The sequence below is a fragment of the Ancylobacter moscoviensis genome, assembly GCF_007559435.1.
GTDB lineage: Bacteria > Pseudomonadota > Alphaproteobacteria > Rhizobiales > Xanthobacteraceae > Ancylobacter > Ancylobacter moscoviensis.
On the sequence record NZ_VMBP01000001.1, the window covers coordinates 399,119 to 512,881 of the forward strand.

General features: G+C 67.1%; 104 protein-coding genes and 1 pseudogene (2 of these 105 only partly in view). 39 read left to right on the top strand and 66 right to left on the bottom strand.

What is annotated here, in order from left to right; genetic code table 11:
* Nucleotides 1-477, bottom strand: partial view of an AraC family transcriptional regulator gene (locus FO470_RS01790; RefSeq protein ID WP_144341211.1) — the start only. It extends 531 nt beyond the left edge of the window; only the first 477 of its 1,008 coding nucleotides appear in the window; its start codon is at nt 475-477; its stop codon lies off the left edge, out of view.
* Between the two features lie 82 nt (nt 478-559).
* Here FO470_RS01790 and FO470_RS01795 point away from each other — a divergent pair, with 82 nt between their 5' ends.
* Nucleotides 560-1,816, top strand: coding sequence for an MFS transporter (locus FO470_RS01795; RefSeq protein ID WP_144341212.1), 1,257 nt, complete (start codon nt 560-562; stop codon nt 1,814-1,816).
* A gap of 24 nt (nt 1,817-1,840) precedes the next feature.
* On the opposite strand, the gene FO470_RS01800 is transcribed toward FO470_RS01795, so the two are convergent.
* On the bottom strand, nt 1,841-2,443 hold the full coding sequence (locus FO470_RS01800; RefSeq protein WP_144341213.1) for a TetR/AcrR family transcriptional regulator: 603 nt from the start codon (nt 2,441-2,443) through the stop codon (nt 1,841-1,843).
* Nucleotides 2,444-2,505: 62 nt separating this feature from the next.
* On the opposite strand from FO470_RS01800, the gene FO470_RS01805 reads away from it, so the two are divergent.
* The 4 genes from FO470_RS01805 (at nt 2,506) to FO470_RS01820 (ending at nt 5,834) form a co-directional block, all read left to right on the top strand.
* Entirely contained in the window at nt 2,506-3,483 is a 978-nt protein-coding gene (locus FO470_RS01805; RefSeq protein ID WP_186291801.1) for an alpha/beta hydrolase family protein, read from the top strand.
* Nucleotides 3,484-3,550: 67 nt separating this feature from the next.
* Nucleotides 3,551-3,967: a DoxX family protein gene (locus FO470_RS01810; protein WP_144341214.1), complete on the top strand. Its 417-nt coding sequence runs from the start codon at nt 3,551-3,553 to the stop codon at nt 3,965-3,967.
* A 91-nt stretch (nt 3,968-4,058) separates the two neighbouring features.
* On the top strand, nt 4,059-4,838 hold the full coding sequence (locus FO470_RS01815) for a VOC family protein (protein WP_144341215.1): 780 nt from the start codon (nt 4,059-4,061) through the stop codon (nt 4,836-4,838).
* A gap of 66 nt (nt 4,839-4,904) precedes the next feature.
* Nucleotides 4,905-5,834, top strand: coding sequence for a LysR family transcriptional regulator (locus FO470_RS01820; RefSeq protein WP_144341216.1), 930 nt, complete (start codon nt 4,905-4,907; stop codon nt 5,832-5,834).
* A gap of 52 nt (nt 5,835-5,886) precedes the next feature.
* Here the strand turns inward: FO470_RS01820 and FO470_RS01825 are convergent, their stop codons facing one another.
* Nucleotides 5,887-6,741 carry an SDR family oxidoreductase gene (locus FO470_RS01825; protein ID WP_144341217.1) on the bottom strand — a complete coding sequence of 285 codons (855 nt, stop codon included), beginning with the start codon at nt 6,739-6,741 and terminating at the stop codon, nt 5,887-5,889.
* 92 nt (nt 6,742-6,833) lie between these two features.
* Between FO470_RS01825 and FO470_RS01830 the strand changes: the two genes are divergently transcribed.
* Genes FO470_RS01830 through FO470_RS01840 form a run of 3 tightly spaced genes read left to right on the top strand, consistent with a single transcriptional unit; the run spans nt 6,834 to nt 10,180 of the window.
* The gene (locus FO470_RS01830; protein WP_144341218.1) at nt 6,834-7,223 is read left to right on the top strand and encodes a winged helix-turn-helix transcriptional regulator; all 390 of its coding nucleotides are present in this window, start codon (nt 6,834-6,836) and stop codon (nt 7,221-7,223) included.
* Between the two features lie 39 nt (nt 7,224-7,262).
* Nucleotides 7,263-8,621 carry an MBL fold metallo-hydrolase RNA specificity domain-containing protein gene (locus tag FO470_RS01835; RefSeq protein WP_144341219.1) on the top strand — a complete coding sequence of 453 codons (1,359 nt, stop codon included), beginning with the start codon at nt 7,263-7,265 and terminating at the stop codon, nt 8,619-8,621.
* Complete coding sequence (locus tag FO470_RS01840) at nt 8,618-10,180, top strand: thymidine phosphorylase family protein (RefSeq protein ID WP_144341220.1); 1,563 nt, start codon at nt 8,618-8,620, stop codon at nt 10,178-10,180. Before FO470_RS01835 ends, FO470_RS01840 begins: the two co-directional genes overlap by 4 nt.
* A 16-nt stretch (nt 10,181-10,196) precedes the next feature.
* Here the strand turns inward: FO470_RS01840 and FO470_RS01845 are convergent, their stop codons facing one another.
* From FO470_RS01845 to FO470_RS01880, 8 genes are all read right to left on the bottom strand, one after another.
* Entirely contained in the window at nt 10,197-11,930 is a 1,734-nt protein-coding gene (locus FO470_RS01845) for an ABC transporter permease subunit (protein WP_144341221.1), read from the bottom strand.
* Complete coding sequence (locus FO470_RS01850; protein WP_144341222.1) at nt 11,923-13,002, bottom strand: ABC transporter ATP-binding protein; 1,080 nt, start codon at nt 13,000-13,002, stop codon at nt 11,923-11,925. Before FO470_RS01850 ends, FO470_RS01845 begins: the two co-directional genes overlap by 8 nt.
* A 40-nt stretch (nt 13,003-13,042) precedes the next feature.
* Nucleotides 13,043-14,146 (bottom strand): ABC transporter substrate-binding protein, encoded by a 1,104-nt coding sequence (locus FO470_RS01855; RefSeq protein WP_144341223.1) that lies wholly within the window; start codon nt 14,144-14,146, stop codon nt 13,043-13,045.
* 311 nt (nt 14,147-14,457) lie between these two features.
* Entirely contained in the window at nt 14,458-16,491 is a 2,034-nt protein-coding gene (locus FO470_RS01860; RefSeq protein ID WP_144341224.1) for a sigma-54-dependent Fis family transcriptional regulator, read from the bottom strand.
* A 126-nt stretch (nt 16,492-16,617) separates the two neighbouring features.
* Nucleotides 16,618-17,886 (bottom strand): D-arabinono-1,4-lactone oxidase, encoded by a 1,269-nt coding sequence (locus FO470_RS01865; protein ID WP_144341225.1) that lies wholly within the window; start codon nt 17,884-17,886, stop codon nt 16,618-16,620.
* 17 nt (nt 17,887-17,903) lie between these two features.
* Nucleotides 17,904-19,013, bottom strand: a complete 1,110-nt coding sequence (locus FO470_RS01870) for an LLM class flavin-dependent oxidoreductase (protein ID WP_144341226.1) — start codon at nt 19,011-19,013, stop codon at nt 17,904-17,906.
* A 181-nt stretch (nt 19,014-19,194) separates the two neighbouring features.
* Entirely contained in the window at nt 19,195-20,469 is a 1,275-nt protein-coding gene (locus tag FO470_RS01875; RefSeq protein WP_144341227.1) for an NAD(P)/FAD-dependent oxidoreductase, read from the bottom strand.
* A 3-nt stretch (nt 20,470-20,472) separates the two neighbouring features.
* Complete coding sequence (locus tag FO470_RS01880; protein WP_144341228.1) at nt 20,473-22,056, bottom strand: GMC family oxidoreductase; 1,584 nt, start codon at nt 22,054-22,056, stop codon at nt 20,473-20,475.
* A gap of 567 nt (nt 22,057-22,623) precedes the next feature.
* Between FO470_RS01880 and FO470_RS01885 the strand changes: the two genes are divergently transcribed.
* Complete coding sequence (locus tag FO470_RS01885; protein WP_186291802.1) at nt 22,624-24,537, top strand: sigma-54-dependent Fis family transcriptional regulator; 1,914 nt, start codon at nt 22,624-22,626, stop codon at nt 24,535-24,537.
* A 3-nt stretch (nt 24,538-24,540) separates the two neighbouring features.
* On the opposite strand, the gene FO470_RS01890 is transcribed toward FO470_RS01885, so the two are convergent.
* The 10 genes from FO470_RS01890 to FO470_RS01935 form a co-directional block, all read right to left on the bottom strand.
* On the bottom strand, nt 24,541-25,797 hold the full coding sequence (locus FO470_RS01890; RefSeq protein WP_144341230.1) for an NAD(P)/FAD-dependent oxidoreductase: 1,257 nt from the start codon (nt 25,795-25,797) through the stop codon (nt 24,541-24,543).
* Between the two features lie 9 nt (nt 25,798-25,806).
* On the bottom strand, nt 25,807-27,399 hold the full coding sequence (locus tag FO470_RS01895; RefSeq protein WP_144341231.1) for a GMC family oxidoreductase: 1,593 nt from the start codon (nt 27,397-27,399) through the stop codon (nt 25,807-25,809).
* A 10-nt stretch (nt 27,400-27,409) separates the two neighbouring features.
* The gene (locus FO470_RS01900) at nt 27,410-28,834 is read right to left on the bottom strand and encodes an FAD-dependent oxidoreductase (RefSeq protein WP_144341232.1); all 1,425 of its coding nucleotides are present in this window, start codon (nt 28,832-28,834) and stop codon (nt 27,410-27,412) included.
* 73 nt (nt 28,835-28,907) lie between these two features.
* Complete coding sequence (locus FO470_RS01905) at nt 28,908-29,270, bottom strand: RidA family protein (protein ID WP_144341233.1); 363 nt, start codon at nt 29,268-29,270, stop codon at nt 28,908-28,910.
* Nucleotides 29,271-29,348: 78 nt separating this feature from the next.
* Entirely contained in the window at nt 29,349-30,455 is a 1,107-nt protein-coding gene (locus FO470_RS01910; protein WP_144341234.1) for an LLM class flavin-dependent oxidoreductase, read from the bottom strand.
* Nucleotides 30,456-30,718: 263 nt separating this feature from the next.
* Nucleotides 30,719-31,813 (bottom strand): ABC transporter ATP-binding protein, encoded by a 1,095-nt coding sequence (locus tag FO470_RS01915; RefSeq protein ID WP_144341235.1) that lies wholly within the window; start codon nt 31,811-31,813, stop codon nt 30,719-30,721.
* Nucleotides 31,810-32,604 carry an ABC transporter permease gene (locus FO470_RS01920; protein WP_144341236.1) on the bottom strand — a complete coding sequence of 265 codons (795 nt, stop codon included), beginning with the start codon at nt 32,602-32,604 and terminating at the stop codon, nt 31,810-31,812. Before FO470_RS01920 ends, FO470_RS01915 begins: the two co-directional genes overlap by 4 nt.
* A gap of 31 nt (nt 32,605-32,635) precedes the next feature.
* Nucleotides 32,636-33,508 (bottom strand): ABC transporter permease, encoded by an 873-nt coding sequence (locus tag FO470_RS01925; RefSeq protein WP_144341237.1) that lies wholly within the window; start codon nt 33,506-33,508, stop codon nt 32,636-32,638.
* A gap of 36 nt (nt 33,509-33,544) precedes the next feature.
* A complete protein-coding gene (locus FO470_RS01930; RefSeq protein WP_144341238.1) occupies nt 33,545-34,720 on the bottom strand; it encodes an ABC transporter substrate-binding protein in 1,176 nt (391 codons plus the stop codon).
* 208 nt (nt 34,721-34,928) lie between these two features.
* Nucleotides 34,929-36,542 carry a GMC family oxidoreductase gene (locus FO470_RS01935; protein WP_144341239.1) on the bottom strand — a complete coding sequence of 538 codons (1,614 nt, stop codon included), beginning with the start codon at nt 36,540-36,542 and terminating at the stop codon, nt 34,929-34,931.
* A 347-nt stretch (nt 36,543-36,889) separates the two neighbouring features.
* On the opposite strand from FO470_RS01935, the gene FO470_RS01940 reads away from it, so the two are divergent.
* Nucleotides 36,890-38,065, top strand: a complete 1,176-nt coding sequence (locus FO470_RS01940) for an MFS transporter (protein ID WP_144341240.1) — start codon at nt 36,890-36,892, stop codon at nt 38,063-38,065.
* Nucleotides 38,066-38,077: 12 nt separating this feature from the next.
* Here the strand turns inward: FO470_RS01940 and FO470_RS01945 are convergent, their stop codons facing one another.
* On the bottom strand, nt 38,078-39,565 hold the full coding sequence (locus FO470_RS01945) for an aldehyde dehydrogenase family protein (RefSeq protein ID WP_144341241.1): 1,488 nt from the start codon (nt 39,563-39,565) through the stop codon (nt 38,078-38,080).
* Nucleotides 39,566-39,908: 343 nt separating this feature from the next.
* On the opposite strand from FO470_RS01945, the gene FO470_RS01950 reads away from it, so the two are divergent.
* Entirely contained in the window at nt 39,909-40,415 is a 507-nt protein-coding gene (locus FO470_RS01950) for a flavin reductase family protein (protein WP_144341242.1), read from the top strand.
* Nucleotides 40,416-40,432: 17 nt separating this feature from the next.
* On the opposite strand, the gene FO470_RS01955 is transcribed toward FO470_RS01950, so the two are convergent.
* On the bottom strand, nt 40,433-41,332 hold the full coding sequence (locus tag FO470_RS01955; RefSeq protein WP_144341243.1) for a LysR family transcriptional regulator: 900 nt from the start codon (nt 41,330-41,332) through the stop codon (nt 40,433-40,435).
* A gap of 92 nt (nt 41,333-41,424) precedes the next feature.
* On the opposite strand from FO470_RS01955, the gene FO470_RS01960 reads away from it, so the two are divergent.
* Entirely contained in the window at nt 41,425-42,774 is a 1,350-nt protein-coding gene (locus tag FO470_RS01960) for an MFS transporter (RefSeq protein ID WP_144341244.1), read from the top strand.
* On the opposite strand, the gene FO470_RS01965 is transcribed toward FO470_RS01960, so the two are convergent.
* The 7 genes from FO470_RS01965 to FO470_RS01995 form a co-directional block, all read right to left on the bottom strand.
* On the bottom strand, nt 42,761-45,088 hold the full coding sequence (locus FO470_RS01965; protein WP_144341245.1) for a Tex family protein: 2,328 nt from the start codon (nt 45,086-45,088) through the stop codon (nt 42,761-42,763). The two genes, FO470_RS01960 and FO470_RS01965, sit on opposite strands and share 14 nt — an antisense overlap.
* Before the next feature lie 52 nt (nt 45,089-45,140).
* The gene (locus FO470_RS01970; protein WP_144341246.1) at nt 45,141-46,733 is read right to left on the bottom strand and encodes an ABC transporter ATP-binding protein; all 1,593 of its coding nucleotides are present in this window, start codon (nt 46,731-46,733) and stop codon (nt 45,141-45,143) included.
* A 9-nt stretch (nt 46,734-46,742) separates the two neighbouring features.
* Nucleotides 46,743-47,663, bottom strand: a complete 921-nt coding sequence (locus FO470_RS01975) for an ABC transporter permease (RefSeq protein WP_144341247.1) — start codon at nt 47,661-47,663, stop codon at nt 46,743-46,745.
* A complete protein-coding gene (locus FO470_RS01980; protein WP_144341248.1) occupies nt 47,660-48,787 on the bottom strand; it encodes an ABC transporter permease in 1,128 nt (375 codons plus the stop codon). The genes FO470_RS01975 and FO470_RS01980 overlap by 4 nt, the downstream gene beginning before the upstream one ends.
* Nucleotides 48,788-48,865: 78 nt before the next feature.
* Entirely contained in the window at nt 48,866-49,981 is a 1,116-nt protein-coding gene (locus FO470_RS01985) for a BMP family ABC transporter substrate-binding protein (RefSeq protein ID WP_144341249.1), read from the bottom strand.
* A 104-nt stretch (nt 49,982-50,085) separates the two neighbouring features.
* Complete coding sequence (locus tag FO470_RS01990) at nt 50,086-50,799, bottom strand: flavin reductase family protein (protein ID WP_144341250.1); 714 nt, start codon at nt 50,797-50,799, stop codon at nt 50,086-50,088.
* A gap of 311 nt (nt 50,800-51,110) precedes the next feature.
* Nucleotides 51,111-51,800 (bottom strand): GntR family transcriptional regulator, encoded by a 690-nt coding sequence (locus FO470_RS01995; RefSeq protein WP_144341251.1) that lies wholly within the window; start codon nt 51,798-51,800, stop codon nt 51,111-51,113.
* A gap of 220 nt (nt 51,801-52,020) precedes the next feature.
* Here FO470_RS01995 and FO470_RS02000 point away from each other — a divergent pair, with 220 nt between their 5' ends.
* The 7 genes from FO470_RS02000 (at nt 52,021) to FO470_RS02030 (ending at nt 60,116) form a co-directional block, all read left to right on the top strand.
* Nucleotides 52,021-52,221, top strand: coding sequence for a ribbon-helix-helix domain-containing protein (locus tag FO470_RS02000; protein ID WP_144341252.1), 201 nt, complete (start codon nt 52,021-52,023; stop codon nt 52,219-52,221).
* Nucleotides 52,222-52,231: 10 nt separating this feature from the next.
* The gene (locus FO470_RS02005) at nt 52,232-53,131 is read left to right on the top strand and encodes a DUF1989 domain-containing protein (RefSeq protein ID WP_186291803.1); all 900 of its coding nucleotides are present in this window, start codon (nt 52,232-52,234) and stop codon (nt 53,129-53,131) included.
* Between the two features lie 313 nt (nt 53,132-53,444).
* Nucleotides 53,445-54,644, top strand: coding sequence for a hypothetical protein (locus FO470_RS02010; protein WP_186291804.1), 1,200 nt, complete (start codon nt 53,445-53,447; stop codon nt 54,642-54,644).
* An 86-nt stretch (nt 54,645-54,730) separates the two neighbouring features.
* The gene (locus FO470_RS02015; protein WP_144341255.1) at nt 54,731-57,556 is read left to right on the top strand and encodes a xanthine dehydrogenase family protein molybdopterin-binding subunit; all 2,826 of its coding nucleotides are present in this window, start codon (nt 54,731-54,733) and stop codon (nt 57,554-57,556) included.
* Nucleotides 57,553-58,098 (top strand): (2Fe-2S)-binding protein, encoded by a 546-nt coding sequence (locus FO470_RS02020; protein ID WP_144341256.1) that lies wholly within the window; start codon nt 57,553-57,555, stop codon nt 58,096-58,098. The genes FO470_RS02015 and FO470_RS02020 overlap by 4 nt, the downstream gene beginning before the upstream one ends.
* 11 nt (nt 58,099-58,109) lie before the next feature.
* On the top strand, nt 58,110-59,414 hold the full coding sequence (locus FO470_RS02025) for a cytochrome c (RefSeq protein WP_144341257.1): 1,305 nt from the start codon (nt 58,110-58,112) through the stop codon (nt 59,412-59,414).
* A 216-nt stretch (nt 59,415-59,630) separates the two neighbouring features.
* A complete protein-coding gene (locus FO470_RS02030; RefSeq protein ID WP_144342013.1) occupies nt 59,631-60,116 on the top strand; it encodes a DUF4189 domain-containing protein in 486 nt (161 codons plus the stop codon).
* A 75-nt stretch (nt 60,117-60,191) separates the two neighbouring features.
* Here the strand turns inward: FO470_RS02030 and FO470_RS02035 are convergent, their stop codons facing one another.
* A complete protein-coding gene (locus FO470_RS02035; RefSeq protein WP_144341258.1) occupies nt 60,192-61,106 on the bottom strand; it encodes an SDR family oxidoreductase in 915 nt (304 codons plus the stop codon).
* Nucleotides 61,107-61,134: 28 nt separating this feature from the next.
* On the bottom strand, nt 61,135-61,875 hold the full coding sequence (locus FO470_RS02040; RefSeq protein WP_144341259.1) for an SDR family oxidoreductase: 741 nt from the start codon (nt 61,873-61,875) through the stop codon (nt 61,135-61,137).
* Between the two features lie 120 nt (nt 61,876-61,995).
* Between FO470_RS02040 and FO470_RS02045 the strand changes: the two genes are divergently transcribed.
* The 6 genes from FO470_RS02045 to map all read left to right on the top strand — a co-directional run bounded on the left by FO470_RS02045 (nt 61,996) and on the right by map (nt 66,390).
* A complete protein-coding gene (locus FO470_RS02045) occupies nt 61,996-62,919 on the top strand; it encodes a LysR family transcriptional regulator (protein ID WP_144341260.1) in 924 nt (307 codons plus the stop codon).
* Between the two features lie 93 nt (nt 62,920-63,012).
* On the top strand, nt 63,013-63,441 hold the full coding sequence (locus FO470_RS02050) for a lysozyme inhibitor LprI family protein (RefSeq protein ID WP_144341261.1): 429 nt from the start codon (nt 63,013-63,015) through the stop codon (nt 63,439-63,441).
* Between the two features lie 72 nt (nt 63,442-63,513).
* Nucleotides 63,514-64,446: an AraC family transcriptional regulator gene (locus tag FO470_RS02055; RefSeq protein WP_144341262.1), complete on the top strand. Its 933-nt coding sequence runs from the start codon at nt 63,514-63,516 to the stop codon at nt 64,444-64,446.
* 77 nt (nt 64,447-64,523) lie between these two features.
* Nucleotides 64,524-65,273, top strand: a complete 750-nt coding sequence (locus FO470_RS02060) for an SDR family oxidoreductase (RefSeq protein WP_144341263.1) — start codon at nt 64,524-64,526, stop codon at nt 65,271-65,273.
* Nucleotides 65,274-65,410: 137 nt separating this feature from the next.
* Nucleotides 65,411-65,623, top strand: coding sequence for a ParD-like family protein (locus FO470_RS02065; RefSeq protein ID WP_144341264.1), 213 nt, complete (start codon nt 65,411-65,413; stop codon nt 65,621-65,623).
* Complete coding sequence (map, locus tag FO470_RS02070) at nt 65,620-66,390, top strand: type I methionyl aminopeptidase (RefSeq protein ID WP_144341265.1); 771 nt, start codon at nt 65,620-65,622, stop codon at nt 66,388-66,390. The genes FO470_RS02065 and map overlap by 4 nt, the downstream gene beginning before the upstream one ends.
* An 86-nt stretch (nt 66,391-66,476) precedes the next feature.
* On the opposite strand, the gene FO470_RS19630 is transcribed toward map, so the two are convergent.
* Nucleotides 66,477-67,550: a transglycosylase SLT domain-containing protein gene (locus FO470_RS19630; RefSeq protein ID WP_246659443.1), complete on the bottom strand. Its 1,074-nt coding sequence runs from the start codon at nt 67,548-67,550 to the stop codon at nt 66,477-66,479.
* Between the two features lie 139 nt (nt 67,551-67,689).
* Nucleotides 67,690-69,609 carry a sensor histidine kinase gene (locus FO470_RS02080; protein WP_144342015.1) on the bottom strand — a complete coding sequence of 640 codons (1,920 nt, stop codon included), beginning with the start codon at nt 69,607-69,609 and terminating at the stop codon, nt 67,690-67,692.
* Between the two features lie 170 nt (nt 69,610-69,779).
* Between FO470_RS02080 and FO470_RS02085 the strand changes: the two genes are divergently transcribed.
* The 4 genes and pseudogenes from FO470_RS02085 to FO470_RS02100 all read left to right on the top strand — a co-directional run bounded on the left by FO470_RS02085 (nt 69,780) and on the right by FO470_RS02100 (nt 73,972).
* Entirely contained in the window at nt 69,780-70,493 is a 714-nt protein-coding gene (locus FO470_RS02085; RefSeq protein WP_144341266.1) for a response regulator transcription factor, read from the top strand.
* 647 nt (nt 70,494-71,140) lie between these two features.
* Nucleotides 71,141-71,317: pseudogene (locus tag FO470_RS02090) on the top strand (autotransporter outer membrane beta-barrel domain-containing protein); the annotation flags it as partial.
* Between the two features lie 261 nt (nt 71,318-71,578).
* On the top strand, nt 71,579-73,081 hold the full coding sequence (locus tag FO470_RS19635) for a hypothetical protein (RefSeq protein WP_246659444.1): 1,503 nt from the start codon (nt 71,579-71,581) through the stop codon (nt 73,079-73,081).
* 120 nt (nt 73,082-73,201) lie between these two features.
* A complete protein-coding gene (locus tag FO470_RS02100; RefSeq protein ID WP_144341267.1) occupies nt 73,202-73,972 on the top strand; it encodes a DUF6065 family protein in 771 nt (256 codons plus the stop codon).
* A 396-nt stretch (nt 73,973-74,368) separates the two neighbouring features.
* On the opposite strand, the gene FO470_RS19460 is transcribed toward FO470_RS02100, so the two are convergent.
* Nucleotides 74,369-74,764: a hypothetical protein gene (locus FO470_RS19460; RefSeq protein WP_186291805.1), complete on the bottom strand. Its 396-nt coding sequence runs from the start codon at nt 74,762-74,764 to the stop codon at nt 74,369-74,371.
* Between the two features lie 375 nt (nt 74,765-75,139).
* Here FO470_RS19460 and FO470_RS02110 point away from each other — a divergent pair, with 375 nt between their 5' ends.
* Nucleotides 75,140-75,532, top strand: a complete 393-nt coding sequence (locus FO470_RS02110) for a hypothetical protein (RefSeq protein WP_144341268.1) — start codon at nt 75,140-75,142, stop codon at nt 75,530-75,532.
* 63 nt (nt 75,533-75,595) lie between these two features.
* Here the strand turns inward: FO470_RS02110 and FO470_RS02115 are convergent, their stop codons facing one another.
* Nucleotides 75,596-75,976: a hypothetical protein gene (locus FO470_RS02115; RefSeq protein WP_144341269.1), complete on the bottom strand. Its 381-nt coding sequence runs from the start codon at nt 75,974-75,976 to the stop codon at nt 75,596-75,598.
* A gap of 74 nt (nt 75,977-76,050) precedes the next feature.
* On the opposite strand from FO470_RS02115, the gene FO470_RS02120 reads away from it, so the two are divergent.
* The 3 genes from FO470_RS02120 to FO470_RS02130 are packed head-to-tail and all read left to right on the top strand — an operon-like array spanning nt 76,051 to nt 79,465.
* Nucleotides 76,051-77,646: a recombinase family protein gene (locus tag FO470_RS02120; RefSeq protein ID WP_246659445.1), complete on the top strand. Its 1,596-nt coding sequence runs from the start codon at nt 76,051-76,053 to the stop codon at nt 77,644-77,646.
* Complete coding sequence (locus FO470_RS02125; RefSeq protein WP_144342019.1) at nt 77,646-78,548, top strand: plasmid partitioning protein RepB C-terminal domain-containing protein; 903 nt, start codon at nt 77,646-77,648, stop codon at nt 78,546-78,548. Before FO470_RS02120 ends, FO470_RS02125 begins: the two co-directional genes overlap by 1 nt.
* Nucleotides 78,548-79,465: a plasmid partitioning protein RepB C-terminal domain-containing protein gene (locus tag FO470_RS02130; protein ID WP_144341270.1), complete on the top strand. Its 918-nt coding sequence runs from the start codon at nt 78,548-78,550 to the stop codon at nt 79,463-79,465. Before FO470_RS02125 ends, FO470_RS02130 begins: the two co-directional genes overlap by 1 nt.
* Nucleotides 79,466-79,693: 228 nt before the next feature.
* On the opposite strand, the gene FO470_RS02135 is transcribed toward FO470_RS02130, so the two are convergent.
* The 6 genes from FO470_RS02135 to FO470_RS02160 all read right to left on the bottom strand — a co-directional run bounded on the left by FO470_RS02135 (nt 79,694) and on the right by FO470_RS02160 (nt 86,243).
* Complete coding sequence (locus tag FO470_RS02135; RefSeq protein WP_144341271.1) at nt 79,694-79,891, bottom strand: hypothetical protein; 198 nt, start codon at nt 79,889-79,891, stop codon at nt 79,694-79,696.
* A gap of 23 nt (nt 79,892-79,914) precedes the next feature.
* Nucleotides 79,915-80,496: a TIGR02594 family protein gene (locus FO470_RS02140; protein ID WP_246659446.1), complete on the bottom strand. Its 582-nt coding sequence runs from the start codon at nt 80,494-80,496 to the stop codon at nt 79,915-79,917.
* A 51-nt stretch (nt 80,497-80,547) separates the two neighbouring features.
* A complete protein-coding gene (locus tag FO470_RS02145; RefSeq protein ID WP_144341272.1) occupies nt 80,548-80,889 on the bottom strand; it encodes a hypothetical protein in 342 nt (113 codons plus the stop codon).
* A gap of 140 nt (nt 80,890-81,029) precedes the next feature.
* Nucleotides 81,030-81,728 (bottom strand): DUF2793 domain-containing protein, encoded by a 699-nt coding sequence (locus tag FO470_RS02150; protein WP_144341273.1) that lies wholly within the window; start codon nt 81,726-81,728, stop codon nt 81,030-81,032.
* A 27-nt stretch (nt 81,729-81,755) separates the two neighbouring features.
* Entirely contained in the window at nt 81,756-85,604 is a 3,849-nt protein-coding gene (locus FO470_RS02155; RefSeq protein WP_144341274.1) for a baseplate multidomain protein megatron, read from the bottom strand.
* Between the two features lie 3 nt (nt 85,605-85,607).
* On the bottom strand, nt 85,608-86,243 hold the full coding sequence (locus FO470_RS02160) for a hypothetical protein (protein ID WP_144341275.1): 636 nt from the start codon (nt 86,241-86,243) through the stop codon (nt 85,608-85,610).
* Between the two features lie 230 nt (nt 86,244-86,473).
* Here FO470_RS02160 and FO470_RS02165 point away from each other — a divergent pair, with 230 nt between their 5' ends.
* Complete coding sequence (locus FO470_RS02165) at nt 86,474-86,995, top strand: hypothetical protein (protein WP_144341276.1); 522 nt, start codon at nt 86,474-86,476, stop codon at nt 86,993-86,995.
* Here the strand turns inward: FO470_RS02165 and FO470_RS02170 are convergent.
* The 16 genes from FO470_RS02170 to FO470_RS02245 all read right to left on the bottom strand — a co-directional run bounded on the left by FO470_RS02170 (nt 86,992) and on the right by FO470_RS02245 (nt 102,352).
* Nucleotides 86,992-87,435 (bottom strand): C40 family peptidase, encoded by a 444-nt coding sequence (locus tag FO470_RS02170; RefSeq protein ID WP_144341277.1) that lies wholly within the window; start codon nt 87,433-87,435, stop codon nt 86,992-86,994. The genes FO470_RS02165 and FO470_RS02170 overlap by 4 nt on opposite strands.
* Nucleotides 87,435-88,274, bottom strand: coding sequence for a DUF2163 domain-containing protein (locus FO470_RS02175; protein WP_144341278.1), 840 nt, complete (start codon nt 88,272-88,274; stop codon nt 87,435-87,437). The genes FO470_RS02170 and FO470_RS02175 overlap by 1 nt, the downstream gene beginning before the upstream one ends.
* A gap of 10 nt (nt 88,275-88,284) precedes the next feature.
* Complete coding sequence (locus FO470_RS02180) at nt 88,285-88,869, bottom strand: DUF2460 domain-containing protein (RefSeq protein ID WP_144341279.1); 585 nt, start codon at nt 88,867-88,869, stop codon at nt 88,285-88,287.
* A gap of 11 nt (nt 88,870-88,880) precedes the next feature.
* A complete protein-coding gene (locus tag FO470_RS02185) occupies nt 88,881-92,276 on the bottom strand; it encodes a phage tail length tape measure family protein (RefSeq protein WP_144341280.1) in 3,396 nt (1,131 codons plus the stop codon).
* Between the two features lie 23 nt (nt 92,277-92,299).
* The gene (locus FO470_RS02190) at nt 92,300-92,446 is read right to left on the bottom strand and encodes a DUF7697 family protein (RefSeq protein WP_186291806.1); all 147 of its coding nucleotides are present in this window, start codon (nt 92,444-92,446) and stop codon (nt 92,300-92,302) included.
* Between the two features lie 161 nt (nt 92,447-92,607).
* On the bottom strand, nt 92,608-92,964 hold the full coding sequence (locus FO470_RS02195; protein WP_144341282.1) for a hypothetical protein: 357 nt from the start codon (nt 92,962-92,964) through the stop codon (nt 92,608-92,610).
* Between the two features lie 10 nt (nt 92,965-92,974).
* The gene (locus FO470_RS19640; protein ID WP_144341283.1) at nt 92,975-94,240 is read right to left on the bottom strand and encodes a phage tail tube protein; all 1,266 of its coding nucleotides are present in this window, start codon (nt 94,238-94,240) and stop codon (nt 92,975-92,977) included.
* Nucleotides 94,241-94,302: 62 nt separating this feature from the next.
* Nucleotides 94,303-94,737 carry a hypothetical protein gene (locus FO470_RS02205; RefSeq protein ID WP_144341284.1) on the bottom strand — a complete coding sequence of 145 codons (435 nt, stop codon included), beginning with the start codon at nt 94,735-94,737 and terminating at the stop codon, nt 94,303-94,305.
* Nucleotides 94,734-95,366 carry a DUF6441 family protein gene (locus FO470_RS02210; RefSeq protein WP_144341285.1) on the bottom strand — a complete coding sequence of 211 codons (633 nt, stop codon included), beginning with the start codon at nt 95,364-95,366 and terminating at the stop codon, nt 94,734-94,736. Before FO470_RS02210 ends, FO470_RS02205 begins: the two co-directional genes overlap by 4 nt.
* 1 nt (nt 95,367) lies before the next feature.
* Entirely contained in the window at nt 95,368-95,682 is a 315-nt protein-coding gene (locus FO470_RS02215) for a head-tail joining protein (RefSeq protein WP_144341286.1), read from the bottom strand.
* A gap of 2 nt (nt 95,683-95,684) precedes the next feature.
* On the bottom strand, nt 95,685-96,020 hold the full coding sequence (locus FO470_RS02220) for a DUF2190 family protein (RefSeq protein ID WP_144341287.1): 336 nt from the start codon (nt 96,018-96,020) through the stop codon (nt 95,685-95,687).
* Between the two features lie 45 nt (nt 96,021-96,065).
* Nucleotides 96,066-98,102, bottom strand: a complete 2,037-nt coding sequence (locus FO470_RS02225) for a prohead protease/major capsid protein fusion protein (protein WP_144341288.1) — start codon at nt 98,100-98,102, stop codon at nt 96,066-96,068.
* Nucleotides 98,103-98,119: 17 nt separating this feature from the next.
* Nucleotides 98,120-99,619, bottom strand: coding sequence for a phage portal protein (locus FO470_RS02230; protein WP_144341289.1), 1,500 nt, complete (start codon nt 99,617-99,619; stop codon nt 98,120-98,122).
* Nucleotides 99,616-99,828, bottom strand: a complete 213-nt coding sequence (locus FO470_RS02235; protein WP_144341290.1) for a phage head-tail joining protein — start codon at nt 99,826-99,828, stop codon at nt 99,616-99,618. The genes FO470_RS02230 and FO470_RS02235 overlap by 4 nt, the downstream gene beginning before the upstream one ends.
* A 12-nt stretch (nt 99,829-99,840) precedes the next feature.
* Complete coding sequence (locus tag FO470_RS02240; RefSeq protein WP_186291807.1) at nt 99,841-101,847, bottom strand: phage terminase large subunit family protein; 2,007 nt, start codon at nt 101,845-101,847, stop codon at nt 99,841-99,843.
* Nucleotides 101,795-102,352 carry an elements of external origin gene (locus FO470_RS02245; RefSeq protein WP_144341291.1) on the bottom strand — a complete coding sequence of 186 codons (558 nt, stop codon included), beginning with the start codon at nt 102,350-102,352 and terminating at the stop codon, nt 101,795-101,797. Before FO470_RS02245 ends, FO470_RS02240 begins: the two co-directional genes overlap by 53 nt.
* 104 nt (nt 102,353-102,456) lie before the next feature.
* On the opposite strand from FO470_RS02245, the gene FO470_RS02250 reads away from it, so the two are divergent.
* The 3 genes from FO470_RS02250 to FO470_RS02260 all read left to right on the top strand — a co-directional run bounded on the left by FO470_RS02250 (nt 102,457) and on the right by FO470_RS02260 (nt 103,993).
* The gene (locus tag FO470_RS02250) at nt 102,457-102,678 is read left to right on the top strand and encodes a hypothetical protein (protein ID WP_144341292.1); all 222 of its coding nucleotides are present in this window, start codon (nt 102,457-102,459) and stop codon (nt 102,676-102,678) included.
* Between the two features lie 112 nt (nt 102,679-102,790).
* Complete coding sequence (locus FO470_RS02255; protein ID WP_144341293.1) at nt 102,791-103,378, top strand: DUF3489 domain-containing protein; 588 nt, start codon at nt 102,791-102,793, stop codon at nt 103,376-103,378.
* 393 nt (nt 103,379-103,771) lie between these two features.
* Nucleotides 103,772-103,993, top strand: coding sequence for a hypothetical protein (locus FO470_RS02260; protein ID WP_144341294.1), 222 nt, complete (start codon nt 103,772-103,774; stop codon nt 103,991-103,993).
* Here the strand turns inward: FO470_RS02260 and FO470_RS02265 are convergent.
* The 5 genes from FO470_RS02265 to FO470_RS02285 form a co-directional block, all read right to left on the bottom strand.
* Nucleotides 103,965-104,213 carry a DUF7220 family protein gene (locus FO470_RS02265; RefSeq protein WP_144341295.1) on the bottom strand — a complete coding sequence of 83 codons (249 nt, stop codon included), beginning with the start codon at nt 104,211-104,213 and terminating at the stop codon, nt 103,965-103,967. The two genes, FO470_RS02260 and FO470_RS02265, sit on opposite strands and share 29 nt — an antisense overlap.
* A gap of 18 nt (nt 104,214-104,231) precedes the next feature.
* Nucleotides 104,232-104,999 (bottom strand): hypothetical protein, encoded by a 768-nt coding sequence (locus FO470_RS02270; RefSeq protein WP_144341296.1) that lies wholly within the window; start codon nt 104,997-104,999, stop codon nt 104,232-104,234.
* Nucleotides 104,974-105,492, bottom strand: a complete 519-nt coding sequence (locus FO470_RS02275; protein WP_144341297.1) for a DUF488 domain-containing protein — start codon at nt 105,490-105,492, stop codon at nt 104,974-104,976. Before FO470_RS02275 ends, FO470_RS02270 begins: the two co-directional genes overlap by 26 nt.
* Before the next feature lie 74 nt (nt 105,493-105,566).
* Nucleotides 105,567-106,790, bottom strand: coding sequence for a site-specific DNA-methyltransferase (locus FO470_RS02280; RefSeq protein ID WP_144341298.1), 1,224 nt, complete (start codon nt 106,788-106,790; stop codon nt 105,567-105,569).
* Nucleotides 106,780-108,174, bottom strand: a complete 1,395-nt coding sequence (locus tag FO470_RS02285; RefSeq protein WP_144341299.1) for a site-specific DNA-methyltransferase — start codon at nt 108,172-108,174, stop codon at nt 106,780-106,782. Before FO470_RS02285 ends, FO470_RS02280 begins: the two co-directional genes overlap by 11 nt.
* Before the next feature lie 470 nt (nt 108,175-108,644).
* On the opposite strand from FO470_RS02285, the gene FO470_RS02290 reads away from it, so the two are divergent.
* Nucleotides 108,645-108,941 carry a helix-turn-helix domain-containing protein gene (locus FO470_RS02290; RefSeq protein WP_144341300.1) on the top strand — a complete coding sequence of 99 codons (297 nt, stop codon included), beginning with the start codon at nt 108,645-108,647 and terminating at the stop codon, nt 108,939-108,941.
* A complete protein-coding gene (locus FO470_RS02295; protein WP_144341301.1) occupies nt 108,938-110,215 on the top strand; it encodes a type II toxin-antitoxin system HipA family toxin in 1,278 nt (425 codons plus the stop codon). The genes FO470_RS02290 and FO470_RS02295 overlap by 4 nt, the downstream gene beginning before the upstream one ends.
* Nucleotides 110,216-110,299: 84 nt before the next feature.
* Here FO470_RS02295 and FO470_RS02300 read toward each other — a convergent pair whose 3' ends face one another.
* From FO470_RS02300 to FO470_RS02310, 3 genes are all read right to left on the bottom strand, one after another.
* Nucleotides 110,300-110,755 carry a DUF6362 family protein gene (locus FO470_RS02300; RefSeq protein ID WP_144341302.1) on the bottom strand — a complete coding sequence of 152 codons (456 nt, stop codon included), beginning with the start codon at nt 110,753-110,755 and terminating at the stop codon, nt 110,300-110,302.
* Nucleotides 110,752-111,210: a hypothetical protein gene (locus tag FO470_RS02305; RefSeq protein ID WP_144342022.1), complete on the bottom strand. Its 459-nt coding sequence runs from the start codon at nt 111,208-111,210 to the stop codon at nt 110,752-110,754. The genes FO470_RS02300 and FO470_RS02305 overlap by 4 nt, the downstream gene beginning before the upstream one ends.
* 389 nt (nt 111,211-111,599) lie before the next feature.
* Nucleotides 111,600-113,763 carry the 3' portion of an AAA family ATPase gene (locus FO470_RS02310; RefSeq protein WP_144341303.1) on the bottom strand. 173 nt of this gene lie beyond the right edge of the window, so 2,164 of the gene's 2,337 nt are visible here — the last part of the coding sequence; the start codon falls outside the window, past its right edge — the gene reads right to left on this strand; its stop codon occupies nt 111,600-111,602.

A 113,763-nucleotide genomic window follows, 5' to 3' on the forward strand; every position in this document is an offset into this window, starting at 1 on the left:
CTCCGGCATCAGACCGATCAGCGGATTCATGCCGCCGAGATCGAATTCCATGCAGCCGCTAAACACCTGCACCCGCGGCGAGGAACAGTCCCCGCTGGCGCAGGCGGAAATGGCGCTGACGCTCGGGCAGAGCGGGGCGGCGGCGAAATCCGCCACGTCGCGCCCCGGCCGGTCCGGCTGCGAGACCAGATCGTGCCGGCCACCGCGCGGCAGCAGCACCGCATCGCCGGTGTTCATGGCGTGCACGGCGCCGTCCTCCCGGCGCAGCAGCACCGGGCCGCAGGCGACGAAATGGAACTGCGCCCGCCCCGGCTCTCCGCCGAAACGCAGCCCGAAGGGCGGCGTCAGCTCGATGCGGCGATAATTCACGCCGACGAGCCGCATGCCCATGAGCAGCTCGCTCACCGCGTCGGCGGCGAGCCGGCTCCCGCTCGCGGCGCCGCGCGCGCCGTCATTGTCGGACTTACGATCAACCATTCCGGATTTGATGGCATAGATCGTCCGCCAGTTCCAGCCTACGGCTGCTGCAACGCACAGCGCTTCTCCAAAAGGATCTCCCATGAGCGACGCATTGCAGTGGCGGGAGCAGACGGCCGACGCCCTTTCGCCGGAGGCCGTTCCTGAGCCGTCCATCACCGAACCGGCGGCCCCCACCGGGTTCGCCGCCGAACCCGCCTGGGCCGCCGTCGGCTCGCTTACCCTCGGGGTTTTCGGCCTCGTCACGGCGGAATTCCTGCCGGCGAGCCTTCTCACCCCGATGGCCGCCGACCTCGGCATCAGCGAGGGAACGGCGGGGCAGGCGGTGACGGCGACCGCTGCCGTCGCACTGGTGGCGAGCCTCATCGTCACCGCCGCGACCCGCACCATCGACCGCCGCCTCGTCCTGCTCGCCTTCTCGGTGCTGCTGGTGGCGTCGAACCTCATCGTCGCCTTCGCGCCGAACCTCACCCTGCTGCTGGTCGGCCGCGTGCTGCTCGGCGCGGCGCTCGGCGGCTTCTGGGCCATGTCGGCGGCGCTCGCCATGCGGCTGGTGCCGGAGGCGCTGGTGCCGCGCGCCCTGTCGATCATGTTCAGCGGCGTCTCCGCCGCCACCATCTTCGCCGCCCCGGTCGGCAGCTATGTCGGGCATCTCTTCGGCTGGCGGGTGGTGTTCCTCATCGCCGCCGCGCTGGCGGTGGTGACGCTCGTCGCCCAGTTCGCGACACTGCCGAAGATGGCGCCGAGCGGCACGGCGCGGCTGCGCACCCTCGTCGACGTGCTGCGGCGGCCGGGAATCGCCATCGGCGTGCTCTGCGCCATGCTGGTCTTCACCGGGCACTTCGCCTTCTTCACCTATATCCGGCCGTACCTCGAGACGGTGACCGGCGTCGGCATCAGCGCGGTCTCGGGCATCCTGCTCGGCTTCGGCGTGGCGAACTTCGCCGGCACGCTGCTCGCCGGGCCGCTGCTGGAGCGCAGCCTGCGCCTCACCCTCGTCGCCATGCCGCTGCTCATGGGCGCGCTCGGCCTCGGCCTGGTGACGCTGCAGGGCACGCCGGGCCTCGATTCCGTGCTGATCGCGCTGTGGGGGCTCGCCTTCGGCGCCGTTCCCGTCGCGTGGTCGACCTGGCTCACCCGCACCGTGCCCGATCAGGCGGAGACGGCGGGCGGCCTGCTGGTCGCAGCGGTGCAGTTCGCCATCTCGCTCGGCGCCGCCGGCGGCGGGCTGATCTTCGACCTCGACGGGGTCTCCTCGGTGTTCGCCGCGAGCAGCGCGGTCCTGCTGGCCGCCACCCTCATCATCCTCGTCGGCGTCCGCTCGCGGCGGACGGCATAGCGCGAGCCGGCGGCGGGCGGTTCCTCAGGGCGTCGCCCGCCGCGGCTCGTCCAGCGCGGCGCGCACGAGCCGGCCAGCGGCGCGGCCGGCCGATTCCATGTAGCCGGGGTCGCGATGGAGCAGCACGACCGCGAAGGAACCGTCGATCAGCAGCACCACCTGCCGCGCGAGATCGCGCGCCGCCGCGCTGTCGATGCCGGCGTCCTCGAACAGCCCGCATAGCCAGTCCTCCAGCCGCGTCTTGTGGGCCCGCCCGGCGCGCATCGCCGGGTGTCCCGGCATATTGAAGAGCTCGACCGAGGTGCGCAGGAAACCGCACCCCTTCCAGCGGGCATGGCCGGCGGCGCTCGCGAGCGCGCGGAACACCGCCTCGATGCGCGCGGCGACGTCGCCCTCCGCCTCGGCATACTGCCGCCGGAACCAGGCGAGGTTGGGCGGGTCCCGCGTCTCCAGATAGGCGGCGATCAGCTCGTCCTTGCTGCGGAAGTGATAATAGAGCGTGCGCTTGGTGACGCCTGCCTTCTCCGCCACCGCATCCACGCTCACCGCGCGGATGCCCTCGCCGTAGAAGAGCTTTCCGGCGGCCTGGAGAATGCGCTCGCGGGTAGGCAGGGCAACGGTTTCCATGCGGGGAAAGTATACTGCCTAGTGAATATACACCATCGCGGCTTCGCTCTAGCGTCGCCGGCATGAGCACGGGAAGCCCCATCGCCGAGATCGAGCCGCGCAGCGTGGCGATCGCCTGCCGGGACGGCGTCGTCCTCGGCGGGCATTTCTGGCCGGCGCAGGGACGAGCCTCGCTGGGTGCCGTCGTCATCAACCCGGCGACCGGGGTGCTGGCGCGCTATTACCACCGCTACGCCCGCTTCCTCGCCGGCCACGGCTTCGACGTTCTGACCTTCGACTATCGCGGCATCGGCCTGTCGCGGCCGACCGACCTGCGCGGCTGCGGCTATCGCTGGCGCGACTGGGGCGAACAGGACGTCGACGCGGCGCTGCGCTTCATGGCGGACGAGACCCAAACCGGCCCGCTGATGGTGGTCGGCCACAGCATCGGCGGCTTCCTGCCGGGACTGGCGGAAAGCGGACGACGGATCGGGCGCATGCTCACCGTCGGCGCGCAATATGCGTGGTGGATGGACTACGCGCCGCGCCGGCGGCTGGGCCTGCTGTGGCAGTGGCATCTCGTCATGCCGGCAGCCACCCTGCTCTGTGGCTATTTCCCCGGCCGCCGGCTCGGCTGGCTGGAGGACCTGCCCGCCGGGGTCGCCCGCGAATGGAGCTTCCGCGGCCCGCGCTTCGAGACCAGCCACCCGCGCGGGAAGCGGGCGGAGGCGCTGTCGCGCATGGCCGGCGTGCGGGCACCCATTCTCGCCGTCTCGGCCTCGGACGATGAATTCGGCACGATCCCGGCCCTGCGGCGCGCGCTTTCCTACTACACCGGCGCCGGGCGCACGCAGGTGCAGATCGATCCGGTGGACTATGGCCGCGAGACGATCGGCCATTTCCAGCTCTTCCACGACAGCCACGCCGCCGGCTTCTGGCTGGACACGCTGATCTGGCTGCGCGACGGACGGAACCCCTGGCCGCGCCGCGTGGTGGAGGAACTGGGCGGTGCCCCTGACGCTCCTCCAATTCATTCCGAATTGGAAATGGTGTCTCGGTGATCGACCAGATTATCATCTGATCCGACATGGCCGACATTCCGCGCATCTTTCTTGCGGAGTTCCCATCATGATCGACAATCGCACCGCCCCCTATGCGGCCCTCGTTCTGCGCCTCTCCCTCGGCATTCTCTTCCTCGCCCATGCCGGCCTGAAGATCTTCGTCTTCACCCCGGCTGGTACCGCCGCCTTCTTCGGTTCGCTCGGCCTGCCCGGCGCGCTCGCCTACGTCACCATCGTCTGGGAAGTCGTCGGCGCCATCGCCCTCATCCTCGGCATCTGGCCGCGCATCGCCGCTCTCGCCCTGATCCCGGTGCTCCTCGGCGCCATCGCCACCGTGCACGGCCCGGCCGGCTTCTTCTTCACCAATCCGAATGGCGGCTGGGAATTCCTGGCGCTGTGGATCGCCGGCCTCCTCGCCCTCGCCCTTCTCGGCGATGGTCCCTTCGCCCTGAAGACCGGCTCGAACGGCGCGTCCGGCCGCTGACGCCGCCACGGAGGTCGCAACCGTGACCACACAGGCAACATCCGCCGCGCGGGAGGCTTCTCCCGCGCCGGCCAGCTCCCCGTCTCTCTCCATGGGACGCGTGGCCCTGACCGTGAACGATCTCGACCGCGTCGCCGATTTCTACGAGCGCGCGGTCGGCCTTCACCGGCTACGGCGCGACGGTGAGACCGCGCAGCTCGGCGCGGGCAATACGGTGTTGCTCGAACTGCGCCGCGACGCATCGGCCCGGCGCCGGTCGCCGCGCGAGGCGGGCCTGTTCCACACCGCCTTCCTGCTGCCGGCGCGCGCCGATCTCGGCCGTTGGCTGATGCACGCCGCGCAGGAACGGGTGCCGCTCGTCGGCGCCTCCGACCATGCGGTGAGCGAGGCGCTCTACCTCACCGATCCCGAAGGCAACGGCATCGAGATCTATGCCGACCGGCCGCGCGACAGCTGGGCCTGGCATGACGGGCTGGTGCACATGTCCACCGAGGCGCTCGACCTCCCCGATCTCGCCGCCAGCGCCGGACAGGGCCGCTGGACCGGCTTTCCGGAAGGCGCCCGCGTCGGCCACGTGCACCTGCAGGTCGGCGCCATCGGCCCGGCGGAGGAGTTCTACACGGGCACGCTCGGCTTCGACATCACCGCCCGCTATCCCGGCGGCAGCTTCTTCGCCGCCGACGGCTACCACCACCACCTCGCGACCAACATCTGGAACAGCCGCGGCGCCGGCCCGCGGAGCTATCCCTCGACGGGCCTTGCGGAGGTGGAGATCCGGCAGCGGTCCCCCGCCGCCCCGCCGCGCACCGAGCTGGCGGATCCGTGGGGCACGGCCATCGCGCTGATCGGCGAGGCCGTCACCTCCGGTTGAGGCGAAGACGGCGGCGGGCGGCTATGATCGCGCCGCCCGCCGCGTCGCCGGCCCCGGAAGATCGCCATGGACCGCCTCGACTGTGACCGCATGCTCGTCGCCGTGCTCGACACCGGCAGCTTCGCCGAGGCGGCAAGGCGGCTCGGCGTCAGCCCCGGCCAGGCCTCGAAGCTCGTCTCCAGGCTCGAATCCGATCTCGGGGTGCAGCTCATCAAGCGCACCACCCGCGCCCTGTCGCCGACCGAGGTCGGGCAGGCCTATTACGAGCGGGTGAGGCTGCTGCTGGACGAGTTCGACACGCTGGACGCCTCCGTGCGCAACGCCTCCGGCGCGCCGGCGGGCCGCCTGCGCCTCACCGCGCCGATGTCCTTCGGCCGCATCCAGCTCATGCCGCTGCTGCTCGCCTTCGCCGACGCCTTTCCCGACATCCAGCTCGACGTGAACTTCTCCGACCGGGTGGTGAACCTCGTCGACGAGGGCTTCGACATGGCGGTGCGGGTCGGCAAGCCGACGGACAGCCGGCTGATCGCGCGCAAGCTGTGCGATGCCCATGTGGTCGTCGTCGCCGCGCCGTCCTATCTCGACAAGCACGACGAGCCGGCGACCCCGGAGGATCTGGCGCGGCACGAGTGCATCGTCGACGACAATTTCCGCGACCCGCTGAACTGGCGCTTCCAGGCGGGAGCGCGCAGGGACCCGACCTCGGGCGGGGCCGGCGCCATCACGGTCGCGATCTCCGGGCGGCTGCGCTTCTCCAATGGCGAGGCCTGCCTCGCGGCGGCGGAAGCCGGCTTCGGCATCGCCCGCGTGCCGAGCTTCATCGCCGAGGCCAGCCTCCGCGAGGGCCGCGTGCGGCAGCTCCTGACCGAGCCGGAAGAGCCGCCGCTCGGCATCTTCGCGCTCTACCCGCCGGCCAAGCACCTCGCGCTCAAGGTGCGCACGCTCGTCGACTTCCTCGCCAACAGCTTCCGGCCGGAGCGGGACTGGAACCGCTGAATACGGGACGCCGGACAGCGCCCCGCATGCCGGCGGCCCGCCCGCGCGGCCTCTACGCGCCGACGGCTTCCTTCACCGTCTGCCGCCACGGCGTGGTGGGGCGGCCGATCAGGCGACTGAGCGCATGGCTGTCGTCGAACAGCGCTCCGCCGGCGGTCTTGGCACTGCTGTCCGCGAGGATATGGGCGAAGGGACCGGGAAGCCCCGCCTGCTCCAGCGCGGCGCCATATTCGGCTTCCGGCAGGTCGCGATAGACGACCGGCTTGCCGCTGAACTCGGCCAGCGCGGCGGCGAGCTCGTCCTGCGTGAAGGCTTCGTCGCCGGCCAGCTCATAGACCTGCGTGGCGACGGACGTGCCCGCGAGTACGGCCACCGCCGCCGCCGCGTAATCCGCCCGCGCCGCCGCCGAGGTGCGCCCACTCCCGGCGCTGCCGAGCAGCACGCCATGGGCGATGGCGGGAGCCGCGCCGGCGGTGAAGTTCTCGGTGTACCAGCCATTGCGCAGCACGGCGTGCGGTATCCCGCTCGCCTTCAGCGCCTCCTCGGTGGCGCGGTGCTCGACGGCGAGGTCGAGCGGGTTGGTGTCGGCATGCAGGATGCTGGTGTAGGCGATGAATTTCACCCCCGCCGCCTTGGCGGCGTCGATCACGGCCTGGTGCTGCGCCGCGCGCTGGCCGACCTCGCTGGAGGAGATCAGCAGCAGGCGCTCGACGCCGGCCAGTGCCGGCGCGAGGGTGTCCGGCCTGCTGTAGTCGAAGCGGCGGACCTGAACCCCCTTCCCCGCCGCGTCGGCGGCCTTGGCCGGATCGCGCACCAGCGCGACGACGGCGCCGGGGGCGACCTTCTGGATCAGGGCGTCGATGACGAGGCGGCCGAGCTGCCCCGAGGCTCCGGTGACGGCATACATGGCGGGTCTCCAGCGGTTGCGAATGTGGTTCCGGAGCCGGTATAGTCCCCTAACTTACTTTCGAGAAGTACTTACATAAAGGTAAGTGTTTGATGTTGAAGCGCCTTTCCTCGCGCATCGCCGACCGCCTGGAGCGCGGCGACGTCTTCGAGCCGCGCTGTCCCTCGCGCGAGGTGATGAAGCACGTCACCAGCAGCTGGGGCATCCTGGCCCTCATCGCGCTGCAATCCGGCACGCTGCGCTTCAGCGAACTGCGCCGCAAGGTGAACGGGGTGAGCGAACGCATGCTCGCCCAGACGCTGCAGCAGCTGGAAGCCGACGGGCTGGTCAACCGGAAGAGCTTCCCCGTCGTGCCCCCGCATGTGGAGTACACGCTGACCCCGCTCGGGGAGGAGGCCGCCGCCCTCGTCGAAGCACTGGCCGACTGGATCGAGGACCGCCTCCCGGCGCTCCGCCCCTCGACGTCCGCGCCGGCGGCGTAACCGCGCCGCCGTCTCCAATCCCTCGCGTGGCAGGACAGCATGCTGACCCTCACCTCCCTCGGCGGTGCCGGTACCGTCACCGGCTCCAAGCACCTTCTTCAGTACGGCGACCGGCGCATCCTGATCGACTGCGGCCTGTTCCAGGGCCTCAAGAACCTGCGCGAGCTGAACTGGGAGCCGCTGCCGGTGGCGCCCTCCAGCATCGATGCGGTCATTCTCACCCACGCCCATCTCGACCATTCGGGCTACCTCCCCAAGCTGGTGCGGGACGGCTTCCGCGGCCGTATCCATGCGACCGCCGCCACGCGCGACGTGGCCGAGCTGATCCTGAAGGACAGCGGGCACCTGAACGAGAAGGATGCCGAATACGCCAACCGCAAGGGCTTCTCGAAGCATGCGCCGGCCCTGCCGCTCTACGGCGTGCGGGAGGCGGAACGGGCGCTCGAATTCTTCGCCCTCGCGCCGTTCAATGAATCCGTCGAGATCGCCGGTGGCGCGCGGCTGACTTTCCGCCATGCCGGCCACATCCTCGGCGCGGCGACCGCCGAGGTCGAATGGGGCGGCCGGCGCATCGCCTTTTCAGGCGACCTCGGCCGCTACGGCGATCCGGTGATGCCGGACCCGGAGCCCGTGCCGGCAGCCGACTACGTCGTCGTCGAATCGACCTATGGCGACCGCCTGCACGACCCGACCGACCCCACCGAGGCGCTGGGTGTCGTCGTCGAGCGGACCATCGCGCGCGGCGGCACGGTGGTCATCCCGGCCTTCGCGGTCGGGCGCGCGCAGTCGCTGCTCTATCATCTCTGGAAGCTCAAGGCCGCCGGCCGCCTCGCGCAGGTGCCGGTCTATCTCGACAGCCCCATGGCGATCGACGCCACCGAGCTGCTCGACGCCCATCGCGCCGACCATCGCCTGACGGCGGAGATGTGCGCCGCCATGGACGCGATCGCCACCTACACGCGCGACGTCGAAGGCTCCAAGGCGATTTCCGCCGGCCGTTTTCCCAAGGTGGTGATCTCGGCGAGCGGCATGGCGACCGGCGGGCGCGTGCTGCATCATCTCAAGGCCTTCGCGCCCGATCCGCGCAACACTATCCTGTTCTCCGGCTTCCAGGCCGCCGGCACGCGCGGCCGCGCCATGCTGCAGGGTGCCCGCGAGATCAAGATCCATGGCGAGTGGATCCCCGTCCGCGCCGAGGTCGACGACCTGTCGATGCTCTCGGCGCACGCCGATGCCGGCGAACTCATGCGCTGGCTCTCCGGCTTCCGCCGCCCGCCCGCCCGCGTGTTCATCGTGCATGGCGAGGCCGAGGCCGCCGAGGCGTTGCGGGTACGGATCGGCCGTGAACTCGGCTGGAACGCCACCGTCCCGCGCCAGGATCAGGTCTTCGACCTATGACGATGCCTCCCTCACCCGCCGCGCCTCCCGCCACGGGCAATGGCAGCCCCAACGGCCTCGCCCAGCCGCCGCTGCGCGCGCGACGGCTCGGCCTCTACACCCAGCACCAGCCCATCGTCTTCATGCGCACCGATTGCCATGTCTGCCGCTCGGAAGGTCTCTCCGCGCGCTCGCAGGTGCTCGTCACCGCCGGCGCACGGCAGGTGCAGGCGACGCTCTTCCAGGTGGACGGCGACCGCCTGCTGGCGCGCGAGGAAGTGGGCCTCTCCGAAACCGCCTGGGAATTCCTCGGCGTGGCCGAGGGCGACGAGATTCGGGTCAGCCACCCGCCGGCCCTCGAATCGCTCGCCAACGTCCGTCGGCGCATCTACGGCAACCGGCTCGACCAGCGGGCCTTTTCCGAGATCGTCACCGACATCGTGGCCGGGCGCTATACCGAGGTCCACCTCGCCGCCTTCCTCACCGCGAGCGCCGCGCTGCCGCTCGACGAGGACGAGACGACGAGCCTGACGCGCGCCATGGTCGATGTCGGCGACCGCCTGCGCTGGAACGCGCCGGTCGTCGTCGACAAGCATTGCGTCGGCGGCCTTCCCGGCAACCGGACCACGCCGATCATCGTCGCCATCGTCGCCGCGAACGGGCTGGTGATGCCGAAAACCTCGTCCCGTGCCATCACCTCCCCGGCCGGAACCGCCGACACCATGGAGACGCTGGCGCCGGTCGATCTGGACATCGCCGCGCTGAAGCGCGTGGTCGAGGCGGAAGGCGGCTGCATCGCCTGGGGCGGGGCGGTGCATCTGAGCCCGGCCGACGACATCTTCCTGCGCGTCGAGCGCGAACTCGACATCGACACCGAGGGCCAGCTCATCGCCTCGGTGCTGTCCAAGAAGATCTCGGCGGGCTCGACCCATGTCGTCATCGACATCCCGGTCGGCCCGACCGCCAAGGTACGCGGCGAGGACGCCGCCACCCATCTGGCGGCACGCATCGACGCCGTCGCGGCCCGTTTCGGCCTGTCCACGACCTGCGTCCAGACCGACGGCACCCAGCCGGTCGGCCGGGGAATCGGCCCCGCGCTCGAAGCCTTCGACGTGCTGGCCGTGCTTCGGAACGCGCCGGGGGCTCCGGACGACCTGCGCCGCCGCGCTATCACGCTGGCCGGCGCCGCTCTGGAGATCGGCGGCAAAGCGGCGGAGGGGCAGGGCGCCGCCTTGGCCCATGCGACGCTGGAAAGCGGCGCCGCCTGGGTCAAGTTCCAGGCGATCTGCGCCGCGCAGGGCGGCCTGCGCGAACCGCCGCGGGCCACCTATGTCCGCCCGTTGCTCGCTCCGCGCGCCGGGCGCGTGGTCTACATCAACAACCGCAAGCTCTCGCGCCTGGCCAAGCTCGCCGGGGCGCCCGAGGCGAAGGCTGCCGGCCTCCACATGGAGACCCGCCTCGGCGAGGAAGTCGACAAGGGACAGCCCCTGCTGCGCATCCATGCGCAGACCACCGGCGAGATGGCCTACGCGCTCGATTATGTCGCGCGGGCAGGCGACATCATCGAAGTGGAGCCGTGACCCGAAACGGGCAGGCTCAGGACGAGCCCGCCGCGCCCGACGTTCCGCGGAACACCAGCCGGTTGCAGACCAGGATCGCCAGCAGCGAGCCCACCCCGACCAGCGTGAAGATGGCGTTCACCGACGGGGTGAAGCCGAAGCGCATCTGGTTCCACACCCAGATCGGCAGGGTCGGTGCCGTGCCGGAGAGGAACAGCGTCACCATCACGTCGTCCGCCGACAGGGTGAAGCCGAGCAGCGCGCCGCCGATGATCGCCCCCCGTATCGAGGGGAACAGCACGTGGACGAAGCTCTGCCAATGATTGGCGCCGGCATCCATCGAGGCTTCCAGCAGCGCCCCGTCGAGCCGTCGCAGCCGGGCGAGGATGATCATCAGGATCACCGGCATGACGAAGCTCGACTGGCCGATCACCGTGCGGAAGATGCCGGACGGCACCTGTACCAGCTGCGTCGCCAGCACCATGACGATGCCGAGCACGACGCCGGGGATGGCGACCGGGAGGGCCAGCGCGAACTCGAAGAAGCGCGCCTGCCGCACCCGCCCGTAATGGATCGCGAAGGCGAAGCCGGTCGCCGCGACGGTCGAGACGAGGACCACGGTGAAGCCGACGACGAGGCTGCGCCGCACCGCTTCCAGCATCGACGCGTTCTCCGCCAGCTCGGCGTACCAGCGCAGCGTCGCGCCCTGCAGGGGAAAGGCCTGCACGGAGGAATCGTTGAACGACATCAGCACCATGATGGCGAGCGGCGCGTAGAGGAACAGGTAAGGCAGGGTGAAGGCGGCGGCGGCGAGGCTGCGCAACACTCGCCGGCCGGGGCTGAGCCGGGCGCGCGAGACGGCGGGCCGCGCCCCCTCGTCGCCCATCAGCACGCCCTTCGTCTGCCCGGCCCACATGACGAGGGCGAGCACCACGCCGACGCTCAGCATCAGGCAGACGGCGATGGCCGACCCGTAGGGCCAGTTGTTGGCGATGCCGAACTGCGAGGCGATGACCATGCCGATCATCGTGCCGTCGATGCCCCCGACCATGGAGGGCGTGATGTAGTCGCCCACCGTCATCAGGAAGGCGAGCGAGAAGCCGATGGCGACGCTCGGCCGCGACAGCGGCCACACGACGTGCCGGAAAGTCTGCCAGGCGGAAGCGCCGCTGTCCTGCGACGCCTCGATCAGCGAATGCGGGATCTTCTCCAGCGCCGTGAAGATGGCTACGAAGCAGAAGGGAATCGAGATGTAGGTGTAGGTCAGCAGCACCGAGAAGCCGGTGTAGAGGAACGCCTCGCTCGGCTGATCGAGGACGCCGCTGCCGACCAGGAACGAGTTCAGAATGCCGTTCTGGCCGAGGATCATGCGCCAGGCGAAGACGCGCATCAGCAGGCTGATCCACAGCGGGATGATCACCAGCAGCACCAGGATGGAACGGTTCCTCTGCACCACCCGCGCCGCGTAATAGGCCATGGGATAGGCGATCAGGCAGCCGATGGCGGCGGCGCCGAAGCTGGTGGCGAGCGTCTTCAGCAGCAGGAACTGGAAGCTTGAAGACTTCCACAGCCGCACATAGCTGGCCACCGTCGGATCGAAGACGATCAGCCCGTTGGAGGTGCGCAGGAAGCTGGCGCCGATCAGCAGCAGATTGGGCACCAGCACCAGGGCGATGAACCAGGCATAGACCGGCCAGCCGAGGATGCTGAAGCTGCGGAAACGGAGCGGACGGGCGGCGGACATGGGGATATCGGAGGCGATGTCAGCCATGGAACACCGTCGCGTTGCTGGCGTCGAACAGGACACGCACCTGCCGGCCGGGCGCATAGCCCTCGCCCCCGGCGGATGGAACCGCGGCGATGATGTTCAGCCCGCCGCAGCGCACGTTCACCTCCAGCGCGTTGCCGAGGAACAGCACGTCCTCGACCGTGCCCGCCACGCTGCAGGCGCCGTTGGCCGGCTGGTCGGCGGCGGCGAGGCGCACGCATTCGAAGCGGATCGCCATCCGCGCCGGACCCGGCCGCGGCGTCGCGACGCCGGAGAGCGGCTGGCCGTCCAGCACCGCGGTGCAGCCGCCCTCGCCCGACACGCAGTCGATGGGCAGCAGGTTGGAGCGCCCGACGAACTGGGCGACGAATTCCGAGGACGGGTCGAAATAGATCTCGCGCGGCGTGCCGAGCTGGGCGATGCGCCCTTCGCTCATCACCGCCACGCGATCCGACATGGACAGCGCCTCGCCCTGGTCGTGGGTCACATAGACGAAGGCGATGCCGAGCTCGCGCTGGAGCGAGACCAGCATGTGCTGCATCTGCTGGCGCAGCCGCAGGTCCAGCGCCCCGAGCGGCTCGTCGAGCAGCAGGATGCGCGGCCGGCAGACGATGGCGCGCGCCAGCGCCACGCGCTGGCGCTGGCCGCCGGAAAGCTGATGCGGCAGGCGGGCGGCGAAGTCGCCCATGCTCACCAGATCGAGGCATTCGCGCGCCTTGGCGAGGCGCTCGGCCTTGCGCGCGCCGGCCATGCGCAGCGGATAGGCCACGTTCTCCAGCACGCTCATATGGGGGAACAGCGCGTAGCTCTGGAAGACGGTGCGCACGTCGCGGCGGAACGGCGGGACATGGGTGATGTCCTCGCCGTCCATCAGGATGCGGCCGACATCCGGCTGCTCGAAGCCGGCGATCATCCGCAGCAAGGTGGTCTTGCCCGAGCCGCTGGGGCCGAGGATGGAGAAGAACTCCCCGGGCTCGACCGAGAAGGAAATCCGGTCGAGGGCCGGTCGGGTCGCCCCGTCATAGGTCTTGTCGACCCCCGCGACGGTCAGGATCGCCTGCGAAGACTTTGCCATCACTCGTGCTCCGATATGCGCGTCAGGGTGGGCACGCTCGTCAGAGCGTGCCGGCCTTGAAGTCGTTCCAGATCTGCAGCCGGCGTTCGAAATCTTCCGGCTTCTGCAGGATCACGAGCTTTTCCCAGAAGTCGCCGGCCTGCGAATCCGGGATGTTGGTGCGCTGGAGCGTCTTCTCGCTCACGCCGCCCGCCTTGGCTTCGGCGAGGTCGAGCACGCCGTTATTGGTCGAGGCCTCGATGAAGCGGGCCTGCCACTTGGTGGAGAGGTTGTCGTTGATGAACTTGTAGACGATGTCGCGGTTGCCCTTCTTGGAAACGCCGGCGCAGTCGATCCAGGTCGGGGTGCCTTCCTTCGGCAGCGCATAGTTGAAGTTCTTGCCCTTGTCCTGCAGCGAGGTCACGACGGCGATGTTCTGGCAGTAGCCGATGACCGCGTCGCCGGCGGCGTAGATCGTCACCGCGTCGTCGAAGCCGCGGGCGATGGTGCGCACCTGCTGGCGCAGCGCGCGCAGAGCCTTCTCGCAGGCCTCGAAGTCGGCATCCGTCAGGTTGAAGGGATCCTTGGCGCCGACATGGAGCGCGATCATCGGGAACACGATCGTGCAGTCGTCGAAGATATTGACCTTGCCGCGGTACTTCTCGTCCCACAGCGCCGCCCAGCTGTCCGGCGACGTGATGAGATCGGCGTTGTACATCAGCGGCTGGGTGCCCCAGTTGTAGGGCACGCCGACGATCTCGCCGCCGACATTGGTGTATTTCTTCCAGTCGAGCTTGGGCGTGATGTTGGAGATGTTCGGCACCTTGGCGGTGTCGAAGGGCCCGATGAGGCCGGCTTCCTTGAAGCGCGGCAGCGAGCCGGTCTCGATATACATCACGTCCGGCTGCACGGCGCCGGAGAAGGGCTGCGAGAACAGCTCGTCCACCGAGCCGATGACCACCGGCTTGACCTCGACGCCATTGGCCTCGCTCCACTCCTTGCACCAGGCCGGGTCGTGGTAGGTCTCCCAGGTGAGGAGCACGATGGGCTCCTGGGCATGGGCGCGGCGCAGCACGCCCGGCGCGGCCAGAGCCGCTGCCGCAAGGCCCATGCCCTTCATGACACTGCGGCGCGACGGCGCCCGGTTCCCGCTTTGGAAGGTCATTTTTATCCCCTGTGTTCGGGCCTTTTTGGCCGACACGTGGTTCGGCAACTATCGTGCCATCTGCGCCGGTGCAATTTCGGCAAGGTGAGATCACATCATCGTGTCGTCAATCGACGTGTTGTTAAAATAACAAATAATGTACTTTTAATTATAATTCAGCATTTGACTACCGATATACTTGATCACCGTCGAGACATGATCTCGCTCATGAGGCGGGATGAGACACCCGGACACAAAGGCGGGGAAGTTGCATGAATGAGCCGGCGGGTGTCGCAGATGCGCGACAGCCCGCCGCCAGTCGCGCCGGCGTCTCAATGGACGATCTGGTAGCGCTGGAGCTTGCGATAGAGCGTGGCGCGGCTGAGCTGGAGCGCGGCGGCGGCCGCCTTCACATTACCCCCGCAGCGCGCCAGCGTGGCGACGATCGCCTCGCGCTCGGCCGCCGCGATGGCGTGCCGGGCGCTGCCGGCCGCCTCGATCTCCGATCCGCACGCCTCCGCCCCGGCAAAGGGCATGGGTGAGATCGGGGCCGCCGCGAACGGGCCCGGCGCGACGGCGGCAGCCATGCGGGCGCCGGGGCGGATGGCGACGTCGCGCGCCGTCAGCACGCCCCCCTCGCACACATGCACGGCGCGGTTCAGCACGTGGCGCAGCTCGCGCACATTGCCGGGCCAGTCATGGTTCATCAGCAGCGCCAGCGCATCCGGCGCGAGGGTAAGACGGCGCCCCTCGGCGAGGCTCGCGAAAACCGCCTCGATCAGCTCGCGCCGGTCGGCCCTTTCCCGCAGCGCGGGAATGTCGATCACCGCGCCGGCGAGGCGATAATAGAGGTCCTGCCGGAACAGGCCGCGCGCGATCTGCGCCTCCAGGTTCTGGTTGGTCGCGGCGATCACCTGCACGTCGATGCGGCGCGGCTTGCCGGAACCGAGCGGCGTGACCTCGCCGGATTCCAGCACATGCAGCAAACGCGTCTGCTGGCTGATCGGCATGTCGCCGATCTCGTCGAGAAACAGCGTGCCGCCGTCGGCTTCCACCAGCCGGCCCGGGCTGCCCTCGCGGCGCGCCCCGGTGAAGGCGCCGCTGCCATAGCCGAACAGCTCGCTGTCGATCAGCGTGTCCGGCACCGAGGCGCAGTTGAAGGCGACGAAGGGCGCGGCCCGGCGCGGGCTTTCCTCATGGACGGCGCGGGCAAAGGCGTCCTTGCCGACGCCGGTCTCGCCGAGCAGCAGGATCGGCAGCGAACCGCCCAGCACGCGGCGCACGAAGCGGACATTGGTCGTCATGCGCGGGTCGCTGCCGGCGCAGTCGTCCAGCGTCAGCACGCGGGCCGAAGGACGTGCCGGCGCCGGGGCGGGACGCATGCGCGGCGCCGGATCGGCCGACGCCGCCGGGCGGGCGCCGGCGGACGGCACCTCCATCGGCCCGCTCAGCGAGACGGTGATGGCATCGCCGCCCTTCTGCAGATGCAGGGTGAGCTCGGCGCCGCCGAGGCGGGCGAGGTCGATCAGGCGATGGTCGCGCTCGAACACCGCCCAGAGGCTGCGCACGCGGGCGAGCTGCACCCGGTCGCGCAGCATCTCGCGCGCCGCGTGGTTGAGACCGACGAGCTGGAAATCGCCGTCGAAGGCGATGAGCCCGTGATCCACCGGGCCGGTCGCGAATTTGAGAATGTAGTTGCGACGGAAGGCCTTGCGGAACATCCGCTCGCCGATGCGGTCGGCGAGGCCCGAGGTGAGGCCGAGCACCACCTTCAGCGTCTCGCGCTGGAGCTCGGGATTGCGGATCGAGATATTGATGGCGCCGAGCAGCTCGTCGTCGGGGCTGAACAGCGGCGCGCTGGCGCAGGACAGCGCCGAGAACTCGTAGAAGAAGTGGTCGTTGGTGTAGACGCCGACCGGCTGGCGCTCCACCAGGCAGGTGCCGATGGCGTTGGTGCCGGCGGACGGCTCCGCCCAGGCGGTGCCCGCCCGCTCCACCTCGCTGTAGAATTCGGGATTGTAGTTGGCGCGCTCGCTGATGATGTAGCCGTCGATATTGCCGAGGCTGATGCTGAATCCCGAAAGCGAGACGGCGCCGAACATGGCGTCGATCTCCGGCCGGGCGAAATGGATCAGCTCGTCATTGGCCTCGCGCTGCAGCTTCAGCTCGGCCTCGCTCACTGATTCGATGCGGAACTTGGCGCCGGGATCGAAGCGGTAGCCTTCCATGCAGCGCCGCCAGGAGGCGGCCATGGTGTCGGCGGCGCGGAGCGCGCGGAATTTGCCCTCGGCGGCGGCGCCCGGGGGCAGGGCCAGCTGGTTCGCGCTCGAAACGATCCGGGAAACGTGACTGCGCAGGTCCAGCATCGCGAACTCCGGTTCCGACCCCCCGCTTAAATTCTGCGCAGCACAAATCTTGGTCGTCAACCCGAATTCCCTCCCGCTCGGCCGTCCCCCGCAAACGAAAACGGGCCGGCAGTGCCGGCCCGTTCCTCATGCGAAGAGCATGCGCAGATGATCGTTGAGGAAGACCCCGTCGGGGTCCATCTCCCGGCGCAGGCGCTTGAAGGCATCGTATTTCGGATAGATCCGCTCCAGCCGCTCCGGGGTCATGAAGTGGTGCTTGCCCCAGTGCGGGCGCGCGTCGTAGCGGTCGAGGATCGCATCGGCGTCGCGCAGCATGCCCCAGGTCCATTCTTCCAGCGGACCGGAGATGGAAAGAGCGTAGCCGTCCCGCTCGGAATAGGCGGAGAGATAGGTGTCGTCGCCCTTCACCGCCCGGCATTCCACGGGATAGACCGCGTCGGGATACTTCGTCTGGAACATGTGCCGCACGTCCGCGAAGCACTCCTCGAAGCGGCCGAAGGGCACGGCGTATTCGATCTCGCGGAAATTCGGGATGTAGTCGTTGGGGTAGATGATGGAGGAGTGGTCGAACTCCTCCCCCGGCCCCAGCTCCGGCGCAGGTTCCGCCACCGGCACCGCGTTGTAGGTGCGCATGTGGCAGATGTCGAAGTCGCGCGTCGCCTTCGAGGGCACCACACCGCCCGGCAGCTCGTAGAGATCGGCCGATTCCTTGCGCGGCAGCCAGAAGAACCAGAAGGTCCGGTTGGCGTCGAGCAATTCGTGCAGATGGCCGAGGCAGTCCTCGGTGTCGGTGTTCCACGAGCGCTTGTAGATATTGTAGGACGGCACCGCCTGGAGGGTCAGCGAGACCACCAGCCCGAACATGCCGATCGAGGTGCGGAACGCCTTGAACAGCTCGCCGTCGGCCGGCGAGAGGTCGCGCAATTCGCCCTCCGCCGTGACGATGCGCGCGCCGATGAGCTGCGCCGAGAGACAGGGCAGCTTCTTGCCGGCGCCGTGTGTGCCGGTCATCAGCGCGCCGATGACCGCCTGCCGGTCGATATCGCCCTGGTTGTTGAGCGACATGCCCTGCTCGCGCAGGAACTTGGTCAGCGCGCTGATGCGCATGCCCGGCCGCACCGTGACCTGCAGCTTCTCCCTGTCGACGGCGACGACCTGGTTGAAGTCGTCGAAGTCGATGTGGATGCCGGGCGTCGGCACGATGGCGGGGTTGGAATGGCCGGCCCCGCTGGCACGGATCGGCAGGCCGAGCTTGCGCGCCTCGCGCACGATGGCGCACACCTCCTCCTCGGAAGTCGGCCGCGCGGTGTAGCGCGGCACGAAATACTGCTCTCCGAACCAGTTCCACCAGAGTTTGCCGGGCTGCAGCACGCCCGTCTTGTCGACGCTCAACATCTTCTTCCTCCGCCCGCTCAGACCGCCATCGCCGGCACGTTTTCGCCCAGGGCCGCATTGACGGCGGGCATGACGCGCTTGGCAAGCAGCTCCATCGAGCGGCGCATGGCCGGCTTGTCCACCCATTCGTGCGAGGTCATCATCAGCGTGCCGAACGGACCGACCTCCTCGCGCAGCGCGAGGATCTTGCGGGCGACCGTCTCCGGGCTGCCGTAGATCACGAAATTGTCGCGCACCATCTGGTGGGTGATGGTGGCCGGGTCGGTGTCGCGGAACGGAGCGAGCAGGGCGCCGGCGCCCATGCGCTCATACACCCGGTACATGTAGTCGTAGTACCAGTCATAGGCGCCGCCAGCGGTCTTCACGAGGCGCTCGGCCTCCTCGTCGGTATCCGCCACATGGATGGAGCGGGCGACGCGCCACTTCGAGCCGTCCGGCGTCTTGCCGAGCTTGGCGAGCTCGTCGCAATAGGTCTCCCAATGGGTCTTCACCACCCAGGAGGCGACGAAATTGGCCGAGATCGGCATGAAGTCGTTGCGGGCGGCGACGCGCATCGAGCCGGAGTAGGGGCTCGACACCGAGACGGCGAGCGGGGGATGCGGACGGGTCAGCGTCTTGGGCAGGATGCCGACGCCAAGGTCCGGCCAGTAGTTCCTGGAGAGCTTCACGTCCCAGAACTTGCCGGGGATGTCGTAGGGCGGGTCGGAGGCCCAGATCTTCTTCATGATCTCGATGGAGTCGAGCATCATGGCCGTGCGGTCGGCCTGCTCCATGCCGAACACCTCGAAGTCCGAGCCGAGGCCGCCGGTGCCGATGCCGAGCAGCAGGCGCCCGGGGGCGAGGTGGTCGAGCAGGGCGATGTGCGAGGCCGCCATCACCGGGTGATAGAGCGGGAGCGGCAGCACGCCGGTGCCGAGCTTGATGCGCTTGGTCTGCGGCGCCATGTGCGCCAGGAACATCAGCGGCGAGGAAATCTGTTCGATATCGGCGGAGTAGTGCTCACCGATCCACGCTTCCTCGAAGCCGAGCTCGTCGGCCAGCTTGAAGGCCTCGACGTCCTCGGCCAGCGCGGTCGGATAGTGTCGATTGACCGAATGAAGCGGCATCATGAAGAAGGAAAGCAGCACGACCGGACTCCCTTGACTGCGACCGGCGTCACGCCGGCAGCACCATGTCGGCAAGGCTCGTGCCACTCCCTCACATCATTGATTTAACTGGATAAATCCTCTCTCCCTCGCATCCGCCGGCCGGCCGTGTCTCATCCCGGAGAAACCGGCCGCGCCGATGCGAAAGGGCCGGCGCGCGAGATCAGAACCGCGTCGGCGCGAAGGGCGTGATGTCGAAGGCCGGCGGCCGGCCGGCAAGGAGATCGGCGACCGTCATGCCGGTGCGCGCGGCCGAGGCAAGGCCGACATGGCCATGCCCGAAGGCGTACACCACGTCCGGGCTGGCGCTGGCGCGGCCGATCACCGGCAGCGAATCCGGCATGCTCGGCCGGAATCCCATCCAGCGCGACACGCGCTCCTGCGGGTAGTCCGGCGCGAGGCCGGGAAACAGCCGCCGGCCGAGGGTGAGCAGGTAGTCGGCCCGCGTCCAGTTCGGCGGCGCCTCGAGCCCGGCGAACTCGACCGTGCCGGCCATGCGCAGCCCGGTCTCCATCGGCGTCGAGACGAATTTGGCGCTGGCGTCGAGGATGGGCCGGCGAGGCAACGTCTCGGGATCGGCGATCAGCACGTGGTAGCCGCGTTCGGTGTCGAGCGGGATGCTGTCGCCCAGCCCGGCGGCGAGCGGGCGCGAATGGGCGCCGGCCGCCACCACGGCGGCATCGGCGGGAATGAGGCCGGCGTCGGTCTCGACCCCCGTGAGCGTCGTTCCCTGGCGGGCGAAGCCGCGCGCCTGCGCGGCCACGATGCGCCCGCCATCGCGCTGGAACTGTTCGGCGACCGTGCGCACCAGCCGGTTCGGGTTCACCGTGTTGCCCGCCTGCGGGAACAGCACGCCGATCGTGTAGTCGTGCGAGACGCTGGGCTCGAACTGCCACAGCTCGTCCTCGCGCAGCACCTCGAAGGCGATGTCGTTGTCGCGGCGGAGCCGGTAGCCGAGCGCGTCGCCCTCGAAATCGGCCTGGCTGCGATAGACGGCGAGGAAGCCGTCGCGGCGGATCAGCGCCTCGTCGCCGGCATTGCGCACCAGCGGCAGCCAGGCGCCGTAGGAATCGTGCAGCAGCGGCGTGAGGGCGCGGGCCTGCGCGCGCACGCCGGCCTGCGTCCCCGCCCGCACGAAGCGGACAAGCCACGGCGCCAGCGTCGGCAGGTAGCTCCAGCGGATCGACAGCGGCCCGAGCGGGTCGAGCAGGTAGCCGGGAACCTTGGCCAGCGTGCCCGGCATCGACATGGGCACCACCGAGGAGGGCGCGAAGACGCCGGCATTGCCGAAGGAGGCTCCCTCGCCGATGCCGCCGCGCTCGATCAGCACCACGTCGTGCCCATCGCGCAGCAGGAAGCTTGCGGTCGCGACGCCCACCGCGCCGCCGCCGATGACGGCGACGGTGCGCTTCTTGTCTGCCTTGCCGGAAGTAACCATGGTTCAGGCCGCCTTGAGGAAGTCGGCGCAGCGCTCGCCGATCATGATGCAGTTCGCATTGAGATTGCCGCTGACGATGACCGGCATGATCGAGGCGTCGGCGACGTAGAGATTCGACAGGCCGCGCACCTTCAGCCTCTCGTCGACCACCGCCATGGGATCGCTGCCCATCTTGCAGGTGCCGGCGGGGTGGTAGATGCCGATGGAGGTCTCGCGGACATAGGCGGCCCACTCGTCATCGCTCTGCACCTCCTTGCCCGGCTTGAACTCGCCGAGGACATGGCGCGCCATCGGCGGCGCCTCGAAGATGGCGCGCAGCCTCTTCGCGCCGGCGATCAGCGTGTCGAGGTCGCGCGCGTCGCCCAGGAGGTTCGGCTGGATGGCCGGGGCCGCGGAAGGATCGCGCGAGGCCAGCCGCACATGGCCGCGCGAATGGGGGCGGTGAATGTTGTTCAGCGCCGTCACCGCCGGCTTGTCGAACAGGATCGGCCCGGTATCGGTGAGGTCGTAGCCGACCGGCGTGAAGTGATACTGGAGATCGCAGCGCACCAGTTCGGGACGCGAGCGGGTGAAGGCCAGCACATGCGCGTCCGGCGTCGTCCCCGGCCCGCGCCCGGCGAAGAGCCAGAGCGCCCCATAGAGCATGGCGTGGAACAGCGTGTGCTGCACATTGTAGGTGGGCTGGTCCACCCAGACGATATGGCTGGTGCCGGGATGATCGTGGAAGTTCTCGCCCACGCCCGGCAGGTCGTGCACCACCTCGATGCCCTGCTCGCGCAGATGCGCCTGCGGCCCGACGCCGGAGAGCATGAGGATCTGCGGCGAGCCGAAGGCCCCGGCCGCGAGCACCACGCCCTTGCCCGCCCGCGCCACGACGAGCCGGCCCTGCCGCTCGAACTCGACGCCGATGGCCCGGCGGCCCTCGAACAGCACGCGCCGGACCTGCGCCTGTGTCAGCACGGTGAGATTGGGACGCTTGCGCCAGAGATAGGCCCGCGCCGAGCTGCACCGCCAGCCGCCCCGCTGCGTCGCCTGCACATAGCCGATACCGCCCTGCGGCGGGCGGTTGAGATCGGGCGTCGCCTCGAGGCCCGCCTCGACGCCGGCGCGCAGAAAGGCCTCCGACAGCGGGTGCGAGGTGCGCAGGTTCTGCACCCCGAGCGGCCCCCCGACACCGTGATCGGCATCGGCTCCGTTCTCATTGTCCTCGGCGCGGCGGAAATAGGGGCGCACGCTCTCGAAATCCCAGCCGGCGCAGCCATTCGCCGCCCAGTCGTCGAAATCCTCCGGCTGGCCGCGCACATAGAGCATGCCGTTGATGGAGGACGAGCCGCCGAGCACCTTGCCGCGCGGCATGTAGTCGGTGCGCCCGCCGCGCGAGGGATCGGGCGCCGAGGTCAGCCGCCAGTCGAAGCGGGGATTGCCGATGGCGTAGAGATAGGTCGCCGCCGGCATCAGCACCGGCAACCGTCGATCCGAGCCGCCGGCTTCCAGCACGAGGACGCGGGAGCCCCCGTCTTCCGCGAGTCGCCCGGCAACGCTACTGCCACCGGACCCGGAGCCGACAACGATGTAATCGAATTCCATGGGATCTACACTGCACCCGAAGCGACACGGCGCCCATTGCGCGAATATCTTTTAATATGTCACCAATGATGTGAAGTATAGTTAGAAGTGCATGGCCCATTATTTCTCACTTATGAGACATTCTATTCTCAGTAGCGAGAATCGCCCTCGTCGCGGCCCGTCGATCCGCGAAACCTTCGCAACGCGGCCGCAGGCGCGCGGCCGCCGCGCTCGCGGTATCGGGCAACGCGGGAGATCGTGGGACGTCCGGCAGGGCTTCCACTTTTGCGCGCAGGACGTACAATCCGCCTCTCCCCGGCGCGGGCGTGAAAGCCGCTTTCCGTCGACGGACGGCCGACACGGCCCCGTCACAATACGGCTTGCCAAAAAAATGGGCGTGCCGCATCATGGATCAATTCAAGGGCGCCGAAGAATTCGCCCGGGACGATTCGTTTTATTTGCCAGAGCCTTGCGTGCTCACAGTGCGGCATTTGGATGTGAGCCGGCGTTGAGGCGCTTCGCGCTGACAGCTTCCCGAGCTCCGCATGCAGAGCGGGATCGAGCGCTATGATGGATCACGGTCAAAGGGTGCTGACCACTCTCCGTACCGCGCCGGGACTGGTTCCGGTCGGACAGGATTTCCCCTATCGCTCCTGGTCGCGCTGCGTCGAGGAGTACGGGCTGGAGCCGGGACGCTGCGGCGCGCTTCCGCTGGTCGGGCACCGGGAAATCAACGTTGCGCGCGAGGCGCTCGAGGACAAGCTGATCTTCGCCTATGAGGAGATCGACTTCCTCTATTCCATCGTCGGGCGCATCGGATACTGCGTGACGCTGACCAACGCCGAGGGCGTGACCGTCGCCGAACGCGCCGACCGCTCCTCGCGCTACTATTCCGACACCGAGCGCCCCGGCTCAGTATGGAGCGAGCGCCATGCGGGCACCAATGGCGTGGGCACCTGCCTTCGCGACGCGACCGTGACCTCGGTCTATCAGGACGAGCACTTCTTCGAAGACTTCATCGAGATGTCCTGCGCGGCGATGCCGCTCTTCGCGCCGGACGGCGCGCTCTGGGCGGCGCTCAACATCACCGTGCGCAACCCGAAGCTCCAGCGCGAGACGCACGCCATCGCGCTGGAGGTGGTGCGCAAATCCGCCGAGCGCCTGTCCGAGGCGATCTTCCGGCGCACCTATGCAAACCGCACCGTCCTCAAGCTGTGGAAGCCGGACGGGCAACCCTGCCTTCTGGCGGTCGATGCTGATCATGCGGTGGTCGGGGCGGACGCCGCGGCACGCCAGCTTCTCAGCCTGCCGAAGACCGACTTCTCGCCCTTCTCGCTCTGGCGCCTGTTCGCGCGCGATCCTTCCGCGATCAAGGACCGCTCCGGCCCTTCGCTGCCGCTGGAACTGATCCGCCTCGACGGCTCGCCCCTGCGCGGCTACGCCTACGGGCCGCTGCGCGAGCCCGCCCCCACGACACCGCGCACCCGGCCCACCCCCGCGCCGGCACCGGAAGCCGCGGAAGCGGCACCGGTCACGCTCGACCAGTGGGCCGGCACCGAGCCACGCCTGAAGCGCAATGTCGACATACTGCGCCGGCTCAGCCGTACCGGCCTGCCGATCCTGGTGCTGGGGGAGACCGGCGTCGGCAAGGACACGCTGGCGCGCGCCTATCACACGGAATCACCGCGCGCCGCGCAGCCCTTCGTCGCGCTCAACTGCGCGGCGATGCCCGAGACGCTGATCGAGAGCGAGCTTTTCGGCTATGCCGGCGGTGCCTTCACCGGGGCGCGCAAGGAGGGCTCGGCCGGGCGCTTCGTGCAGGCCCATGGAGGCACGCTGTTCCTCGACGAGATCGGCGACATGCCGCTCCATCTGCAGACGCGGCTGCTGCGCGTGCTCGAATCCGGCGAAGTCGCCCCGCTCGGCTCCGGTAAGATCCAGCGCGTCGACGTGCAGGTCATCGCCGCCACCAACCAGAAGCTGGAGCAGCGCATCGCGCAGGGCGCCTTCCGTGCCGACCTCTACTACCGGCTCGCCGGCGTCGTCATCAACGTCCCCTCCCTGCGCGAGCGCGCGGACAAGGAGGCGGTGATCGACGACTGCATCGCGCGCACGGCCGGCAGGCTCGGCATCCGCGTCTCGCCCGCCGCGCGGCGCATCCTCCTGCAGCATTGCTGGCCGGGAAACCTGCGCGAGCTCTATCTCGTCGTCAGTCGCGCCACCTCGCTGGCCGAAGGCAAGATGATCGAGTCGCACGATCTCCTGCTGGCCCCCTCGGTGATGCCAGTGGAGGCACCGCTCGCCGCCGCGCCATTGACCGACGCGGGCGAGCGCCGGCCGGCCGGCATGCGCGCGCGGGTCGACGAAGCTGAGCGTGCGGCCATCCTCGACAATATCGAGGCCTGCCGGGGCGACATTGCCGCCGCCGCGCGCAATCTCGGCATGAGCCGCGCCACGCTCTACCGCCGCCTCAAGGCGCACGGCATCACGCGCCGCGGCTGATCGCTAGCCGCGATTGAACCGCGCGAGGCTGTAGGGCGCCGGATCGATCACCGGCGGCGTGCCGGTCACGAGATCGCGGATGAGCCGCGCCGTGGTGCTCGCGCCCACCATGCCGGTATGGCCGTGACCGGTCGCCACGTATAGCCCGGGGACACGAGGTACGGGACCGATCGCCGCCACGCTGTCGGGCAGCGAGGGGCGGAAGCCCAGCCATTTGCGGTACGAGATCGCCTGTAGCCCCGGGAAGACCAGCCGCGCCCGGTCCATGAGCTGGCGAGCCCGCTTCTCGTCCGGCGGCGCGTCGAGACCGGCGATCTCCACCGTGCCGGCAAGGCGCAGCCCTTCCTCCATCGGCGTGATCGCCATGCCGCCGTCGCGCAGCAGCAGCGGCAGCTTGGGGCTGATATTGGCGCCCTCCAGCATCAGGTGATAGCCGCGCTCGGTCTCCAGCGGCAGCCTCACGCCGAGCGGATGCAGCAGCCGGCCCGTCCAGGCACCGGCGGCGAGGATCACCGTACGGGCGCGCCAGTCGCCGAGATTGCCGAACAACTCGAAGCCGCTCTCGGTCGGCCGTACCGACAGGACCTTCTGGGCGAGAACGCGCCCGCCCGCCTCGATAAAAAGCCGGCTAATCACTTGCGTCAGTCGACCGGGATTCACCGTCCAGCCATTGTGCGGGAAGTACAGACCACGCTGCGCGATGGGGCCGATGCCGGGAAACATCTCCTTGAGCGCGGCGTGATCGAGATTCTCCACCACGATGCCGTGCCGGTCGATGAGATGGCGGATGAAACCCTCATTGCGGCTCGGCCTGCCGTCGTAGAACACATTGACGCTGCCCTCGGTGCGGATGAGCTCGGCGAAGAGCGCCGGGCCAAGCATCTCGCGATAGCCGTCCATCGTATCCCGATGCAGCGCCCGCAGCGCATCCGAAGCGGCATGCACGGTCGAGGTGCGGCTGGCAAGGATCCACCGGGCGAGCCACGGCGCGGCGGTCGGCAGGTAGCGATAGCGTAGCGCCAGCGGTCCCTCCGGATTGGTGAGCCATCCGGGCACATTGCGCCAGAAACCGGGCAGCGCGACCGGATTGTTGGTGCCGGCGCTGAGCAGGCCGGCATTCCCGTAGGAGGTGGCGGTGCCCGGCGGCAGCGGATCGACCACGGTGACGGAACGGCCGGCGCGCTGGAGCAGTAGCGCGGCCGACAGGCCGATGATGCCGGCACCGACAACCACGATGTCCGCTTCGCAAAGATTGGCCATAGCGCGCCCTCAGCCCCGGTTGCCGCGAATGAAGTCCGCCGCACGCTCGCCGATCATGATGGTCGGCCCGTTGAGATTGCCGGAGACGACGTAAGGCATGACCGACGAATCCGCGACGCGCAGGCCGTCGACGCCCCGCACCCGCAGTTGCGGATCGACCACCGCCATATCGTCCGTACCCATCTTGCACGCGCCGGACAGATGCAGCGCACCCTGCGTTTCGCGCCGGACATATTCGTCGTAGTCAGCCCGCGTCTTCAGCGGCCTCGACGGCTTGTGGGAAGCAGCGATGTACTTGGCGATGGAGGGACGTGACATGATTTCCTCGCCCTTCTTCACGCCTTCGATGAGCACGTCGACATCGCGCTGGTCGGCGAGGTAGTTCGCTTCGATCTTGAGCGGCACCGAAGGGTCGGCCGAGCGCAGGCTGACATAGCCGCGCGAGCGCGGACGGCAGCCATAGACGTTGAGCGTGCAGCCATTGCCGCTCGGCGTGCCGTCGACCCCGACCTCGACGCCGGCCCCGGCAAGGAAGTGGTACTGAAGGTCCGGTAGCGGATCGGAGGCGTCCCCCCACCAGAAGGCACCGCCCTCGCAGACATTGGACGCCACAGGCCCGGTGCGGAACAGCGCATATTCCAGCCCCGCGACCGCCTGCCAGCGCAGCTTCTTGTACTTGTCGTAGCTGTAGGGGCCATTGAGATCGTAGATCAGGAAGCAGTCGGTATGGTCCTGCAGGTTCTGGCCGACGCCGCGCAGATCATGCTTCACCTCGACGCCGACGCCGCGCAGATCGTCCGCCGGGCCGACACCGGAGAGCAGCAGCAGACGCGGCGAGCCGATGGCACCGGCACTGATCACCACCTCGCGCTCGGCCCGCACGATCCTGCGCTCGCGGCCGTCGCGATATTCCACGCCGACCGCGCGACCGTTTTCGATCAGGATGCGCAGCACCGGCTTGCCGGTGAGAACGGTGAGATTCTTCCGGCTGCGTGCCGGCTTGAGATAGGCCACCGCGGCACTGCAACGCCTGCCGTCGCGCATCGTCACCTGATAGAGGCCGCAGCCGGCCTGCGTGCCGGAGTTGAAGTCGGGATTGTAGGGCAGCCCCGCCTCCTGGCAGGCCTTCAGCCATTCCTTGGTCAGCGGGCTGGTGAAGCGCTGGTCGGAGACCGAGAGCGGGCCTTCCGTGCCGTGCGCTTCACCCGACAGGCTCTCATTCGCTTCCGCCTTCCTGAAGTAGGGCAGCACGTCGCGATAGGACCAGCCCTCGGCGCCCGACTCCTCCCAGCGGTCATAATCCTGCGGGCAGCCACGGATATAGACCATCGCGTTGACCGAGCTGCCGCCGCCCAGAACACGCGCCTGGCCGGTGTCCGGCGCCATGTTGAACTGGTGCCGCAGGGGCTCGAGCTGGATCCGGCGGAGCATGCGCTGCGTCTTGTAATAGGTCACCGGCATATGGATGAACGGGCTGCGGTCAGACGGGCCGGACTCGAACAGCAGCACCGACGAATCCGGGTCCTCCGACAGGCGCGAGGCGATGGTGCACCCTGCCGAACCACCTCCGACGACGATGTAGTCGCATGTCCTGATGGTCATCTTGGCTCCGTCAACGCGTTCCGATGGTAAGATTGAAAAGCCGCGGCAGCGCAGCGACGGCGCGGGCAAGGGCCGGCGCGCGCCGTCCCTCCTCCTCGGCGTCCTCGCAGGCAAGGATGGCGCGGCGGATGGCGCAGCCGCCCAGATAGCGCGCCGGCTCAGGCGGCAGGGCCGGCAGTTCCCGCCGGCAAAAGGGTGAGCGCGTCCACTCGTCCCGTTGCCCCAGCGCCAGCGAGGCGAGGCACTGGCCGATGATCCAGCTCGGATTGACGCCATGGCCGGAGAAGCCGAGGCCATAGGCGATGCGGCCTCCGCCGAGCGTGCCAGCGAACGGGAAACGGTCGGAGGACACATCGATCGCTCCTCCCCAGCGGGAGGCCACGGCGGCGCCCGCCAGCATGGGGAAGAGCCGCCCGACGCCGCGCTCGGAACGCGCGAAAGAAGCCGCGTCCCGCGTCATCGCCGCGCTCTCGACACGCGCGCCATAGGCGATGGGGCCGGAGCCGGTTCCCATCAGCAGGCGCCCGTCCGGTGTGCGACGGGAATAATGCAGGAACGAGCGCGCATCGACGATGCTGGTCGGCGAGGTCCAGCCGGCGGCGGCAAGCCTGTCCGACATCGGCTGGCTCATCATGGCGTAGCTGGAAAAGGCCATGAAACGGGGCCCGATATCCCCATGGGCGATCTGCCCGGCATTGGTCGCCAGCACCACGGCATCGGCGGTGATGGAACCGCCCGGCGTGGTGATGCGGCATGCCCCGCCGGCTTCCGCGAGCTTGAGCATGGGCGTGCCCTCGTGGAGGCCGATCTCCGCGTCGAGCACGGCCGCGCGCAGGGCGCGGGCGAGACGGCCGGGATGGACCGTCGCCTCCTCCGGGAAATACAGCCCCTTGCGGAAGACCGGCGAGGCGCAGATGTCGCCGACTTCCGCGCGCGTGAGGGGACGGGCGAAACGGCCGGCATCGAGCTCGACCATCGCTTGGGCGCCGGCATCGATCACCGCGTCCTGCGCCGGAGCGGTCGAGACCTTGAGGCCGCCGCCCTCGCGCCACCAGACATCGCGCCCGCAGGTGGAGATGAAGGCACGGATCGCGTCCTGTGCCCGCGAACCGAGGCGCGCCATGTCCCACGCCGCATCCGCCCCGAGGAGGCGCGCGAGGCGCGGCAGGGTGGTCCAGTAGCCGTGAACCTTGCCGGCGTTCTTGCCGCTGGCTCCGGCACCGCAGACGTCCCGCTCGATCACGGTCACGCGGATGTCCGGCCGGCGGCTGCGCAAAGCGAGCGCGGTCCAGAGGCCGGTGAAGCCGCCGCCGACGATGGCGACGTCGGTGCGCACATCGCCAGCGAGGGGTGGGGCTGGGCGGGCAGACCCCTCGCTGGCGAGTGCCTCGGACAGCCACCACGATGTGGCCCCGGCGGCGGATGTCACGCTCATGATCCGGTTCCCGACACCGCCGGAGCGCCGACGCCCGAGGCATCGATACTCCGGACGGCTTCGACGGCGATGCTCACAGGACGGCCATCGCCATCATCTCGACGAGGTTGGCGCCGGCGCCGGCAAGCCGGGACTCGACGGTCGCGCGCGCCGGCTCATTGCCGGCCTCCACCCATGCGTCCCACACCCGGTTCATGGCCTCGAAATGCGCCATGTCGTGCAGCCAGATGTTGACGCGCAGCAGGCGGCTCTTGTCGCTGCCGACCTGTGCGAGATGAGCGTCGATCTGGGCCAGCACGTCCGCGGTCTGGGCCGCGACGTCCGGCGTCTTCACCTTGGCGGTGACGCCGGACATGTAGACCATGCCGTTGTGCACGACGACCCGCGAGAGCCGGCCGTTGGAATCGAAGCGCTGGATGGAGTTTTGAGACTGCATGTCTTCACCACGTTGTTGGGCATATGCCCGGTCGCAAAGGCGCGCTCCCGCGCGGTCGGCGCGGGAGCGCGGAGAGCCTTACTCGGCGGCGATCCTGGAGCTGCAATAGTCGCGGAGCTTCGGCATCACCTCCTGCGCCAGCAGGCGCATGGACTTCTGCTGCACCGCGGGGTCGTCCCATTCCTTGAAGGTCTGGAGCAGGGTGCCGAAGGGACCGCCGAGGTAGTCGACGAGCGCCACCAGCTTGTCGAGCACGGTCGCCGGCGAGCCGGAAATGATCATCGTGTCCATGCAGTATTTCAGCGTCACATCCTCGTCGGCCATCGACGGGTCGTGCTTCAGCACGGGCAGGATGTTGTAGGTGCGCATGTCATCGAGCACGAAGTCATAGTACCAGGCGTGGGAATTGCCCTCGCTGGCGAGGTACTCCGCCGCCTCGGCATCGCTGTCGGCCACGAAGACCGAGCGCGCCACGCGCCACTTCTTGCGGTCGGGCTTGCGGCCCGCCTTCTCGGCACCGATCACGTACTGCTCCCAGTGCGACTTCACCCAGCACTCCTGGATGAAGTTCGCCGAAGCGAAGCCCCAGCCATGCAGGCCAGCCTGACGGGCGCTGCCGGAATTGGGCGTCATCGCCGAGATCGCGACTTCCGGGTACGGCTTCTGGTAGGGCTTCGCCATCGGCCCGAAGCCGAGCTTCGGTATCACCGAATCCTCGATCTTGATGTGCCAGTACTTGCCCTTGATGTTGTAGGGCGGGTCCGAGGCCCAGATCTTGTGAATGATGTCGATGGAATCGACCAGCATCTCGGCGCGGTTCTTGTCCTCGATGCCGAACAGCTCGAAGTCGCTGGCGAGACCGCCGGGGCCGATGCCCATGATCAGGCGGCCCTTGCTCAGGTGGTCGAACTGCGCCGCGTCGCCGGCAATGTTGGCCGGATGATGCTGCGGCAGCGCCAGTACGCCGGTCGCGAACTTGATGTTCTTGGTCGCGTCGATCAGCGAGGCAAAGAACTGGAGCGGGTTCACGATGGGTTCGATGCTGGACGAATAATGCTCGCCGACCCACACCTCGGAATAGCCGAGCTTGTCGGCGAGGATCGCGGCCTGGCGGTCCTCGTCCAGCATGTCGGTGATGCTCCGCTCGGGGTTGTGAAGCGGTTGCATGAAAAGCCCGAGATCCATCTGCCTCTCCCTGCGCGACCCGCCATCCTTGAAGACCGGGCGGCATCGCTGCTGTTTCACCAATGGCCGCCGCGGGATGTCTCGCCGGCGGTGCCCTGCGGCTCGACAGGAGCCGCGGGTTTTCTTGCGCAATCGGCGTGCCAGCGAAAAAAACGTCGATAAATCAATGATCTTTCGGTCGGAGCCCGAACCTGAGCCGGCGGCGCGTGAGACGTCCCATCGGTGAGACGTTTCGCGGCGCTGAGACCGCCGGACCGGAAAGGTCAATGGGTCAGCAGCACCGCCGCATCCGGCCGCCAGGAGGCGCGCACCGGCTCGCCCTTGGCCAGCATGATGCCGTCGACCGAGCGGGTTTCCTGATACTTGATCGTCTCGACCGAGGTGCGGATCGAGTAGACGACGCGACTTCCCATGAAGACGACGTCCTCGACCACCCCGTCGAGCGCGTTCACCCCGTCCCCGCCCGCGCCGCCCGGCGCCAGCCGGCTGACCTGGAGCGCCTCGGGCCGGATGGCGAGCGAGACGTTCTGCCCGATAGCGACGGCCGCGCCATTGGCCGGTACCTTGACCGTGCCGGGACCGACATCGACATAGGTCGTGTCGGTCTCCGCGGCCCGCACCGCGCCGGTGAGAATGTTCGTCTCACCGAGGAAGCGCGCGCAGAACAGCGAGCGCGGATGCGCGTACATCTCTTCCGGCGTGCCGATCTGCTCGATCCGACCCTTGTTCATCAGCACGATGCGGTCGGAGAGGATGGTCGCCTCGTCCTGATCGTGCGTCACGTAGATGAAGGTGGTGCCGGTTTCCTGGTGGATGCGCTTCAGCTCGGCCAGCATGTGGTGGCGGATCTTGAGATCGAGCGCAGCCAGCGGCTCGTCGAGCAGGAGCACCGAGGGCGAATTGACCAGCGCCCGCGCCAACGCGACGCGCTGGGCCTGCCCGCCCGAGAGCTCGTGAATCCAGCGATTGCCGTATTCGCCGAGCTGGACGAGGTGCAGCATGTGCTGCACCGCCTCGCGGATGCGCTCCTTCGGCCATTTCTTGAGACGCAGGCCGAAGGCGACGTTGTCGAACACGTCGAGATGGGGAAACAGCGCGTAGCGCTGGAACACCATGTTCACCGGCCGCTTGTCCGGCGGCAGGTAGGAGACGTCGGCGCCCTGGATGGTGACCCGTCCGTGCGTCGTCGCCTCGAAGCCGGCGATGATGCGCATCAGCGTGGTCTTGCCACAGCCCGACGGGCCCAGCAGCGTCAGGATCTCGCCCTGCTGGATGGTGAGATCGATGTCGTGCAGGACGGTCAGCGCGCCGAAGGCCTTCGTGACTCCATACAGTTCGACGATGTTCGGCGTGCTCATGCTTCCATGTCCTTGGCGCGTGCGCTCAGGGCCAGCCGGCGCTGGTACCAGACGAGAAGGCCCCCGATCAGGATCAGGCCGATCGACAGGCCGAGGGAGATGACGGATGCGGCGTTGATGTCCGGGCTGACGGCGCGGCGCATCATCGACCAGATGGTCAGCGGCAGGGTGGTGTCGTTGCCGCTGACGAAGACGGTGATGATGAATTCGTCGAAGGACAGCGCGAAGGACAGGATCGCCGCGCCGCCGATGGTCGGGCCGATGATCGGCAGCGTGACCAGCCGGAAGGTCTGCAACGGCGTCGCTCCGAGATCGCGCGCCGCCTCTTCCAGCGAAAGGTCGAAATACTCGATGCGCGAGCGCACCGCCTCGATGAAGAAGGGCAGGGTGAACAGCACATGGGCGATGATGATCGTCACCAGCGAGCGCTGCAGCCCGATCTGCGAGAACAGCATCACCAGCGCGATGCCGAGGAACAGCCCCGGCAGCGCCACCGGCCCGAAGGCCAGCAGGCCGAACAGGGTCTGTATCCGCCCCTTCAGCCGCGCCAGGCCAAGCGCCGTGAGCGAGCCGAGAATGGTCGTCACCAGCGCGGTGGAGGCCCCCACGATCACGCTATTCCACAGTGAGGCCATGAAGGTCGCGTCGGAGAAGATCTTGGCGTACCAGCGCAGGCTCACCCCCTCGAAGGGAAAGGTGAGCGCCGGCGAGCTGTGGAAGCTGAACAGCGTGATGATGGCGATGGGCGCGTAGAGGAACGCCACATAGAGCCAGACATAGATCCTCAGCATGAGACCTCCGTGTGCGGCGAGACGGCGCGTCTCAATCGTGGAACCGGCGGCCGGGCGCGAGCCGCAGAAGATCGAGCAGCCGCACGAAGCCGAGATAGACGATGAGGAAGGCGGCCAGCAGCAGGAACGCCATCGCCGCCCCGAAGGGCCAGTTGCCGGCGGTGCGGAACTGGTTGGCGATGAGGATGCCCGTGGTCATCCCGTCGCGCCCGCCGAGCAGTTGGGGCGTGACGAAGTCGCCGGCCGAGATGACGAAGGTGAACATGAAGGCGCCGACCAGCCCCTTGTAGCACATGGGCAGGATGACCCTGGTCAGCACCTCGGTATTGCTGGCGCCGAGATCGCGCGCGGCCTCGACATATTCCTTCTTCACGTCGCGCAGCGCCGAGACCAGCAGCAGCAGCGCAAAGGGCAGCATGATGTGGGTCAGCGTCAGTATGGTCGCGAAGGGGCTGAACAGCAGCACCTCCAGCGGCTGGCTGATCAGGCCGAGCTGCATCAGCGTCGTGTTGATGAGCCCGTTGGAGCCCAGGATCACCCGCCACGCATAGATGCGCACGAGATAGCTCGAGAACCACGAGACGAGGATCAGATAGAACAGCAGGTTCCCGCGCGTGCGGTAGACGATGAAATAGGCCGCCGGAAAGCTGAGCCCGACCGTCAGCACCGCGGTGCACAGGCCGTTCTTCAGCGCGTTCCAGGTGAGCAGGTAGAAGCCGGACGCGGAGAGCGCCCGGCTGTAATTGTCGAAGGTGAACGCCGGGATGAGCTTGAACGCCTGCGCCATCCAGAAGCTGCAGACGAAGAGAAGCACGGCGGGAACGATGAAGAACACCAGGAGGAAGAGGAACGAGGGGGCGACCAGCGCCAACCCCATTGCCTCGCGACGACGACCCTTCATCATTCCCAACACGATCTCCGTAGGCGGCGGTGCGGCGGCTCAGAACGAGGACTTGAAATCGGTCCAGGCCTGGGTCCACTCGTCATAGGTGGCGTAGGTGTCGGAGGTGCGGGGCGGCTGGCCCTGCAGCGGCGACTTGCGGAACACCTCGGGCAGGTTGCCGTAGTCGAACAGCGCCCTCGTATCGGCGTCCATCAGCGCCGGGGCATGCTTGTTGACCGCGCCGCCGGTGACCGCCTTGGCGACCTCCGCCTGCGCCTTGGCCGCCACCGCCTCGTTCATGAAGGCATAGGCGGTGTCGATGTTCTGCGCGCTGATCGGCATGAACCAGGCGTCGCACCACATCACCGCGCCTTCGGCCGGCACGGCATAGACGGTCTTCACGCCGCGCTTGGCGGTCTCCACCGGCGTGCCGCTCCACACCGAGAAGCAGGCCGCGATTTCGCCGGAGGCGAAGAGCGAGATGACGTCGCCATTCGACGAGCCGAACACGCGGCACTGGTCGCGGTAGGGCCCGAGGCCCTCGAAGGCGGTCTTCATCTCTTCCTTGGTGAGGTTCGGGAATTTCGGCCCGAAGCCGGCGAGGCGCGCGATCATCGGCCAGGTGGCGATGGTGTCGTCGCAGAAGGTCACCTTGCCCTTCAGTTCCGGCGCCAGCAGGTCCTTGTAGGTGGTGATCGGCTTGGTCATGGCCGGGTTGTAGACGAGGGCGTTGAGACCCCAGATCCACGGCAGCGCGAAATGGGTCTTGTCCCAGTACCAGGTCGGCGCCTCGTAGAACTCGGGATAGATGTTCGCGGCGGTGAAGTTCGGCAGGCGGGCGATGTCGAGCGGCTTCACGATCTTCAGCTCGTCGACATAGAAGCGCTCGAAGCCCTGCGAATATTCGGCGAGATCGAGCCTCACCGGGTTGGAGCCGATCAGCTTGGCGTGGACGTCGTCCTGCGTGCTGATGATGGCCGCGTCGACCTGGACCTTGTTGGCCTCGCGCCAGGCTTTGAGCTCGTTGTCGAGGGTGAAGCCTTCCCAGGCCATGATCTTGAGGTCGCCGCCCACGGCCGCGTGGGCCGGGCCGGGCCAGGCGCCCAGCGTGGCGCCGGCCGCCACCCCCGCGCCGAGCGCGAGCGACGTGCCCAGGAAATCGCGACGGGACAGGACGTCGTTGCGAAGTAGGTTGGCGCGCCCGAACGGGCGCCCTTTAGGCGTATCGACCATGCTGTTCCCCTGATTTTTGAACGTGCTTGATGTCGGAGCCGCGACTTCCGCCGGAGGGGTCAGCAAGAGGCATGCCAGCACTTGCGTGAACAAGATTATCTTTCTGTATCAATGCCTTAGTATTTTACCGCGACTGGGTTTGAGATTGCTGTCGCAGGAGTCTCAAACCGCGACGGACGGTCGAGAAAACCTGGGCGCGACAGGTTGGTCATGCGAAGGTATCGGCCTGCCCGACTCCATGCTGGATCAGATCGGCGGCCTTCTCGGCGACCATGATGGTCGCGGCGTTGGTGTTGCCGGAGGGCACGGAGGGCATCACCGAGGCATCGGCGACCCGCAGCCCGTCAATGCCGCGCAGCCGGAGCAGCGGATCGACGACGGCCATGTCGTCCGTCCCGATGCGGCAGGTGCCGACCGGATGCAGCGCCCCCTGCGCCCGCTCCTTCACATAGGCCCGGCGCTCCTCATGCGTCTCAAGGCGGCGACCGGGGATCTGCTCGCCGGCGAGCAGACGCGCCATGGAGGGTTGCGCCATGATCTCCTGCCCGAGCCGGATGCCCTCGGCCATGCAGTTGAGATCGTACTCCTCGCCGAAATAGTTCGGTGCCACGCGCAGCGGCGCCAGCGGATCGGCCGAGGTCAGCTCCACCACCCCGCGCGAGCGCGGCCGGGTCAGGCAGATGTTCAGCGTGGAGCCGCAGCCGCTCGCGGCCGGCGTGACGCCTTCCTCGATCCCGGTGCCCGGCAGGAAATGGAATTGCAGGTTGGGCTCGGCGATCGCGGGATCGCCCCACCAGAAGGCCCCGCCCTCGATCAGGTTGGAGCAGAGCGGCCCGCGCCGGAACAGCAGCCATTGCAGGCCGGCCATCGCCTTGCGGTGGAGCCTGCGATAGGCGTCGTAGCTCTCCACGCCGTCGAGCGCATGGACGATGTAGACGTCCATATGGTCCTGAAGGCCAACCCCGACGCCGGGCAGGTCATGGCGAACCTCCACCCCGACCTTGCGCAGATGATCGGCCGGACCGACGCCCGACTGCAGCAGCAGTCGCGGGGACTGGATGGCGCCGGCCGACAGGATCACCTCACGCGACGCACGGACCGTCTCGGGCCGGGTGCCTCCGGCGAGGAACTCCACGCCCGACGCCCGCCCCTTGTCGATCAGCACCCGCGTCGCCCGGCAGCCGGTGCGCACGGTGAGGTTCCTGCGCCGCCGCGCCGGCTTCAGATAGGTCACGGCGGTGGAGGCCCGCCGACCGTTGCGCGCGGTGATCTGGTAGAGGCCGCAACCGGTCTGCACGCCGCCGTTGAAATCGCTCGTCGGCGGAATGCCGAACTCCTGGCAGGCCCTTAGCCACGCCTTGGTCAGCGGGTGCGGCGAGGGCTGGCTGGAAACCCAGAGCGGCCCCTCCGTGCCATGCGTGGCGTCGGCGAAGGTGTCGTTGCTCTCCGCTCGCCTGAAATAGGGCAGCACGCCCGCATAGCCCCAGCCTTCCGCGCCCTGCGCCGCCCAGCCATCGAAATCGCTCGGAATTCCGCGGACATAGACCATGCCGTTGACCGAGCTGCCGCCGCCGAGCACGCGCGCCTGCACCATGTGGGGAGCGCCGACGCCGCCCGAGGCACCGTTGGCGGGCTCCCAGGGAATGCGCTGGAGCAGGTTGCCGGTCGCAGTCTTGTAGACCATGGCCGGCAGATGGATGGCGGGAGAAAGATCCCGCGGCCCCTCCTCCAGCAGCAGCACCGAGACGGCCGGATCCTCCGACAGCCGTGCCGCCAGCACGCAGCCGGCCGATCCGCCGCCGACGACGACATAGTCGTACATGCCTCTCACTCTCCTGCTCACCCGGCCGCCGCCAGCGTTCCGTGGGCGGGTAGCAAGTTCCGGTCCGACGTCGGAAAGCCCGGATTCCGCGAGGGGGCCGCGCCCGCATCTCACGCCGCGACGTGAGATTCTGCGAAAACCGCGAGACGAATCCGCACATGACGGGAGGCGAACGGCCGGGCGCGAGCGTGCGATCCTTCTTTTTGCGGAACGCAATGGCGCACCGGGCGCACCTGCGGTATGGCGCCCGCGTCTGGCACACATTGTGCCCGGCGGCCGGGACGACCGGCGACGGTCGCAAGGTGGCGTGGCGCCCGATATCGGCGCCGAGCGTATTGGGAAGTGGCATGACTGAAATGACCGCCGCGCGGGAGCAACGAGCGCTCGCCGCGTCGCGCATGGCCGTGAGCGCCGTGTTCTTCGTCGGCGGCGCCGGCCTGACGGTATGGGCGACCTATATTCCGATCCTCAAGGCGCGAGCCGGCCTCGACGACGCCCAGGTCGGCCTAGTGCTGCTCTGCGTTTCGCTTGGCTGCCTGTGCGGAATGCCGGCGGCGGGGTTCATCCGCCCCCGCCTCGGGCCGCTGCGCTCCGGCGCGCTCGCCGGCATCGCCTTCGCCGCCGCGAGCTTCGGTCCCGCCTTCGGCGTCACCATGCCGGTGCTGGCGGCATCGGGCTACGTCATCGGCGTATGCTTCGGCTTCCTCGACGTGTGCATGAACTCGCATGCCTCGGCGCTGGAGCGCGAGCTCGAACGGCCGATCATGTCCTCCGTGCATGCCTTCTTCAGCCTCGGCAACGTGGCCGGCGCGCTGGCGGGCGGGGCGCTGATCGGCTCGGGGCTCGGCATCCCGTCCGCTCTCGGCCTCGCCAGCCTGGTCCTCATCAGCATCGCCACCGCCGCGGTTCCATGGCTCTGGCTGCCGGAAAGCCATGTGCGGGAGGCGGCGGGCACCTCGATCTTCCGCCTTCCCAACCTCACCATGCTGGGGATCGGCATCCTCACCGTGCTGGCCTTCGTCATCGAGCTGGCGTTGATCGACTGGGGAGCGCTCTACCTCGTGCAGGCCACCGGCTCGGTGCCGGCGCAGGCGGCCTATGGCGTGGCGGCCTTCTCACTCGCCATGACGGGCGGGCGCCTGTGGGGAGACCGGATCGTGCGCCGGCTCGGCCCGGTGACGACGATCCAGATCTCCGGCGCCGTCGCCTTTCTGGGCATCGCGATCATCGTGCTGGCCCCGACGACGCTGACGGCGCTGCCCGGCTTCGCCGTCGCCGGCCTCGGCATCGCCAATCTCGTGCCGGTGTTCTTCTCGCTGAGCGGCCGGATGCCCGGTATTCCCCCGACGGCCGGCATCGCCATGACCGTGACCATCGCCTATGGCGGTGGCCTCTTCGGGCCGCCGCTCATCGGCTTCGTGGCGCATTCGCAGGGTATGCGCGCCGCCTTCGTCCTGCTGATCGGCGGCGCGCTGGTGATCGCGGGGATGGTCCGGACGGTCATCCCCCGCGACGTGCGGTGAGAAGCCGGGCGGTCAGCCCAGCTTCATCACCACCGACTTGGTCTCGAGATAGGCGTCGAGATGCTCGACGCCGGACTCGCGGCCATAGCCGCTGGTCTTGTAGCCGCCGAAGGGCACGGCCGGGTCGAGCCCGCCATAGGTGTTGACCCACACCGTGCCGGCACGGATCGCCTTCGCCATGCGGTGCGCGGTGGAGACGTTGGTCGTCCACACCCCGCCGCCGAGGCCGAACACCGTGTCGTTGGCGATGGCGGCGGCTTCCTCCAGCGTGTCGAAGGGGATGGCCGCGGCCACCGGGCCGAAGATCTCCTCCTGCGCGATGCGCATGTCGTTGGTCACGCCGCTGAGCACGGTCGGCTCGAAGAAATAGCCGTCCTTCAGCGCGCCCTCGGTGATGCGCTTGCCGCCAGCGGCGGCAGTGACGCCCTCGCCGAGGCCGATCTCCATGTAACCCGCCACGCGATCGAGCTGCTTGGCGTTGACCACCGGGCCGATCTGCGTCGCCGGATCGAGCCCGTTGCCGACCTTGAGCGACTTCGCATAGTCGCTGACGCGGGCGACGAACTCCTCGTAGATCGGCCGCTGGACCAGCAGGCGCGTGCCGGCGCAGCAGATCTGCCCGGTATTGGCGAACACGCCCATGCCGGCGCCGGCGACGGCGGCGTCCATGTCGCAATCGGCGAAGATGATGTCCGGCGACTTGCCGCCGAGCTCCAGCGTCACCCGCTTGATGTTGCTCTTCGAGGCCTCGATGATCTTACGACCGGTGAGGTCCGAGCCGGTGAAGGCCACCTTGTCGACATCCATGTGCCGGGCAAGCGCGTCGCCGGCGATGTGGCCGAAGCCGGGCACGATGTTGACCACGCCTTCCGGCACGCCGGCTTCCAGCAGCAGCTCGCCCAGCCGCAGTGCGGTCAGCGGCGCGTCCTCGGCGGGCTTCAGCACCATGGTGCAGCCGGTGGCGAGCACCGGGCCGATCTTCCAGATGGTCGAGGTGAGCGGGGCGTTCCACGGCGTGATGGCGCCGACGACGCCGACGGGCTCCTTCAGCGTGTAGGTGAACACCTCGCCGGGCATGGAGTTCGGCAGCGTGCCGCCGCTGATGACGGTGCACATGCCGGCATAGAAGCGCGGCAGGCCGAGCGCGCGCTGGCGGCGGGCATACATGGAGGTGATGGGCGCGCCCATGTCGAGCACGTCGATATGCGCCAGCGTCTCGAAGTGCTTCTCCACCAGATCGGCGAAGCGCAGCAGGCACTGCTGGCGCTGGAACGGCGTGAAGCGGCTCCACGGGCCGGTGAAGGCGCGGCGCGCCGCGGCCACGGCGAGGTCGATGTCGGCCGCGCCGCCCTCGGAGACCTCGGCCAGCATCTCGCCGGTCGCCGGGTTGAAGGTCTTGAAGGTCTTGCCGGAAAGCGAGGGGACGAACTTGCCGTCGATCAGGAGCTGCTTGGGCAGCGGCGCGATGATGTCGGCGATCGGGTTCACGTTGATGGTCATGGCACTACTTTCGGAAACGAAAGGGATGGCCGGAGAACCGCAAGAGCCATGCCATCGGCTCCTCATCCCGCGGGCGCGCGGAGCGCGGGCGAGCGCCCCGCCGGCGGAAGCCCGCACCGGTGCTGGATTCCTCTCCCCCGCCTCGCCCGATCCGACCAGCCGGCGCGGGACGCCGGCAGGCGCCGGGCGTCTCACATCAGCGACATTTGTCGCAGCGGCTGGCGAGACGCAGACCCCGATCTCCCGCGATTTCCGGGGAATCGGGACGTGGCACGCGACTTGCGCTCCTGTCCCCGCGGTCCCGGCCGGGAATGGCCGGAGGAGCCGCGAAGTGGAGTTCGCCATGATCGAGCCGTCTCATTTCAAGCAGGGCATGCGGCGCCTCGCCGCCGGGGTGTCCGTGATCACCACCATCGACGACGGGCAGCCGCACGGCTTCGTCGCCACCTCCGTCACATCGGTGGCCGCCGACCCGACGCCGACCCTGCTCGTCTGCGTCAACCGCAACGTTTCCTGCCACGACGTGATCGACCGCTCGCGGTCGTTCTGCGTGAACCTTCTGGCCGAGCCGGAACTGGAGCTCGCCAAGGCGTTCAGCTCCGCCGAGCGCCGCCACGCGCGCTTCAGCACGCATGAATGGCGCCCGCTCTCCACTGGCGCGCCGGCGCTGGTCGGGGCGCTGGCCAGCTTCGACTGCGTGCTGACCGACAAGGTGAGCGTGCACAGCCACAGCATCTTCCTCGGCACCGTGGTCGACATCGTGCTGCCGGAGACACCGCTGCATCCCCTGATCTATGCCGACGGCCAGTTCGACGCGCTGCGCTCGCGCTGCGCCGCGACGGCGCTGTAAGGACGGCCGCGTCGGGATCAGACGCGGCTCCGCGCCGTGTCGCGGGCGACCTTTGCGAAATTCAGCGCCAGGGGCGGCGGCCGGTTGCGCCGGTACACCACCGCCAGCCCGATGCGCGGCGTCGGGGCGCGGATCGAGCGGAAGGCGACGCCGTGCACGTTCAGGCCGCCCATCGATTCCGGCACCAGCGAGATTCCCAGCTCGGCCGAGACCAGCGACAGGATCGAGGCGATCTGCGGCGCCGGCTGGCCGAGCCTCGGCTCGAAGCCGGCCGCCCGGCAGGCGGCAAGCGCGGCGTCGTGGAGGCTGGTGCCGACCGAGCGCGGCGTCAGGATCAGCGCGTCGTCCCTCAACGTCGCGAGATCGAGGGCGCCCTTCCCGCGCGCCGCCGGGTGGGCGGCGGGCAGCGCCACCACCAGCGGCTCCTCGGCGAGGCTCTCCTCCCGCACGCCCTCGGGATCGGAGGCGGCCGGCCGCAGGATCGCCACATCGAGCCGTCCCTCGACCAGATTGTCGAGCAGGGTGAGCGAGCTCGCCTCTTCCACCCGCAGCTCGACGTCGGGATAGGTGCGCCCGAAGGAGCGGATCGCCGCCGGCACGATGGGGTTGAGCGCCGCCGTGCCGGTGAGCCCGATGCTGAGCTGACCGATCTCGCCGCGCGCGGCGCGCCGGGCCGCCCGCACGGCGGCCGCGACCTGCCCCGGCAGCGGCGCGACCCCATCGAGGAAGGCCTGTCCCGCCTCCGTCAGCTCCGCGCCATGGGCCACGCGATGGAACAGCAGCGTGCCGATCTCCGCTTCCAGATCCTTGATCTGCGAGCTGAGCGGCGGCTGGCCGATGCCGAGGCGCGCGGCGGCGCGGGTGAAGTTCCGTTCCTCGGCGACGGCGAGGAAGTAGCGGATGTGCCGAAGCTCCATCCCATACATATGACAGATGATGAACGCCATTTCCATATATTGGACGGATGGTCACGCCGGGATTATCTCCCGGTGCGAAAAGGTCCCCCACCATGCCTCCCCACGCCGCCGTCGCCTCCTCTCCCTTGCTCGACCATACCGCTGGTGGTGCTGCCGACGACGCCTCCACGCCCGCCCCGGCGCATGAGGCTGCCCGCGGACCCGTCTGGATCGCGCGGGGCACACCCGAATACCGGAGGGTCGGCTTCGCGCTGTTCCTCGTCGGCTTCGCCAGCTTCTCGCTGCTCTATTGCGTGCAGCCGCTGCTGCCGGCCTTTTCCCGCAGCTTCGCCATCAGCCCGGCGCAGAGTTCGCTCGCCCTGTCGCTGACGACCGGCCTGCTGGCGATCTCCATCGTTCTCGCCGGTGCCTTCTCGCAGGCACTCGGCCGCCGCGAGTTGATGTTCGGTTCCATGCTGCTGGCGGGCGTGCTCAGCCTTGCCGCGGCCCTCGCGCCGAGCTGGCACGGTCTGCTCGTCGCCCGGGCGCTGGAAGGCTTCGTGCTCGGCGGCGTGCCGGCGGTCGCCATGGCCTATCTGGCCGAAGAGATCGAGCCGCGCCATCTCGGCCGGTCGATGGGGCTCTATGTCGCCGGCACCGCCTTCGGCGCGATGATGGGGCGCGTCGGGATGGGGCTGATCACAGAGTTCACCACCTGGCGCATGGCGCTCGGCGCGATGAGCGTGCTGTGCATCGTCTCCGCCATCGGCTTCCGGCTGCTGCTGCCGCGCTCGCGCAACTTTACCCCCGAGCGCGGGCTCAATCCGCGCTTCCATGTCGAGGCGTGGGCGCAACACCTGCGCAACCGGGGTCTGCTGCGGCTCTACGCCGTCGGCTTCGCGCTGACCAGCGTGTTCGTCACGCTGTTCAACTACGCCACCTTCCGCCTGTCGGGGGCGCCCTACGGCCTGAGCCAGACCGGGGTGAGCCTGATCTTCCTCGCCTTCAGCTTCGGCATCGTCGCCTCCTCGGTTGCCGGCGGACTGGCGGACCGTTTCGGTCGCCGGCCGCTGCTGATGGCGGGCTTCCTCACCATGCTCGCGGGCGTGGCGCTGACCCTGCTCGCCCCGCTGCCGGCCATCGCCGCCGGCATCGCGCTGGTAACGACCGGCTTCTTCATCGGCCATTCGGTGGCGAGCAGCTCGGTCGGCCCGCTCGCCGGTGTGTCGAAGGGGCACGCCGCGTCGCTCTACCTGCTCTTCTACTACATGGGCTCGAGCCTCATCGGCTCGGCCGGCGGCTGGTTCTGGGAGCATGGCGGCTGGCCCTCGGTCGCCGCGCTGACCGGGGCAATGGCGCTGGCTGGTCTCATGCTCTCCATCGGCATCGAGAGCCGGGCCCGGCCGCGCGCCGGGCGCGCCGCCGAACCTTCCGACGACGTGGAGCCCCTCAGCGCCGCTTGAGCGCGTCCATCAGCGCCGCGCCGAGCGCGCCCTGCGGTTCGCGCGACGCCGGCTTCACCGGGGCACCGCGGCCCGACGTCTTGTCGCGGGCGTCCGGCCCGCGCCCGGGTTCTCTGGTCTTCGGCCCGCCGGCCCCGGCCTCGCGGCGCATGGAGAGCGCGATGCGCTTGCGCTTGAGGTCGACCTCGACCACCCGCACCTTCACCACGTCGCCGACCTTCACCACCTCATGTGCGTCCTTCACGAAGCGGTCGGCGAGCTGGGAGACGTGCACCAGCCCGTCCTGATGCACGCCGATATCCACGAAGGCGCCGAAGGCCGCGACGTTCGTCACCGTGCCTTCGAGCTCCATGCCGGGCTTGAGGTCCTTCATGTCGTCGATGCCGTCCGCGAAGGTCGCGGTCCTGAAGGCCGGGCGCGGGTCGCGGCCCGGCTTGTCCAGCTCGGCGATGATGTCGCGCACCGTTGGCAGACCAAAGCGCTCGTCGACGAAGGCGCGGGGATCGACCGCCGCGAGCGCCGAGCTGTCGCCCATCAGCGCGCGCAGATCGCGCCCGCAGGCTTTGACGATCTTGCGCGCCACGCCATAGGCCTCCGGGTGCACCGCCGAGGCATCGAGCGGCTCGGCGCCGTCGCGGATGCGCAGGAAGCCGGCGCATTGCTCAAAGGTGCGCGGGCCGAGACGTGAGACGTCCAGCAACTGCCTGCGGCTGGCGAAGGGGCCGTTGGCGTCGCGATGGGCGACGATGGCTTCCGCGAGCGAGGTGCCGAGACCCGACACCCGCGCCAGCAGCGAGGCGGAAGCGGTGTTGAGGTCGACGCCGACCGCGTTCACCGCGTCCTCCACCACCGCGTCCAGCGCGCGGGCGAGATGGTATTGGTCGACATCGTGCTGATATTGCCCGACGCCGATGGATTTCGGCTCGATCTTCACCAGCTCCGCCAGCGGGTCCTGCAGGCGCCGGGCGATGGAGACGGCGCCGCGCAGCGACACGTCGAGCTGGGGGAACTCCGCCGCCGCCTGCTCCGAGGCCGAATAGACCGAGGCGCCCGCCTCCGAGACCACCACCTTGATCGGCTTGGGCGGCGGCAGGTCGCCCAGCATCTCCGCGACCAGCTTCTCGGTCTCGCGGCTGCCGGTGCCGTTGCCGATGGCGACCAGCTCGACACCGTGCTGGCGGATGAGACGCGCCAGCTCGGCCTGCGTGCCGCGCACGTCGTTCTTCGGCGGGAAGGGGTAGACCGTCGACGTCGCCACCAGCTTGCCGGTCCCGTCCACCACCGCCACCTTCACGCCGGTGCGGATGCCGGGGTCGAGCCCCATGGTGGCCCGCGTGCCCGCCGGGGCGGCCAGCAGCAGGTCCTTGAGGTTGCGGGCGAAGACGTTGATCGCCTCGGTCTCCGCCTTCATCCTGAGCTCGGTCATCAGGTCGAGCGCGAGGTGGAGCGAGAGCTTCACCCGCCAGGTCCAGCCGGCCACCTCCATCAGCCAGGCGTCGCCCGGCAGCTTCTCGCCGATGGCGTAGGCCTCGGCGATCATCCGCACGACGGGCTTGATCGGGCGCGGGTCGTCCGCATCGGCCTCGATGTCGAGGGTCAGCACGTCCTCGTTGCGCCCGCGTAGCATGGCCAGGGCGCGGTGGCTCGGCACGCCGGACCAGCGCTCCACATGGTCGAAATAGTCGGAGAACTTGGCTCCCGCCTCCTCCTTGCCCTCCACCACGCGGGCGCGCAGGAAAGCGTTCCGCTGGAGGTAGGCGCGCAGCTGGCCGATCAGCTCGGCGTTCTGGGCGAACTGCTCGGAGAGGATGTCGCGCGCACCTTCCAATGCGGCCTTGGTGTCCGGCACCTCATCGGTGAGATAGGCCTTCGCCAATTCCACCGGCACGAGCGAACGGTCGGCGAGGATCGCCTCGGCCAGCGGCCCGAGGCCGCGCTCGCGGGCGATCTCCGCCCGGTTCCGCCGCTTCGGCTTGAAGGGCAGGTAGATGTCCTCCAGCTCCGCCTTGGTCGCGGCGGCCGCGATGGCGGCCTCCAGTTCCGGGGTGAGCTTGTCCTGCTGGCGGATCGCCTCGTGGATCGCCGCCCGCCGCGCCTCCAGCTCGCGCAGATAGATCAGCCGCTCGCCGAGCTGGCGTAACTGCGTGTCGTCGAGACCGCCCGTGACCTCCTTGCGGTAGCGCGCGATGAAGGGAACGGTCGCGCCCTCGTCGAGCAGCGCGATGGCGGCTTCCGCCTGCTGCGGACGGGCGCCGATCTCGGTCGCGATCTGCCGGGCGATGGCGGCGGTGGTGGAGGCGTTGGCGGCTGTCATGCGGAACACGGAATCGCTTCAGGGAGGCTCGACCATATTCCGCCCGGCGCCGTCAGCCTAGCGGCGCGCCCTGCTCGCCTTCCGAACCCCCGGCGAAGTGGATGCCGATCGTGCCGCGGTCGACCTCGGCGATCGGCGCCTTGTAGGCGATCTGGCCGTGCGAGATCACCGCGACGGTGTCGGAGAGGTCCAGCACCTCGTCGAGATCCTCGGAAATGAGCAGCACCGCCGCCCCGGCATTGCGCGCGGCGACGATGCGGGCGCGGATTTCCGCCGCCGAGGCGAAGTCCAACCCGAAGCAGGGATTGGCGACGATCAGCACCGCGATAGGCTCGGCGGAGAGCTCGCGCGCCAGCACCGCCCGCTGCACGTTACCACCCGACAGCGCGCCGATCGGCGTATCGGGCGAGGGGCTGGCGACGCGGAAGCGGGTCATCAGCTCGCGCCCCGCGGCGCGGATGGCGCGCCGGTCGAGCCACCAGCCCCGCCGGCTCAGCGGCGGCTTCTCGAAACGGCGGAACACGATGTTGTCGGCCACCGACATGCCGGCCACGGCGGCATTCTTCAGCGGTTCCTCCGGCACGACGAACAGGCCCGCCGCGTCGAAGGCGCGGCGCGTCGGCAGGAAGTCCCGCCCGTTCACGAACATCTGCCCGGAGGAGAGCGGGCGCTGCCCGCAGCACGTCTCCACCAGCGCGCCCTGTCCGTTGCCGGAGACGCCGGCGATGCCGACGATCTCGCCCGCCGCCACCTTGAGGCTCACGCCGCGCAGCGCCGGCCGGCCGTCATCGTCCTCGGCGAACAGCCCCGCCAGCTCCAGCGCCGGCTCGCCGACAGAGGCGGGCATGGCGCGACGCTCCGGCAGCGCAGCCTTTCCCGAGGCCCCGGCGGTCGCGGCGGCCTCGCCGACCATCATCGTCGCCATCTCGCGCGTCGAGAGGCCGCGCCCTCCGCCGACGACGCGCCCGCGCCGCAGCACCGTCACCGCGTCGGCGAAGGCCTGCACCTCGCGAAACTTGTGGGTGATCATCAGCACGGTGATCTCCCCGCGCTCCGTCATCGCCTTGAGATGCCCGAGGATCTCGTCCGCCTCGGCCGGCGTGAGCACGGAGGTCGGTTCGTCGAGGATCATGAAGCGCTGGTCGAGATAGAGCAGCTTGAGGATCTCGAGCTTCTGCCGCTCCCCCGCCGAGAGCGCGCCGACGCGCCGGTCGAGCGGCACGCGGAAAGGCGTGCGGTCGAGGAAGGCCTCGATCCGGCGCCGCTCGGCCGCCCAGTCGATGACGGCGGGCGCGTCGCGCCGCGCGATGACGAGGTTCTCCGCCGCGGTGAGCGAAGGCACCAGCGTGAAGTGCTGGTAGACCATGCCGAGCCCCAGCCCCTGCGCCTCGCGCGGGTTGCGCACCGACACTTCGCGGCCGTCGAGCAGCACGGCTCCCTCGTCCGCCCGGTGAAAGCCCATGAGGCACTTCACCAGCGTCGACTTGCCCGCCCCGTTCTCGCCGAGCAGTGCGTGGAACTCACCGGCGGGCACCTTCAGCGACACGTCGTCGAGCGCCTTGAAGCTGCCGAAGCGCTTTGACAGCCCGATGGCCTCCAGCGCAATCGCGCCGGGGGAGGTGAAGGAGAGGGCCTCGTTGCTCATCCTTCCCCCTCAGCGATTGATCGAAAGTTCGCCCGGCGCATATTGCGCGGCGCGGCGGGCGCTTCCCGAACCCGCCATGATGAGCAGCGTCAGTACATAAGGCGCGGCGTTCAAGAAGTAGTAGCCGGCGGTGATTCCGACCGACTGCAGCGCTGGCCCCAGTGCGCTCGCCGCGCCGAAGAACAGCGAGGCGAGGAGGCAGCGCCGGGGTTGCCAGCGGGCGAAGATGACGAGGGCCACCGCCATCAGGCCCTGGCCGGAGGACAGGCCCTCATTCCAGCTGCCGGGGTAATAGAGCGAGAGGAACGCCCCGCCCACGCCGGCGCTCGCCCCGCCCAGCGCGGTGGCGAACAGGCGCACCCGGTCCACGCCGATGCCGAGCGCCCGGGCAGCGGCGGCGTCATCGCCCGTCACCCGCACGATGAGGCCCGCCCGCGTATTGCGGAACACCCAGTCGAGGAGAAAGGCGAGGGCGAGGCCGACGAGGAAGAGCGGGCTCACATCCAGCATCTGCGCCAGCGCCGGCATGTCCAGCCAGTCGCCGAGCGGCAGCGAGGGCAGGCGCGGTGCGCTCGGCTGGATGTAGGGCTTGCCGAGGAACAAAGCGAGGCCGGTGCCGAACGACATCATGGCGATGCCGATGGCGATGTCGTTGACGCGCGGCAACCGGCAGATCGCCCCGTGCAGCGCGCCCATCAGGAACCCCGCTCCCGCCGCCGCGGCCACGCCCAGCCATGGGCTGCCGCTGTGGTAAGAGATCGCGAAGGCGACCATCGCGCCGAGCACCAGCGTGCCTTCCAGCCCGAGATTCACCCGCCCCGACTTTTCCGTCAGGCATTCCCCGAGCGAGACGAAGAGGAAGGGCGTCGACACCCGGATGGCGCCGGCCAGCAGGGCGATGAGTACGGTGATGACGCCGGTATCCGTCATGGGCGCGGCCTCGCAGCGCGCGGCTGGAACAGGGCGAAGCGCCCGTAGAGCGTCTCGCTGGTCAGCAGCGTCACGAAGATCACGCCTTCCAGCAGCGCCACCGTGGCGTCCGGCAGGCCGAGCCGGCGCTGGATCAACCCGCCCGCCGCGCCGATACCGCCGAACAGGATGGCGACCGGAGGGATCGCCAGCGCGTTGTGGCGGGCGAGGAACGACACGAGGATGCCGGTGAAGCCGTACCCCGCCACCAGCGACACGTTGGCGGCCCCGTGCACGGTCGCCACGTCGAAGAATCCGGCGAGCCCCGCCGCGCCGCCGGCCAGCAGGCAGCACAGCACGATCAGCTTGCCGACCGGCAGCCCCTGGCCCAGCGCGGTGCGCGGATTGCCGCCGGCGATGCGGATGGCGAAGCCCGTGCTGGTGCGGCTGATCAGCAGATGCGCCAGCACGCAGGCGACGATGCCGGCCACCAGCCCCCAATGCACCGAGGTTCCCGGTATCGGCGCGAGCATCACGTCGGCGCCGATGGGATGAGTGGAAGGCTTGTTGGGCGTGGCGGGATCGCGCAGCGGACCCTCGACGAGGAAGGAGAGCACGGCGACGGCGATATAGGTGAGCAGCAGGCTCGATATGGTCTCGTTGACCCCGCGCCGGTGACGCAGCACGCCCACCAGGCCGATCCACAGCGCCCCCGCCAGCATCCCGGCGGCCGCCATCAGCGCCAGAAGCACCGGCGCCGGCGCCAGTCCGAGAAACGGCAGCGGCGCGATCGCCGCGGCGAGCCCGCCGACGACGAAGGCGCCCTCGCCGCCGATCACCATCAGCCCGGCGCGGGCGGGAAGCGCCACGCAGAGCGCGGTGAGGATGAGCGGCGCGGCACGCTGGAGCGTGTTCTGCCAGGAAAAGGCGCTGCCGAAGGCGCCGCGCCACAGCAGCTCGAAGAAGGCGAGGGGAGACTGGCCCATTCCCAGCAGCACCGCCGAGAACAGCGCCGCCGCCACGAGGAGTGCGAAGGCCGGGACCGCGACGAATTCGGCGGCCCGCCGCAGGCGGTCTCCGCCCTGCGGCAGCAGCTCCGTCAGGCCGGTTCCCGGCTCAACTCCCGAAACGGCGCCTTTTTCCATCCTGGCCTGCACTCCAGAGATTGCCATGCCGGGCGGCGATCCCGCACCGCCCACATTCCGCGCCGCGTCGTCGTGGCGTCAGGTCACCGAGCCCTCGACGCCCTCGACGAGGTAGTTGGTCGTCTCCAGCTCCGGCGCGTAATTGCCGAGCGAGCTGCCGGCCGCGACGATCACGTTGCCTTTGTTGTCGTTGATTGGACCGACAAAGATCGGCTTGCCCGTCTTCAGCGCCGCAATGGCGGCGTCGGCGGCGCGGCGCGCCTCCTCGGTCGCCCCGGCGCCGTAGGCGGTGTTCGTCACCATGTCCTTGTCGTAGCCACCGACCGCGACGTTCGGCAGCTTCTCGCCCTTCACCAGCGCCTCGGCGAAGCCCTTGTAGATGGTCTCGTACTTGTTCTCGGCGCCGGTGATGAACCCCTTGGGCGCGAGCGAAGCTTGCGAGGCGTTATGGCCGCAGCTCTTCACCCCGCGCCGCTCCAGCGTCTCGACGATCACCTTCGGGCTGTCGACATGACAAGCCACGACATCGCAGCCGGCGCCGGCCAGCGCGTTCGCCGCCTCCGCCTCGCGCACCGGCAGCGACCAGTCGCCGGTGAAGATGAGCTTGACCGTCGCATTCGGATTGCCGAGCCGCGCGCCGAGCATGAAGCTGTTGATGTTGCGCAGCACGAGGCTGATCGGCTTGGCGGCGATGTAGCCGATCTTGCCGGTCTTGGAGGAAAGCCCTGCGGCCACGCCGTCCACGTAATGGGCCTGGTCGAGATAGGCGAAATAGCCGCCGAGATTGGCCGGATGCTTGTCGGCCGACCAGAGCGTCGTCGGATGGCGGAACTGCACGTCCGGGTACTGCTTCGCCATGTCGATCATGAACGGATTGAAGTAGCCGAAGGAGGCGCCGAAGATCAGCTTCGCGCCGTCCAGCTCGATCATCGACCGCATGGTGTTCGACACGGCGAGCGTCTCGGGGACGTTTTCCTCCTCGACGACGGTGACGCCCGGCACCTTCTTCAGTGCCTCGACCGCCGTCGCGTGCGACTGGCTCCAGCCGAAATCGCCGCGGGGGCCGACATAGACGACGCCGACGACGAGATTCTCCGCCGCGCGGGCACGGCCGGCCCATGAGGCCGAGGCGAGCGCCGCCGCACCGAAGGCGGTGCTCTTGAGCAGGCTGCGCCGATTGATCGCTGCTGTCATGGATGTCACTCCCCTCTGACCGGAAAAGCCTCCCGCCGCGCCTGTCGCCATGACGGGCCGCTCCGGCGGGCACCTGCGTACCGGGCGTCGCGCGCCTGGTATCGTTATTTGGCCGGCTGTACCTGCGCACGCGCGACGATGGGCTCGGGCTCGGCCGGCCGGACGATCCGCACCGGCGGCGGGGCGTTCTCCCAGTCGTCCACCGTCATGGTCCGCAGGTCGTAATAGTCGCGGGTGGTCACGTAGCCATGCCCGCCCATGCGGCCGACCGCATCCAGCGCGGCCTGGTCGACATAGTGGTTCTGTGCGTCCACCGCGTCGGCGCGGATATGGGCGGCGACCACCTGCCCCAGGATGATCTCGCGCGAGCGGCCGACCTCCAGCGTGAGATAGCGCCGGCATTCCAGGCTCGCCGGCGCCTCGCCGATGCGCGGGCAGTTCACCTGCGTGCCCGGCACCGCCGTCAGCCCAGCCTCGGCCAGCTCGTCCACCGTCGCCGGAAACGGCACGGCGCAGACATTCATACGCTCGACCAGCGCGTCCGAGACGATGTTGACGGTGAATTCCTCGGTCAGGCGGATGTTGCGCGCGGTGTCCTTGAAGGCCATGTCCGGCCGGTTCTCCACTCCGAGCGCGACGATGGCGGGGTCCGCCGACAGGCAGTTGAAGAAGCTGTAGGGCGCGGCGTTCACACGCCCTTCCTCGTCCACCGTGGTGACCAGCGCGATGGGACGCGGCACGACGGTGCCGATCAGCAGCTTGTAGCGCTGGCGGGCGGTGAGCCCGGAGAAATCGAAGAACTCATGCGAGCGGGACATCGCGCCTCGGCCGGTTGCGGCGGACGGGGCGGCTCGAATGCGCACACCTTCACGCCGATTTCGATTATTCTCGTATGCATGATTTTGATGTTCAAGAATACAATATGTGCAACCAGTCCGCGAAACTGCACACAAAACGTGCGCCGGGAGGGCTGGCTGTCACGATCCACTCACCGGCGCGCGCATGCCTCGAGGCTGGCGCGGCGAACGGCACGCCAGATCATGACCGGTTGAACCGGCGAATGCAGGCCTGAGCGTGATGCAGGGAGAGGACCGATCCTATGCGGGCGTTCACGCCACCGGCGACGGGCTCAACGCGCCGCGCTGTAGCGCGCCAGAATGTCGGAAATCCTCACCTCTTCAGCCTCTTGGGGCTTCGGCAGGGCGCGCGCCTCCACCGCGTGGAGATGCTCCTTCATGATGCGGATCGAAGCTGCGGCATCACCCGTGCGCAACGCCGCGATAACGCCCCGGTGCTCCGTCGTCGCGCATTCCGCAACATGAGGCCGACCATAGACGGCGAGGATCAGGGAGCAGCGGGAGACGACTTCGGAAAGGTAGCGAGTGAGTAGCGCGTTGCCTGCGAGTTGGGCAAGAACGATATGAAACTCGCCGGCCAGACGGCTCGCGGAGGCCGTATCACCGCTGCGGGCGGCGGCCTCCTCTTCCTTCACATGCGCCTCCAGCGCCTCGCCCATCTCCGGACGCCAGTGCGCGGTGAGACGGTGGATGACCTGCTGCTCCAGGCAGTGGCGCAACTCGAAGATCTGCCGGGCCTCGTCGAGGCTCGGGATCGCCACCGTGGCCGTGCGCTTGCGCCGGATGTCGACCAGCCCTTCCTGGCTCAGCCGCAGCAGCGCGGCGCGCACCAGCGTCCGGCTGACACCGAAATGCGCGCCGATCTCGTCCTCGCGCAGCTTGGTGCCCGGCATCAGCGCCTGCTCGATGATGGCCCGCCGAAGCGCCTGATAGGCGATGTCGGACCGCGACGAATTCTCCATGGCCCTGTCTCTGCGGGTATCCCGCCGTCCTGTCCGCCGCCGTGCTGAAACGGCACGACGTCGGGGATACCGGGCACGCGCACGCAAGGCAAGCGCGCCGGACGTTCGTATGCCACCGAAGCGATGATGGACGACGAACATGAATTCCGAATTGCCATCTCCATCGACAATCACGTATACATGATTTCACATCCTTCACGAGAGACGGTCAGGACCTTCCATGGCTACACGCATCGTGCAAATGGCGCTCAACCAGCAGCAGCTCGAACTGATCGACCGGACCGTGGCGAGCGGCGTCGCCGCCGACCGCGCCGCGCTCGTCCGGCACGCGCTCCGGCGCTACGCCGCCCGCCACCTGCCGCCGCAGGACACGAATGTCCGCCCGGACGCGAGCGCCCGCCCGAACGTGGCCGTCGGCTGAGGAGGCGATCATGGCGCGCGAGGTTCTTCACGACTTCGTCCTCGAACCCGGCACCGGCAAGGCGCTGGAGGTCCGCAAGGGACAGATCATCCGGCTGGAGCAGATCGAGGGCGGCCAGTGCCTCGACTTCAACTGCTTCAACCTCCACGACTACAAGGAATATTTCCACACCGGCCGCACCCGCACGCTGCACGGGCTGCACCCCACCGCCGGGGACTTCCTGTGGTCCGCCCCGCCGCGCGAGCGGGCGATGATGTTCATCGCCGCCGACACGGCGAACGCCAACGACGTGATGTTCCCGCGTTGCAGCGCCAATCTCTACGAGTCGCTCTACGGCTTCTGCACCCACACCAACTGCCAGGACATCCAGGCCGAGGCGCAGCGCGAATACGGCCTGACGCCGGACGACGTGCACGATTCCTTCAACCTGTTCATGTGCACCGGCGTCGACGACAAGGCCCGCCCCTACATCACCCGGCAGGCCTCCAAGGCCGGCGACTATGTTGACCTGCTGGCGCTGATGGACGTGCTGGCGGTGCCCAACATCTGCGGCGCCGACATCATGCGCACCAGCAACTTCTCGCTGAAGCCGGCACGGATCAGCATCCTGCAGGCGACCGAGGAGGATCTCGCCGCCGTTCCCGCCCTACCGAGCTGGCGTACGCAGCGCACCGTCGCCGACTTCCGCCAGAAGCAGATCCGGGTGGAACGCGAGCTGAGCCGGGACACCTCCTACGTCGCCGACTTCGCCAACGCGCCGATCCAGACCTCGCTGCTCGACGTGCCGCTGGACGAGGAGGAACAGGCCCTTTTCGACCGCCTGAAACGGAGCGAGCTTTACGACGGGGACGGGGCGGCGCTGCGCGACATTCTCTTCAGCTGGTGGGAGGAGGAGCACCTCGCCCGCTGATCCCGCCCCGGCGCCGGGTGCCGGATCCTCGGCGCCAAGATACCATCGACGCCGAACACCATCGACGCCGAACACCTGCGACGCCGACACCTGCGACGCCGACACCTGCGACGCCGACACCTGCGACGCCAAGACATCCGTGACGGGAACATCAGCGACGGGAACGCCATCGACACAAGACGCCAGCGACGCAGAACGACATCGCCGTTCAGACAAGAGGGGAGAACGTGCCGTGACCCAGCCTGCCGGGATCCGTACCGCCGGAGCGAGCGCCGCCGCAAGGGCGCCGCGCGCGCACCGCCCTACCACGACCATGCCTGCCACGACCATGCCTGCCGCCTTCCATGGTGCGCGCGGGGCCGCGTGCCTTGCCGCGTGCCTTGCGGTCCTGCTTGCCCTGCCGGCCCGCGCCGACACCGCCGGCAAGCCCGAGGTTCCCGCCTTCATGGACGTGGTGGCCGGCGCCCCCGGGGCCGCGCCGGCCGTCGACATCGGCAAGCTCGACGAGGCCGTGGGCGAGGGCATGGTGCGCCGCGAGGCCACCGCCGCCGAGAAGAAGGTCATCGAGCTGAACAATGTGATGTTCGGCATCTATGACGCCAACCTGAAGAAATTCATCCGCAACCTGCGCGAACAGAACCCGATCATCATCGGCCTGTTCAACGGCGACGGCGGATCGATGATCCTCTACCCCCCCGGCAAGGCGCCCATCGTCGCCCCGCCGGTGGCGCCGGTCTACCGGCTGGTGAAGTCGGTGGGGCACAGCTCGATGGCGGTGTTCCAGCTCGTCGCCACCTCGGTGCGCGATCCGGCCGGCGACACCTCCTGGCGCGCGCCCGCCACCGCCTATCGCGCCAGCCTGCAGGAGGCGCTCGGCAGCCTCGACGCCATCGAGATGACCGGCGAGCAGCGCGCGGTGATGCGCGAGCTGATCACCCGCAACATCGCCTTCCTCGATTCCTGCCTCGGCAAGGGCACCTACACCTATGCCGAGCTCGAAGCCTTCGCCTATGGCCTGCGCCCGCTCATCGGCAAGGCCACCGAGATCGCCGGCCTCGCGCAGGTGGAGCACTGGACCGGCGTGCTGAAGGACTGGCGGCGCATGCTCGGCGACGACTGGGCGCGCACCTACGCCGTCACCAACACGCTCTATGTCACGCGCCGCAACAACATCCTGTTCACGCTGCTCGCCCAGCAGATGGGCCGCGAGGCCATCAACACCCGCCTGCTGCTGCTGGAGACCTCCGCCTTCCAGACCAAGCCGCAGCAGATGCTGGAGCTGCTCGCCCGCATCGTCGCGGACCGCGCGCTCGGCAAGGTGTTCTTCTCCGACTACTACCTGATGGATTCCGAGCTGCTCACCGACGGCACCCGCAAGGCGATGACCGATCTCGCCGCGCAAGCGGGAGAAGAAGTGCTGATGCCCCCGCTGGCGCCCTTCCTCACCAATGCCTGGCCCTGGCAGACCAGCGCCGAGTTTGGAACGGGTCCAAGTCAGATAGACTGGAAGTGAAGCCGGGTGCATAACTACCTTCGCCGGGCAAGCAAGCGTCAAGCAGGCCCGGCGTGGGCGCCAACCCGCAAGCCAGGAGGAAACCGATGCAGGTCGGGATGTCGCGCCGGGGATTTCTGCGCGCGGGCGCCCTTGCGGGCGTCGCGCTGAAGGTCTCCTTCCTCACCCCCGCCGCGCAGGCGCGGCTGATCGAGACGCCGCCGCGCCCCGGCCCGGACTGGCTCACCCCCGACGGCAAGCCGAAATACCGGCTCGACGCCATCGCCAAGGTCACCGGCGCCAAGACCTTCGCACGGGACTACCGCGCGCCGGACCTCGCCGGCTGGCCGAAGGAGCAGTCGCACGCCTTCCTCATCCACGCCACCAAGGCCGACCATACCTTCGAGGGCATCGACCTCTCCGTCCTCGGCGAAGGGCTGAAGCCCGACCGCATCGTGCTGCACGAGGACCTGATCGCCGACGGGATCACCACGCCGCATCCCGATTTCTTCGGCGACGTCTTCCTGGTGCCGAAGGGCGAGACGCCGCGCCTGCTCGGCCAGCCGGTCGCCCTGCTCATCTACCGCGACTTCGCCCGCTACGACGCCGCCAAGCGGACGGTCCGCTTCGACGATTCCGTGGTCCGCTACGGCGCGAAGACGCCGTTCAACCCGCCGCCCCATTACGGCGCCTCGCGCTATGTGCGCATCGACGGCGGCACGCCCGACGCCGAGGACGTGTTCTCGCCGTTCAAGGACACCGCCATCTTCGGCTCCTTCTCCGGCGACGCGGTGGTCTGGCCGCCGGCCGGCGAGGGCGACGCCATGGCGCGCGGCATGGCCGCCGCCGCGCAGATCGAGCGCGACATCGCCGCGGCCGGCGACGGCGACCTCGTGCTGAAGCGGCACTATTTCTCGCAGTCCATCGACGCCTCCGCCATGGAGGCCGACAACGGCAATGTCTGGTACGACGCGGAGAGCGGCGTGCTGCACATCATGGCCGCCTCGCAGTCGCCCTACGAGGTGGCGGAAGTGTCGGCCGGGATGGTGACGAAGTCGAAATTCCGCCTGACCGAGGTGGACCTCAAAGTCGGCTACACGGTCGGCTACGGCACCAAGGACCATTATCTCTTCCCGTTCCTCTCGGTGGTCGCGGGGCTCTATGGCGAGGGCCGGCCGGTGCGGCTGGCCAATGACCGCTTCGAGCAGTTCCAGACCGGGCTCAAGCGGCATCCCTTCTGGATGGACAATACGCTGGTGATCGACCGCGCCACCGGCAAGTTCCGCATCATGACCGGCCACTTCAAGACCGATGGCGGCGGGCGGGCCAACTACTCCTTCTCGGTCTCCTTCGTCGGCGCCACCGCCGCGCAGTCGATCTACTACCTGCCGAAGAGCGACTTCTCCGCCGCCGCCTTCGCCTCGCGCGCCGTGGAGGCGGGCTCCACCCGCGGCTACGGCACGCTGCAATCCATGTCGGCCACCGAGATGATGGTCGACGAGGCGGCCGAGCTGCTCGGCCTCGACGCCATCGAGCTGCGCCTGCGCAACGTGTTCCGCTCCGGCATGAAGAACACCCAGGGCGCCATTCCCGGCGGCGCGCTGCGCAACGAGGAGATCCTGCTCAAGGCGCGCGCCCATCCGCTGTGGGCGGAACGGGCCGGGAAGAAGAAGGCGTATGAGGCCGCCAATCCCGGCAAGAAATACGGCGTCGGCTACGCCCATGTGCAGAAGGACTACGGCACCGGCGCCGAGGCCGCCCTCGCCTCGCTCGAGATCGACCCGCAGGGCCGCATCCGCTTCCGCCATGTCGCCCACGAGATGGGGCCGGGCGTGACCACCTCGCAGGCGATCATGGTCGGCGAGATCCTCGGCCGGGTGCCGGACGAGACCGAATACGGCGTCGTGCGCTGGCCGCAAATGCCGCTGGAGACCACCGACGAGCCCTACACGCTGAGCCAGGAGGAGGAGGACCGGCGCAAGGAGAACCCGCGCTGGACCCCGCGCATCACCTCGCCGATGAGCGCCACCAACAGCGTCTATTATCTCGGCCATGCGACGCGCGAGGCGGCGCGCATCCTCGTCGATCTCGCGCTCTGGCCGGCGGCGCGCGCGCTGTGGTCGCGCGGCACGGGCGGCGGCATGCTGGCGCCCTACGACGTGCGGCGCGAGGAGCTGAGCCTCGCCAACGGCATGCTGAACGCCGGCGGCCTGCCCCCGCTCGCCTTCGAGGCGGTGGCGGCGGAGGCCCACCGGATGGGCCTGCCGGTCGGCGTGAGCGTGCACACCTTCAACCGCTGGCAGTGGACCGAGGCGGAGTTCGACATTCCCGGCCGCGGGCGCGAGCGGCGCGTGGTCGACGCGCTCGCCTTGCGCTATGGCGAGGGCGCCCCGGCCGAGCGCCGGCAGCTGGAGACCACCGGCGGCTGGCACTTCATCGAGCGCGCCGCCGTCTCCTATCCGCCGACCCAGCGCAACAATGCCGGCGTCACCTATTACGCGCCGATGGCGACGCTGGCCGAGGTGATGGTGGACACGGCCTCCGGCGCGGTCACGCTGCTGTCGCACCATTCCATCCTCGAATGCGGCCGGCAGGTGGTGCCCGAGCTGGTCTCCGGCCAGGTGCAGGGCGGCATCGCCATGGGCATCGGCCACGCGCTGAAGGAATACCTGCCGCTCTACGAGGACGGGCCGGGCGACGGCACCTGGAACTGGAACCGCTACGAGCTGCCGCGCGCCCTCGACGTCGCGCTCTGGACGCAGACGGCGGAGGTGCTGCCGCCGCTCTCCGACAGCGACCCGCCCAAGGGCATCGCCGAGGTGGTGATGATCGCCGTGGTGCCGGCCATCGCCAACGCCGTGACGCACGCCATCGGCAAGCGCTTCTACGACCTGCCGATCACCCCCGAGAAGGTCCGGGAGGCCCTGTCATGACCCTGCCGACGAAGCCGCTCGCCCTCACCGTCAACGGCCAGCCGGTCGGCCCGCTCGACGTGCCGGAGGGGCTGATGATGCAGGACTTCCTGCACGAATATCTCAACCTCACCGGCGCCCGCATGGGCTGCGGGCAGGGCATCTGCCACGCCTGCACGATCATGGTGGAGGAAGCCGACGGCGCCGTTCGCGAGATGCGCACCTGCATCACCGGCGCGCACTGGTTTGCCGGCAAAAAGGTGGTGACCATCGAGGGCCACGCCCAGCACGACGCGCAGGGCGGGCTGGTCGCCCTCTCCCCGGTGCAGCAGGCCTTCATCGAGCACTTCGCCTTCCAGTGCGGCTACTGCACGCCGGGCTTCGTCACCGGCGCGACCGTCCTCATCGACCAGCTCAAGCGCGCGCCCATCCCCCGCGCGGAGCTCGAGAAGACGGTCACGGAAGCGCTCGACAAGCATATCTGCCGCTGCACCGGCTATGTCCGCTACCACACCGCGGTGCGCGACCTGATCCTCAACACGCCCGGCCTGCTGCGCGGCTGAGGGGGAACGCCATGACGAAGCGGACCATCCTGCTCACGGCGGCCGCCCTTGTGGTCATCGGCGCCGTCGCCGTCGCAAGCGTGTTCTTCGGCGCCCTCGAGACGAGCGTGGTGTCGAAGGACGTCGACACGCCGCTGAGCGCGCAGGAGATGCAGCGCCTCGCCGAGCGCGGCGCCTATGTGGCGGTCGCCGCCGACTGCTACGCCTGCCACACGGCGAAGGACGGCCCGGCCTGGGCGGGCGGGCTCGCCTTCGAGACGCCCTTCGGCACGCTCTACGCGACCAACATCTCGCCGGACAAGGAACACGGCATCGGCGCCTGGACGCGGGCGGAGTTCCACCGCTCGGTGCGCGACGGCGTGGCCAAGGGCGGCCGGCACCTCTACCCGGCCATGCCCTACGCCTCCTATCGCGAGATGACGGAGGAGGACGTCGACGCCGTCTACGCCTTCCTCATGACGCGCGAGCCGATGCCGGTCCCGAACCGCGAGAACCAGCTCTCCTTCCCCTTCAACATCCGCCAGTCGCTGACCTTCTGGAACCTCGTGAACCTGCGGCGCTCGGGCTTCGAGCCGGATCCCGCGCGCTCGGAGGTCTGGAACCGGGGCCGCTACGTCGTCGACGCGCTGGCCCATTGCGGCGAGTGCCACACGCCGCGCAACCTGCTGCAGGGCATGAAGCCCGGCGCCTATCTCGAAGGCGCGGTGATCGAGGGCGTGGAAGCCCCCGACATCACCAAAGAGGGCCTCACGCGGATGGGCTTCGACCCGGCGACGCTCGCCGCCTTCATGAAATCGGGCGTCTCGGCGCAGGGCTCGATGACGCACCAGATGTTCGAGGTGGTCCATTTCTCCACCCAGTACCTGACCGACGACGACCTCAAGGCGATGGCCGCCTATCTGTTCGACCTCGACGCGATGCCGGCCACCTCCACGCCGCCGCCGGCGCCCGCCCCGGTCGACGTGGCGCCGCCGGTCGCCAGCGCGGCGCGCAGCACCTATCTCAATCTGTGCGCCGGCTGCCACGGCGCGGAAGGGCAGGGCATCCCGCATGTCGCCGTGCCCCTGTCCACCAATGCCTCTCTGCGCCTGGAAAGCCCGCGCAACTTCGTGCGCGCGGTGCTCAACGGCATCCCCGCCCAGCGCTTTCCCGGGCTGGAGCGCATGGAGGCGATGCCGCCCTTCGCCGACCTGCTCGACGACCGCGAGCTGGCCGATCTCACCAACTGGATGCGCGCCCGCTGGGGCGGCCGGCAGCCGGCTGTGACGCCCGAGGATATCGCGAAGCTGCGGGAGCGGGGACATGGGGGCTCCTGAGGCGGCCCCCGAGGGCAGCTCCTGAGGGCAGCTCCTGAGGGCTGACGCATCCTGTCCCAAAACGCGCGGAATAGAAGATACGTACCGTAAAGTGAGGCGCCCGGCTTGCCGGGGGACCGGACGACCCCCTACCGCTTTGAAGGTGCGGAACGCCGCGCCGGGCCCGACGAACGGGCGACGGCCGGCGGACTGTGCCGATCGGGGGGTACGATCATGATGAAGAGCAAGACCGCCACCGCCGCGCTGGGCTTCCTTCTGGCCTTCGGCCAGGCCGGATGGTCGTCGGACCTGCCGACCAAGGCGCCGGCCGCCGCGCCGGTGGCGCAGTCCGGCATCTGGGGCGCCATCGCCTATTCGCGCACGGACGGCAAGCACGGCTTCTTCTGGGGCGCCGACAAGCGCCGCGAGGCGGAAGAGACCGCCTTCAAATATTGCGAGAACGCCGGCGGCAAGAGCTGCTCGGTCGTCACCGTGTTCCGCAATCACCGTCACTGGGACGACGATGACGGCAGCGGCTTCCCTTATAATCACTGCGCGGCGCTCGCCGTCGACGCGCAGGCTTCGCCGCTGTCGCCGGCCAACGCCTCGACCCCCTGGGCGGCGGCGTCGGCCACCACGCGCAAGGCCGCCGAGGACAAGGCGCTGAGCAAATGCGACGCGCGCGGCAGCACCTGCAAGATTCGCGAGTGGGTCTGCACCTGAGAGGCTGACGGCGGACACCGAGACGGCCGGCGGGGAGGGGCGCCCGCCCCCCGTCGGCGCTGCCGTCGCCGCCGCTCAGGCCGGCATCGCCGGCGTGAGCAGGTCGGACAGGCCGACCCGGCGCAGCATCTCCGCCCGCAGCCGGTCGAGCACCGCGAAGCCGACATCGGCGCCGTCCTGCGCCGGGTCGATATGGACCCGGAACGGCCGCTGGCCGAAGGGCGCGTCGACCACACGCACGATCGCCTCGGCCACCGCCGACACATCGGCATCCGGCGGCACGATCTCCGCGAAGGCCTTCTGCACCTGCGCGCCGAAGCCGGCATAGGGCCCGGCCTCGTACTCGCCGGCCACCGCCTCGTCGGCCGGCGAGCCGGCATGGGCGAAGTGATGGGTGCCGGAGGTGAAGGCGCCGGGCACGACGATCGAGGTTTCGATGCCCCAGCGCGAAAGCTCGCGGGCATATTGCACGGCGATGGCGTCCATCGCCGCCTTGGCGGCGAAATAGGGCGCCAGATAGGGCGGCGTGCCGCCCGCCGAGCTCGACGACGACACCCACACCAGCAGGCCCCGCCGGCGCGCGCGCAGATGCGGCAGCACGGCGCGGTTGACCCGCTGCGTGCCGAGCACGTTGCTGTCGTAAAGCTGGGCGTACTGCTCCGGGGTGAAGGCCTCGGCCGGGCCGAACGCCATGTGCCCGGCATTGTGCACGAGCACGTCGATGCGCCCGGCCTCGGCGATCACCCGCGCCACCGCCGCGTCGACCGAGGGCTGCGACTGCACGTCGAGCTCGACGGCGCGCAGGTCCGCGCCGCTCTCCCCGGCGAGGCGGGCGAACGTTTCGGCCGTGCCGGCATTGCGCCCGGCGATGTCGCGCATCGAGGCGTAGACGGTGTGCCCGTCCCGCGCCAAGGCTTCGGCGGTCAGCCGGCCGAAGCCGCTGGACGCGCCGGTGATGAGCACGATCTTGCGGTCCGTGCTGCGTTCCATGGGACTGTCCTTTCGCGTTCCGGGCCGCTCAGTCCATGCCGCCATTGGCGCGCAGGACCTGGCCGTTGACCCAGCCGCCCTCGGGGCCGGCGAGGAAGGAGACGACGGCGGCGATGTCCTCCGGCGTGCCCAGCCGCTCCAGCGGGTTCATCTTCGCCATGCGGTCGATCAGCTCGGGCGACTTGCCGTCGAGGAACAGCGCGGTCGCGGTCGGACCCGGCGCCACCGCGTTGACGGTGATGGAGCGCCCGCGCATCTCCTTCGACATGACCGCCGTCAGCGCCTCGACCGCCGCCTTGGTGGCGGAATAGACGCCGTATTTCTCCAGCCGCAGGCCGATGACCGAGGTGGAGAAATTGATGATCCGCCCGCCCTCGCGCAGCCGCTTGCCGGCCTCGCGCAGGGCGTTGAACGTGCCCTTCAGGTTGACCGCGACGTGGCTGTCGAACAGCGCGTCGTCGGCCTCCGCAATGGCGGCGAGCTTCATGATGCCGGCATTGTTCACCAGCACGTCGACGCCGCCGAACGCCGCCTCGGCGCTGTCGAAGACGCGGCGCATGGCGGCCGGATCGCTCACATCGGCCTGCGCGGCGACCGCACGGCCGCCCGCCGCCTCGATCTTGCGCACCAGCGCCTCGGCTTCCGCCGCGCCGCCCGCATAATTGACGACGACGACGAAGCCGTCGCGCGCCAGCCGCTCGGCCACCGCCGCGCCGATGCCCCGCGAGGCACCGGTGACGATCGCCACCTTCCGATGATCGGTGTTCATGATGTCCTCCATTGCTCGGTCGCCACCACGGCGACGGGGTGGATATGCCACCTGTCCCGGATGAGATAATCGCGTTAGTTTCGGCATTTCTATTCAATCAGAACGAACAATGGTGGCGCCATGGACCGCCTCGACGCGATGCGCCTGTTCACCCGGATCGTGGAGCGGCGCAGCTTCACCGAGGCCGCGCACGACATGGACGTGCCGCGCTCCACCGTGACCACCGTCATCAAGCAGATGGAGGAGCGGCTCGGCGTGCGCCTGCTCCAGCGCACCACCCGCACCGTGCGCCCGACCCTCGACGGCGAGGCATGGTACCGCCGCTGCCTCGCCATACTCGACGACGTGGAGGACGCGGAGGGCGCCTTCGGCAATGCCGAGCCGAAGGGCATGCTGCGCATCGACGTGCAGGGGACCATCGCCCGGCACTTCCTCCTGCCGGGATTGCCCGATTTCTTCGCCCGCCATCCCGGGATCGAGCTGTCGATGAGCGAGCGCGACCGCTGGGTCGATCCGGTGCAGGAGGGCGTGGACTGCGTGCTGCGCTATGGCGAGCTGCCGGCGAGCGACCTCGCCGCGCGGCGGGTGGCGACGCTGGAGCGCCTGACCTGCGCCGCGCCTTCCTATCTGGAGCGCTTCGGCACGCCGGCCACCCTCGACGATCTGGCCGGGCACCGCATCGTCGGCATCCGGCTCCTGAGCTCGGGGGCGCTGACGCCGGTCGCGTTCCAGGTCGGCGGCACGCTGCGCCGGATCGAGCTGCCGGCGCCCTTCTCCGTCACCGGGCCGGAGAGCTATCTGCTCGGCGTCCGGCTCGGGCTCGGCCTCGCCCAGGTGCCGCGCTTCCATGTCGAGAAGGAACTGGCGAGCGGGGCGCTGGTCGAACTGCTCGCCGACACCCCGCCGCCCCCGGCGCCGGTCTCGCTGCTCTATCCGCGCAGCCGCCAACTCTCCCCGCGCGTGCGGGTCTTCCTCGACTGGGCCGCCGGCCGCTTCGCCGGCCATGGCGGGCCGGGCGATCCGCGCCGAGGCGCGGTCAAATAGACGAAGCAGGCGGCTGCGATTATCGTCCCGGCGGGATGCTTCGCCTCAGCATCTTCGTGCCCGTCTCGGCCCCGCAGGTGAAGGAAAACAGGGATGATCGCCGCTTCTGTCAAATTATCCGCATTCGCTATCACGATATCACTTCTTGCCGCGGGAACGGCGGCGCCTGTCCGGGCGTCCGATGACTGCGCGAATGCGAGCGCCCAGTCGACGATGACCGAATGCTACGGCAAGGCCCTCGCCGCCATCGACAAGGAGCTGAACGAGAACTTCCGCAAGATCGAGAAGCGGCTCGGCGACGATGCCGATACCCGGAAGCGGCTGGTCGCCGCCGAGCGCGCCTGGGTGGCGTTCCGCGACGCCGAATGCGGCTTCTCCACCTCAGCGGCGGAGGGCGGCAGCCTCTACCCGATGACGCTCGCCATCTGCCGGACGGAGCTGACGCGGCAGCGCAACGAGCAGCTCAAGGCCTATCTCGCATGCGAGGAAGGCGATGTGAGCTGCCCGGTGCCGCCGCAATAGCGCGCGGGCTGTCGACAGGGCGTTGTGGACGGCCTAGTAATCGGGAAGCTGAGATCATTATGGATCGTCCCGATGGATCCCCTGAGCGACATCATCGCGCTGCTGCGGCCCCATACCGCGATCTCCAAGCCGATCACCGGGCGGGGCCGCTGGGGCGTGCGCTACGCCGCCCATGACGCGCCCGGCTTCACCCTCATCCTGAAGGGCGAATGCTGGATTGCCTTCGAGGGCCGGGAGCCGATGGCGCTGCGCGAGGGGGATTTCCTCCTGCTGCCCTCCACCCCGGCCTTCACGCTGAGCAGCCATCCGGGCGTCGAGGGCGTGCCGCGCGCGCCGATGGAGGTGGCCGTCCGGCACGGCGAGGCGGAGGGCGCGGCGGACTTCGAATCGCTCGGCGGCACGTTCCGCATCGAGCCGGTCAACGCGCCGCTGCTGCTGGCGCTGCTGCCGCGCCTGATCCACATCCCCGCCGCGCACGGGCGGACCGGCCGGCTCGGCCGCATGATCGGGCTGATCATGGAGGAATGCGCCAGCGAGGAACCCGGCCGCGAGATGGTGCTCCAGCGCCTGCTCGAAGTGCTGCTCGTCGAGGCGCTCCGCTGGCAGGGCATCGCGGCGGCCGACGGCCGGGCCGGGCTTCTCAGCGGCCTGCGCGACCCCGCCCTCGCCCGCGCCCTGCGCGCCCTGCATGCGGATGTCCGGGCCGGCTGGACGGTGGCGGATCTCGCCAGGATCGCCGGACAGTCCCGCTCCGCCTTCGCCGCCCGCTTCGGCGAGGTCCTCGGCTGCGGGCCGATCGAATATCTCGCCCGCTGGCGGATGGCGCTCGCCAAGGATGCGCTGATCCGGGGAACGAAGACGCTGGAAGGGATCGCCGGCGAGATCGGCTACGAATCCGCCAGTGCCTTCAGCACGGCGTTCCGCAAGCGGCTGGGCTGCCCGCCGGGAAAATTCGCCCGCACCGGCGGTGGGGCCGTGCCGTTTTCTGGACAGTTGGAAATTTAGTCTGGACTTCGGATTATGTATCGTCCGATCATTCGGCCTTAACAAGAGGCCCATCCCCAGAACGGATGGAGCCCCCGATGCCCACGATACTGATCACCGGCACCTCTTCCGGCTACGGCCGGGAAACCGCCCGCCGCTTCCTGGCCGAAGGCTGGAATGTCGTCGCCACCATGCGCACGCCGGACGCCGATGTCCTGCCGCGTTCGGAGAGGCTGAGAATCCTCCCGCTCGACGTGACCCGCGCGGAGAGCATCGCCGCGGCCGTCGAGGCCGCGGGGCCCATCGACGCGCTGGTCAACAATGCCGGCATCGGCGTGGTCGGCGCCTTCGAGGCCACGCCGATGGCGCATATCCGCAAGATCTTCGACACCAACACCTTCGGCGTGATGGCCATGTGCCAGGCGGTGATCCCGCAGATGCGCGCGCGCCGGGCCGGGGTCATCGTGAACGTGACCTCGACCGTCACCCTCGCCGCCATGCCGCTGGCGGCGGCATACACGGCCAGCAAGCAGGCGATCGAAGGCTTCACCGGCTCGCTCGCCCATGAGCTCGGCCACTTCGACATCCGCGCCAAGCTGGTGGAGCCGGGATACGGCCCGACGACCCGCTTCGCGCAGAACACCGGCGTCCGCATCGAGGATCTCATCCCCGCCGCCTATGCCGATTTCGCGGCGCCGATCTTCGCCGGCTTCGCCCATCCGGCGCTGACCACCAAGGAGACGGACGTCGCCGAGGCGGTGTGGGCCGCCGTCAACGACACGACCGGCCGGCTCCACTTTCCCGGCGGAGCGGATGCGGCGGCCCTGCACGAGGCCCGCTTCGGCTGAGGGACGGGTTCCGGCGGACGCGGCCGTGGCCGGCTATCGGCGCGCCCGGCCGCCATCGCCGTTCCTTCGGCACGCCCTCTTGCCGCGCCGCTCGTGCGCATATATGGAATATATACGAAATATATAGGAGCGGTCGCGTGGGGATCGTCAATATCGAGGATGAGCTGCACGAGCAGCTGCGGCGGGCGAGCCGGGCCTCCTTTCGCTCGATCAACGCCCAGGCGGCGTTCTGGATCAGGATCGGCATGCTCTGCGAGCTGAACCCCGGCCTTACCTTCCAGGAGCTGGTGGCGCGCGAGCTGAAGGAGGCGGGCGTCGACGCCCGGGCTCTCCCGACGGCGGCGGCATGACGAAGACGCCGGCCGAAATCGAACTCCTCGCCGAGTCGGGGCGCCTGCTCGCCTCGGTGTTCGCCTATCTGGACGGGCAGCCGCTCGCCGGATCGACCACGCTGCAGGTCAACGACCTCGTCGAGGCCTTCATCGTCGACCGGCTCGGCGCCCGGCCCGCCAGCAAGGGCCAGTACGGCTATGGCTTCGTGCTGAACAGTTCGAGGAACGAGGTCGTCTGCCACGGCGTGCCGTCGAAGGACGAGATCCTGCAGGACGGCGACATCGTCAATTTCGACATCACGCTCGAGAAGGACGGCTATATCGCCGATTCCAGCAAGACCTTCCTCATCGGCAACGTCGCGCCGGCGGCGCGGCAACTCGTGCGCGCCACTTATGAGGCCATGTGGAAGGGTATCCGCGCCGTGCGGCCGGGAGCGCGGCTCGGCGACATCGGTCACGCCATCGAGCGGCACGCGAAGCGGAACGGCTATTCGGTGGTGCACGACTATTGTGGCCACGGCATCGGGCGGGAGATGCACGAAGCCCCGAATGTGCTGCATTTCGGCAAGCCCGGAACCGGCCTCGCCCTGCGCGAGGGCATGGTGTTCACGATCGAGCCCATGCTCAATCAAGGGCGCCGGACGGTGCGGACCGAGGAGGACGGATGGACCGTCGTCACCACCGACGGGAAGCTCTCCGCGCAGTTCGAGCACACCGTCGCGGTGACGCGCGACGGCGTCCGCGTGCTGACGCTGCGCCCGGAGGAAGCACGGCCCGCCGCATGAACCGCGACGCCGGCCCGTCCTGAGGGATACCGGACCTTGTCTTCGGATGGCCGGAAGCCGCCGGGTGCCGTGAAGGCGCTCGCGGCCTATTCCTCGGCGGAGGCGGTACGGATCAGCGAACCGAGCATGCCCTTGCGCTTGGCCTCGTAGTAATAGCCGCTGGCATAGAGCATCACCGCCCGCTTCTCGTCGCGGCCGGCGACCCGGTAGGCGTTGGCGAGATAGGCGACCGCGTAGGTCATGTTGGTGTTGGCGTCGAGCAGATCGCGCGGCGCGCCCCGGAAGCCGAGCCCGCGCGCGGTATCGACGCGGATCTGCATCAATCCCCAATAGGGCCCGTGGCGCTGGCTCGGATCGAACTTGCTCTCCCGCCAGGCGACACGGCGTATGAGCCGCGCGGGGACGTCGAAACGCCGGGCGTGGCGCTCGATCAGGGCTTCGATATGCGGGGGCGCGCGTTCGGCGGTCAGCCGGCCCCTGACGGGCTCGGGAGCGTCGTCGATGGGCGCCGCCGCATTCCCCACGGGGGCCGCGACGTCCTCGCCGATCGCGTCCTCTCCGGTCGCGTTCTGGCCGGCCGCGGCGTCACGCGACGGCGCCGCCTCTTCCGGCGCGGCTTCCACGAGCGCGGCCGGTACCGGCGCCGGTTCGGAGAGGCGCCTCGGCGGCAGCGGCGCCAGCGCCGCCATGACGAGTTCGCGCTTCTCGACAAGCCGCTTCGGCGGCAGGGGGACGGACGACTCGATCGGGGCGAAGGAGCTCAAGGCGCCGGAGGGCAGGACCTGTGACGGAACCTGCGGCGGAGCGGCGATGCTCTGCTGGATCGCCTCGATCCCGGAGGTCGCCTGCGCGCGGGCGACGAACGTCCCGCCGGGCGAGGGCCGGCGCGGCGGATCGGTCAGCCACCCCGCATAGGAAGGAGCGACAAGACCCGTCGCATCATAGGCGGCAGGCGCGGAGAACCCGGCCGACATGGCCCCGTCGATCGAGGGCCAGACATTCCGGGGCGTCGCGGCGGAGGATTTCAGCAGCACGATGTGAGCCGGCCGCGCCGGCCCGGATTCAGCCGCGGCCCATGCCGGCGACGAGCCGGAGATCGGGCCGGAAAGGAACGCCCCCGCCAGCGCGAGCACCGCCGCCGCAGGGAACCTTCCGCCCATCCATTGCTGTGTCGTTCGCCATTCCACGCCGCGTCTCTAGCACAATTCGTTAACAGCCGAAACGCTGCGCACCGGCAACGGTCCCGCACGGTCCGGCCACAAGCTCCCGATCGCGTTGCAGATCGCCGGGGAAAGCGCGTTACGTGGTCAATGCCTCCGCCCCTTCGATGGGCAGCGAGAGGCAGAATGTCGAACCGTTCCTGTCGCTGGCGGCCAGCGTGAGGTCGCCGCCGTGCTGGCGGGCGATCTCACGTGAAATGTAGAGGCCCAGGCCGGAGCCGTTCGCCGGTTGGCCCACGGCGCGATAGTATTTCATGAATATGAACTCGCGATCTCCGGGCGCCACGCCGGTGCCCTGATCCGTCACATGTACAAAAGCCACGCCTTGATCCGTCGACAGCCGTACCGTCACGGGACCCGGCGCGGCGGAGTATTTCATGGCGTTCTGGATCAGGTTCTGGACCGCGATCTCCAGCAGATTCCGGTCGCCTTTCACCGTGACGCCCCCACCGTCGATAAAGCTGACCCGTCCGGCGGCATCGTCATCCAGCCCCGCTTTCACGGTGCGCAATACCTCGTTCACATCGACGGAGCCGGTCGTGGGAAAAGCTTTCTGTCCGCCATGGAGCCGGTCGCCGGCCAGGACGTTTTCGATCAGCAACGACATCCTCTTGACCGTCTGGCGGATCCGGGTGGTGCGTAGCCGGGTGTTGTCGGTACTGTCCACGGAAGACAGATTGTCCGCAGCGGCCGAGATCACGGCCAGAGGGCCGCGAAATTCGTGCGACACCAACGCCACGAAGTCCCGTTGCTGAGCCAGGGCGTCGTTCACTGCGTCCAGGGACTGTCTGAGCTTGAGTTCGAGCAGATGGCGCCGGTCCACTTCGGCGTTGAGCGAGGTGTTTCTTTCCGCGAGTTCCGCGGTCCTTTCGCGCACCTTGATCGTCAGATCACGTTCGGCTGCCTGGGAAATAGCGATAATGCGATTCTGTTCCGCTCGTAAACGACGCTCGGCACGCTGTCCGGCCACAAGACCCGAGAGCAGGATTAAAGCCAGGCCGAATGCCGCCGCAAATCCGGCCATCCAAAAATGCTGCCGGCGCATCGGCGCCAGATGGTCGAGCGCAGCCAGCGTAAGCAACTGGTACTGCGTATTGATTAACGGCTGACGCCGTACCAAATAGGGACGGCCGTCGATGAGCCATTGATCGGCTTGGCCCATGCCGGGCATCGCGCGCACGTCCATGGGCTCACCCGGTCCCTCGTTGCCGTCCCCAGATCGCAAGGTGTCCGGCGGCAGAAGCGCCGCCACATTGCGCAGCATGAATGGCGCGGACGAAGCGGTGGTCACACGTCCCTGAAGGTTCACGATCAGCGAAATGTGTTGTCCTGTCAGATAGAGCGCCACATCCGGTGCGTCGAACTTTACCGTGACTGAGCCCAGCGGCATGTCGTCAATATCGTTGATACGACTGGCTACGAAGTAGGACGCCGTTTGGGTCAGGCGAGCAATGCCGAATTGTTGCCCCTTGCCGTCGCGCAGCGCGTCGATGAGGTAAGCACGACCCGTATAGATCTGCCCCACGATGTTGAAGGACTCGGCCCATTGGCTGGCGATCACCGTATCGTGCGACAGATTGTTCAAGTAGATTCGGGCATAGCGCAGATCATTGGACAGCCGGGTCATGAAATCGCCCACCCTGCGGACCAACGGGTCGCTCGTGAACTTTGCCGCGCGCTCTTCACGCGTCAATTCGGCCAGTCCGGGCGGATCGACGCGATAGCGTTTGGCGAGCTGGACCACCTGATTCTGGTGCGCCACCATATTGGCCACGCTGGTCAATTCCGTGAACAGCCGGTCGACGACACGTGCGGTCGTTTCGGCTTCATATTCGGCGCTGGCCGCTAGGCTGTTGAGCTGCGCTGTCATGATGCGCTGCGACATCCACCAACCCAGGCCAGCCATCAACGCCAACCAAGTCGCGGCAACGCCCAGCGTCACCCGGCGCACGAAATGCCCGGAAGCAACGCCGTCGATCGTGAGCGCTGCTGGGGTCATGAAAGACAAGCGAGGTGGCCACTGAGTGAAACCGGAGCATCGACGCCGTCCGCCGGATCCAGCGTCAGTGCCTGTGACGTTTGTGTTGTCAAGCATCCAAACAGGATGGACAGCGCAATGCTTAGATGTAATCGAATACCTTGGAAGCGCCGCACTGGAGGATGCCGTTGATGATCGATGAAGTGTCCGAACAGGGCGGTAACGCGATCTCCCCCCTCGTTTATCTTGTCGATGACGACGGGGATTTTCGCGAGGAAATGGTTTTTGGCCTATCCAGGCTGGGCCTGGACGTGCACGGCTTTCACAGTGCCGCGGCCCTCTACCGGGCCTACGCCGCCAAGCCCTCCGACATCGTCATTCTCGACATTGGTCTGGACGGCGAGGATGGTCTGTCCATCGCGGCCCATTTGCGGGCTTCGCAATCGGTCGGGATCGTCATGGCGACGGCCCGAAGCTCCATAGACGACCGGGTGAATGGCCTCAAGAAGGGAGCGGACGCTTACCTCGTCAAACCCATCGATGTTCGGGAGCTTGCCGCCACCGTGGTCGCGCTCAACGAGCGCCTCGGCAGGCACCGCGCCCCTTTGCCGCCCCCAACGCCCCGATGGGCGCTGGTGGAAGGTGGCTGGGTGCTCACCGACGGCATCGGCCATCGTCTCCGCCTGACCACCTCGGAACAATGTTTCCTGGGGCGCCTGTTCAGTGAGCGCGGCGAGACCGTAGCGCGGCACGCTCTCGTCGAAGCCCTGGGCGCCGACGTCCATGACTTTAACTACGCGCACCTTGACACCATTGCGAGCCGCCTGCGTCGAAGGGCCGAGAAAGCCAACATGCGGCTTCCTTTGCATGCCGTTCGCGGGGTGGGCTTCGCCTTCACCGACTAGACGCGTCACCTTAAATCTCACCTAGAGAAAGCGTCCGTTCCACTTGCTGTGGAGGGCGATCCGTCGACTATTGCCGCTGACACACAAGGTGTCGGCAGGTGGTCATTATATGACATTATCTACGATTTTTAATAATATTGAACAAAAATACACTAAAAATGGGAGAAAAATTCGCGTTCTAGGCATGCGAAGGCAGAGATGCGTCGCGCACATCGCGAGATGGATGCCCGAACTTGCCAGTGTGGAGCGCGGAGCCATTTACTTGCCAAGCCTGGATTTAGCGAAGAATTTCGGTCTTCTCGGCGGGGCTGCTGCACGTGGCCCGGGTTCGTCGTCGGCCACGCCCCTGTTCTTCCCGGGGGTTCAGGTTGCGGGCCCGTCCGCGGGATCGGTTGTCCACCCGATCCGGCCTGAATTTCATGGCCCGCGAGCCATGCAGCTTCCGCCTTCGGAACAGTCTGGCCGCAGCGCCGTTCCGAAGCCTCCCTCAGCCTTCTCATAAATTCTTCAGCCGCCCGGCATCGGGACGGCGCGCTTTGTAATGGCGCCATGGCCCGGCTGCCCGCGACACCTCCACCGCACTCAATGATGCAGGTATCTGATGACCGTGCCGGCATCTATGCCGTCGACCGTGGAACGGGCGACACACCACCGGCTACGGCGTCGGCGGGACCCTGACCTGGTACGGCAATAACGGCTTCTACGTCGACGGCCAGGCCTCGGTGACGTGGTACGAGAGCGACCTGAAGTCCGATCTGGCGGGTACCCTCGCCAAGAATCTCGACGGCCTCGGCTACGCCTTCTCGGTGGAAGCGGGCCGGCGCTGCGAGGGCAGCCCGTCTGGCCGATGGCATTGCGAACGGGAAAGTTAAGAGTACCCATAGTGTAACCGGCTGACTAGAACAGTCAGCAAGTGACAGTTAGTGACATTGTAAATAAGTATAAATATATATGATAATAAAGATGGAGCGGGAATGTCATTCCATCTGCGCTGTAGAGGAGCGTGGTGCGTAGGGGTGGCCGCCGACGAAGTTCCTGGTCGAGTAGAAAGCAAAATCATCCAGGGTCTCTAGGGGCGACTTACCATGCCTTTGAAAAGGGAATTGCGGCGCAGTTGCTCTGCGCTGGCGATTGTGTGCGTGTTGGGAATGGCCGGCCCGGTCTTCGCCCAGACGGCGTCGAACGAGGAATTATTCAAGCTTATTCAGGAGCTTCAGACGAAGCAGAGGGCTCTTGAAAACAAGCTCGGAGCCGCAAACGGCGAAATTGCGCGGCTCAAATCTCAACAGTCAAGGAACTCGGCATTCGCCGCGGCCCCGGCGGTTGGCGTCCAGACCGGAAGCATCGATTCCGGCCCGATCGGCTTCAACCCGCCGCCTGATCCGAGACGCGCCGTCAGTACGACAAACGTGCGCGTGGAAGCGGGCGGCGGCTACAACGGAGCCGGCTTCGGCGAGGTCGGCGGCTCACTCGCCGTCCCACTCGGCGACAGATACGGCTTCCAGATCGATGCTCTGGGTGGCATGGCCGAGGAAAACGGCATTGCCGGCGCGGCCGCCCACCTTTTCTGGCGCGATCCCGAGGTTGGCGCGCTCGGTCTTTACGGGAGCTACCTCTACGGCACCGCAGACTGGGGCTTCGACTCCAACGGCTTTGCCAATTCCGGAATGTACGATTTCAAGGGCGGCCTTGAAGGTCAGCTCTATCTCGGACAATTCACCCTGCAGGGTATCGTCGGCGTCGAGTGGAACAATTTCGGGAGCGGGGATGCCTTTGGCTATTATGGCCAGAGCGAAGCGCGCTTCTTCGACGACATCCGGCTGGCCTGGTACGCGACAGACGACTTCAAGCTGAGCATCGGCCATCGCTATACGAACGGCGCGAATCAGCTTGTCGGCGGCCTTGAATACCTGGCCGATTTTGGAGGGGGAACGGCGGCGTCACTGTTCCTCGACGCGTCGTACAGCACCGAGCGCCCGGATTACGGCTATTACGGCGATCATTACTCGGGCGACGACTTCACGGTCCTGGCGGGCATCCGGGTCTATTTCGGCTCGGGCAGCACGCCGGCGCCTTCGACAAGCACCGGTGGCTACTTCTCGAAGGAGCACGGTTACATCCCGGCCAAGGCTCCCAGCCAGCCCGGTGGACGCTCGCTCAAGCAGCGGGATCGCGGCGATCTGATGCCGAGCTATCTCGGCTTCGACGTCGGCGATCTGCCGAAGGCACGGAAGGCGGCTGTCGTCGGTCTGCCCGGTGTGCCGGGAGCGCCGGGCAATCCTGGAACGCCTGGAACACCTGGAACACCTGGAACGCCCGGCGCTGCCGGTGCGCCCGGTTCGGACGGCACTCCCGGTACGCCCGGCAAGGACGGTCTTCCCGGTGCACCCGGTTCGAACGGTGATCCCGGCGCCCCCGGTGCGCCCGGCAAGGATGGTCTTCCCGGGACCCCCGGTTCGGACGGTCTCCCCGGTACACCCGGTTCGAGCGGCGAGCCCGGTACGCCCGGTCCGGAAGGGTCCCCCGGCGTCCCGGGCAGTCCTGGCCCGTCCGGTCCCCCCGGCCCTCCCGGACCTCCCGGTCCCTGAAGCTTCTGACGCCAGCGGCCGAAATCGAATGCAGCCGCTGGCGTGGCAGCACAATACGAGCAGCCCGTCTCGGTCGGGCGACGGGCTGCTCGACGCCCGATTTGATTGCGAAGGCTGACCATGACGGGACCAAAACTCGAGTGCTATGCGTTGCACGATCCTTCGCCGCAGCTGGTGGCGGCCGCCGCGGATCGGGACTGGATGGACGCGACCAACCAGCATTTCGCTTACCGCTGCACGCCCCTCTCCATTGCCAACGCTTCCGGGTGGGAGGTGCTGAATCCCGTCGGCTTCTCGGCCACCTGGACCGGATGGAACGGCAAGCAGGACGTCATTCTCCGCCCGCACGAGGCGGGCGTGAATCTGCGCCACACCGGGCTGTTCTTCGGCCACGGAATCCTGAGTTTCCACCCCGGCTATCTCTTCAGGACCGATCCCGACTGGACAATGTGGGTTCGTGGCTCTCCCAACCGTCTCAAGGATGGGATCCAGCCGCTCGATGGCATCGTCGAAACCGGCTGGCTGCCGTTCACCTTCACCATGAACTGGAAGTTCACGCGCCCCTGCACGGTGCATTTTGAGAAGGGAGAGCCCTTCTGCTTCATCACGCTGGTGCCGGCCGTCACGATCGAGAGCGTGCAACCGGTGATCCACCGCATCGCCGAAAATGCCGAACTGAACAGGGAATACAAATCCTGGACAAGCGAGCGGACGAAATTCAGCGCAGCCATCGACCTCGGTGATCCCCTGGCCAATGAACAGAAATGGCAAAAGAACTATCTCGTCGGCCGCTCGCCGAGCGGTAACTCCGTCGCCGGCGACAATCACCGCGTGAAGCGCAACCTCAAGGCGCCCATCTGGGCCGACAAGCCGCCCGCGTCGGAAGACTGAGCCCGCTCTGGCCCAGCGGATGAGGCGCACCCCGCATTTCGGCCCGCGGGAGCTGGAAAAGCGGGGAGCGGGTCACTCAGCGCCCCAGCCGACATCGGTACTTTGCCTGAAAGCTGACGCCCCGATGGAGTTGGCAGGCCCCCGAACCTCTTTTCGTCAGCGGCCCAAAGCCGTGTTCTCCAGGATGCCCATGCGGATCACGCTGACCCCGCCATCGGCGAGGTCCGGCAGGCGCGCGAAGCTGGGCCACGACGGCATAGGCGTCGGCGGGAATGTCGGCATAGCGCACGCCGTCAGCCCCTCGGGCGGTCGCACCTGTGGGGAGCGCGGCCGCGACCAATGCTGCCGGCGCTGCACGGGATGGGAGCTTGCGGGGCATGGCCGGTCTCCTTGCGCTCAGCGCGCTGCCGACACCATCTTGCGCCGCGCCTCGAGCGCGTCGTCGAAGGTCTGCTTGACCGGACCCAGTGCCTGTACGAACTCGAGCTGCTCGCCTTCCGAGCCGGTGCAGTAGATCAAGCGCCATCCGTCCGACTTGCCTTCGGTGATTCCGTTGGAGTTGGCTTCGAGCGGGGTTGCGCGACGCTCGGCCTCGTTCGCCACGGTCACGATGCGGTTCGCGCGGACAGCCGTGCCAGCGTCGCCGGGAGGCCGCTGCGCCGAGCAGCGCGTCGAGCGCAAAACCAAGACGACATCCCATACCGGACGCCGATTGGTATTCCGGCAATCCTGCCCGGCAAGTTCGCGGTTCAAACCGGCGGTGCGCTCATTTCTCGCGAAACCGGACTGCATCGCCGCACGCGAGAGAATATCCCCAAAGGCCTTACCTCGGCGGCCCTTTTCCGAGTCAGGTCCGGCGCCATGGAGACAACCATGAACCGGAAACGTGCCGCGCTTTCCGGCGGCTCTCGCAACGCGCCAGAGGCTGAATATTCAGTGATATCAATTACGTGAATGGCTGGCGGAGGATGGGAAACTGGATGCGGACGTTCTTCTCGTAACAGGCCGAACTACGGCGCAAGGCCACGCGCTCCCAGATCAGACCCACGGGTTCTCGAAAACGACGCTTGCCACGAGAGAGATTGCACGCCTCGCATTTGTCTCATGATCCGATCGTGAGCTGTAATGGTCGTCGATTATTATCTTTGGTCCTCTAGACGGCTTGAAATGAACCAGAGCATTGCGCTCCCTTCGCAACCATTCAAGATCACCTGCAAAGTCAGAATTGGCAAAGGCCGCCTGCATGCCTCCGTCGAACTCCTGACCGAGTTCTGCTTCTCGAAGGTGAGCGTCAACTACAGTGCAAGACAAAATAATCGTGCTGATGAATGCGCCCGCACAGAAAACGGATTGCAGATCCACAAGCAGTGCAGTTGCGTGCTCACCAACAACGTATGCGCCACCGCGTCGTTCAATATCGAACTCCGCATCAAACCACGCGCGCCGGGCCTCCCACGTCTCGCTATTCGGATATTCGATCTGATCCATGCTCGCCTAGCCAAATCGTCTATAATTTGTGATTCAAAGGCCATTTCAGTGGTGCTGCAAGACAAAGTTTGATTTTTGAATATATGGTCAAGGCAACATACGAGCATCCGATCGAACATGCCTTGACCACTATCATCACATGGTTCTGTCGTTCAGCTTTCTGATGGTTGCCAGGAGATCCTCGGCAGCATATTCGAGATGGGCAAGTTTGACAGCGGCGATTAGATCGGGGCGTCCAGCCATGCCCAGGAAGGCATGAAGCACCTCATCGGAGTGCCGGACAAGAGCGACGAGATGCTCCCCGCTCGGACCGTAGCGCCCAGAGAACCAGTTCTTCGCGGTTCGTTCGTTGGCTCCGGTCCAAGCTGCAGCCGTTTTCACGGCAGCATGAGTTGAACCGAGCGACCGCTTCAACGCAGACGCAATCTCCACGGCGAATCGCGTCTCGCTCGACTGCGGCCCGCCACCATTCAACCCATTGCCCGGAAAGGACTTGCCCTTTTTCGGAAACGACATTCCACGCTCCTTCGCTTTAAGTTGGCGAAGGGCATTGAGCTGGAGGCGTTGCAGGAACGACGAGATACGACCGAGTGCCGCGTGAGGATGGAGCATTGAAAGGGCAACTCTCGAAGCCAAAACGTAAGGTCGATGATGATGCCGGCAACGATATTGCCGCCGTCGCCTACGTGCGCATGTCGACGGACCATCAGAAGTACTCGACGGAGAACCAACTCGACGTCATCAAGAAGTATGCTGTAGCGCGTGGTCTGACGATTTTGCACGTCTTCGAGGACTCCGGACGAAGTGGTCTTCGTCTCGATGGACGGGAGGCGCTGCAAAGCCTGATGGCCGAGGTCACATCCGGTCACGCCGGATTCTCAGCGATACTTGTCTACGACGTGAGTCGCTGGGGCCGCTTCCAGGACGCGGACGAAGGCGCCTATCATGAGCACATCTGCTCCCGCGCCGGCATTCGGGTTCACTATTGCGGGGAGCAGTTCGAGAACGACGGTAGCATCGGTTCCAATCTGCTGAAAACCGTCAAGCGCGTTATGGCGGGCGAGTACAGTCGCGAGCTTTCAGTCAAGGTATTTGCGGGCCAATGCCGCTTGGTCGAACTCGGATTTCGGCAGGGCGGTACGCCAGGCTACGGCCTGCGCCGTGTGTTGATCGACGAGCACGGCAACACCAAGGGCGAACTTGGGCGAGGCGATCGAAAAAGCCTTCAGACCGACCGTGTCGTGCTGATTCCAGGACCGACCGAGGAGGTCGACACTGTCCAGCGGATGTATCGCTTGTTCGTGCATGAGGGGCGATCCGAGAGAGAAATCGCGGCTGCACTGAACGCTGACGGGATCATAACGGACTTCAGCCGGCCGTGGACGCGGGCGGCGGTTCATCAAGTCCTGACCAACGAAAAATACATCGGCAATAACGTCTACAACAAGGTCTCGTTCAAGCTGAAGCAACGGCGCGTCGTCAATCCGAGAGAGATGTGGATCCGGGCTGAAGGCGCGTACTCGCCGGTCGTCGATCAGGCGCTTTTCGAGCGCGCACGCGCGATCATTGACGCGCGCAGCCGGCACTATTCCGACGAAGAGCTGCTGGCGATGCTCCGAGCCCTGCTCGAAGAATATGGCAGCCTGTCGGGCATCGTGATCGACGAGCACGACGACATGCCGTCGTCGAGCGCATATCGGTATCGCTTCGGCAGCCTGCTGCGAGCCTACGAGTTGATCGGCTACGAGCCCGATCGCGACTACCGCTACATCGAAGTCAACCGCGCCTTGCGCGAGGCGCATCCGCAGGTCGTCGCGGACGTTATGGCCGGAATTGCCGCGGCAGGCGGGCGGTCCGAGCGAGATCCCATCAGTGATCTGATCCGCGTGAATGACGAATTCACGGCTTCGATTGTCATCGCGCGCTGCTGTGAAACCCAGACGGGATCGTTGCGATGGCGAATCCGGCTCGACGTCGGTCTCGTCCCGGACATCACGATTGCGGTCAGGATGAACGAGGAGAACAAGGCGCCCCTCGACTACTACGTTCTGCCAGGCATCGACATGAGCCTGCCACGCCTTCGTCTGGCCCATCAGAATGGGTTGGCGCTCGATGCCTATCGCTTTGAAACGCTCGATTTCTTCTATGCGCTGGCCGGGCGGGCCTATTTTTCGGAGGCGGCTTGATGCAAGGCGATATAGTGAACGGGAGCCAGAAGCAGGTAGCCCTCATCCCGACCGAGCGGGTGCGCGTGCTGAATCCTCGCGCGCGCAATCGGCGCAACTTCGAGGAGATCGTCGACAACATTGCCAAAGTCGGACTGAAGCGGCCCATCACGGTCAGCAGACGGCCAGGAAGCGATCCGACGGAATATGATCTCGTATGCGGTCAAGGACGGCTGGAGGCATTCATCCAGCTCAAGCAGAGCGAGATCCCGGCCATCATCATCAACGCCAACGAGGATGAATGTTTGGTGATGAGCCTGGTCGAGAATTGCGCTCGTCGTCAGCATCGAGCGATCGATCTGATGCAGGAAATCGGGACGCTGCGCCGCCGCGGCTACAACGACCGTCAGATCGCCGAGAAGATCGGCGTCAGCCCGGAATACGTGAACATGATCGCCGGGCTGCTGGAGCGTGGTGAAGAGCGTCTGGTCTCGGCGGTGGAAACGGGGCTCTTACCGCTCAATCTCGCCATTGAAATCTCGCGCACCGACGATGAGGGCGCACAACGCGCTCTGATGGACGCCTACACCGAGAAGAAGCTGCGGGGCAAAAAGCTCGCTGCCGTTCGTCGGCTGTTGCAGCAGCGCAAGCGCCGTGGGCGCCATGTCGACGAAACCCCGTTCGGCCGCAAGGTCCAGCGACCACTGACGAGCGATGCGCTTGTCCGGGTCTATCGGCAGGAAGCGGATCGCCAGAAACTGATGATCAAGAAGGCGGAGGTCACGCAGAATCGGCTTCTGTTTGTGGTGGAGGCGTTCCGTGCTCTGCGCGAGGACGAGCACTTCCTGACGCTTTTGCGTGCAGAGGGATTGGATTCCATGCCCGCTTGGCTGGAGAGCCGGCTGGTCGCGGGGGCGAACTGATGAAACGCGAGCCGCATCGCCCATCCGACACCGTGAAGATCGCCTTCGAAGAAGACTTCGTCGTCCTGCCGATTAGCGCGATCCTGCCGGTTCACACGCTGCGCAAGACGGTGAAGGCGAGTCAGAAATACCGGCAGATCACCGCATCGGTGCGTGAGGTCGGCTTGGTCGAGCCGCCGGTGGTCGCCCGCGACAAAAGCAAATCCGGAACCTTCCTGCTGCTTGATGGGCATTTGCGGATCGAGATTCTGAAGGACCTCGGCATAACCGAAGTCGAATGCCTCATTTCAACAGACGACGAGGCGTTCACTTACAACAAGCGGATCAGCCGGCTCGCGGCCGTTCAGGAACACAAGATGATCAGGCGTGCGATCGAGCGCGGCGTGCCCGAGGAGAAGATTGCCAAGGCGCTCGATATCAATGTCCAGAGTGTGCAGCGCAAGGTGCGGCTGCTGGACGGGATTTGCGAGGAGGCCGTCGCGCTCCTGAAAGACAAGCCATGCCCCATCGGCGTCTTCGAGACATTGCGGAAGATGAAAACGCTCCGCCAGATCGAGGCCGCCGAGCTTCTCGTCAACGCCAACAACTACTCGGTCGCCTACATCTCGGCGATTCTGGCCGGCACCCCGCAGTCCCAGCTCGTCGACACGAGCAAATCGAAACGCCTCAAGGGTCTGACGCCGGAGGCCATGGCTCGAATGGAGAGCGAGCTCAGTCGGTTGCAGGAAGCGATAACCTCGATCCAGGACTCCTACGGGAAGGACCACCTGCAGCTCACCGTCGTCAAAGGATATCTCGCAAAGCTGCTCGGGAACGGTCGCATCGTCCGCTACCTGATGATGCATCGCCCCGAGTTTGTCGGGGAGTTTCAGACGATTGCAGAAATGACGTCGACCATGCCGGCCGAGTTGTCCTGACCGCCGGTCTTGGCGACGACGATGGGGACCCGGACCCGATAAGCGCGGGGACCGCGGGAGAAGCCGCACGGTGGGGCGGATCAAGCGCGGTGGTGGGAATGGCGGCGAACCCGTTCGGAGCCCACAAGGCCGGCTGAGTTTTCGCCGGCCGCTGCCGGGTTGCACCGGCATTTCGATGCGGCGCGGGGCGTGCCGGACCAGGGATTGTCGGCACGCCCCTTTTTTCGCTCACTTGGGTGCGCTCCCGACGCCGGCACGCAGAGTGCCGAGGCCGAGCGCGGCGAGGATCTGGGTGAGCCAATCGGAGCCGACATCGACGCCAGGCACGTCGATGCCGAGCCCCTTCTCGACGATCACGACGAGGATCAGCGTCGCGGCGATGATGTAGGTGCGGTAGCCCGCGCCGAACTGCAGGATGGCGTTCATGGGTGGTCTCCAATGAAAGATGATCAAGCCTCGTTGACCGAGAGGCTGCCGGAAGAGCCGAGGACGATGGGGCGCACGTTCGCTGGCTGGGCCAGGTAGGCGGGCCGGCGCACGGCAACGAGGCGCTGCTTGGAGAGGCGGGAGATCGTCACGCGGTCGGACTGGTTTCCGCCGAGGACATGGAAGGCCGAGGCGTCGTGGCCGACATAGAGGCCGACATGCCCTCCGCAACTGCGCTTGAAGACGAGGACATCGCCGAGTGCCGCTGCGCTTTTCGGGATCGCTTTGCCGAACGCGGTCCAGGCGAGCGCCGAGAGGTAGAGTTTCGGTGGATTGCGTTCCGGCCGGCGTTCGACATTCGCCCGGTGGGCGGTCACCGCCATGAACAGCCCGCACCAGGGGATCGCATCGGCGTCGTAGAAGCCGCCATAGTCTCGGCCGAGTCCTGCCGCCTGAAGCTCACGCTGCCAGCCGAGAATGCGCGGATTGTCCGCGTTGCCCGGCGCCTCCATGACACCGAATTCTTTCAGGGCTTCGACCAGCATGCGCGGTCCCGGCTCGCTCGCGAGCCAGCGGTAGTCTTTGGGCAACATCGGGATCTCCAAACAAAAAAACCCGCCGGAGGGCGGGCTGGGTGGCGGGGATGGGTTGGAAGGTCAGGCGTGCTTCCGCTCGTCCTCATGGTTTTCGAGGCGGTCGATGCGCTCGCGAAACTCGCCAAGCGTCGCCTTCATCTGGGCGATGTCGGTTCGGGCCTCGGCGACGACCTTGCGGCCGGCGATGTCGTTCGAGACGTCCACCTTGATCTCCGCGATCTCGCGGGCGTTCGCGGCGAAGCTCGCGTCGATCAGGGCAAACCGGCCGGAGAGCCACCAGGCGATCCTGACGAGGAACACGATCAGGATCAGAAGCTCGGCGATGATACTGCCTGCGACCATCCAGGTGATCGTGATGGCTTCGGGCGCGACGGTGACAGCCGCCGCAGGGACTGCGGACATGGTGACTCCTCTCAGGGTTTTGGGTTGGCGAACGCTGGCGCACACGTCGCCGAGGGGCGCGAAGGGCGGGCGGAGCGCGGTATCCCCCGCAGGCGTGTGCGGTCGCGCCCACGGGGCGCCTGTCGCGCGACTGTGGCCGGTCAGGCGTTGGGGGCCGTGAAGGCGAGCGCGTAGAGGACGAGGCGCACCCTGCCGCCGGTAAAGTTGCCGCCGGCGGCGGTCACACGCACGGGCGTGTCAGCGTAGAAAGCGGTTGGACCGATCACACCGATATTGGTTGAGCCCAGCGCGATCCCGAGCGAGCCGCCGAACTGGCTGGTGTTGCCGGCGACGCCGACCGAATAGGACGTCGCTCCAGTGATGGCCTGCGTGGTCCGTGACGCGACGGCGAGAACAATCATCCGATCGGCGATCACGACGGTGGTCGCATCGACGTAGGCGCCCGAGAGGGTAAGCTCTTGTTCGAGCGCGACGAGGCGAATCGCCCCACCATTCGGCGTGCCGACGATCCGATCACGCCAGGCGCCGTCGGACCAGGTGAGCGTCAATCGCTCATCCTCGACATGGATCGTCCAACCGGCGTTGGGGATGAGGAAGGTCCAGGCTCCCGAAAGCCAGACCGCGATCTGCCCGGCCTTGCTCGCCCAAAGACCCGTCGGGCTTGCCCCGATGATCCAGCGCTCGCCCTCATTCGGACTGGCGGGTGGCGCGGAGAGGCTGCGGGTCTTCACCGCCGGCATGACGAGGGCATCAAGCAGTGCGAGCCCTTCATTGACGGTGACGTGCTTCTGCGCCTGGTCGGCCGCGAGCTGCGGCAGACCAAGATTGGTCGTCGGCATTGTCGTTCCTTCGGTTGGGAGATGAGGTCAGAGCGTGCTTGTGATTTCGGCGCTTCCGCCCGGACCGAAGACGCGCGAGACCTGCGCCACGCGCCATTTGAGCGTCGCCGGCTGCGCCCCGAAATCCGCGACCTGCTGGGCCGCCGTGTAGAGAAGGTTCGCGCTCGTCACCCGCGTCGCCCGGAGCACGGTCGATCCGTTGAGGATCGCAACGTCGTATTCCTCGGCCTCTTCGCCGAGTGGAACCTCGGCAAACCAGGAATCGCCGCCGATGCGGCTGCGCCGGATCCAAGAGAGGCGCACATCGCCTCCGGTTTCGCGGCTGGCCCTCAGATGAACCGGCGTGAATGGCTTCAGGCCGCGTCCGCCATTGGCGAAGGGCAGCGACAGCGCATGATCGCCGGCGGGCCCTTCCGGCACGGGCGCCCCCTTGTAGGCGATCGTCAACCCGAGCCGCGAAACCGAGAACGTGGGGCGCACCTGCCGGGCGGGGTCGAGCATGATGAAGCGCGATCCGGCCGGATGGGTGACGACCTCGCCCTCGGTGCCGCGCTGGCCGCGCAGGAGGCGCGAGAGGCGATAGCGCCCGGCGGCAATCAACTCGGCAGTCGCGAACTGGACGATCTCGTTGCCGATCAGCGCCGCGTTCGATCCCGCCAGCACCCGCTCGTCGGGCAGAGATTGCAGTGCGCCGTGGTCGAGCTGAACCTCGACGCTGTTCCCGCGATCCCAAATCCAGACCGGCCCGGAAGACAGAGTGGTCACTGTCACCCCCATGGTCGAGGCAAGCGTCGCCACGGTTGCCGAAACATAGTCGAGACCGTCGGCGGTCGGCTGAAAGAGGCTGGCGCCCCGGAACCGCCCACCGCCGAGCGGACATGCCGCCATGTAGAAGGACGGCGATGATGCCTCGTGCGCATCAATGAGGATGGGCATATCGAGAAGCTCGATGCGCACCGGTGAGACGGGCTCGGGGGCGGCAGGTGGCAGGCTCCCCGACCCTGTCGGCGTCGAGACGAAATCCGGATTACCGCCATCGGTGGCCTGGCCGCGCACCAGCACGAGGCCGGGCTTGCCAAAGGTGACCGAGGTGACACGGTATCGCCGCAGCGCACCGTCGACCGGCACCTCGACAACGTCGGTCGGGTCAATCTTGAGCCCTCGGGTTGGCAGGCGAAGATCGATTGCCTCGCGTCCCTGCCACATCTCGCGCAACGCCCGCTGCCCGATGGTTTGCGCCTGCTCGACCGAAAGCACGATCGGCAAAGAGAAGGTCGTCACGCTGTCGGAGCGGCCGACCTGCTTGCGGATGGTGACGGTCGAGGACTGATAGTCGCGCCCCTCGTCGATGTGGACGACATCGATGGCGATGGGCAACTCGGTATCCTGCGTGCGCTCGATTTTCACCCGTGAGCGATCGCTGTCGCTGTCCGAGGCGCCAAGATCTTCAGCATCGATCGCTACGATGCCACTGCCGCCGCGCTTGACGAAGACGAGCTTGCCGTCGCGCTCGACACAATCGAAGAAGTAGGCCGTCTGAAGCACCGCGATCATGTCGCGGATCGATTTGCGTTCGGTCACCACATAGCCGACGACCTCGTCATCAAGCGCCGAGGCATCGAACTCGGATGCAAGCAACCCCGCACGCAGGCATAGATCGCCGACGATGTCGGAGAGTCGCATGTTGCCAATCTTTCCGTTGATCCAGTGACCGAGCCGGTAGTTCGCCCCGTCGCTCCAGACATTCGATAGCGTCGGGAACCATGGATAGGGCCGCGCGTCCCAACACCAGACGAAGCGTCTGGCCAGCATCGGTCCACCATAGGCGGGCGAGACCGGGTTGTTGGCCGGGTCGCGCCAGTATTCCTCCGTCGCCTCGAGCGCGGCGCGTTGGACGACACGGTCGACCGCGCCCGTCGAATAGTAGGGCGCGAAGCTCTCGACCGATTTCGGGTCGATGAAGACGTTCGGCTGGTTGGTGGCGCAGTTCACCGTCGGAAAGCCGATCTCCGTGAACCAGATCGGCTTGGCGCGCGGCGTCCAATCCGTCGGCGATCCAGTCGGGACGCCGGCGACCCTTGGGATGTGAGTGTTCTCCCACCACCAGCGCAGCGCCTTGATCGCCCAGAAGGGCTCAGAGATCGGCGACCGGATCGGCGCAAGCCCACGCCGGTCGAGATCGCGGTCGGAGGGGCTCGCATAGTAGTAGTCGACGAGTTCACCGCCCTGCCAGCCGGCCTTGATCGCTTCCTTGTCCTGGACAGCGCGCGGCGCGTCAGTCAGCGGGAAATAGGCGTCGATCCCGACGACATCGATACTCGGATCGGCCCAGAGTTCATCGAGCGGGAAATCGACATCGCCGCCGCCACGGTCGTGGTAGCGATATTCCGACCAGTCGGCGCAATAGGTCACCTGGCAGGCAGAGCCGAGACGGCTCTTCGCCTCTGCGGCGATCTGCTTCCAATAGGCCACGGCTGGATAAGCTCCGCCGGCGTCCCGGATGCGATTGAGGGCGACCATTTCCGAACCGATCGCAAAGCCATCGACACCGCCTGCCTGCTCGCAGAGCGTCATTCCGTGCCGGATGAGCCGCAGATATCCATCGGCACGGGTGAAGAAGCCGGGCACGTCCGCGGCGGTGCCGGTGATGCGCCCGCGCCACGGAAAAGGCGCCGGATCGGGCGGCGGGATGTCCATCAGGATGAACGGGTAGAACAGAACCTTCAGGCCGCGCGCCTTCAGGTCCTGAATCGCGCGCACAACGGCGCCGTCGGCGATCGTCCCGCCATAATAGAGGCCGAGCGAACCGTCGGGATGGGTATAGGACGAGACCATCGGCCAATGCGGCAGGCCGGAGATCCCACCATCCATGCCGAAGAGCGGACGGCCGATGCCGGCGACGCTCCAGACATGAGGGCGGCTCTCCGGCACCTGATCGGCATAGACGCCCGTCTCGCATTCCGGGCGCAACGAACAGGTCGCGACATCGAGCGACGTGCCAAACCAAGCATAGACCAGCGAGATCCATTCGACGTTCGGCAGTTCGCGCTGCAGGTTGTCGATTGCGACCGAGAAGTCGGCGCGCTTCTGGCCGGCATGGGCGTTGATCGCCGCCTTGAAACCGCTGCCCGCACCATGCCGGTTCGAGAACACGACGTCCGGATCGTAGGCGAACTCGCCCGATGCCGGGATGAGGCATAGGCTCTCGACGAGATGGCGCGCATCCGACGTGCCGGCGGGTGATCCGCGAAACACCTCGATCTCGAAGTTCGGAAAGCGGTTGCCGAAGGCGGTGAGGTGGAGATTTTCGAGAACGACATAGGCCGTGCCGCGGAACGCCGGCGTGCGGTCTGCGCCTTCGACCGCCTGGATCAGCGGATCGGGGCCTTGCGCCTCGTCGCCATAGTAGATGCGGATTTCGTCGATGTGGTCGGAATCGATCGGCTGGCCGTCGACCCAGATGCGGTAGACCGAGGTCAACGGTCCTTCGCCAAGCCCCAGCGCCACATCGGCATAGTAGTGGTAGCTGGTCGTGACGACGGTCTGCGATCCGCCGCCGCCTTTGCCGCCGCCACCGACCGTTTCGGTGGTCGTGCGCACCTCCTCACGGATGCCGCGCGCCCAGATGATGTTGGCCGGGATCCGCCCTCGGCCATAGACGTTCGGCCGGACTTGCCCGTAGGCCGATCCCGAGAGCCGGACATCGGTGACCTTGCCTTCTTCCCGCTTCTGACGGTTGGTCTGTGGGCCGAACAGCTGCTGGTCGAGGATGCCGCCGATGGTCGCGCCAAACAGCGCGCCGAGACCCTGGCCGAAGGCTCCGCCCACCGCCTGGCCGAGCGCGCCGCCCGCCAGCGTGAGTACGAGCTGGGCCATGGATCAGGTCACAACTTCGAAGGAGAGCTGGGGAAGCCGGTTGCCGTAGGGTGTGATGTGCAAGCGTTCGAGGACGACATAGGCGAGCCCGCGATAGGCCGGTGTGTTCGCCACGCCCTCGACCGCTTGGATCAGGGGATCCGGCCCCTGTGTGTTCGAGCCGGTGTGGACGCGCATGTCCCCGACATGGGCTGGATCAAACACATTGCCGTCGGCGAAGGCGCGCGGCACCGAGGCGATCGGCCCCTGGCAGAGCCCGACCGCCACGTCGCAATAGTAGTGGTATTCCACGGTCGTTGTCGTCGTGCTGCCACCGCCGCCGCCCTTGCCGCCGCCGCCGACCGTCTCGGTCGTGGTGCGTGTCTCCTCTTCGAAACCGCGCATCCAGATGATGTTCGAGGAAAGGCGCCCCTTGCCGTAAAGCGCCGGGATCACGCTTCCATAGCTCGACGACTGGACGCGCAGATCCTGTAGCCGCGCCCCGTAGATCGTCTGATCGGGCGTGCCCGAGCCGAAGATCTGCTGGTCGACCATGCCCCCGACATAGCCGCCGATCGCGCCGCCAATGGCGCCCCCGATGCCGGGCAGCAGCAGATTGCCGAGGACGTAGCCGCCGATGGTGAGGACGATGCGGGCCATGCTAGGAAGAGGGTTAGATTGAGTTGATATGGAGAATGTGAGCGGTGGAGCCGCAGCTTTACATGTGGTCTGGAACGCGTGACCTATTCCTGAGACGGCACAGGTTTTTCGTCGACCAGGTCAAGGTGCGGGTGCTCTCACAGTTTCAAACGATCGAGGCCGACGCCGAGGCATACAGCGAGTCAGAGTATGACAGGCTCGCGTCACTCCCAGGGGATGAGAACAGCGACATGGCTGATGTCGCCGAGGCTGCCAACGACCGCGGCCAGGAGTTCTATGGCCTTCTTCACGATATGAAGAAGCAAATGATGTTGGCCGCGCTCGCAGCCATGTATCACCAGTGGGACAAGGATCTTCGCGATTTCATCGAACGTGAGCTCGTGCACTATTACGAAGGAAAGGCCGTTGCCGATCTCGTTTGGAAGCAGGACGTCGGGAAAATCTTTGACCTGCTCAGAGAGTTTGGATGGGATTGTCGGGCCAGCTCCTTCTTCGACCGAATCGAGGCCTGCCGCCTCATCGTCAACGTCTATAAGCATGGGAAAGGTCGATCCCTTGACGACCTCGCTCGCTCCTTTCCTCAATATCTAAATCATCCGTTCGTCAGCTTGGCCGAGAAGCCCTCGTTCGCCGCCGACTTTCTCGATTATGAGTGGGTTGAGATCTCAGACGATCAATTTGACGAGATGGCGAAAGCCATTTCCTGGTTCTGGGAGGAGTTCCCTGAGCGCCTTTTTCTGAAAGTGAGTTAACCATCGGAGCCGTTCATGATGCCCGGCAGCCGAAAGGCATGCCTAAGCTTCGGCCGCCAGAAGTCCGAGAAGGCGTGTTGAACCACGCGCCCGGCTTCCTGGTAGCAGTGGATCAACCCGCCTTCGAGCGTGAGAAACGCGCAATGATGCGCAGGGCCTTTGCCGGCGCCGAAGAGCAGGATGTCGGCGGGCAGTGCATCGGCCGAGTCGATCTCTTCGGCGACGGCTTTGAAGCCGAGATACATGCGCGGCTCGGCGCGGTAGAGATGCCAAGTCGGTGTGTAGTCGAGCGGAATATCGACCTTGCCCATGAACGGTTCGGCGACGCCACGGATGAAGCCGATGCAGTCGCACCCCACTCCCTTAGCGGCGGCTTGGTGGTGCCAGGGCGTGCCAAGCCATGTGCGGGCCTCGGCGAGGACGTCGTCGCGGGTGAACATCAGTCACGCACCGGATAGCTGAAAACCTTGTCATTGCCGGGGATGTGCGGCTCGCCCCGGAAGTTCAGGACGTTGGAGAAGCGGCTGTGGCAGGTCTCAATGGTCTTGTCACACCCGGCGACGAGGCGGACCTGGTCCCCGGTGGCAATCAGTCGGGACATCGGTGTGAAGAGCGTCACCGACTGCCCGATCTGGGACAGGATCTCGGTCGCTGCCCCGGCATTTGCGCCGGTGAGGAAGGTGCAGATGCCGAACGTGTAGAAGCCCGACGAGCGCGCCGTCGGCACAGTAAACGTGTCGCCGGACGCGACCGCCGAGATGGTGAGCGTGTCGGTGAGCGGCACGAGGTCCACGGTGCATTCGGCCGATCCGAGATCGGTGCGGCAGAGCCGCGAATAGAGCTGGCCGGAGGTCTGCTGGAGCCGATTGGCGATGCCCCGCACTTCGGCTGAAAAGCGCTGATCCGCGCGCTTTACCTCGCCGAGCCAACCGCGACGCAGCAGGACGTGCCCTTGTGCGAGGTTTGCCCAATTGACCAGCATGATGTCGATGCGCGCGCCATCGAAGCGTCCCGCCGTCAAGTCCTCGGGCTTCAGGGCGTCATCGTCGAGAAAACCGTCGACATCGAGGTTGTCGACGGAGAGGTCGGCGCCGGACTTGATCGCGGAGGGCAGAAAGCCGGTCGAGGCGACGTAGTTGAGGCCGAGATAGGCGATGTCCTGATCGTGGTCAGTGAAGCCGCGCACCCAGCCGTCGGCGCGTTCGAGACGCCAGAGGCAGGCAAGCGTCGTGACCTCGCCGTCGAGATGAGCGGCAAGGCCGGAACTCATGGTCTTCATGGGAAGTGGCTCAGGTCCTGATTTCGACGATCGGGATCGACGATATCTGCTGAAGGTGGAAGGCGGTCGCGACCACTGGCAGGTGATCGGTGTCGAAGCGGCACGGCACATCGAAGCGGAAGTCCGCATAGGGCGTGGCCCCAGGCGCGGACGGGAACGTCACCCTGCCGGTCAAGTGATCGATGGTAACGCCCATGGGCGAGCCACTGACCCGCACGATCACCGAGCCGACTTCGGGCTTGGTGATGAGACGGACGTCCTCGCCTGGTCCGCTCGGATAGCGTCGCACCAGCTGCCAGATAAGCGAGTTGGCGGTCGCGAGCATCGCCTGTCCCGCCGCTTCGAAATCCGTCCAGTCACGGAACCGGAAGCCATAGGCGCGGCCCTTGCGAGCACGGAAGAAGGCGATCACCTCGGCCATCTGCTCGCGAGTGCGGATGCCGGTGCCGATGTCGTAGCGGGCGCGTGCGGCCTGCCAGTTGATGTTGCGCTGTTCGAAGCCGGAGGCGACCGCGATGATGTCGGTCGAGTATTCCGGCCCGCCGGTCGCGCCGCGCGCGATCGCATCGGGAAACCGCACATCGTGAAAGCCCATCGGAACATCCGTCAGAGATTGCGCCGCGATCGTTCGATCGCCGCCGCCATCTCAGCGGTGATCTGCGATTGCGCGCGCCGGAAGGAAGAGGCGTCCGGCGTCGAGACGTTGAAGGTCAGCATGATCGGCGAGGACGATCCTCCGCGACCGCGCTCATAATCCGCAGCTTCCGCCCGGTTCAGGACCCTCTCACCGCGCTGAAGGATTGCCGGCATCTCGTCGGGCTTGAGATAACCGCCGCTGTGAAGCCGCGGCGCGCCGGCGAAAGCGAGAGCCGGCATCATGCGCATGGTCCCGCCGGCCCCGACGAGCCCCCCCTCGTGAAAGAGGCCAGCGAAAATCTGGCCGAAGAAGCCGCCGGCATTCGAGAGCGTCGGCAAATTGCCGCCGAACAGGAAGTTCTTGAGCGGATTGAGGACCGCGAGCTTGATGATCTCGCGGCTGATGTCCTGCAAGGCCGAGCGTCCGGCATCTGCCCAGGACTTCCAGTCGGTCTTGCCCTGCGCCAGCACATCGCCGAAGCGGTCGAGCGCCGAGCCGACCGCGTTTTCGAGGCCGCGATAAGCCGCATCCTGCTTCTGCAGCTCCTGCGTCAGGCGCTCGACGCGACCGGCATTCTCGACGATCTTCTGGCCTTCCTCGGAGGCGAGATCGATGCCGCGCAAGCGCAGGCCCTGTTCGGCGCGGATCTGGGCGATCACCAGACCGCGCTCTGAGGCACTGCGGCCGACAAGCTCGATCTGCTTTTCGAGAAGCTTGATCTCGTCTTGCTGGTCGAGGATCGCCTGACGCCCGGCGAGCGTTCGCGTCAGTTCCTCAATCCGCCGCGCGCCCGCGAGTGCCGCCTGTCCTTCCGGGCTGCCCTTGTCGATCCCGACGCGGCGAAGCGCCTGGATCTCGCGAAGAACGGCAAGCTCGTCGCCACGCTTGGCGACCGAGGCTCCGACGAGCGCCACCTGGCGTTCGAGAAGAGCGATCTCTTCGCGCTGCTCGACAAGGCGCTCCTGGCCGCGCAGGCTTCGGCCGAGGCTCTCGATCTGGCCCGCCGCTTCGACATAGGCGCGCCCTTCGGCAGAAGCGATGTCGATGCCGCGCTGGCGCAGCTCCTGCTCGGCGCGCAGGATCGCCAGCACGCTGGACCGGGCGGCGACGCTCGCATTGACGAGCCCGACTTGCCGCTGCAGCAGTTCGATCTCGCGCCGCTTGTCCTCGATCGCCGAAAGCGCCTGCCCGCGAGCCTCCTCGGCATTGAGGCGCCCATAGGCTTCGCGCAGGCGCTCAATGATCTGCGTCAGCGTCGCGCGCGCATCGCCTTCCGCCAGGGCCTGCGCCGTGATGAGCGGCCGCAGGGCTTGTTCGAGCTGAAGCTGCTGCTGGGCGCGCGACGACGTGATCGTGCCCGAGGCGATGAGATCGTTGACCCGACGGCGTGCATCCGCCTCGAGGCCCAGATCCTGAACCTGTTTGGCGGCCGTCGCCGCGGTTTCGGCGATCCGCTCGCGTAAGGCCTGGCGGGCGCGGGTTTCGGCGTCGATTCCGTCGCGCGCCTGATCGATCAGCCCTTGCCGTCGGGCCTCAGCCGTCTCGGCGGCAGTCGCGCCTTCGAGGTAGGCCCGAGCGAGCGCCAGCGTCGCCCGGATCGTGACTTCGGTGACATTCGACTGCGACCGCAGCGCTTCGGCGGCAATATCCGAGCGGCTGCGGAACGCCTCCGCAGCGACTGCGGCAGTTCCAAGGCCGTCGCGATAGCGGTCGAGTTCGGCCCGGACGCGAGCATAGGCCTGCTCGACCTGCCCAACATCGGCGAGCTTGGCACGTGCCTGTGGGTCGGAGAGCGCCGCTCGCAGCGCGGCTTCCTGCTCGCGCAGACGCAGGAGATCGCGAGAACCCGGCGTGAGATCCCGCGCGGTTTCTCCAGCGCGGACTGAAAGCTCGTTCGCTCGGGCATCTGCGGCGATCTCGCGGGCGCGGCGCTGCTGTTCGTCCAGCTGCCGTTCGAGTTCTGCAATGCGCTGCTCGACCTGCGGCAGCATGAGGGGCACGAAGCCCGCGCTGTTCGCATTCTCTTGAAGCCTGGCGCGTTGCCAGCGCAGGAGATCGAGTTCTTCCTCGGGCCTCCGACCATCGACCGCCCGATCGACGGCGCGTCCGATGGCGTCCCAGGCGTTCGAAGCTTGGCGCCTGACATAGTCCCAGGCGCGACCGAAGGCATTGGTCGCCTGTTCGGCATTGGCGAGCGCCGGCACGAGGGCGTTCAGAAGAACGCGCTGCGCCTCCGTCCGGTTGTTCTGCTCGACCAGCGTGCGGATATAGGTCCGCGTGCGGTCGTCGAGGAAAGCGAGACGCTGATTGAGTTCATCGCCGCCGCGGACCGGGTCGGCGAGCGCCCCCGCCAGTTGCTCGGCGCCCTGCTTCGTCTCGACGCCGAGGGTGACCGCGAAATTCCGAGCGATGCTGATCGCCCGGCCCATTTCCTCCGCGCCGATCCTGCCGGTGCGGAGGAACGCAACCTCCATTTCGCGCGCCGACGAGACGGAGACTCGGCCAGCTTCCGAAGAGGTCCGGGCGATCCGTTCGAGTTGGGCGTTGGTCGCGCCCGAAGCACGACCAACGCCCGCGAGAGCCGTGGCGACGGCACGGGTCGAGGCATCGTTGGCGATCCAGGCGGCAGTGAGCCCGGCCGCAGCCACCGTGACGCCGGCGATCACGCCACCGACCACGCCGATCGCCGACCCCAGCGTTGCCAGCGTCCCCCGCAGGCCGCCAAAAGCCTGCGTCACCTGACCACCCTGCTGGAGCAGGATGGTCATCGGCGAGATGCCGGAGCCGAGCGAGGCGACGACATCATTGAACGTATATTGCAGCGTCAGGAGCTGCTGGCGCGACAGCGCGCTTGCGCCACCTACACCCCTGAGCGCCTTTTCCGTCGCCTCAAAACGCTGGCGGGCGAGCGTCTGCGCCGCCGCGTGCTCGGCGCTGGTGATGGCGCCGCGCTTGGCAAGCGCCGCATATTCTCCGAGTTCGCGGTTGAGCCGGTCCTGCGCGGCGCCGAGCGGGTCGAGTTCCGCCCGGAGCGCCGCCGCCCGACGGGCGAAGCTGTCAGCCTCGCGCGCCGCTTCCTCGAAGACGGCTGCCGAATCCCGCGCCGATTTCGGGACGGCAGTATCGACGCCGAGCACCGTGTTGAAGCGCTGCTGCGAAGCATCGGCCGCAGCAGCGAGTTTCGCGGTTTCCGCAAGGCGCTTCAGCCGGGCGGCCTGGCGGTCGATGGCAGCGCCAGCCTGATCGGTCGTGCGTTCGACTTGGCTGAATGCCGCGTGTCCGGCTCCGGCGACTTCCTCGAAACCACGCTTGACCTCCGCTTTGCCTTCGAGCCCGAGGCGGATCGAGACATTGGTGGTGGACATGGAGGTGGATCGGCCTTCCGGGCTCAGGCACCGTCGGTCCCGCGCCGGTAGGCGGCGACGACGATCGGTTCGATTTCGGGCAAGATGTCAGCAAGGAGCGCGGTGCCGGCCCCCATCGCCTGCGCGAGCGCCAGGATCGCGGCGAAGTCGAGCGCATAGGCTGCGCCCATCACGGCTCGGATCTGTCCAGTCGAGCGACGGATCACTTCCCAGGCAAGAAGCCCGTCGCCAGTCTGCAGCGCATTGATCTCATAGGGGCACTCGGGACATCTGCTCGGACACGCCGAGCAATAGCTTTCGCCCCCGTCGAAGTGCCATGTGGCGAGGGCGATCAGACGTTTTTTTCATCGACCCCCGTGAGAGCCGGCCCGACATAGAGCCGGTCGAAGGCGTCAAAAGCCGGCCAATGGTCCATGAGCTGGTCGATGCGCTCCGGCGTCGGCTTCACCGGGGTGCCGTCCTTGTCGCCGACACCGTCCCAACTCACGATTGCGTGCCGCGCGAGCGCACGGGTGAAGGCCTCACCCGCCGCGATGGTGGCATCGTCATCCGCTGCGCGCAGCACCTCGGCGGCTGCGGCGCGCGCCAGCAGCATCGCGGCGACGGTGATCGGACGCACGGTGACGCGAACGCCCGACAGGAGGTCGAGATCGACAGGCGTTTCCGAAATGACATCGAGCTTGAGCATGGGTTTTCCTTCAGTATGAGGCGACATCGTTGATGAGGACGCAGGTTGCGGTCTGGTTGAGAGTCGGGTCCCTGGCCGACTGGAACGCGAAGGGGATCTGGATGCCGCCCGGGCCTTGGATCTGGCGATCACCGCGCGGCAGAAACACGCGATGCAGCGTCCAGGTGAGCGACGCGCTCGGACCCGCCGTCCAGCCGAAGGCGAGTTCACAGGGCGTCCGGTTCGTCGCCTGATCGACGAGCGTGGTGTCGGAGAAACGGGTGGTGATCGTGCCCGTCGCGGCGATGATGCCGGGGTCGGCATCGGCGATGCGCCCGTCCGAGCGGATGACTTCGACCCGTTCGAGATTGTTGGAATAGGCGAGCTCGGCTGAGACGATATTGCCGAGTGCAACGCCGTTGCGCTTCACCTCGCCCTGAAATTGCGAGAAGCGATCGAGCACCAGGCTCGTGGGCGTTCCAGCTTGCGTGCTCGTTGCGACGCTCTCGCCCTGTGCAATGAGATTGATCGTTGCCGAGAGAAGGCCGGAGCGTTGTGCCTGGACCTGGAACCGATTGACCCGCGCGCCGTAGGTCATGCCGAAGAAGGGCACGTCGGGAAGTTGCATCTCGATTGCCATTGACGGCAGGGATTGCGCTCCCGAGACGAAGGTATGGCTGTTGGCGCCGCCGGCGAGGGTCGCGCCCGACGGCGTGCCGTTCGACGCCGCCTGCGTGGCAAGCGTATAGGCATTGCCGGCAGCTCCGATCGTGTCGTGGGTGATGGTGAGCGTCGTGCCGCCCGTCTGGGCGTAGGTTGCCGCGGCGATCTGCGAGACTGCAGAGGCGTTCAGCGCGGTCACGAGGTTCGTCAGGGTCGCTGCGAGATTGGCGCCGATCTGGCTCTCGTTCCCGCTCGGAGCGGAGCTGACGAAGGTCCACGCGATGCCGTTCAGCGTGATCGTCGAACTATTGGCGGGTTGGGCTGAGAACACGATCGAACCGCTGGCTGCGACCACAGCAGCACTCGTGGGTGGCCCCATGAGGCCGCGCAGCCAGAAGCCGATATTGCGCTGGTCGACCGGGACGACGACGTCGCCCTCGTTGTTGATGACGTCGTAGGCCGGCTGCTGCGGCTCCCGCCCGAAGCCGAGAAGATCGCTCTCGATCAGGCTTTGCTCTTCGCCGAGATTAGCCGAGACGAAGGGGAGCTTGCGGTAGCCGGAGGCCGGAGGGACTCCGTAGGTCGATTCGAACACGGCCGCGAGGCCGGCGTTCGCGCCGCGTGCGCGCGCCATGTCGATGCTCCTTGATGTGAATGGTCAGAATTGCTGGTCCGCCTGCGCAGACCGATCCGCGTTCAGCCCAGCGGGTCTGAAGTCGCGTAGATGGCGAGGATCGAGAATTCGGCGATGCGCCCCGGCAGTGCGCCGAGCGTCTCAACATCGTCGGTCACTGGCGCTTCTGCTTCGATCCAGTCGCAGAGCCCCCCGAGCGTGCGGTCGCTCACTAACGACGCCCCGATGGCCCCGAGCATCTGGTCGATGACCGCCTCACGAGGCAGCGTCGCGCTCTCATAGGCCGCGATCTCCACGGGCACGCGGTGGCTATAGAGATAAGTGAGTGGTGACAGCGTCACCTCCGGCTCGCCGGGATCGCCGTCGCGGACGACGACGAGACCGCCGGGGCCGATCCGTTCCGCCTTGGCGAGATTGCGCTTCACCTCCGCGCCGGGTAGCACCCCGACGATCCGGGCGGTGACGGCGTTGAGAACGGCTTCTCGCTTCGAGGTCATGACGTTCGCCAATGTCGGGCGATGAGGGACGGCACGCGCCCGGCCCATGCTCGAGCTGCGGCATCGATGTCGAGGCGCTTGCGCAAGGAAACCTGCGGGACGAGTAGGAAGATCACGGCAGTCGCATGGCCCGTCTTTCGCCGGTTCGGCGCGGCGCGACCTTTGGTGTTGATGCGGGCATTGTCGGCGACGAGCAGCGATGGCTGGCCGCGACGATAGACGAAGCGCAATCGCATGCCGGTGCGGCGTTCCCAGCCTCCCGGCGTGATGCGCGCTGATCGGCCATTCGCTCCGATGCCGCTCGTTCCGGCCGCGGCTGTCGGGATCGCCAGCCAGAAGCCGCTCTTCGAACGGATCACCACTCCACGATCGAAGGCGTCGATCAGCTTGGGTGCCTTCGACCAGACGAAGGCTGCGGCCTCCATGCTCGATCCAGTATCGGGATAGGTTTTCCCGCGCCACGTCCGCGACAGTCGCTCGCCGAGCCGCGAGGACACGACGTCCTGGCGCAGCGCCTCCTTCAGCCCGGTCGTCGCGTCGCGCATCCCGGATGTGACGGCGCTTTCGATCGCCCGTTCGGTGCCCGCGAGCGCCTTGCCGAGATCAGGCATCTGGATTGTCAGGCGCATCTCACAGTTCGACCATTTCGCAGGCCCAGACCATGCCGAGCCGGTCGATCATGGGTGTTCCGATCACCTTGAAGGTCGATGCTCCGATTTCGACGAGGTCGCCCTCGGCCGGCGTCGATATGTCGGATCTCCGAACATCCATGACGACCGTCGGCAGCACGACGCGGGTGTCACCGAAACCGTCCGTGGCGTCCGGCATCTTGCGGATGATCGCGACGGACACGCCTGGCCCAATCCCGCCCGCCTTCCAGAGCGCGGCCTCGGCGAGATTGGGATCGGTGAAAAGCACGTCGACCGCAGCGCGGAACGCTCCCATGTTCAGGCCGTGCCGTTCAGCCGAACGCGCCCGATGGTTTCACCGGCGCTGCTGCCGACGGCCTCGATCGCTGCACCGATCAACGTATTGGTGCTGACGGTCTTTGTGACTTCCTTGGCGGTGTTGTCCCAATAGACCTTGTCGCCGACGGACCAGGCTTGGCTCGCGGTCTTCTTCAGATCGAAGACGCCGACAAGGTGTGCCTCGACCAGTTCGCCAAGTGCGGCGGAAGCGGTCGCAACACCGAAGACGGAGCCGACGAGGAGACCGTCGCCGGACGCGACGGCATAAGGCGCGGCGAGCGTGATCGTGCGCCCAGGCTGGACGTAGTTCTTCATGGCTTCTGTTCCTTGAGTGGAAAGGCGTTGATGATCGCAATCGGATCAGGCGCCGGGATTGCGATAGAGGCCGCGCCAGTCGATCGCCTTCGCGCCAAAGTCGAGACGGCACTTGATCTCGACGCCGTCGACATCGAAGCCGTTACGGGTCTCGATATAGGCGCCCTGCTGACCTTCGAGATAGGCGTATTCGATCGTGTCGATCTGCGCCGGGTTTGCGGCGAGATACCAAGCGGTGGCGCTCGCTGCGTCGAGCCGAGGCTCGGCAATAGGGGTGAGCGTCCGGATGGATTGCGGCACGACATCGCCGGTCTTCGCCGGGACGAGGTTTTGCGCGATGATCTGCTCGGCGGTGAGTTCGAGCGCGGCCGGCACCAGCACATAAGCCGGGCGCACGTTGAGAACGGTCTTCTTGTCGAGGCCGGTCTGCTTGGCCATGGCCGTCCGACCGTCCCCAATGGCGGCAACGCTGAGCGCTGAGGCCGGGGAAGCGAGGTTCTTATGGGTCGCGTGGAAGAGCGCGACACCATCCGCCATGTTGGCGTTTGCGGTAACGATGCCCCACACGACGTCGCTTTCGAGCGTTGCGATCGCCGTGCCGTACATGGCGGGGATGCGGGTGAAGGCGTCGAGATCGTCGTTGATGAGGACCTGGCGGGTGATGGCGACGACACGGCCATAAGTTTCGATGCGATAGCTCTCCTTCGACTCCGCAATGGTGCCGCGCTTGAATTCGCCACCTTCATCGACCTTCAACAGCTGGGGCGCTTCACCGATCTGGACGCGGTTCATCGCCTTGAAGTCGGTGGCGAGGACCTGCCGGCAGAAGGGCATGAACGTGCGCGGATAGACCTCGTAGGCCTGGCGCAACGTCTTGTTGGTTACTGCCGAGAGGATCTCGGGAAAGTCCGAGGCCGAATGCAGCGCGCGCGTTGCGATCTCGTCCCGCGAGAGACCGCGCACATTGACGCCAGCCGAACTCAGCTGCTCGCGGGCGAGTTCGAGCAGCGTCATGCCGCGATATTCCCGCGCCGGATCCGTCAAAGGGAAGAGCGTCGGGGCATAGCGGTGGAGGAGCGCGTTGGCGACCGCTTCGCGGCGGGTCACCCGCTCGTCGCGGCCACCGAGCGGCACGCTAACCTGAGAGGCCACGCGCACCTTGTCTGCTTCCGCTGCCACCTTGTCGAGAATGGCGGTGCGTGCTGCATCGATGGCGACGCCGCGTTTCACCAGATCCTCGGCGAAGCCTCGATCGAGCGAGAGCCGCCCGGCAAGGTCGTAGATGGTGGCGACACGTTCACGCTCGGTGTCCCGTGCGCGCGTGGCGATCGCCTCCGTATCCGGCGCAGGCGTGGTCCTGTCCAGGATGCGGGCGGTTTCGGCGCCACCGCTCTCGGCGGTCGCAGTATCGGTGGTTTCAATCTCGTCCATGGGGACAGGCTCCTTGCGTTGAAGGGTGGAGGCGCGGATGGGTGTTGATGGGGACGGCGCCGGCTCTGTGCGGGCATTGGCGACATCGGCCCGCGCGATCACGCAGGGGATCAGCGGCGTTCCGTCCGTGGTGTCGTGCAAGCGGAAGCCTGCTGCCGGATCGGCGCCGATCGGCACGGCGGAGATCTCGAACGGTGTCCAGTCGACAGCACGCCAAAGCTCCGGGGCTCCGGCCTGCTTGGTAACCTCGAAGCGATGGACCTGATAGCCAATCGAGACCGCTCGGATGTGCCCGGCCTCGACGTCCCGCCATACGGCCTCGGCGTCCTCGCGCTCTGAAAACCGCACGCGGGCAAGGCCGCGGCCGTTCTCGATCCTGGCGCTGCCGGGCACGACCGAACCGATCACGCTGTCGAGCGCCGAAGCGTCATGCACCTTCAGAAGAGGCGCACCGCCATTGAGGCGATCGAGCCGAACCGATTGCGGGTCCATGGCGAGTTCTTCGTCGAAGGGATCGCTGAAGAACGGATGCCGGCGGACGCGCGCGCCGGTCGACCAGATGACTTCGATGGTGCGCGCCTCCCGGTCGATAGAGGACGGCAAGAGGTCCGCCGCCCGCATGAGCGGCGGCAGGTCGATGTGACGGTTCATGTCGATGTCCTTCGAAATCAGGCGTCCGACGGGTCGGTCGATGCCGCCTGCATGACGCCGGTCTTGGTGACGCGGCGCGGATCGCTATCGAGTACGAGCCCGAGCGTGTCGATCTTGGCGTTCATCGCCGCGATCTCGGCGAGGACAGCATCAGGGTTGTGGCCCTGGCGGGCGATTGCTTGCGCGAGCGTCATGGTGCCGGAACGCATGGCCAGAAGATCGGCCGTGGCGTCTTTCAGCGGATCGACCGCCTCGAAACGCGGTGGCGACCATTCGACCACAATGTCAGGGCGCGGCAGCTTGCCGGCGGCCCAGGCTGCCTCGCAGAACCAGATCCAAAGCGGCTGGCACAGGCCGGGAATGACGATTTGCCACTGGATCGCGTCGATCAGCCGGCGAAACTCGACGAGCCCCGCCCGGATCGAGGAATAATTGACCTGAGAGAGATCCCCGGTCAGCAGCTCATAGGGCATGCGGAAGCCAGCCGCGATGATGTGCAATTGGCTGCGCAGCCATTCCCCGGTTCCGGCCGTCGTCGCCGGCTGATTGAAGCGGATGTCCTTGCCGCCGCGCGCGTAGGCGATCAGCCCTGGTTCGAACTGCTCGACTCGCTGGCCGTCGGCGTCGACGACTGCCGGCGCAATGCCCTGGTCGGCTTCATCCGCGCCGAGCACGATGCCGACGACGCAGGCTTCGGTTTTCTTTCGGACGAGCTCGGCTTGCGTCCAATCGTCGAGATCGCGCAAAGCCCGCATGACCGGCGTCCCCCACGGAACGCCGCGCACCTGCGTGCGCTGCTTCTCGTAAAGATGCAGGACATCGCGCGCTGGCACTGCGGCACTGTCGAAACGGTGGCGCATCGAGACGATCGCGTCGCCGGGATGCTGGGCGTAAAGCCAATAGGCGCGACGGCGACCGATCGCATCGAACTCGATGCCCTGCAACTGCCGACCGCCGTCCGCGAGATCGCCGTTGCGGGTGGCGTCGAGAAGATCGGCCTCGATCACCTGAACCTGCAACGGCAGCGGCAGCCCGTCCGCGGCGCGTCGGGGACGACGACGCAGCAGCACTTCGCCCGCTTCGATCATCTCGCGCACGGCAAGCGTCTGCACGCCAAGGATGTCAAGTTGCCCGTCGGCATCGGCGAGCGGCGACCAGGTCTCCCAAAGCCGATTAACGGTCTCGTCGAGCTTGGCGTCGCCAGTCGCAGCACGCGGAATGATGCCGCTGCCGACGATGTTGTTGACCAGCACGGACACGGCTTTCGCTGCGTGTGGATTGTTGCGCACGAGATCGCGCATCCGGTCTCGCAGCAGACCGCTGGCCGCGGAGATCTCCGCGTCGGCTGACGTGCCCGGCGCTTTCCAGCCGTCCGTGCGGCGCCCTCTGGCGGCGCCGTCATAGCCTCGCCGGCCGGTCGCCAGAGTCTCGAAACTGCGCCGGGCAATAGCGCGCCGGACGCCGGCCTCCGGAGAGGCCCATGCCACGAGGCGATCGATCAGCGTCACGCCGCTCATCGATCGCCCCGACCGAACCCGGCAAAGCCCGCGATCGGGCGTGCCGGGCCGCCCGACGTTGCCGCGATCTCGCTTTCGATGGTGCGGATCCGCTTCAGGAGATCGTCGGCCGAGCCATACTCGACGGTCTTGCCGTCATAGCTCACCCGCAGCGTGCCGCTGGCATAGGCGCGCTTCAGCGCGTCGAGTTCCGCTGTGGTCCACGCCATGTCCGTTTGCCTTCAAAGCCATTTCTTGCGGGGGCCGAGCCAGTCGCTCGACCGCTTCGCCGCAGGTGCGGACGGCCGCGCGAGAAGCCCGGCCTCATGGTCAACCTCGGCGGCGTCATCGCCCTGCGAAGGCCCGATCTGGTCCTCGAGGTCGCGCCATTTCTCTTCCGTCCAGCGATCGGCGCCGACGATCCAGGCCGCAGCCCGCGCATAGACACGGCAGTCGAGCGCCTCGTTGCGCTCGCGCATCTTCTGCCATTCGAGTTTCTGAAAGCCGCGCTTGGTCGTGACGGTGACGAGATGCTCGGCGACGAGCTGCTTCACCCATTCGGCGTCGACGCCGTGCGGCAGATGGATGGCGCCCGGTGGATCGACCACGCCTTCGGCGCGCTCTTCGTCCGTCGGTCGTGCCAGCCGCAGGAAGCGATAGGTTTCCGATTTGAAGGTCGAGACCGCGACGGTCCAGAGTCGAGCGCCACGACGGATCTTGCGTCCGCCTTCCGTCGCATCGACGAAGGTAGGGCCAATGACCGGGCTCACGCGGTTGAAGCCGTCGACACCCTTGATCGCCGCGACCTGCGCAGCGCCTTGGGCGCGTGCCCAGGCATACACCGCCGCGGTCTCGAAGCCGGTGTCGACCGCAAGCCTCACGATCCCGAGCCTCGGCCCGTACGCATGGGGCCAGGTGCGGCCGAGAAGTTCGGTGACCGTAGCCCAGGCATCGGCAGAGTCCGGGCCGCCGGGGATCACAACGTGATCGACCAGCCAGCTCGTCAAACCGCGCCCCCAGGCCCAGACCGAGACTTCGATGCGATCCTTCTGCAGGTCGGCGCCGGCAGTCAGGAACAGCCCGCCGCTCGGGACGATGCCGAAGCGATGTGCGCCGCGCCGCTCGTAGAGCCGCTGCCAATCGGGCGCCTCGCCGGTCTCGATCCAGGTTTCGCCGAGAACGCCATTCTTGAAGCTGCGCTTTGCTTCGTCGCTCGCCTGCGCGGCTTCCCACATGCGGGCGATGTCGGCCCAGGACAACCATCCGACCGGGGAATAGAGCCCCGACAGGTGATAGCCCATGGTGCCGCTCGTGCTCACCGGCCGCGTCGGGCGCCATTCGCCGCCCTCCATCATAGCCGTCTTGTGGTGCTCAGCGATCGCGCCGTCGCAGGCTTCGCAGACGTAGTGCGCCGTGTTCGGCTCGCCCTTGTCCCAGCGCAGACGTTCGAACCTCAGCCATTGTCGATGCCCGCAATGTGGACAGGCGACGAAGAAGCGGCGCTGATCGCTCGCTTCGAATTCGCGCTCGATCCGCGAGACGCCGTGGATCGTCGGCGTCGAGGTCAGAAAGACCTTGGAGCGCCAGGAAAAGGTCCGCGTGCGTGCTTCCGCCAGCGCGACGGGATCGCCTTCATCGTCGGCCGAGGGCGGATAGGCGTCGACCTCGTCGAGAAACAGGTAACGCGCCGGCATGGAACGCAAGCCGACGGCGCTGTTGGCGCCGGTGATGACCAGAAGCCCCGCAGGGAATTCCTTCGAGAGCATCGTGTTGCCGGCGTCGCGCGAACGCTGCGGCTTCACGCGCTCACGCAAGGCCGGACTCTCGGCGATGAGGGGATCGATGCGCTGGCGCGAAAATCGCTTGGCCAGCTCGACGGTCGGCTGGACCGCGAGCATCGGACCCGGCGCGTGATGGATCACATAGCCGATCCAGTTGTTGCCGGCCTCGGTCGCCCCGACCTGCGCCGCCTTCATGAACACGATCCGCCGCGTCGCATTTGTCGGCGACAACGCATCCATGATGGCGCGCATGTAAGGCGTGCGATCGGTTCGATACCGACCGGGTTCGGCCGAGGCGCGCGGGCTCAGGAACCGTTCGCGATCAGCCCATTCCGAGACCGTGAGTGCGGGATCGGGCGTGATCCCCGAGCCCCAGGCGTCGAGGATCGTCTCCGCACCGTCGAACGCGGCGATCTCACCGGAAATCCGGGGCGACCTCGGCGAGTTCTGCGAGGTGCGCGCGGACATATGTTTCGAGAACCTTCTGCATGGTGTGCGCGTCCTGACCGAGTTCAGCCGCCATCAGCGCGGCGACGCGGGCTGGCCAAACCGACCAGGCGTCGCGCTCTTCCCGCGCCAGGCGAAAGACGAGCGCGGTCGTGCGCGCGCGGTCGACGAGTTCGCCTTTCATGCGCTGCAGCCGAAGGCGTGCGAGATGGGCCTTGGCGATCTCGTGCGCGGTCCGCGCCTGCACGAAGGTAACGTTGCCGCTGGCGGGGAGCCCCTGTTCCTTGAGCGTCTCGCGGACGGAACCGAGCGCCGCTTCCGGCACGGGCTTCATCGCTTCCGGCGCGGGCCTGGCGGTTCCCTTCGCCTTGCCGGGTTCGGTGGAACGTTCCCAGGCCGCGTCCGCCTTTTCCGGGTCAATGCTGCCGTCGGCTTCGAGCGGGATCCGACCCGATTTCGCAGCTTTCAGAACGGCTACGTGGGAGACGCCACGGCTTCGCGCATAAGCGCGGATCGACACGCCCATGGCTCGCCCTCACAGTCAAAAAATCTAATCGGATGAGGCGCTTATTCGCTTGGCTCGTCTCCGAAGCAGCGCCTGTATGTCGTCATCAGAAGCCGGAGACGACCATGCCCCGCCGCCAGACCAACGACCAAGCCCTCAACGCTTTCATCAAGCGCAAGGCCGAGATCGACGCCGCGCTCGCCCGCCTTCAGGCCCTCAGCGGCGATCATTTCGATGTCCATCCCGACGAGGTCCATTGGGGCCATGTCGGGACATTGGCGCACTACGCCGAACTTCTGACGCGCATCACCGACAGCGCCTTCCGCGAGGGCGAACACGCGGAATGAGACGCGCCTGAACCTCCTGCAACAGCAGACCCCGCGTCGCGATCGCCGCGACCGGGGCTCGGGGTCGTGAGAGGGCTGCGATGGTGCTGGCCCCTCGAAGGAGACCCCTACCATGACCAAGCTCACCGACACCCAACTCGTCATCATCGCCGCTGCCTGCCAGCGTGCCGGCCGCGTGATCCTGCCGCTGCCCGAGAACCTCAAAGGCGGCGCCGTTGCCAAGGTCATCGACAGCCTCGCCGCCAAGGGCATGATCGAGGAAGCGGACGCCAAACCGGGCGAGCCAGTCTGGCGCGAAACCGGCGACCGACACCGCGTCACCCTGATCGCGACCGACGCCGCGCTTGAAGCCCTCGGCATCACCGAGGACCCGCCGATTGAAACCGCGTCCGAGGCCGGCGAACGGGAGCCCGCCCCCGTCGCCGACTTTTCTGACGCTTCGTATCCGCTTGCCGACGAGGGCATGGAGGCGTCGCTTACGCCGAAGCACCGGGCGCGTGACGACAGCAAGCAGGCCAAGCTGATCGAGATGCTGCGGCGGCCGGATGGCGCGACAATCGAAGAGATCGTCGGCGCCTTCGGCTGGCAGCCTCACACAGTCCGGGGCGCGATTGCCGGGGCGCTGAAGAAGAAGCTTGGGCTCGACGTGACCTCGGAGAAGATCGAGAAGCGCGGGCGGGTGTATCGAATCGCCGGCTGAAACCGCCTCCGCGACAGGACGTCGTCGACCAAATGGCCCGGCACTTCCAAGCGCCGGGCCATCGTGATATCAGCGTGGCGCGAAAACGACCCTGCCTCCGATCGACATCGTCTAAGTTTTATTCGTGGCCCTCCGGCCGCGCGCCTCTTCGCGCGCTATTTCAACCGGAGAACCACCCCATGCACCACAAGCGAAAGAAGCCCCGGACCAAGAGCCGGAGTGTCGGCGCGTTTCCGAACGGAACACCGTCGCACTGGAACATCCTGTTTCACAATCGACCGCGCCGCCGACGCGAGCACGTCCGTCTCCTGGCAATCCTGCGCGGCAAAGATCCCGAGACCTTGGTCTGGGATCTCGGCAATTCTCGGCCGCACAAATATTATTGGTGATGTGATGACCCCTGCCTCGACGGACCACGGCAGCATTCTGCCATCGGATGCCTCCGCGCTCATTGTCTCCGCTGACGGCGAGCTTTCGTTCATGCTCGCCGATTACCCCGAGGATCAAGCTCTGCCGCGCATGGTGCAATTGCTCGCTGCAGTCGTGCTGCGCTCGACAGATGCAGACTGGGTGGACGAGATGATCGCTATCTTCGACGAGACGCCGCGATCGTGAGGCGGCCCATGCCCGTGAGCCGTTCGAACAGCCGCCGGAGGCAATAGGACCGTGCGATCGAAACGAGCGTAAAGATCAGTCCGATCGCGAGTGTATCGCCGAGCGTGGCGTGCAGCCCGAACCACGGAAAGACCAGAATCTGCGTCGTGACGGCGACGCCATAACCGACGAATACGTTGACGATGGCTTCCACCAGAGACATGGCGCGCGTTTGGCGCATCGCGCGAGTTCTTTCTTGCTAGAAAAGAGCGCCCTGTTCGATGTCCGGGAGTCGAACGATCCCGTTTATCAGCCAGGTGTCGGGGTACTGCGAGTGCGTGCCCATCGCCAGCAACATGCCTTTGCGTGGATATTCCTCGCCAAAGACCTTGCGAACCTCATCGGCCGCCTGAGCCTCGCCGTATTGCCGAGACCAATTGAAGAACGCCGCTTCTGTTTCCCAGTCCTGGCATGTGCCAAAGCGCTCTCCATCATCGGTCCGATATCGATACCGGAAGCGATAAGGACAGGGTTGGTAGGGCGTCGTCTGTTTGGCGAACAGGTCGGTTTGGGCACGCAGAGCTTCAAATCGAGCGGTCTCTTCCGCGATCTCAGACGCTTCCTTCTTCTCGACGACAAACTCCAGGATCTCGGGCCTGAGAAGCGCCAACGATCTGCCCGCACCGCGCTCGCGCTGCAGGCTGGTGACGATCGATTTGGCCAGGAACCGCTCGCGTTCAGCCTTCTTCAGCTCGCCGACTATGTCGATTGAATCCTGATCCACCCGGCGGCTTTCTGGCCTGGTATCGTCGTTCGGGAGGCGCCACTTGAATTGAATCCGGTCCCACCGCCCGAACTTCTTGCGGTCTTCGAGAAGTCGAAACGAAACCGGGTAGAGACGCAGCCAATTACCGTAGAGGTCGATCCCGGCGCAACAAACGGTTTCGCCGTGCCGCTGACCAACCTGCGGCGCCGCTTTGATGATGACGACGGCTTCGGTGCTACCCGATGTGGAGGGCGGCTGCATGGTGCGTGCGCGCGCTCCCTATCTTGGGCCACGGCTTGCCGGCCTGGTTCACCCCCAGATGAACCAGACGAAACCCACCACGTCGCGCCATCTCCTCGCCAACGATGCACCGATGACAATGCTTGTGATCGCGCTCAAAGCAGAGCAAGCACGCGAAACGATCCTTGGCGGCTTCGATGCCGCGCACCAAATCCGCTTGCGCAGTTTCCGAACGCAGATGGGCGTCGAAGATGCGTCGGAAATCCTCGAAACGCCCCTCGCGCGCTGCGACGCGGCCAGGCTTGGGGTCCCCCAAGCCCTTCAAGTGAAGATAATCGACGCCTTGCGCGCGAAGTTGTTGAGCAAGTCCGTTTTTGGAAAAGCCCTTCTTTCGCGAGATCGGAACATCGCGCACGTCGATAAGCAAATCGATGCCAACGTGCGTCAACGTCGCCAGGAAATCTTCTATCGAACTACCTTCATAGCCGATGGTATGCAGCGCCGCAGTCGGCATATCACTCCGATTCTCCGCCTATTTTATCGTTAATCATCAAGGTGACATGGTTAAGGCGCGGTTAAGGGCCGACGTCAAGATGTCTGGGCGGGCGTCCTTTCGGCTTGTCGGCCACAGAACGTCTGCCACCGTTCGACAATCACATCGCAATAGCTGGGATCGATCTCGATCGCGAGACAGGCGCGATCGGTGGTCTCGGCGGCGATGATCGTCGTGCCGCTGCCCGCAAAGGGCTCGTAGACCAGCTCGCCCTTGGCCGAATTATTCAGAATTGGGCGGCGCATGCACTCGACCGGCTTCTGCGTGCCGTGAACGGTCGCCTCGTCCTCGTTGCCACTCACGCCGATCGCCCAGAGAGTTGACTGATCGCGAGCGCCTTGCCAATGTCCCGTCGCCTGGCGACGGACGGCGTAGAGGCAGGGCTCATGCTGCCAATGATAGTCGCCCCGGCCGAGCACGAAACGCGACTTCGACCAGATGATCTGTGAGCGGATCGCGAAATCCGCGGCCTCCAGGCTTTCGATCACGGTCCTGGTGTGGATGCCGGCATGCCAGACATAGGCGACATCGCCGGGGAAGAGGCGCCATGCGTCGCGCCAGTCGGCGCGATCGTCATTCCGCACCTTTCCGGTCCGCGTCGTTGCCGAGACGCCGGCGTCGTTGCGCCAGTTCGGGTCGTATTCGACGCCATAGGGCGGATCGGAGACCATGAGATGTGGCTTTGCCCCATCGAGCAGCCGCGTCACGTCGGAAGCCGACGTCGCGTCCCCGCACAGGAGCCGGTGAGAACCGAGAATCCAGAGGTCTCCGGGCCGTGTGACGGCCTCTTTCGGCGGATCCGGGATGCTGTCTTCATCGCTTTCGGGCCTGTCGGCGTCGACATCAGCACCAGACAGGAGCCGATCGAGTTCATCCTCCTCGAAACCGAGCAGATCGAGGTCGAGACCGTCCTCCTTCAGCCGCGCAAGCTCGGCCGCAAGCGTCGCCTCATCCCAGCCGGCGTTGAGCGCGATCTGATTGTCGGCGATGCGATAGGCACGCGCCTGCGCATCGGTGAGATGGGCGAGCCGAATAATGGGAACGTCACGCAAGCCGAGCCGTTTGGCCGCCAGAAGCCGTCCATGCCCGGCAATGAGAATGCCGCGCTCGTCGATCAGACAGGGCGCGTTGAAGCCGAATTCGGCGATGGAAGCCGCGATCTGCGCGATTTGGTCGTCAGAATGCGTCCTCGCATTGGCTGCGTAGGGCAGAAGCGCTTCGACCGGGACGCGCTCGATCGTCGAGGCGTCACGCCGCACGGCTCTTCTCTCCCTTGCCGCGGGCTGCGGCGATGTCCTCGAAGGTTCGCTCTTCGCCGTCGAGCATGACGGGCACAGTCGGATGAAGCTTTCGCCAGCGCGCGATCGCGAGATCGACGTATTCGGACGCAAGTTCAATGGCCGCAACGCGCCGACCGCAACGTTCAGCGGCGAGGATGCAGGTCCCAGAACCGGCGAAAGGCTCGAAGACCAGATCCCCCTCGGCCGAAAAGGCCTGCATCACGAATTCCGGCAACGCGATCGGAAACACAGCCGGATGCTCGGTTTCGATGCCGCGAGCCTTGTGGCGCGTGATGCGCACCACGCTGTCGGGAATCCGCATCTCCTGAACGCCTTGGCCGGCATGCGACCAGGCGCCGACGGTACCGTCCTGCGCGCGCATTCCGCCGTGGCTGTCATTGACGTGTCCAGCCCATTTGCAGGGCACGATCTTGTTCGGCTTGCGCGCCTTGCGATTGAAGTGGAACAGAAACTCGAAGGCTGGCGACAATCGCCCGTTCCAATCGCCGGGGAGGCCCGGCCCTTGGTCCCACACGTAGAGGCCGAAGCGACGCCAGCCGTCGCTGCGCATCCAGTCGAGCCAATCCGCCCAATAGGGCTGCCATTCGTTGTCGCGATGGACGAGGCCGAGATTGACGAGCAGCTGGCCGTCCTCGGACAGCACCGCCCCTGCGTGGCGGAAGACGCCCTGCATGAGAGCGTCCCAGTCGCCGATCCCGCCCGTATAGGTACGCTGCTGCGCGTAGGGCGGCGACGTGAACAGAAGCGTCGCCTTGGCGCCATCGACAACGCGCGCAACGACGGCTGCGTCGGTGCTATCGCCGCACAGAAGACGATGATTGCCAAGGCGCCAAAGATCGCCCGGCAGGGTGACCGGATCGGTGGGCAGCGCCGACGTCTCGTCGATGTCATCGGCAGCGGCGTCGGTGTCCGCCTCGTTCTCGTCGATCGGCGCCAGTAGGTCGTCGAGTTCGTCCTCGCTGAATCCGGTGAGCGTAAGATCGAAGCCCTCGCTGTTGAGGGCATGAAGTTCGCCAGCGAGGAGCGCATCGTCCCAGCTCGCGTTGAGGGCGAGCTTGTTGTCCGCGATGACGTAAGCCCGCCGCTGCGCAGGGGTCAGATGATCGAGGATCACCACCGGCACGGTATCGAGCCCGAGTCGCCTGGCGGCCTCCAGTCGACCATGGCCTGCGATGACGTCGCCATCGACGGAGATGAGCACGGGGTTGGTCCAGCCGAACTCGACGATACTGGCCGCGATCTGGGCGACCTGGGCGTCGTCATGGGTTCGCGGATTACGCGCATAGGACTGCAGCCGATCGATCGACCAATGTTCGATCGCGTCAGGCAAGCGGGGCGACATGGCGGGCGAGGTTCATCCGGTAACCGACGCGCGCTGGTTACCACTTGCGATGCCAACGGAGGCGCGCGGAACTGTGAAATAATTCAGAAGGTTCGCGAGAGAGCCGGTAACCAGCCCTTGTCGGCTGGTAACTCAGGTTTCCGGGGTGGCACTAGCGAAGTTCTGCGCTGCTGCCCTCCGCATAGCGCAAGGGCCGGGAAGGACCCGGGCCTTTCGACCGGCCGGGGCGCTGCGCTCGCGCCTCCTGCGAGGATGCCCCGAAACCTAGCCTCATTCGGGCTTTTCGTCTCAGCGAAAAGTGTCCGCCGGACATCTTCCGCAGGGCTTCGCGCGGATACCCTCAATCGCCGCGCACAGCTCAGGGGCTGGGGACCACAGGCTGCCTGTCGCCGTTCGGCTACAGTTTGTCTTGTCGTCGAGCGACGACATTGCTATATTGTTGCCGTTCGACGACACGAAGGCCTCGCGCCATGCACATCCGCACCCCTCTGGATCTCGGCCTCATCATTCGCGACAGACGGCGCAGGCTTGGTCTCAGCCAAGGCGAGCTTGCCTCAAAGGCTGGTGTTGGCCGGCAATGGCTCGTGGCGATCGAGCAGGGCAAGGCCCGCGCCGAGATCGGCCTGGTCCTGCGCACGCTGTCAACGCTCGGGCTCACGCTTTCTGTCGACGAAGAGGCTTCCAATCGCAGGGCCGGCAACCATGACGAGATCGCGCCCGTCGACATTGACGCCGTCGTCTCATCCCTGAAGGGGGATGCCCGATGACCGACCGGCTCGTCGTCCTCGCCGATGGCCACATCATGGGCGAAGTCCGCCGCTCGCGTTCGGGGCGTCTGGCCTTCGTCTACCACGACGGCTGGCGGAGGAGCAGCAATGCCTATCCGCTTTCCCTCTCCATGCCGCTCGTGGTCGCCGAGCATGAGCATGGACGGATCGAGCCGTGGCTTTGGGGGCTCCTGCCGGACAATGAGGCGATACTCGCCCGTTGGGGACAGAGGTTTCAGGTTTCGCCACGCAACGCCTTCGCCCTTCTGGGCGCCGTCGGTGAGGATTGTGCGGGCGCCATCCAGTTGGCCCCCTCCGAGCGTGTGCCAACGCTCATGGAAGCCGATCAGGGCTTCGTGGCTTGGCTCTCGTCAAGCGACATAGCTGAGCGCCTTGCCCTTCTGCGCAAGGACCAGTCGGCTTGGCGTGTGGCGCGGGACGCCGGTCAGTTCAGCCTGGCCGGAGCCCAACCGAAGACCGCACTTCTCTTCGATGGTGAACGCTGGGGAATACCGTCCGGTCGCATGGCCACGACGCACATCTTGAAACCGCCGATCGACGCCTTTGACGGTCACGCTGAAAACGAGCATCTGTGCCTCGCGCTGTCGCGCGCGCTCGGATTTCCCGCCGCCCGGTCGCGCGTCATGCGCTTCGATGACGAGATGGCGATCGTCGTCGAACGCTATGATCGCCAACGCACCGCAGCCGGCATTCGACGCCTGCATCAGGAGGACGTCTGCCAAGCGCTCGGCTTGCCGCCCACCAAAAAGTATCAGAACGAGGGTGGCCCTGCGCTAGGCGAAATGCTGGAAGTCATTCGCGCCTATTCGGGAGTTCCCCAGGAAGACGAGTGGACATTCGCTCGCGCCCTGATTTTCAACTGGCTGATCGGCGGCACGGACGCGCATGCGAAGAACTTTTCCATGCTGATCGGCGCTGGTGGACGAGCCCGTCTCGCCCCCCTCTATGACGTTGCCAGCACGCTGGTCTACGATTTCGATCCGCGCAAGCTGAAGCTCGCTAACAGGATCGGCGGCGCATATCTCATCGAAGACATCGGTCCGCGGCAGTGGGAGCAGTTTGCGGTCGAGACACGCCTTCCGAAGCAGGATGTCCTTAATGCCGCCCGCGCCATGGCGAGCGCCTTGCCCGCGGCCATTCATGCGGTTGCGGATCAGGCGCGCAGCGAAGGCCTCGATCATCCGGTCATTCCAAGAATGGTCGATATCTTGAGCGCGCGCGCCGAACGATGCGCCCGGCTCTTCCCGGATTGACAGGGGCACCGCATTGCAATGACGGCAGCGGGCCGCATTCGGCGGAAATGGGTGCAATTGGGTGTGCATTCGGGCGTGGCCCCGCTATTCCTGGGGCAGCTCCAAAGGCTCGCAAGCCCGCTTCACCATTTCGATGACATAGCGTCTGGACCGGAGCTTTGGCACGGGACGGTGGTTCAAGCGCCAGGCGATGACGCAGAGGGCGTAGAGCCAATGTTCATTGGCGGCGGAGCGTTGCAGCCCGACGGTCCAGCAAATGGTCTTCCAACGCTCGCCGTGGGCGCGCAGCCAAATGATCTTGCCGTCGACCGGATCGAGACCGGTCGTCCAGCTCAGCGTCTCCTCCATTCGGCTGATGGCGGCCGGAGACGGCGGGACGCGCATCGGCCTTGGTTCCTGGCCGACCAGATCGCTGAACTCATAGAAAATCTTCGGCCAGGTGCTGAAATACCCCTGGACCCTCGCCGAAGGCAGACGCTTCAGGACATAGGCTGCTTCGGCAAGGCGGGCTTCGACGAGGCTCGGCGTCCATTCGCTCATCGCACGCCTCCCTGAGTTTCGATGGCCCAGAGGAGCAGCGCGATGGCGTCGGCCTCGTTGTCGTCCTTCGGGTTGAAGCCTCGCGCGGTGACGGCCGCGATCACAGCGTCTTTGCCTGCGTTACCCTTGGCCGTCGCATGACGCTTGATCGTGCCGACGGGAACGCCCTGATAGGCAATGCCCCGATGTTCGCACCATGCCGTCAGCGTCGCCAGAAAGCCGCCATAGAGATGGGCGGCATCGATACCGAGGTGGCGGCGGACCTCTTCGAAGTAGATGGCGGCGAGCCCGGCAGCATCGTCGGCCATCGAGTCGAGCCAGCCTGCAAAGCGGACATACCGCATGCCGCCACCGTCGAAGCGGCTGGGCCGGAACGAGACCGAGCCCGAGAGGATATGGCCAGTCGCGAGCCGCATGGCCCAGCCGGTCGTCGTGCCGAGATCGAGAGCAAGCATGGCGCCCGAGCCATTCTGGCCGTGGCCCGGACTGACCAGCAAGGCGCCCGGCTCATTGCCGGTCACGAGGACGGGCTGGAACGAGGTCGCCAACACTGCTGCCGATGACCCAAGTCGCGACGGACGAGCGCGCCTGACAGGAGCTCGCTCGTCTCTCCCGTAGGGAGAGCGGAAATTCCGGCAATCTGGCAGCTTCCCCAAGCTGTTGAAATCGCCACTCTTTTTGGAGTTGCCAAATTGCCAAAAGGAAGTTGCCAGATTGCCGGCCCGCAACTCCGCCGCCGGCGTAACACATTGAACTGAAAAGGATTTCTGTGTCGGCAAGTTGCCAGTTGCCGAAGTTGTCAGTTGCCAGAACCGTCGCTTTGGCAACTTCTCGACGGGCGTGATCATGGGGTCTCTCCTTCGGGATAGACCCAGACGAGCGGATTCTCGACGTCGAGGACCGCGCCGGTCTGAGCCGACTTGTAGTGGGTTGGAAGAACGGGGATGAAGGACGGCGTGATCTCCCCCGTGTCGGGATCGATCGTCTCACCGGCGGGGAAGTGCATGCCCTCGATCACGAGGTAGCCGAGCTTTGAGCGGGCATTGGGCAGGCCGTAGGGGCGGCCGTCGCGGGTGAACTTCACATAGCCCTTGGTGGTGAGAACGCTGACGCGCTCGCGGATCGTGGTCCGGCCGCCAAGCCCGGCCTGGTTTTCGAAGGCCTCGGCGAACTGCAAAGCGGTGTAGAGGTGCCCGGCTCGCGCCTGGTCGTCGAGGATTTGCAGGATCACGTCGCGCTTGCGCGCGCGCTCGGCATCGAGGCGTTCGCCGAGGTCCTTGCGCACGATCCGTTCGGATTTCGGATCGATGATGACCCAGCGCCCCTGACGCTTGTCGATCAGGATCGGATCGAGCGCGGGTCCGTTGCGCAGCTCGAACTCGAGGCGACGCTCGGGACGATCCTCGTCGGGCCGATGCATCAGAATGCCGGCGCTGTAGAAGCCTCTAAGCGCACTTGCGCCGGCGAGCGCCAGAAAGGGGTCTTCCGCGATCTGCCGCTTCTGCGCTTTTCGGGTGTGGTGGCTGAGAATGAGCCCCGCTTCCGGCGCGGCGGCATTGCGCAATGCTTCCACGCGCGCCTGCAGGAAGAACAACATGGCGTCGTTGTCGTTCTCGCCGCCGCCATCCGGTCCACCGTCGAACAGATTGCGGATCGGGTCGATGCACAGGATGTCGGGGCGCTCGCCATCGAAGGCGCCCAGCATCGCTGCCTCGACCAGCGCAAGACCGCGACCGTCCAGAATGAGCCGCAGCTTCGGCGTCACGACGAGATTGTCGCGCGCAGTTGCGAGCACGGATTTCGGGAGGTTCAAGCCCTGCAAGCGCTCGCGCAAATAGTGGTAGTCGATCTCCGCCTGGAGATAGAAGACCCGCAGAGGACGCGGCGGTTTGAAGCAGAGAAAAGCCGACCCCGCCGCCATGTGGGTGAGAAGGCTGATCAGGAAGTCGCTCTTGCCCACCTTCGGCGCGCCGCCGAGCACCAGCATACCGCCCGGCGTGAGCACGCGCGGCGCGATGATGTCGGCTGGCATGGGGCTCTGGTCATCGAGCAGCGCGCCGAGACTAAAGGCCGGAATGGCGGCGATCGGCGGAGCGGTGAGTGTGAGACCCGGCCCGTTGCGGGCCACATGCCTTCGCCACAGCCGGTCGAATTCGGCGCCGACGCGCTCGGCCGGCCAAGGCGGATCGAGGCATGCCTGATTGAACTGCTGGATCGCTTGGCGGGCCTCTTCCTCGGTTTCGCGTCCTTCATGGACGAGACGGACGTGGTGACCGATCACCATGCTCGCTGCTTCAAAGCGGGTGATGGGATCGATCCCGCCGGCGCGCGTGCGCCGCTTCAGGACGTCGTCGAGGGTGGCCTTTGGGTGGTGCGATGTCTCCGCCATCGGCGGCGTGATGCCCTGCAGCACTGGCATCATGTCCACGGAATCCGCGAATTCCCGCAGGTCAACCTCGCTCGAAGAAATCTCGCGGATTGCGACAAGGCGCGTTGCCCCGCCTTTGAAATAGAGCGTGCCGGCGACACGGATGGGCTGGTGGGCGGAACGGAAATGCGGATCGCCGCCGACCTTGTCGGCGATCATCCCGCGCAGCGCGCAGACGAGATCGATGTCCGCTCCTTCCGCCGGCTCGTTGAGCCGCCACCAGACATGGAGCTTCGGCGCGCCGGTCTCGGTGCGTCCGCCGCTCTCGACCACCATCACGGGCGGCGGCAGATACCGCCTGAAATGTGCGAGCTTGACCTCGACATCGTCGGTATCGAGATCGGCGACGATCGTCTGGATCTGCTGGATGTCATCCGCTCTGGCCTGCCCCTGTTCGGCGACCGTGCCGGGCACGACATAGAGCGCCGCGCCCTCACGAGCGGCCCACACCGCCGTGGTGTGAACGTGCGCCGCAGCCCCAGAATCGACCGGAAGCCAGGACGTGTGCGGCCGGCCGGAGCTTCCCTTCTCGGGCAGGCCGCGGACCGGGATCAGCCCGTCGCAATAGCCAAAGACGCGG

Coding starts and splice junctions, on each gene's coding strand:
- FO470_RS01860 (WP_144341224.1), bottom strand. CDS start 16,491: ATGCTGGACCTGCGCAGTCACGTTTCCCGGATCGTTTCGAGCGCGAAC.
- FO470_RS02305 (WP_144342022.1), bottom strand. CDS start 111,210: ATGCTTGCTCTCGATCTCGGCACGACGACCGGCTGGGCCATGCGGCTC.
- FO470_RS01840 (WP_144341220.1), top strand. CDS start 8,618: ATGACGATGCCTCCCTCACCCGCCGCGCCTCCCGCCACGGGCAATGGC.
- FO470_RS01890 (WP_144341230.1), bottom strand. CDS start 25,797: ATGGCCAATCTTTGCGAAGCGGACATCGTGGTTGTCGGTGCCGGCATC.
- FO470_RS02015 (WP_144341255.1), top strand. CDS start 54,731: ATGCAGGTCGGGATGTCGCGCCGGGGATTTCTGCGCGCGGGCGCCCTT.
- FO470_RS01905 (WP_144341233.1), bottom strand. CDS start 29,270: ATGCAGTCTCAAAACTCCATCCAGCGCTTCGATTCCAACGGCCGGCTC.
- FO470_RS01960 (WP_144341244.1), top strand. CDS start 41,425: ATGCCTCCCCACGCCGCCGTCGCCTCCTCTCCCTTGCTCGACCATACC.
- FO470_RS01980 (WP_144341248.1), bottom strand. CDS start 48,787: ATGGAAAAAGGCGCCGTTTCGGGAGTTGAGCCGGGAACCGGCCTGACG.
- FO470_RS02085 (WP_144341266.1), top strand. CDS start 69,780: ATGATCGATGAAGTGTCCGAACAGGGCGGTAACGCGATCTCCCCCCTC.
- FO470_RS01875 (WP_144341227.1), bottom strand. CDS start 20,469: ATGGTTACTTCCGGCAAGGCAGACAAGAAGCGCACCGTCGCCGTCATC.
- FO470_RS02175 (WP_144341278.1), bottom strand. CDS start 88,274: ATGAAGACCATGAGTTCCGGCCTTGCCGCTCATCTCGACGGCGAGGTC.
- FO470_RS02110 (WP_144341268.1), top strand. CDS start 75,140: ATGAACCAGAGCATTGCGCTCCCTTCGCAACCATTCAAGATCACCTGC.
- FO470_RS02045 (WP_144341260.1), top strand. CDS start 61,996: ATGGACCGCCTCGACGCGATGCGCCTGTTCACCCGGATCGTGGAGCGG.
- FO470_RS02190 (WP_186291806.1), bottom strand. CDS start 92,446: ATGGGCGCAGCCTATGCGCTCGACTTCGCCGCGATCCTGGCGCTCGCG.
- FO470_RS01805 (WP_186291801.1), top strand. CDS start 2,506: ATGAGCACGGGAAGCCCCATCGCCGAGATCGAGCCGCGCAGCGTGGCG.
- FO470_RS01800 (WP_144341213.1), bottom strand. CDS start 2,443: ATGGAAACCGTTGCCCTGCCTACCCGCGAGCGCATTCTCCAGGCCGCC.
- FO470_RS01990 (WP_144341250.1), bottom strand. CDS start 50,799: ATGTCCCGCTCGCATGAGTTCTTCGATTTCTCCGGGCTCACCGCCCGC.
- FO470_RS01965 (WP_144341245.1), bottom strand. CDS start 45,088: ATGACAGCCGCCAACGCCTCCACCACCGCCGCCATCGCCCGGCAGATC.
- FO470_RS01900 (WP_144341232.1), bottom strand. CDS start 28,834: ATGAGCGTGACATCCGCCGCCGGGGCCACATCGTGGTGGCTGTCCGAG.
- FO470_RS01895 (WP_144341231.1), bottom strand. CDS start 27,399: ATGACCATCAGGACATGCGACTACATCGTCGTCGGAGGTGGTTCGGCA.
- FO470_RS02050 (WP_144341261.1), top strand. CDS start 63,013: ATGATCGCCGCTTCTGTCAAATTATCCGCATTCGCTATCACGATATCA.
- FO470_RS01825 (WP_144341217.1), bottom strand. CDS start 6,741: ATGTATGCCGTCACCGGAGCCTCGGGGCAGCTCGGCCGCCTCGTCATC.
- FO470_RS01910 (WP_144341234.1), bottom strand. CDS start 30,455: ATGGATCTCGGGCTTTTCATGCAACCGCTTCACAACCCCGAGCGGAGC.
- FO470_RS02235 (WP_144341290.1), bottom strand. CDS start 99,828: ATGGCGTGGACCACAGCGGAACTCGACGCGCTGAAGCGCGCCTATGCC.
- FO470_RS01940 (WP_144341240.1), top strand. CDS start 36,890: ATGACTGAAATGACCGCCGCGCGGGAGCAACGAGCGCTCGCCGCGTCG.
- FO470_RS02000 (WP_144341252.1), top strand. CDS start 52,021: ATGGCTACACGCATCGTGCAAATGGCGCTCAACCAGCAGCAGCTCGAA.
- FO470_RS01975 (WP_144341247.1), bottom strand. CDS start 47,663: ATGACGGATACCGGCGTCATCACCGTACTCATCGCCCTGCTGGCCGGC.
- FO470_RS02185 (WP_144341280.1), bottom strand. CDS start 92,276: ATGTCCACCACCAATGTCTCGATCCGCCTCGGGCTCGAAGGCAAAGCG.
- FO470_RS02255 (WP_144341293.1), top strand. CDS start 102,791: ATGACCAAGCTCACCGACACCCAACTCGTCATCATCGCCGCTGCCTGC.
- FO470_RS02210 (WP_144341285.1), bottom strand. CDS start 95,366: ATGCGCCTGACAATCCAGATGCCTGATCTCGGCAAGGCGCTCGCGGGC.
- FO470_RS01835 (WP_144341219.1), top strand. CDS start 7,263: ATGCTGACCCTCACCTCCCTCGGCGGTGCCGGTACCGTCACCGGCTCC.
- FO470_RS02240 (WP_186291807.1), bottom strand. CDS start 101,847: ATGTCCGCGCGCACCTCGCAGAACTCGCCGAGGTCGCCCCGGATTTCC.
- FO470_RS02115 (WP_144341269.1), bottom strand. CDS start 75,976: ATGTCGTTTCCGAAAAAGGGCAAGTCCTTTCCGGGCAATGGGTTGAAT.
- FO470_RS02245 (WP_144341291.1), bottom strand. CDS start 102,352: ATGGGCGTGTCGATCCGCGCTTATGCGCGAAGCCGTGGCGTCTCCCAC.
- FO470_RS01830 (WP_144341218.1), top strand. CDS start 6,834: ATGTTGAAGCGCCTTTCCTCGCGCATCGCCGACCGCCTGGAGCGCGGC.
- FO470_RS01810 (WP_144341214.1), top strand. CDS start 3,551: ATGATCGACAATCGCACCGCCCCCTATGCGGCCCTCGTTCTGCGCCTC.
- FO470_RS01795 (WP_144341212.1), top strand. CDS start 560: ATGAGCGACGCATTGCAGTGGCGGGAGCAGACGGCCGACGCCCTTTCG.
- FO470_RS02285 (WP_144341299.1), bottom strand. CDS start 108,174: ATGTCGCCCCGCTTGCCTGACGCGATCGAACATTGGTCGATCGATCGG.
- FO470_RS02160 (WP_144341275.1), bottom strand. CDS start 86,243: ATGGCCCGCATCGTCCTCACCATCGGCGGCTACGTCCTCGGCAATCTG.
- FO470_RS02195 (WP_144341282.1), bottom strand. CDS start 92,964: ATGCTCAAGCTCGATGTCATTTCGGAAACGCCTGTCGATCTCGACCTC.
- FO470_RS02165 (WP_144341276.1), top strand. CDS start 86,474: ATGGCTGATGTCGCCGAGGCTGCCAACGACCGCGGCCAGGAGTTCTAT.
- FO470_RS01970 (WP_144341246.1), bottom strand. CDS start 46,733: ATGAGCAACGAGGCCCTCTCCTTCACCTCCCCCGGCGCGATTGCGCTG.
- FO470_RS02025 (WP_144341257.1), top strand. CDS start 58,110: ATGACGAAGCGGACCATCCTGCTCACGGCGGCCGCCCTTGTGGTCATC.
- FO470_RS02005 (WP_186291803.1), top strand. CDS start 52,232: ATGGCGCGCGAGGTTCTTCACGACTTCGTCCTCGAACCCGGCACCGGC.
- FO470_RS02055 (WP_144341262.1), top strand. CDS start 63,514: ATGGATCCCCTGAGCGACATCATCGCGCTGCTGCGGCCCCATACCGCG.
- FO470_RS02275 (WP_144341297.1), bottom strand. CDS start 105,492: ATGCCGACTGCGGCGCTGCATACCATCGGCTATGAAGGTAGTTCGATA.
- FO470_RS01820 (WP_144341216.1), top strand. CDS start 4,905: ATGGACCGCCTCGACTGTGACCGCATGCTCGTCGCCGTGCTCGACACC.
- FO470_RS02130 (WP_144341270.1), top strand. CDS start 78,548: ATGAAACGCGAGCCGCATCGCCCATCCGACACCGTGAAGATCGCCTTC.
- FO470_RS02125 (WP_144342019.1), top strand. CDS start 77,646: ATGCAAGGCGATATAGTGAACGGGAGCCAGAAGCAGGTAGCCCTCATC.
- FO470_RS02060 (WP_144341263.1), top strand. CDS start 64,524: ATGCCCACGATACTGATCACCGGCACCTCTTCCGGCTACGGCCGGGAA.
- FO470_RS01845 (WP_144341221.1), bottom strand. CDS start 11,930: ATGGCTGACATCGCCTCCGATATCCCCATGTCCGCCGCCCGTCCGCTC.
- FO470_RS01925 (WP_144341237.1), bottom strand. CDS start 33,508: ATGATGAAGGGTCGTCGTCGCGAGGCAATGGGGTTGGCGCTGGTCGCC.
- FO470_RS02020 (WP_144341256.1), top strand. CDS start 57,553: ATGACCCTGCCGACGAAGCCGCTCGCCCTCACCGTCAACGGCCAGCCG.
- FO470_RS02030 (WP_144342013.1), top strand. CDS start 59,631: ATGAAGAGCAAGACCGCCACCGCCGCGCTGGGCTTCCTTCTGGCCTTC.
- FO470_RS02220 (WP_144341287.1), bottom strand. CDS start 96,020: ATGAAGAACTACGTCCAGCCTGGGCGCACGATCACGCTCGCCGCGCCT.
- map (WP_144341265.1), top strand. CDS start 65,620: ATGACGAAGACGCCGGCCGAAATCGAACTCCTCGCCGAGTCGGGGCGC.
- FO470_RS01850 (WP_144341222.1), bottom strand. CDS start 13,002: ATGGCAAAGTCTTCGCAGGCGATCCTGACCGTCGCGGGGGTCGACAAG.
- FO470_RS02010 (WP_186291804.1), top strand. CDS start 53,445: ATGCCTGCCACGACCATGCCTGCCGCCTTCCATGGTGCGCGCGGGGCC.
- FO470_RS02145 (WP_144341272.1), bottom strand. CDS start 80,889: ATGTCCGCAGTCCCTGCGGCGGCTGTCACCGTCGCGCCCGAAGCCATC.
- FO470_RS01945 (WP_144341241.1), bottom strand. CDS start 39,565: ATGACCATCAACGTGAACCCGATCGCCGACATCATCGCGCCGCTGCCC.
- FO470_RS01815 (WP_144341215.1), top strand. CDS start 4,059: ATGGGACGCGTGGCCCTGACCGTGAACGATCTCGACCGCGTCGCCGAT.
- FO470_RS01995 (WP_144341251.1), bottom strand. CDS start 51,800: ATGGAGAATTCGTCGCGGTCCGACATCGCCTATCAGGCGCTTCGGCGG.
- FO470_RS01935 (WP_144341239.1), bottom strand. CDS start 36,542: ATGTACGACTATGTCGTCGTCGGCGGCGGATCGGCCGGCTGCGTGCTG.
- FO470_RS01950 (WP_144341242.1), top strand. CDS start 39,909: ATGATCGAGCCGTCTCATTTCAAGCAGGGCATGCGGCGCCTCGCCGCC.
- FO470_RS02270 (WP_144341296.1), bottom strand. CDS start 104,999: ATGCAGCCGCCCTCCACATCGGGTAGCACCGAAGCCGTCGTCATCATC.
- FO470_RS19630 (WP_246659443.1), bottom strand. CDS start 67,550: ATGGGCGGAAGGTTCCCTGCGGCGGCGGTGCTCGCGCTGGCGGGGGCG.
- FO470_RS02080 (WP_144342015.1), bottom strand. CDS start 69,609: ATGACCCCAGCAGCGCTCACGATCGACGGCGTTGCTTCCGGGCATTTC.
- FO470_RS02035 (WP_144341258.1), bottom strand. CDS start 61,106: ATGGAACGCAGCACGGACCGCAAGATCGTGCTCATCACCGGCGCGTCC.
- FO470_RS19640 (WP_144341283.1), bottom strand. CDS start 94,240: ATGGCGCGCGCACGCGGCGCGAACGCCGGCCTCGCGGCCGTGTTCGAA.
- FO470_RS02155 (WP_144341274.1), bottom strand. CDS start 85,604: ATGGCCCAGCTCGTACTCACGCTGGCGGGCGGCGCGCTCGGCCAGGCG.
- FO470_RS02295 (WP_144341301.1), top strand. CDS start 108,938: ATGACCGACCGGCTCGTCGTCCTCGCCGATGGCCACATCATGGGCGAA.
- FO470_RS01915 (WP_144341235.1), bottom strand. CDS start 31,813: ATGAGCACGCCGAACATCGTCGAACTGTATGGAGTCACGAAGGCCTTC.
- FO470_RS02260 (WP_144341294.1), top strand. CDS start 103,772: ATGACCCCTGCCTCGACGGACCACGGCAGCATTCTGCCATCGGATGCC.
- FO470_RS02230 (WP_144341289.1), bottom strand. CDS start 99,619: ATGAGCGGCGTGACGCTGATCGATCGCCTCGTGGCATGGGCCTCTCCG.
- FO470_RS02205 (WP_144341284.1), bottom strand. CDS start 94,737: ATGACCTCGAAGCGAGAAGCCGTTCTCAACGCCGTCACCGCCCGGATC.
- FO470_RS19460 (WP_186291805.1), bottom strand. CDS start 74,764: ATGCAGTCCGGTTTCGCGAGAAATGAGCGCACCGCCGGTTTGAACCGC.
- FO470_RS02150 (WP_144341273.1), bottom strand. CDS start 81,728: ATGCCGACGACCAATCTTGGTCTGCCGCAGCTCGCGGCCGACCAGGCG.
- FO470_RS02135 (WP_144341271.1), bottom strand. CDS start 79,891: ATGAACGCCATCCTGCAGTTCGGCGCGGGCTACCGCACCTACATCATC.
- FO470_RS02250 (WP_144341292.1), top strand. CDS start 102,457: ATGCCCCGCCGCCAGACCAACGACCAAGCCCTCAACGCTTTCATCAAG.
- FO470_RS02100 (WP_144341267.1), top strand. CDS start 73,202: ATGACGGGACCAAAACTCGAGTGCTATGCGTTGCACGATCCTTCGCCG.
- FO470_RS01985 (WP_144341249.1), bottom strand. CDS start 49,981: ATGACAGCAGCGATCAATCGGCGCAGCCTGCTCAAGAGCACCGCCTTC.
- FO470_RS02180 (WP_144341279.1), bottom strand. CDS start 88,869: ATGGGCTTTCACGATGTGCGGTTTCCCGATGCGATCGCGCGCGGCGCG.
- FO470_RS01920 (WP_144341236.1), bottom strand. CDS start 32,604: ATGCTGAGGATCTATGTCTGGCTCTATGTGGCGTTCCTCTACGCGCCC.
- FO470_RS01880 (WP_144341228.1), bottom strand. CDS start 22,056: ATGGAATTCGATTACATCGTTGTCGGCTCCGGGTCCGGTGGCAGTAGC.
- FO470_RS02040 (WP_144341259.1), bottom strand. CDS start 61,875: ATGAACACCGATCATCGGAAGGTGGCGATCGTCACCGGTGCCTCGCGG.
- FO470_RS02265 (WP_144341295.1), bottom strand. CDS start 104,213: ATGCGCCAAACGCGCGCCATGTCTCTGGTGGAAGCCATCGTCAACGTA.
- FO470_RS01930 (WP_144341238.1), bottom strand. CDS start 34,720: ATGGTCGATACGCCTAAAGGGCGCCCGTTCGGGCGCGCCAACCTACTT.
- FO470_RS02225 (WP_144341288.1), bottom strand. CDS start 98,102: ATGAACCGTCACATCGACCTGCCGCCGCTCATGCGGGCGGCGGACCTC.
- FO470_RS19635 (WP_246659444.1), top strand. CDS start 71,579: ATGCCTTTGAAAAGGGAATTGCGGCGCAGTTGCTCTGCGCTGGCGATT.
- FO470_RS01865 (WP_144341225.1), bottom strand. CDS start 17,886: ATGTTGAGCGTCGACAAGACGGGCGTGCTGCAGCCCGGCAAACTCTGG.
- FO470_RS02290 (WP_144341300.1), top strand. CDS start 108,645: ATGCACATCCGCACCCCTCTGGATCTCGGCCTCATCATTCGCGACAGA.
- FO470_RS01855 (WP_144341223.1), bottom strand. CDS start 14,146: ATGACCTTCCAAAGCGGGAACCGGGCGCCGTCGCGCCGCAGTGTCATG.
- FO470_RS02300 (WP_144341302.1), bottom strand. CDS start 110,755: ATGAGCGAATGGACGCCGAGCCTCGTCGAAGCCCGCCTTGCCGAAGCA.
- FO470_RS02170 (WP_144341277.1), bottom strand. CDS start 87,435: ATGTTCACCCGCGACGACGTCCTCGCCGAGGCCCGCACATGGCTTGGC.
- FO470_RS01955 (WP_144341243.1), bottom strand. CDS start 41,332: ATGGAGCTTCGGCACATCCGCTACTTCCTCGCCGTCGCCGAGGAACGG.
- FO470_RS02215 (WP_144341286.1), bottom strand. CDS start 95,682: ATGGGAGCGTTCCGCGCTGCGGTCGACGTGCTTTTCACCGATCCCAAT.